Raw genomic sequence first — 106,542 nt, forward strand, 5'->3', positions numbered from 1 at the left:
AGACGTCAGATATCTCCACTAAGCCCGGAGGTCCTCCCCACAATCAACAACCGTCACCAACGTGTCTGCCGAGTACAACTAGCCGTTTTCAGCCGTTGAGGGCCGCCGCGATGTCGGCGGCCAGCGACGGTCCGGTCGCCAGTTCTCGCGTCTGGCCGCTGAAGCGGTCGCGCAGCTCCACCACACCGTCCGCCCAGCCGCGTCCCACCACGACGATCCAGGGCACGCCCAGCAGCTCGGCGTCCTTGAACTTCACACCAGGTGAGGCCTGGCGGTCGTCGAGCAGCACGTCGACGCCCAGCCGGTCCAGCTCGCCGGCCAGCTCGGTGGCTCCGGTGCGAGCGTCCGCGTCTTTGTTGGCGATCACCAGATGGACGTCGAACGGCGCGACGGCCGACGGCCAGCGCAGCCCCAGCTCGTCGTGGTGCTGCTCGGCGATGACGGCCACCATCCGCGACACCCCGAGGCCGTAGGAGCCCATGGTCAGGCGCACCGGCTTGCCGTCCTCGCCGAGCACGTCGGCGGTGAAGGCGTCGGTGTATTTGCGGCCGAGCTGGAAGATGTGCGCGACCTCGATACCGCGCGCCGAGACCAGCGGGCCCGCGCCATCCGGTGAGGGGTCGCCGTCGCGCACCTCGGCGGCCTCGATGGTGCCGTCGGCGGTGAAGTCGCGGCCGGCGACAAGCCCGACCACATGCCGGCCGGGCTCGTCGGCCCCGGTGATCCAGCTGGTGCCGTCCACCACCCGCGGGTCCACCAGGTAGCGAACACCGTTGCCCTGCAACGCCTTCGGTCCGATATACCCCTTCACCAGGAACGGGTACTTAGCGAAGTCCGCGTCGTCAAGCAGGGCGTATTCGGCCGGCTCCAGCGCCGCGCCCAGCCGTTTGTCGTCGACCTCCCGGTCCCCCGGCAACCCGATGGCCAGCAGCTCCCACTCCCCGCCGGGCTGGCGCACCTTGAGCAGGACGTTCTTCAACGTGTCGGCCGCGGTGACGGTGCGGCCCAGGTCCGCCTGGTTGGCCCAGTCCACCAGGGTGGCGATGGTCGGGGTGTTGCCGGTGTCGTGGACCACCGCCTCGGGCAGCCCGTCGATGGGTTGGGCCTCCGGGCGGGCGGTGACGACGGCCTCGACGTTGGCCGCGTAGCCGGATTCCAGGCACCGCACGAAGGTGTCCTCCCCGACAGCGCTCTCGGCCAGGAACTCCTCGGAGGCGCTGCCGCCCATGGCGCCCGACACCGCCGAGACGATGACGTAGCGCACCTGCAGCCGCGCGAAGATGCGCTGATAGGCCTCGCGATGCGCGTGGTAGGCGGCCTTGAGCCCGGCGTCGTCGATGTCGAACGAGTAGGAGTCCTTCATCACGAACTCCCGCACGCGCAGGATGCCGGCCCGCGGCCGCGCCTCGTCACGGTATTTGTTCTGGATCTGATAGAGCAGGACCGGAAAGTCCTTGTATGAGCTGTATTCGCCCTTGACGGTCAGGGTGAACAGTTCTTCGTGGGTGGGGCCCAGCAGGTAGTCGTTGCCGCGGCGGTCCCGCAGCCGGAACACCGAGTCGCCGTATTCGGTCCACCGGTTCGTCGTCTCGTACGGTGCGCGCGGGAGCAACGCGGGGAACAAGATCTCTTGCCCGCCAATGGCGTTCATCTCGTCGCGGACGATGCGCTCGATGCGGCGCAGTACCCGCAGTCCCAGCGGCAGCCAGCTGTACAGGCCCGGCGCCACGGGCCGGATGTAGCCGGCCCGGATCAGCAGCTTGTGGCTGGCGACTTCGGCGTCGGCGGGATCGTCGCGCAAGGTGCGCAAAAACAACTGGGACATCCGGGTGATCACAGCGGGCCAGCCTAGCTTGCGGGTAGCTGCGTCGAACGTCACGTCAGCGCAACGGTCGCGTCCCAACGCCACTCTGGCGTGACATTCGACGGCAAAGCGGCGCCGGTCATCGCCGACACGCGGTGAGCTACAGCTCCCCGGCGTCCATCGCTTCCTTGACCTCTTGCGCGTGCGCAACCTGGTCGGGGGTGTAGCCGATCAGCAGCGCCGCGCCGCCGACGACGACGGCCACGCCGGCCAGCCAGAGCAGTCCGTAGGTGTAGCCGTTGTCCAGCGCGGCCAACTGCGCGTCGTTCATGAACTTCACCGGGCCGGTGGTGCCGCCCATATACAGCGTTCGCGAGGTGATCACCGCCTGGACGACGGCCAGCACCAGCGGGCCACCCAGGCTCTGCAGCATCAGCGTGACCGCCGACACCGGGCCGATCTGATCGAAGCCCACGCCGGCGATGGCCGACAGCGTGAGGGGAACGACGGCCATGCCGATGCCGATTCCGCCGACCACGATGGGCAACACCAGGTTGGGGAAATACGCGGCCCCGCGGTGCATGAACGCCCAGCCGAACAACATCGCCCAGAACAGCATGATCCCGCCGCCGATGGTCAGCACCCGCGGCGAGAACCGGGAGACCAGCTGTGAGGAGACCCCGAGGCCGATGCCCATCGCGATGACGAACGGGATGAAGCCGACTCCCGCGCGCAGCGCGCTGTAGCCGAGAATGTCCTGTACGTACAGGCCGATGCACACGGTCAGGCTGAACATGAGCCCGCCGGCCAAAAAGATAGCGGTGAAGGTGACCAGCCGGTTGCGGTCGCGGAAGAGACCGAACGGAACGACGGGGTTCTCGGCGGTGCGCTCCACGATGACAAAGGCCAGAGCGGCGCCCAGCGCGACGACGCCGGAGCCGATGGTGGTGATCGAAATCCAGCCCTTTTCCGGCCCCATCGAGAACGCGAACACGGCCGCGGTGCACGCCAGGGTGGCCAGTATGGCCCCGGTGGCGTCGAGCTTCATCCGCTCGCGGTTGGTCTCCCGCAGCGCGGTACGGGCCAGGTACATCATCACCAGGCCAATCGGCACGTTCACCAGGAATGCCAGCCGCCACGACACCTCGGTGAGCGCTCCGCCGACCACCAGGCCCATCACCGAACCGACAGCCGTCATCGCGGCGAACACCGCGGTCGCGAAGTTACGGGCGGGGCCCTTGGGGAAGGTGGTCGCCACCAGGGCAAGACCCGTCGGCGAGGCGATGGCCGAGCCGACGCCCTGCGACAGCCGGGCGATCACCATGGTGGCCTCGTCCCAGGCGACGGCGCACAGCACGGAAGAGATGGTGAACAGCGCGACACCGACGATGAAGGTGCGCTTGCGCCCGATGGTGTCGCCGAGGCGACCGCCCAAAAGCATCAGCCCGCCGAACGTCAGCACGTAGGCGGTGATCACCCAGCTGCGCCCGGCGTCGGACAGGCTGAGCTCGTTTTGGATCTTGGGGAGCGCGACGATCGCGACGGTGCTGTCCATCGTCGCGAGCAGCTGCATGCCGCCGATGGCGATCACGGCCGCGATGAAGCGCCGGGAGGGTAACCACGCCGGGTAGTACTTGCTGATGCGCTTCAGGGCGGTCTCCGCCGGGGGCTTGGAGGCGGTCTCCGCCGGGAGCGCAGTGCTCACCGGGGCCGGACGATCGGGGCGCGCCGAGGCCAGTTTCTGCACCGCGCGCTCTGCATCGTTGAGAGCCGTCATAAAGGGTTACCTTACAGTAATCTTAAGAACCGTTTAAAGCCCGAAGGCGGCCACGGCGCCGATCACGATGATCGCGGGAGGTCGGATACCCTCGGCGCGGATCTTTTCGGGCGTGTCGGCAAGGGTGGCCCGCAAAGTGTGTTGAGCGGCGGTCGTTCCATGCTGAACCACCAGCACCGGAGTATCCGCAGGTCGGCCTCCTTTTAGCAATGCTTCGGCGAAAAGCTCGATGCGTTCGACCGCCATCAGCAAAACAATCGTGCCTGACATTGCAGCCAGCGCATCCCAATTCACTAACGATTCGGGATGCCCGGGTGGCAGATGGCCGCTGACCACCACGAACTCGTGATTTATCGCCCGATGCGTGACCGGAACACCCGCCAAAGCGGGCACTCCTATGGCACTCGTCACACCTGGAACGACCGTCACCGGTATCCCGGCCTCGACGCACGCCAGCACCTCTTCGTATCCGCGGGCGAACACGAAGGGGTCGCCGCCTTTGAGGCGCACCACGAAGCTGCCGGCGCGGGCGCGTTCGATCATGACGTCGTTGATGGCGTCCTGGGCCATGGCCCGCCCGTACGGGATCTTGGCGGCGTCGATGACTTCGACGTGCGGGGGCAATTCGGCGAGGAGTTCCGGCGGCGCGAGGCGGTCGGCGACCACGACGTCGGCCTGGGCCAGCAGGCGCCGGCCGCGCACCGTGATCAATTCGGGGTCGCCGGGTCCGCCGCCGACCAGCGCGACGCCGCCCTTGACGACGTCGGAGCCCACCGGGCTGTCGGGCGTGATGAGCCCGGTCTGCAGGGCCTCGCGGATGGCCGAGCGGATCGCCGCCGAGCGGCGGTGGTCGCCGCCGGCCAGGACTCCCACGGACAGCCCCGAGTAGTCGAAAGACGCTGGGGTGACTGCGGTCCCTTCGACGGCGATGTCGGCGCGGACGCAGAAGATGCGGCGGCTTTCGGCCTCGGCCACCACCGCCTCGTTGACGTGCGCGTCGTCGGTGGCCGCGATCGCGTACCAGGCTCCGTCGAGGTCGCCGTCGCGGTATTCGCGCAATGCCAGCGTGATTCCCGTCATCGCCTCGACCGACCGGGTGGCGCTTCGGGAGATGACGTGGACGTCGGCGCCGCTGGCGATGAGCAAGGGCAGCCGGCGCTGGGCGACGGTGCCGCCGCCGACCACGACGACCTTTTTCCCGGTCAGCCGCAGCCCAGCGAGGTAGGCGCTCTCGGTCACCCGGCAAGCCTAGTGGCGATCGCGAGCGCGGCGAAGCCGGGCGCTGCGGGTCGCCACCATCGACCTAGTGGCGATCGCGAGCGCGGCGAAGCCGGGCGCTGCGGGTCGCCACCATCGACCTAGTGGCGATCGCGAGCGCGGCGAAGCCGGGCGCCGGCGTGTGCGACGAAGCGCGCCACGGCCTCCGGTGTCGCGGCCGGATGGGTGTGCAGATACGACGCATGCACACCTGCGTGCACGACGCCGTCGCGCACGGGGCCGCCCTGCCGGTCGGCGTCGTTAGCCCGGTACATCCAGGCGGGCTGATAATCCTGGGTGAATGTGACTGTGGTGCGGTGGAATTCATGCCCCACAGCGCGCTGGCCGGCGGCATACAACGACGAGTCCGCGACGGCGACGGCGTCACGGTACGCCAGGGTCAGCTGCGGCGTGAACCGCGCCTGACCCGCCAGCACGCCGCACATCGGATGGCCGTCGAGCTCGGAGACCAGATAGATCAGCCCGGCGCACTCGGCGTGTATCGGCGCCCCGGCGGCGGCCAGTTCATTGATCTGCCGGCGCACCACCGCGTTGGCCGAGAGCTCCGCGGTGAACTGTTCGGGAAACCCGCCGGGCAGCAACAGCGCGTCGGTGCCGTCGGGCAGGGCGTCCACGAGCGGATCGAATTCGACCACGGCCGCGCCGGCGGCCGCCAGCAGCTCGGCGTGTTCGGCATAGCCGAAACTGAATGCCTTGCCGGCCGCCACCGCGACGGTGGCGCCGCGGCCGGGTTTCTCCCCCACCGCCGCCGCGGGATCCCACGGCGGCTGCGCGGCCCGGCCGCCGGCGACCGCGGCGATGGCCGACATGTCGACGTGGCGCGCAACCAATTCGGTCATCGCCTGCACCGCCAGCCGCGCCCGCTGACCGTACTCCACGGCGGTGACCAGTCCCAAATACCTTGTCGGCAGCTCTAATTCAGCCACCCGGGGGATGGCGCCCAGCACCGGGACGCCGGCCTGTTCGCAGGCCTGCCGCAGCACCTGCTCGTGCCGGGCGGATCCGACCCGGTTGAGGATCACACCGGCGACGCGGGTCGCGGCGTCGAACGTCGAAAAGCCGTGCAGCAGCGCAGCGATGCTCTGGCTCTGCCCGCGCGCATCGACGACCAGGACGACCGGCGCGCCCAGCAGGCCGGCGACGTGGGCCGTCGACCCGGCGGCCGGAGTCGCGGCGGCGGCCCCGATCCGCCCGTCGAACAGGCCCATCACCCCTTCGACCACGGCGATGTCGGCGCCGCTTGCGCCGTGGGCGTACAACGGCCCGATCAGGTTCTCCCCCACCAACACCGGATCGAGGTTGCGGCCGGGCCGGCCGGCGGCCAGGCCGTGGTAGCCGGGATCGATGAAGTCCGGGCCGACCTTGAACGGCGCCACGGTGTGGCCCGCCTGCCGCAGCGCACCCATCAAACCCGTTGCCACGGTGGTCTTTCCACTGCCGGACGCGGGAGCGGCGACGACGACGGCGGGAACACTCACCACTCGATGCCCTTCTGTCCCTTACGCCCGGCGTCCATCGGGTGCTTGACCTTGGCCATCTCGGTTACCAGGTCGGCCGCATCGATCAGGCGCTGCGGCGCGTCGCGTCCGGTGATGACCACGTGCTGATGACCGGGCCGGGCGGCCAACGTCCCCACCACCTCGTCGACGTCTACCCAACCCCACTTCAGTGGATAGGTGAACTCGTCCAGCACGTAGAAGTCGTGGCGCTGATCGGCGAGCCGGTGCGCGATCTCCGCCCAGCCGGCGGCCGCGGCCGCCGCGTGATCGACGTCGCTGCCCCCCTTGCGGGTCCAGGACCAGCCCGCGCCCATCTTGTGCCATTCGACGGGCGCGCCGACCCGGTGCTGCTCGTGCAGCCGGCCCAACTGGGCGAAGGCCGCCTCCTCGCCCACCTTCCACTTGGCGCTCTTGACGAACTGGAACACCGCGACGGACAGTCCGGCATTCCAGGCCCGCAGCGCCATACCGAATGCCGCCGTGGACTTCCCCTTGCCGGGGCCGGTGTGCACGGCCAGGACGGGGGTGTGACGCCGCGCCCGCGTGGTCAGGCCGTCATCGGGGACCTGCAGTGGAACACCTTGTGGCATAAGCGTTTACCCTTTCCGCTCAGGCCGCGTCGCGCACCGCACGCGTCAGGGCATCCGCGTGCAACTGCTCGAGCCGGATCGCCGGGGCGCCGAGGTGACGGGCGAGTTGCTCGGCCAGGCCCAGCCGCACAAAGGACGTTTCGCAGTCGACGACCACCGCGGCGGCACCCTCGGCGACCAGCCGGGCCGCCGCGGTTCGACTGCGGCCCAACGGATCCGGGCCGGCGGTGGCCCGGCCGTCGGTCAGCACCACCACCAGTGAACGCCGAGCCCGGTCGCGCGCCTTCTCCCGCACGATGAGTTCACGCGCGGCCAGCAGGCCCTCGGCCAGCGGGGTCTTGCCGCCGGTGTCGAACCGGGCCAGCCGACGACCGGCGATGTGCGCCGACGACGTCGGCGGCAACAACAGCCGCGCCTCCTGTTGCCGGAACGTGATCACGGCGACCTTGTCGCGCCGCTGATAGGCGTCGCGCAGCAGCGACAGCGCGGCGCCGCTGACCGCGGACATGCGGTCGCGCGCGGCCATCGAACCCGACGCGTCCACCACGAAAATCACCAGATTGCCCTCGCGCCCTTCGCGCACGGCGCGGCGCACATCGTCGGGCTGCGGCCGCAACGGCCCGGCACCGGCGCGCTCGGCGGCCGACAGCAGGGTGGCGAACAGGTGCAGTCCGTGCCCGGCGCAACTCGTGTCGTCCGCGTCGGCGGCCGCGATGACGGTTCCGCTGGCGTTGCGGGCCCGCGACCGCCGCCCGGGCGCACCCTCCCCGACCCCCGGAACCCGCAGCGCGCGGGTGCGGAAGGTTTTCGCCGGCGGCGCGCTGGGCCTGGTCTTCGGCGGCTGCGGCGCGGCACTCTCGGGCGAATTCTGTTGCGGCGCATCCTGTTCGGTTTGGGGGGATGCCCCGCTGCCGGGCGGGTCGGGGTCGGGATCGGGGTCGTTACCCGCCTGCGCCAGGGCCTCGTCCAGCTGGTCGCGGTCGATGCCCGGGTCGTCGAACGGATCGCGGCGGCGCCGGTGCGGCAGCGCCAGTTCGGCGGCCACCCTGATGTCTTCTTCCTCGACGGTGTGCGCGCCGCGCCAGGCGGCGTGCGCGACCGCGGCGCGGGCCACCACCAGGTCGGCGCGCATCCCGTCGACGTCGAACGCCGCGCACAGCGCCGCGATTCGGCGTAATTCGTTGTCGGGCAACACGACATCGTCGACCAATGCGCGCGCGGTGGCGATCCGGCGGGCCAGCTGCGTGTCGGCCTCGGCATAGCGCTCGGCGAAACCGTCCGGGTCGGCCTCGTACGCCATCCGCTGCCGGATCACCTGCACCCGCACATCCACGTCGCGCGATGCGTGGACGTCGACGGTGAGTCCGAACCGGTCCAGCAGTTGCGGACGCAGTTCGCCCTCTTCGGGATTCATGGTGCCGATCAATACGAACCGGGCCTCGTGCGAGTGCGAGATGCCGTCGCGCTCGATGTGCACCCGGCCCATCGCCGCGGCGTCGAGCAGCACATCGACCAGGTGATCGTGCAGCAGGTTGACCTCGTCGACGTAGAGCACGCCGCCGTGTGCGCGGGCCAGCAGGCCCGGCGAGAACGCGTGCTCGCCGTCGCGCAGCACCCGCTGCAGGTCCAGCGAGCCGATCACCCGGTCTTCGGTTGCCCCGAGCGGCATTTCGACCAGGCCGGCGTCGCTGCCGGTGGCCTCGGACAGCAACGCCGCAAGCCCGCGCACGGCCGTCGACTTGGCGGTGCCCTTCTCGCCGCGGATGAGCGCGCCGCCGATCTCCGGGCGCACGGCACACAGCAGCAGGGCCAGGCGCAGCTGGTCGTGTCCGACAATGGCGCTGAACGGGTAGGGCCTCACGGTTTGGCCGCCAAGCCCGACCCGGGCCGCAGCATGGGCACGTGCGGAACGCCGTCATCCAGGAAATCGTCGCCGTCGCGCACGAATCCGTGCTGGGAGTACATGTCCGCCAGGTAGGTCTGCGCGTTGATCCGGCACGGGTAGTCGCCCACCTCGGCCAACGCCGCGCGCAGCAGCCGGGTGGTGTGCCCCTGGCCGCGTGCGTTGCGTTTGGTGCACAGCCTCCCGATCCGGAACACCTTCTCGCCTCCGGCGTGCTCCTCCATCAGCCGCAGCGTGGAGATCACCTCGCCACCGGGTGTTTCCAGCCAGAAGTGCCGGGTCTCGGCGAGCAGGTCGCGCCCGTCCAGCTCCGGATACGGGATCGCCTGTTCGACGACGAACACCTCCACCCTGAGCTTGAGTAGCTCGTAGAGTGTTTGGGCGTCAAGGTCTTTGGCCCATATACGTCGCAGTGCTTCTGTCACTGGCGCCGCCCCTCCTCATCGCTGCGCTCTGCATCGTCGTCGGCGCGTGTCACTGGCGCCGCCCCTCCTCATCGCCCAACTCCAGCACCTTCGTTCCCCAGGAGAAAACCTCGTCGTACAGGGCCGGCTCGTCCGACAGCGTCGCCCCCAGCGACGGAACCATCTCCTTGAGCGCGGGCAGCCACGATGGAAAGCGGTTGGCAAAACAGCGTTCCAGCACGCCGAGCATGATCGGCACCGCCGTCGAGGCTCCCGGGGAGCCGCCGAGCAGCCCCGCGATGCTGCCATCGGCGGCGCCCACCACGGTGGTGTCGAAGTCGAGCACCCCGCCCTTGCGCTTGTCCCGCCGGATCACCTGCACACGCTGACCGGCCACCGTCAGCTCCCAGTCCGAACCCGTTGCGGTGGGCGCGAATTCGCGCAGCATGCGCAGCCGGTCCGGTTCGGACAGCCGCAGCTGACCCAGCAGGTACCGGAGCAGCGTCCGCTGGCTGACACCGACACCGAGCAGCGAGGCCAGGTTGTCCGGTCGCACCGAGCGGGGCAGATCGCTGACGTGCCCGTGTTTCAAGAACTTCGGTGACCAGCCGGCGTAGGGACCGAACACCAGCCACGGCTTGCCATTGACGTAGCGCAGATCCAGATGCAGCGCGCCCAGCGGCGGCGCACCCGGCGCCGGAGCGCCGTAGACCTTGGCCCGGTGGGCGGCGGTGAGCGCCGGGTTGGCGGCGCGCAGGAACCGGCCGCCGATCGGGAATCCGGCGAACCCCCTGACCTCGCCGATGCCGGACCTCTGCAACAGCGGCAGCGCATCACCGCCGGCCCCGACGAACACGAATTTGGCGTTCAGACGGCGCTTTTCGCCCGTGCGCCGGTTGCGAACCGACAGCGTCCAGCCACCGTCGGACCGGCGGGACAGGTTGCGCACCTCGTGGCCGAACAGGGCAGTCGCGCCGCCGCGCACGCAGAACCCGACGAGCTGTCGCGTCAGGGCGCCGAAGTCGACGTCGGTGCCGTGCGCGGCCCAGTTCAGCGCGGTCGGTTCCGAGAAGTCGCGTCCGGCCGCCATGAACGGCAACCGGCGGGCGAACTCCCCCGCGTCCTCGATCAATTCGATGCCGGCGAACAGCGGGTTGTGCGCCAGGGCCCGCTGCCGGCGCCGCAGGTAGTCGACACCGTGGGCGCCGCGCACAAAGCTCGCGTGCGGGATCGCGGTGAGGAACCCGCGATCGGTGAGGATCCCGTTCTCCACGGCGTAGGCCCAGAACTGGCGGGTCACCTGGAATTGCTCGTTGATGCGCACCGCTTTGCCGATGTCGATCGAGCCGTCGGCGCGCTGCGGGGTGTAATTCAGCTCGCACAGCGCCGAATGGCCGGTGCCCGCGTTGTTCCACGGGTCGCTGCTCTCGGCGGCGACGGCGTCCAGGCGCTCCACGAACGTCATCGACCAGTCGGGCTGCAGCCGGCGCAGCAACGCTCCCAGCGTCGCGCTCATGATGCCCGCGCCCACCAGCACGACGTCGCTCGACGTGGTTCTGGCTAGCGATGACACCGGCTTGCTGGTCCTTCCCTCGACTGGGCCGATCCCAGGTTATCCCGAGGCAAAATGGCCGCGAACGACGTGCGCCGCCCGATGGCCAGCAAAAGCTCTAAGCTGGCCTCGTGACTGGCAGGGTGACCGGCGAACTGACCGGCTGGGTGCCCGACGTCCTCCCCGGTTATCAGCAGCGCACCATCGCGCTGGGGTCCGACCCGGCCGGTGAGGGCGACATCGTCGCGACGCTGATACGGCGCGGCGCCGAACCGCGCGAAACCGCCCACGAGGCGGCGCCGGCCGGGCTCGCGGTGCTGGCGGTGCACGGCTACACCGACTACTTCTTCCACACCGAGCTGGCCGACCGTTTCGCGGCGCGCGGCTTCGCCTTCTACGCGCTGGACCTGCACAAGTGCGGCCGGTCACGGCGCGACGGCCAGACGCCGCACTTCATCACCGACCTCACCAACTACGACGCCGAACTCGACCAGGCGCTGGCCGGCATCGCGGAGCGCGGCAAGGTGCTGCTGTACGCGCATTCCGCGGGCGGGCTCATCGTGTCGCTGTGGCTGGACCGGTTGCGGAGGCGAGATCCGGCCGCGCACGCCCGCGTTGGCGGGCTGGTGCTCAACAGCCCGTTCCTGGAGCTGCCCGGCCCGCCCATCCTGCGGCATTCCGTGACCGTGGCGCTGATCGCCGGCCTGTCCCGCGTGCGTTCCAAGGGCGTGGCGCGTTCCCCCGGTGAGGGCGGCTACGGCACCACCCTGCACCGCGACTACGGCGGCGAATTCGACTACAACCTGCAGTGGAAGCCCGTCGGTGGCTTCCCCATCACCTTCGGCTGGCTGCACGCCATCCGCCGTGGCCAGGCGCGGCTGCATCGCGGTCTCGACGTCGGCGTGCCGAATTTGATTCTGCGATCGGATCACAGCGTGCACGAAAGCACCGATTCCGCATCCATGCGGTGCGGCGACGCAGTTCTCGACGTCGCGCAGATCGCGCGCTGGGCCGGTTGCGTCGGCAACCGCACCGCCGTGGTCCCGGTGGTCGACGCCAAGCACGACGTGTTCTTGTCGCTGCCGGGGCCGCGCGAAGTCGCCTATCGGGAACTGGATCTCTGGCTGGACGGCTACCTGCGCACCGACAAAGACGCCTCGGCATCGCTGCGAAAGGGGTGACGGCTTGGAGACCTACGACGTCGCGATCATCGGAACCGGTTCGGGCAACAGCATTCTCGATGACCGCTTCGACGAAAAACGGGTGGCGATCTGCGAGCAGGGCACCTTCGGTGGCACGTGCCTGAACGTCGGGTGCATCCCGACCAAGATGTTCGTCTACGCCGCCGAGGTCGCCCAGACGATCCGGGACGCGGCGCGCTTCGGCATCGATGCGCGCATCGACCGGGTGCGCTGGGACGACATCGTCTCGCGCGTCTTCGGGCGCATCGATCCGATCGGGGTCGGTGGTGAGGACTACCGCAGCTCCGCACCCAATGTCGACGTGTACAAGCAGCACACCCGGTTCGGGCCGGTCCAGTCCGACGGGCGCTACCTGTTGCGCACCGACGCCGGCGACGAGTTCACGGCCGACCAGGTGGTGATCGCCGCGGGGGCGCGGGCCGTGGTGCCCCCGGCGATCCTCGAGTGCGGCGCCCGGTACCACACCAGCGACACGATCATGCGAATCCCCGAACTGCCAGAGCATCTGGTGATCGTCGGAGGTGGTTTCGTCGCGGCCGAATTCGCCCACATCTTTTCCGCACTGGGCTCGCGCGTCACCCTGGTGGTCCGGGGCTCCACACTGCTGCGCCATCTCGACGACGTCGTGAGCGAGCGCTTCACCCGCATCGCGTCGACCAAATGGGAACTGCACACCCACCGCAACGTCGTGGGCGCCGAAAACGAGGGCTCGGGCGTCGCGGTGCGACTCGACGACGGTCGCACCATCAACGCCGACGCGCTGCTGGTGGCGACCGGGCGGGTGTCCAACGCCGATCAACTCGACCTCGAGCAGGCCGGCGTCGCCGTCGAGGACGGCCTGGTGGCCGTGGATCAGTACCAACGGACCACCGCGCGTGGGATTTTCGCGCTCGGCGACGTCTCGTCGCCGTATGAGCTCAAGCACGTGGCTAACCACGAAGCCCGCGTCGTGCAGCACAATTTGCTCTGCGACTGGGACGACACCGAGGCGATGGCCGTCACCGACCATCGCTACGTGCCCTCGGCGGTGTTCACCGACCCGCAGGTCGCCTCCGTCGGTCTGACCGAAAACGAGGCCATCGCAAAGGGTTTCAAGGTCTCGGTGAAGATCCAGGACTACGGCGACGTCGCCTACGGCTGGGCGTCGGAGGACACCACCGGGATCGTCAAGCTCGTCGCCGAGCGCGGCACCGGGCGCCTGCTGGGCGCGCACATCATGGGCCCTCAGGCCTCGTCGATCATCCAGCCGCTGATCCAGGCGATGAGTTTCGGGCTCACCGCCCCCCGGATGGCTCGCGGCCAGTACTGGATCCACCCGGCACTGCCCGAGGTGGTGGAGAACGCGCTACTGGGCCTGCGCTGACCTCAGCGCCGGCGCGGCCGCGCCGCGGACTTGTCCTCCTGGCACTGCGGGCACAGGCCGTGCAGCGTCAGCCCGGCCGCCTCGGACAGCGCGAACGAGCTGCCCGCCATCGCGTGCTCGAGCGCCGAACTCAGCTGGCGGGCGGGCACCTCGATGATGGTGGCGCACTTCGTGCATACGGCGTGGTGGTGGGGCGCGGTGGCCAGGCCGTAGGTCGTCACGCCGCCGTCGAGCGTCAACGCGTGCAACACCCCCTGATCGACCAGTGTCGTCACCGTGCGGTAGACGGTGGCCACGTCGGGCGCGTGGGCGCCGGGCGGCAGGGACTCCCGCAGCCGCCTGTCGATCTCGGCGACCGGGAGGTGACCGTTGACGGGCTCGAGCACCGCCAGCACCTGGATCCGCGAGGCCATCCGCCGCAGCCCCCTGGCGCGCAGAAAATCGCCGATCCTCTCGCTGACCGACGCATCCAATACCGGCGGCTCGGGCGCCACCGGTTCAGTGTCGCGCCGCCGCGGCGGGATCGCCAGTCTTCGGCGGCGATCGGGGCACTTGAATTCCTGCGACTCACTTGCATCTGGCGAGCCGCGGTACTTACAGTCGTGCCGGTTGTTCTCAGCCGATACCGCAAGGACGCGCCGGAAGGACCCCAGTGGCCAGCACCGAGATCGACTGGCGGCCGTCACGGACGACGAGGCTTCTCGGCGCCCTGTCGCCGGCGGAGTGGTGGCGACTGGGATCGATGCTGGCGGTGATCGTCGCACTGCACCTGCTCGGCTGGTTCACCATGGTCGTCTTCGTCGCTCCGGCCCAATACAGCTTGGGAGGCAAAGCGTTTGGCGTCGGCGTCGGATTGACCGCCTACACGCTGGGAATGCGTCACGCTTTTGATGCCGACCACATCGCCGCCATCGACAACACCACCCGCAAGCTGATGAACGACGGCCAGCGCCCGCTGGCCGTCGGCTTCTTCTTCTCGCTGGGCCACTCCACGGTGGTCTTCGGGCTGGCGGTGCTGCTGGCCTGCGGCGTGAGGGCGGTGGTGGGACCCGTCAGCGACGACTCCTCGACCCTGCATCACTACACCGGACTGATCGGCACCAGCGTCTCCGGCGTCTTTCTCTACGCGATCGCGCTTCTCAACGTGATGGTCCTGGTCGGCATCCTGCGCGTGTTCGCCCGGCTGCGCCGCGGTGAATTCGATCCCGACGCCGACGCGGCCGAACTGGAGCGGCACCTGGACAACCGCGGACTGATGAACCGGTTGCTCGGCCGCGTCACCAAGTCGATCACCAAGTCCTGGCACTGCTATCCCGTCGGATTGCTGTTCGGGCTCGGCTTCGATACGGCCACCGAGATCGCGCTGTTGGTGCTGGCGGGTACGAGCGCCGCCGCCGGGCTGCCCTGGTACGCCATCATGTGCCTGCCGGTGCTGTTCACCGCCGGCATGTGCCTGCTGGACACCATCGACGGCTCATTCATGAATTTCGCCTACGGCTGGGCCTTTTCCAATCCGGTGCGCAAGATCTACTACAATCTCACCATCACCGCCCTGTCGGTGGCGGTCGCGCTGCTGATCGGCAGCATCGAACTCCTCGTCCTGTTCGCCGACCAGTTCGGTTGGCGGGGCCCGTTCTGGGCCTGGATCGGCGGGCTGGATCTGAACACGATCGGCTACGTCGTCGTCGGCATGTTCGTCGTCACGTGGGCGGTGGCCGTGCTCGTCTGGCGCTACGGGCGCATCGAAGAGAAGTGGACCTCCTGAGCCCAGCGGCACGAGACCGGCCGCAAAACGGCCGTTCGGGTGTAGAACAGTGCTCATGGGCTTTCGGCCTGCGCCCAGCCCGCGGATCGGCGGTGATCGGCGTGCATGAGCTGTCGTTGTGTGAGGCGATCGCCGGTGTGGTCAAGGATCACGCCGACGGCCGGCACGTCGACGTGGTGCGGGTGCGGGTGGGCGCGCTTCGCCAGGTGGTGCCCGAGTCGCTGTCCTTCTGCTGGACGCTGGTTCGCGACGCCGAGGACATGCCCGACGCCGAGCTGGAACTCGAATGCGTCGGCGCCGAGGTCCGGTGCCGCGCCTGCGGCGGGCAGTCCGAGATCACCTCGCCGTGGTCGATCTGGTGCCCCCGGTGCGACAGCTCCGACGTCGAGGTGCTGCACGGCAACGAATTCTTGGTGACGTCATTGGATGTCTCGTGAAAGGCGTTGGCTATGAATCGATTCGACCATGGGTAGATTTCATCGGCACGACGACGGAACGGTGCACACTCACTCCCACGAGCACCTCCCCCACGACCACGACCACGACCACGACCACGGTGATCACAGCCGCTATCGGACCGGCAGCCAGCGCATCGACGTGCTGGAGGCGATCTTCGCCGAGAACGACCTGCTCGCCGACGCCAACCGGGCGGCCTTCGAGACCAACGGGGTGCGCACCCTCAACCTGATGAGCTCACCGGGATCGGGCAAGACCACCATCCTGCAGGCCACGCTCGACGAACTCGCCGGCGAGCTCAGCATCGGGGTGATCGAGGGCGATATCGCCACCGACCTGGACGCGGCCAAGCTCAGCGGCCGCGGCGCCCAGGTATCGCTGCTCAACACCAGCAACGGATTTGGCGGCGAATGCCACCTCGACGCCCCCATGATCAACCGCGCACTGCCGGGGCTCGACCTCACCGCGCTGGACCTGGTGATCATCGAGAACGTCGGAAATCTGGTCTGCCCGGCCGAGTTCGACGTCGGCGAGCACGCCAAAGCCATGGTGTATTCGGTGACCGAGGGTGAGGACAAGCCGCTGAAGTACCCGGTGATGTTCCGGTCGGTCGACGTGGTGCTGCTCAACAAGATCGACCTGGTTCCCCACCTCGACGTGGACGTCGACGCGTACATCGCCCACGTCCGCAAAGTCAATGCGGCAGCAACGATTTTGCCGGTCAGCGCTCGCACCGGCGACGGGATGGCCGCGTGGTTCGGCTGGCTGCGTCGCTTCGCCGCGGACGACGCCTGAATCATGCCCCAACGGCGACCACGCTCTTGCGAGGCATTCGCAGGATGACCCCGCCACGATGGTTAGCCGGACTCGACGAATCACCTAAGCGCGCCATGGCTTTTCGTTACTATGCAACCCTTGCGTACCTGCAAGTGATGTCGGACCGTTGACAACGCTCGATAGCGGGAGTAGACCCAAAAATTAGCGCTGCGCAAGTGGGCCGACGGTCGACTCCGGCGGCGCAGGAGCCCCAGCCCGGCTCCGGAAAGCTGCAGCATGCCAACAGAAGCAGCAGTCAAGGCAGAACAAACATTGATCCATGTTCTATGGATTAACGCGGGCCTCAGTTGTGACGGTGATTCGGTGGCGTTGACTGCTGCCACCCAGCCCAGCGTCGAGGAGATCGCGCTGGGAGCGCTGCCCGGACTACCCCAGGTTGCCGTGCACTGGCCCCTGATCGACTTCGAATGCGGTCCGAACGGAGGGGCGGACGACTTTTTGGAGTGGTTCTTCAAAGCCGACCGCGGCGAGTTGGAACCCTTCGTGCTCGTGGTCGAGGGGTCGATTCCGAACGAGAAGATCAAGGACGAGGGCTACTGGTGCGGCTTCGGCAACGACCCGGCCACCGGGCAGCCGATGACCACGAGCGAGTGGCTCGACCGGTTGGCGCCCAAGGCCACCGCCATCGTGGCGGTCGGGACCTGCGCCACCTACGGGGGAATCCACGCGATGGCCGGCAACCCGACGGGGGCGATGGGCGTGCCGGACTACCTCGGCTGGGACTGGACGAGCAAGGCGGGCATCCCGATCGTGTGCGTGCCCGGCTGCCCCATCCAGCCGGACAACCTGTCCGAGACGCTGACCTACCTGCTCTACATGGCGACCGGCCAGGCGCCGATGATCCCGCTCGATGACGCGCTGCGCCCGCAGTGGCTATTCGGCAAGACCGTGCACGAGGGTTGCGACCGGGCCGGCTACTACGAGCAGGGCGACTTCGCCACCGAGTACGGATCGCCGAAATGCATTGTGAAGCTTGGCTGCTGGGGTCCCGTCGTCAAATGCAACGTGCCCAAACGCGGGTGGATCAACGGCGTCGGGGGTTGCCCCAACGTGGGCGGGATCTGCATCGGCTGCACGATGCCGGGCTTCCCGGACAAGTTCATGCCGTTCATGGACGAGCCGCCGGGCGGCAAGATCTCGAGCACCGCGTCGGGCTTGTACGGGGCCGTGATTCGCAGTCTGAGGGGTATCACGGAACGCACCGTCGACAAAGAGCCGCGGTGGCGCCACAACGGCGACCAACTCACCACAGGAGCGCGCCGCACCAGGTAGGTCACCTACCGGGTCGGCGCGCTCGCTCAATTTCCTAGCCGAGCCGTCGCCGCGTCAGCCAACGCTGACAGCAGCCAAAGCGGGAAGAAGTAGCGCGATGACAACCATCATTCCTGAACCCACCCATGCGAACCGGGAGCCCGGCCAACTGGTCGACATGGCCTGGGATCCCATCACCAGGATCGTGGGCAGCCTGGGCATCTACACCAAGATCGACTTCGAGAACAAAGAGGTCGTCGAGTGCCACAGCACCTCGTCGATCTTCCGCGGCTACTCGATCTTCATGAAGGGCAAGGACCCTCGCGACGCCCACTTCATCACCAGCCGTATCTGCGGAATCTGCGGCGACAACCACGCCACCTGTTCGTGCTACACGCAGAACATGGCCTATGGGGTCAAGCCCCCGCACCTGGGCGAGTGGATCGTCAACCTCGGCGAGGCCGCGGAATACATGTTCGACCACAACATCTTCCAGGAGAATCTGGTCGGCGTGGACTTCTGCGAGAAGATGGTCTCCGAAACCAATCCGAGTGTGCTCTCGCTGGCCGAGAAGACGCCCGCCCCGCACGCGGACGCCCACGGGTACAAGACGATCGCCGACATCATGCGCTCGCTCAACCCGTTCAGCGGTGAGTTCTACCGCGAGGCGCTCGTGGTCAGCCGGTGGACGCGAGAGATGTTCTGCCTCATGGAGGGACGCCATGTACACCCCTCCACGCTGTACCCCGGCGGGGTGGGCACCGTGGCGACCATCCAGCTGATGACCGACTACATGACCCGGTTGATGCGCTACGTCGAATTCATGAAAAAGGTCGTTCCCATGCACGACGACCTCTTCGACTTCTTCTACACCGCGCTGCCCGGCTACGAGAAGGTCGGCCTGCGCCGCACCCTGCTGGGCTGCTGGGGCTCGTTCCAGGATCCCGAGGTGTGCAACTTCGAATACAAGGACATGGAGCGCTGGGGCAACGCGATGTTCGTCACGCCGGGCGTGGTGGTCGACGGCAAATTGGTCACCCACTCGCTGGTGGACATCAACCTTGGCATCCGAATCCTTTTGGGCAGTTCATATTACGACGACTGGACCGATCAGGAGATGTTCGTCAAGACCGATCCGCTGGGGAACGCGATCGACCGGCGGCACCCGTGGAACCAGCACACCAACCCGCATCCGCAGAAGCGGGACATGGAGGGCGGCAAGTACAGCTGGGTGATGTCGCCGCGCTGGTTCGACGGCAAGGACCACCTGGCGCTGGACACCGGCGGCGGCCCGCTGGCCCGGCTGTGGTCGACGGCGTTGGCCGGCCTGGTCGACATCGGCTACGTCAAGGCAACCGGTTCGAGCGTGAAGATCAACCTGCCCAAGACGGCGCTGAAGGGACCCGTCGAGTTGGAGTGGAAGATCCCCACGTACGGCAGCAACACGCTCGAACGCGACCGGGCGCGCACCTACTTCCAGGCCTACGCGGCGGCGTGCGCTCTGCACTTCGCCGAGAAGGCGCTCGAGGAGATTCGCGCCGGGCGCACCAAGACGTGGGAGAAGTTCGAGGTGCCCGACGAGGCCATCGGATGTGGCTTCACCGAGGCGGTGCGCGGTGTGCTCAGCCACCACATGGTGATCAGGGAGGGCAAGATCGCGAACTATCACCCGTACCCGCCGACACCGTGGAATGCCAACCCGCGCGACAGCTTCGGCACACCGGGCCCGTACGAGGACGCGGTGCAGGGCCAGCCGATCTTCGAGGAGAACGGCCGCGACAACTTCAAGGGCATCGACGTCATGCGCACGGTGCGCAGCTTCGATCCGTGCCTGCCGTGTGGCGTGCACATGTACCTGGGGAAGGGCAAATCCCTGGACAGACTGCACACGCCAACCCAGTCACCCGCCGGGGAGTGACGATCGCAAGCGCGGCGAAGCCGGGCGCGGCGGGTCGTCACAATATTGGAGGACACATGGCGGATCGCCCGGGCAAGTCCGCGAACGACGCGCAGTGGCGTGAGGCGGGCGATCGGATCCAGACACTGCTGGATTCCTGCGCAGCAGGTGGGACCGCCGCGTATGACCGGGCGCAGCAACTGGTTCGCGAGGTAGTCGGGCTCTACGGCGCCGGGCTGGAGCGGATCATGCGGATGGCCGGCGATCCCGACCCGGATGGGGGGCTGGTCGAGCGGCTGGCCACCGACGACCTGGTGGCCAGCCTGCTCCTGGTGCACGGCCTGCATCCGCACGACGTGCACCGCAGGGTCTCCGACGCCCTGGACCGGGTGCGGCCCTATCTCGGTTCGCACGGCGGCGACGTCGACCTGCTCGAGGTCACCGACGATGATGTCGTGCGGCTGGCGTTTACCGGCAGCTGTAAGAGCTGCCCGTCGTCAGCGGTGACGCTGGAACTGGCCGTGCAGGACGCGGTCCGCGCGGCCGCACCGGAGATTTCGGCGATCGAGGTGGTCACCACCGAACCCGCCCCAAGCGTGATTCCCACCGAATCGTTGATGGCACATGTACATTCGAATGGTTCATCCTGGTATCCGCTGCCCGAACTCGCCGAGTTGGAGCCCGGTGACGTTGCGGGGTTCCTGGTTTCGGGCACCGCGGTCCTGGCGTGCAGGGTCGGCGACCTGCCGCTGGCCTACCGCGATCATTGTCCGGTGTGCGACGACTCATTGGCGGGTGCACAACTGCGCGACGTGCTGCTGGGCTGCCCGCGCTGCGGCACGCAGTTCGACATCGTGCACGCGGGTGCCGGTCCCAACGGAGCCCACCTGGAGCCGCTCCCCCTGCTGCTGCGCGACGGGGTGCCCTCGGTGGCACTGGCCGAACCACTGGGAGCCCGCACATGACAACTCCCTACGACGTGCTCAATCGCATCCGGGGCGACCGTCGCGCCCCCGAGCCGGCGGGCGAGCGCTGCGAGATGTGCGCGGAGTCGATCGCCGACGAGCACCAGCATGTGGTCAATGTGGCCGGCCGCCAGCTCATGTGCGTCTGCCGCGCCTGCTATCTGCTGTTCACCGACACCGAAGCCGACCTGCGGTACCGCGCGGTGCCGGACCGGTATCTGTCGTTTCCCGACTTCGCGCTGGACCGCCTGGTGTGGGAGGCGCTGCAGATCCCGGTCGGGGTCGCCTTCTTCTTCACCAATTCCGCTCTCGGCCATACCGTCGCCTTCTATCCGGGACCGGCCGGGGCCACCGAGTCCGAGCTGGACATGGAGGTCTGGGACACCATTCGCGGCGCGGACCCGCGGGTGAGCCTGCTGGCCGACGACGTGGAGGCGCTGCTCGTCCGGGTCACCGACAGCGCCCAGGACGGCGAATTGTCGCAGCCACAAACCTATCTAGTGCCCATCGACGCCTGCTATGAATTCGTCGGACGCCTGCGGATGGTGTGGCGCGGCTTCGACGGCGGCCAGCAGGCCCGCGAATTCATCGACGACTTCTTCGACCGGCTCGCCGCGCGAGCCACAAGGACACCGCGATGAACGCCAGCTTCGAGGTTCTGGACGTGGCCGCCGAGCCGTACAGCGTCAGCCCGGTGCTCACCGCCCGCGTCGGGGTCACCGCCGGCGGCGATGACCCGGTGCACGCCATCGCCCTGCGCTGCCAGGTCCGCATCGAGCCGCTGCGCCGGGCCTACTCCGACGACGAAGCGGCCGGGCTGAGGGATCTGTTCGGCGGCCGCGAACGCTGGGCCAGTACTCAGCGCACCTTCCTGTGGCAGCACTGCACCGCGATGGTGCCGGGCTTCACCGGTCACACGACCGCGACCCTGTCCCTGGATTGCACCTACGACTTCGAGGTCGCCGCCGCCAAATACCTGCACGCGCTGCGCGACGGGACGGTGCCACTGCAATTCCTGTTCAGCGGAACGATTTTCGTCAACTCCGAGCGCGGGTTCTCGGTTCAGCAGGTGTCCTGGGACTGTGAGGACAGCTACGCCATGCCGGTCACGGTCTGGCGCGACCTGATCGCACAGCACTATCCCAACAGCGGCTGGATCCGGCTGAGCCACGAGACCATCGCGGAGCTGGCCGGCTACAAGTCGGCGCACGGAATGCTCGACTTCGACCACGCGGTCATCGCGTTGCTGGATGCCTCGGTGGATCACGAGGTGTCACGATGACATCGAGCTGGGACCGGGCCCGCGCCGTCGCCGACGCGATGCTCTACGAGGGCTATCTGCTGTACCCGTATCGGGGGACGTCGAGCAAGAACCAATCGCGTTGGCAGTTCGGTGTTTTAGGCCCGCCGGGCGCGGCCGAGGCCGGACTGGGCGAAGACGACACCCTGGCCGCGGATTTCCTGGTCGACGGCCCCCGGGCGCTGACGCTGGTGGTGCGCTTCCTACAGTTGCAGCACCGGCGGGCCGAACGGGCCACCGGCGCCGGAGATTTCGTTCCCGTCGACGAGCTCCGCACCCCGGCCGGGTCGTGGCTGACGTGGGATGAGGCCGTGGAATGCGAAATCTCCTTCGGCCCCCTGGCGTTCGGCGATCAGCCCTGGTCGTTGCCGGTGACGGCCGGCGCGACAACCGACGTCGAAAACCTGGACGGCGGCCGGCTGGTTCGCGAACGACAGGAGATACGGGGCGAACTGACCGTCACCGGCGAGCCCGACGGCGACCTGCGCCGGGTCTCGGTGCGGGTCACGAACACCGGCGCTCCCGCTCGCGACAAAGACGACGCGATCGCGCGATCCATGATCGGGACGCACCTCATCGCCGAAGTGGTTGGCGGCCGGTTCATCTCGCTGCTCGAGCCACCCCAGGCCGCGACCGATGCGGTGTCCCGCTGCGGGCGGCACCGCTGTTTCCCGGTGCTGGCCGGGCCGCCGGGCACCGACGACGTGCTGCTGATCTCACCGATCATCCTCTACGACCACCCCGAGGTCGCCGAACAGAGCGACACGGCCCTGTACGACTGCACGGAGATCGACGAGATCCTCACCCTGCGCGTGATGACGATGACCGACGACGAGAAGGCGCAGGCCCGGGCGACCGACCCGCGGGCCGCGCGAATCATCGACGAATGCGACGCGATGTCGCCCGAGGCCATGGCACGACTGCACGGCGTGCTGCGCGACCCGCACGGGCTCGACGCCTCCGCCGGCCTGCTACCCGAGATCCCCGACGGCGTGGATTGGTGGGATCCGCTGGCCGACAACGCCGTACGACCCGAGATCGATGCGGTGCTGGTGAACGGGATCCGGATTGCGCGCGGCAGCAAGGTCCGGCTGCGGCCGCGGCGCAACGCCGACGCGCAGGACATCTTCGTCGCCGGCAAGACCGCCCGCGTCACCTCGGTGCACGAGGACGTCGAGGGCAACAAGCACGTCGGCGTAGTCGTCGACGACGACCCGGCCGCCGAGCTGCACGACTGGTACGGCCGGTACCTGTACTTCTCCCCCGACGAAGTCGAACCGCTGCAATCGCAGCACAGCAGAAACCCCTGAGAGGAGTTCACCATGGAAGTCCTAGGTTGGATATTCATCGCCCTCGTCGCGCTGGTAGCCGCGATCGCGGTGGTGTTCGGCGCGATATCGGTGCCGGATGCCCGTCGTTATCTCAAGTTGAGGCGGATGTAACCGACACGAGTGCCACCATGACGACGCGCATCCTGGTAGCCGGGATCGGCAACATCTTTCTGGGAGACGACGGGTTCGGCTCCGAAGTGGTCCGCAATGCTGAACTACCCCAAGATGATCCGATGGTCCAGGTCATCGACTACGGAATCCGGGGCATGCACCTGGCCTATGACCTGCTCGAGGAGTGGGACACCCTGGTCCTGGTCGACGCCGTGCCCAGCCAGGGCCACCCCGGCACGCTGCACGTCTTTCAGGCCGATCACGCTTCGCCGCCCGAGACGAACGGCCTCGACGGACACAGCATGGATCCCGCGGCGGTTTTCGCCAGCCTGCGGGCGCTGGGCGGCCAGCCGCCCTACACCGTGGTCGTCGGATGCGAGGCGGGCAGCGTCCAGGAGGGCATCGGGCTGACCGAACCCGTCGCACGGGCCGTCCCGCGGGCGGCGCGGGCGGTGGAGGAGATCGTCGCGGCGTTGCACGGTGCGACAACGCCGACGGCCGAAACGGGGTGCTGAACAATGTGTTTGGGCATACCGGGCCAGGTCATCACGATGCTGGACGGTTTCGAGGGTCAGCTCGCCCTCGTCGACGTCACGGGCGAACAACGCAAGGTCAACGTCGGCATGCTGCCCGAGGAGACGTTCGCGCCCGGCGACTGGGTGATCATCCACATGGGCTTCGTTGTCGAGAAGACGGATCAGGCCGGAGCCGAACAAGCCATGGCCGGCCTGGAATTGATGGGACGCGGCCGCACCGACCTGACACCCCACCCGGAGGCCGGCTGAGATGACCGACACCCCCCTGCTGTTGCGACCCGGCCCCGCCGACACCCAAGTGCGGCAACGCGTCACGGTGACCGGCGTGGTACAGGGGGTTGGCTTCCGCCCGTTCGTGCATCGGATCGCAACCGAGCTCGGCCTGGCCGGATTCGTCGGCAACGACTCGGGCGCGGTCTTCCTCGAGGTGCAGGGGCGGCCCGCCGCGGTGGCGGACTTCGGGCGCCGGCTGTGCGCCGAGGCGCCGCCCCTGGCGCGGATCGCCGAGGCACGGTTCGCCGACGTCGCCGCCGATCCCGCCTGCCCACCCGAATTCCTGATCGTGCCAAGCCGGTTGGCCGCAGGCTCGACCACCCCCGTCCCGCCCGACATCGCGGTGTGCGACGACTGCGTCGCCGAGCTGTTCGACCCGCGCGACCGCCGTTACCGGCACCCGTTCGTGACCTGCACCAACTGCGGGCCGCGGTTCACCATCATCACCGCACTGCCCTACGACCGGCCCGCCACCACGATGTCGCGCTTCGCCATGTGCGCGCGCTGCGCCGCCGAATACCACGACCCGGCGGATCGCCGATTCCACGCGCAGCCCATCGCGTGCCCGGACTGCGGGCCGAGCCTGTGGTTCGCCTCCCCGGCCGGGCGGGTGAGCGGCTCGGACGCCGCGCTGACCGCTACCCAGGGCGCGCTGGCATCCGGCGCGGTGGTGGCCATCAAGGGAGTCGGCGGCTACCACCTGGCCTGCGCCGTCGACGACGAGGCGGCCGTCGGCACGTTGCGGCAGCGGAAAGCGCGTGGCGCCAAGCCCTTTGCCATGCTGGTGCGCGACCTCGACGTGGCACGTCGCTACGCCCACCTCGACGCCGCGGAGGCCGAGGTGCTGTGCGGTCCGGCCCGCCCGATCGTCTTGCTGCGGCGGCGCGCCGACGCGCCGGTCGCCGCTGCCGTCGCGCCCGGCAGCCCGCTGCTGGGGCTGATGCTGCCGTACTCCCCCATTCATCACCTGCTGCTGGCGCCGGTACCCGGTGCCTCCCGACCGCCGCCCGACGCGCTGGTGCTGACCAGTGCCAACCGCTCCGACGAGCCGATCTGCTTCACCGACGGCGATGCCGCGCGCAGACTTCTGCGGCCCCCGGCCGCTTTGTGCGACGCGGTGCTCGACCACGACCGGCCGATCCACGTGCCGTGCGACGACTCCGTGGTACGCGTCGTGCACGACGAGGAGGGGCCTCACGAGCTGCCGATCCGGCGGTCCCGCGGCTACGCGCCGCTGCCGATCGACCTGAAGCTTGACGGCCCCGCCGTGCTCGCCGTGGGCGGCGAATTGAAGAACACCTTCTGCCTCACCGACGGCCCCCGGGCCTACCTGTCCGGTCACATCGGCGACATGGCCACCTGGGAAACGCTGCGCGCGTTCGAGCGGGTGGTGCGCCAGCTCAGTGAAATCCGCGGCCGCCCGGGGCGTTTGGCCGCCGACCTGCATCCCGGTTATCACACGCGGAGCTGGGCGGAGCGTCATGCGGACGAGCGTCCGCTGGATCTGGTCCAGCACCACCACGCCCACGTGGTGTCGCTGCTGGCCGAACACGGGCGCCTCGGCGAACCCATCGTCGGGGTCTCCTTCGACGGCACCGGCTACGGCTGCGACGAAACCATCTGGGGCGGCGAAATTCTCACCCTCGACACCCGGAGCCATCGTTTCGTCCGGGCCGGCCACCTGTCGGCGGTGCCGCTGCCCGGCGGCGACGCGGCGGTGCGCAATCCGTGGCGAATGGCGCTGTCGCAGCTGTGGACCGCCGACATCGACTGGACCGCCGACCTGGCGCCGGTAGCCGCCGCGACCTCCGACGAACTGCGGCTCACCCGTTCGCAATTGGAGACCGGGGCGGGCTGCGTGCCCTGTTCGAGCATGGGCCGGCTGTTCGACGCGGTCGCGTCTCTGCTCGGGGTGCGGCACCGCATTGACTACGAGGGGCAGGCCGCGATCGAACTCGAGGCGCTGGCGCAGTCGGCCGGCGAAATCCGCGCGCGGCCGTCGCTGCCCCTGACGGTGGGCCCCGACGGGGTGATCGATCCGGCGCCGATGGTCCAGACGATGGTGGCGGCGCTGTACGCCGGAACACGACCGGCGGTGCTGGCCGCGGCGTTTCATCAGGCCGTCGCCGTCGCCGTCGCCGAGGTCGTCACCCAGGTGGCTGGCGACACCACACTGGTGGGCCTCACCGGCGGGGTGTTCCAGAACGTCCTCTTGCTGGACGCCTGCCGTACGCTGCTGCGGCAGAACGGGTTTGAAGTGCTCACGCATCGTCTCGTGCCACCGAACGACGGCGGGCTGGCCCTGGGGCAGGCCGCGGTCTCGGCGCTGACCGGACAGGAGGAGGGGTTGACGCGATGATCACCACCGCCATCGATCGTGGGCTGAGCGCCGAACTGGCCGAAGACCTCGCCGCCACCGCCCTGACGCTGGCCAAGCGATTCGCAGCGGGCGCCACCATGTGGTCGATCGCGCCGTCGTGGGAACCTCATGCGCTGCACATCGCGGTCGAATTCGTCCACCCGGTGATCATGGGCAAGCGGGCCTTGCCGGCCGTGGCACTGACCGGAGCCGATCTGGTCGATCTCGTTCGGGTGTCGGTGCGGCCCGGCGACATCGTGGTCGCGATCTCCGGTGCCGACAACGCGGACGTGCGCTCGGTGATGCGCCGCGCGCCGGCGTGGGGCGCCACCACGATCTGGATCGGCAGCGGCGAGGCGCCCCCTGCCGTCGTGGCCGATCACGTGCTGTGGCTGGACGATCCCGATCCGCGCGTGCCCGCCACCGGTGGCTTCGTGCTGTTCTACCACCTGCTGTGGGAGCTGACCCACGTCTGCTTCGAACACTCCGGGCTGCTCAAACCCAAACGCGACGAGGAGGTCTGCGTCACGTGCAGCGACGAGGGCCGGCTCGGCGAGGTGGTGAGCGCTGGCGTCGACGGGCAGGCAAAGGTGCGCACCGCTCGGGGGGTCGAGGACGTGGTCACCACGCTCGTCGACCCGGTCGCTCCCGGTGAGTTGGTGCTGGTGCACGCCGGAACGGCGATCAGCCGCGTCTGCGACGACGATGCCGGCGCAGCCGGGATCCGAGGAGCAGCGCCATCAGACCCCGTGGAGGAGGACGTTTCATGAGTCCGACCTACGAGCCCACCAACTTCTTGTATCCGTTCATCGACGCCGAAGAGGACGACCCCTCCGCGCTGCTCGCCGACCTCGCCGCGTCCGCGCAGGCCAAGGCGTCGGAAAGTTTGGCACTGCGACGCTCCACGCTGGAGGCCAACGCCGACCTGCTGGCGGCCGCCGGTGCCGAGCTGGCGCGCCGATTCGCCTCCGGCGGAAGAATGTTCACCTTCGGCAACGGCGGCAGCTGCACCGACTGCACCACGCTGGCCGGGCTGTTCGCGCGCCCACCGCTCGGCGATCCCCTGCCGGCCTGGTCGCTGACCGCCGATCAGGCGATCCTGACCGCACTGGGCAACGACGTCGGGTTCGAGCTGGTGTTCGCCCGGCAGCTGATCGCCCGTGCGCGCGACGGCGACATCGCGATCGCGATGTCGACCAGCGGCAACTCGCCCAACCTGCTGGCGGCGCTGGCCGAGGCGCACAAGCGCGGCCTGTACACCATCGGGTTCTCCGGCTACGACGGCGGCGCCTTCGTCAGCAACCCGAATGTGGACGCCTGTTTCGTCGTTCGTTCGCAGAGCGTGCACCGCATTCAGGAGTCGCAGGCGCTGGTCGGCTACCAGTTGTGGCTGACCGTCCACGATTGCCTTGCTCACGATCGGGGGGGCGCATGAAAAACCAAGCGAGCGACTATCTGTCGTCGGGGCCGCGGTTCGGCGAAGGCGACGTGATCGAGCGGATCGAGTCGTTCCGCCGGCGTCGCCCCCGACTGCTCGACGATCACGTGACCCTCGCGCACGGGGCGGGCGGCAAGGCGTCGGCGGCGCTGGTGGACGCGGTGTTCGTGGAGGCGTTTCGTAACCCGTTGCTCGAGTCGCTGGGCGACGGCGCCGTCCTGGCCCTGCCCGGCGGCGAGCGGGTGGCGATGTCGACGGATTCCTTTGTGGTGCAGCCCCGCCGGTTCCCCGGCGGCTCCATCGGAGAACTCGCGATCCACGGCACCTGCAACGACCTGGCGGTGGCCGGCGCGGTGCCGTCCTGGATCTCGGCGGCGTTCGTGCTCGAAGAGGGCTTCCCGATCGCCGATTTGAAAGAGATCGTCGCCGACATGGCCGCCGCGGCCGCGGCCGCCGGCGTGCAGGTCGTCACCGGCGACACCAAGGTGGTGCCCAAGGGTGCGGCCGACGGCCTGTTCATCACCACCGCCGGAACCGGCGTCATCCCCGCGGGGCGCACGCTGTCGGCGCAGTCGGTCCGCGCCGGAGACAAGGTGCTACTGTCCGGGTCGATGGGCGACCACGGCATGGCCGTGATGCTCGCCCGCGGCGATCTGGCCATCGAGGCCGACATCGCCTCGGACACCGCGTCGGTCAGCCCGCTGGTGGAGTTGTTGATGGCGGCCGCCCCGTCCACCCGGTGGATGCGCGACGCGACCCGCGGCGGGGTCGGCACCGTGTGCAACGAGTTGGCCCAGGCCTGCGGCCTCGGTGTGCTGCTCGAAGAGGAGCGACTTCCGGTGGCGCCCATGGTGAATGGCGCCTGCGAACTGCTCGGCATCGACCCGCTCTACGTCGCCAACGAGGGCAAGTTCGTCGCCGTCGTCGCACCGGAGGAGGCCGAAGCCGGACTGGCCGCGCTACGGTCGCACCCCCTGGGCGCGCAGGCGGCCGAGGTCGGGGAAATCGTCACCGAACCCGCCGAAAGCGTGGTGCTGCGCACCGGATTCGGCGGCACCCGGATCGTCGACATGCTCGTCGGCGACCCGCTGCCGCGGATCTGCTGACCAGAAAGGAGATACGCCGAGATGTGTCTGGGCATTCCGGGCCGGATCGTGGAGATCACCGATCCAGCCAACTGCTTGGCCAAGGTTGACGTCAGCGGCGTGCAGCGGACGATCAGCGTCCGGTTGCTGGAGAACGACATGCCCGAACCGGACGACTGGGTGCTGGTGCACGTCGGGTTCGCGATGGCCAAGATCGACGAGACCGAGGCGCTGCTGACCCTGGCGGCCATCAAGAAACTCGGCGACACCTACACGACCGAAATGCAGGCCTTCGATTCGTCGGCCATCGTTTGACGAGGAGCGGCAATGAAATTCGTTGACGAATTCCGCGACCCGGCCGCGGCGCGCAAGCTGCTGACGGCCATCGAGCACCTGGCCGGGGCCGGCGGCGAGGAGTTCAAGTTCATGGAGGTGTGCGGCGGGCACACGCACACCATCTACCGGCACGGCATCGAACACCTGCTGCCCGACAACGTCGAACTGGTGCACGGCCCCGGCTGCCCGGTCTGCGTGATCCCGATGGGCCGCATCGACGACGCGATGTGGCTGGCCGGCCAGCCCGACGTGATCTTCACCTGCTTCGGGGACATGATGCGGGTGCCCGGCTCGCACGGCAGCCTGCTGGACGCCAAGGCCCGCGGGGCCGATGTGCGGTTCGTCTACTCGCCGCTGGACGCGCTGAAGATCGCGGTCGACAACCCCGGCAAGCAGGTGGTGTTCTTCGCGATCGGTTTCGAGACCACCGCGCCGTCGACCGCGGTCACGCTGGTGCGGGCGCGCGAGTTGAGCCTGCCCAACTTCAGCGTGTTCTGCAACCACGTGACCATCGTGCCGCCGATCAGGGCCATCCTGGAGTCGCCGGACCTGCGACTGTCCGGCTTCATCGGCCCCGGGCACGTGTCCACCGTGGTGGGCAATCGCCCCTACCGGTTCGTCCCGGAGGTGTATCGAAAGCCGTTGGTGGTGGCCGGTTTCGAGCCATTGGACATCCTGGCCTCGGTCGCGATGCTGCTGCGTCAGATCCGCGAGGGCCGCTGCGAGGTGGAGAACCAGTACAAGCGCGTGGTGCCCGAGCACGGCAACCCCGCCGCCCTGGCGCTGATGGGCACGGTGTTCGCGCTGCGCCCACACTTCGAGTGGCGCGGGTTGGGCTTCATCTCGCAGAGCGCGCTGCGGCTGCACGACGATTTCGCGGAGTTCGACGCCGAGCTGCGGTTCGCGATGCCCGGCGTGCGGGTCGCCGACCCGAAGGCCTGCCAGTGCGGCGAGGTGCTCAAGGGTGTGCTCAAGCCTTGGGAGTGCAAGGTTTTCGGCACCGCCTGCACACCCGAGACGCCGATCGGGACGTGCATGGTGTCCCCGGAGGGCGCGTGCGCGGCGTACTACAACTTCGGCCGCATGCACCGTGACGCCGTCAAGCTGGTGGGCCAGGCCGGTCGGGGGTGATCCTTGGCCGATTCGGACAGCCGCGACGCGGGCGCCGAGATGTTCGCCCGCTACGCCTACGCGCCCAACGCGCTCGGCTACTGCGGTCCGCCGTTGGGCGCCACCCTGCGCGACGGGTCGCTCGCCGACGTGCGCAGGGCGGCGACCCAGTTCTCCGGCGCGTGGCCGTATCTGCGGGTGCTGTCGAAGCTGACCGGCATCGCCGACCCGCTGGATTACCGCCTGGTCGAATCGTATTGGCTCGGCGGCGGAGTCGCCGCCGGCCTGGACCCGCAGGAGTTCTTCGACGCGCTGCTCGCGATCATCGGCCCGCAGGCGGGCCACTACTGGTCGCACCTGACCTCGGATCTGGCGTGCGAGGCCGCCGGCAACCACTGCTTCCACGTGTTCGGGGTGTATCCGTGGACGCGGTTCTTGGGCCGGGGTTCCGACGAGCAGCCGCTGAGCGTGCTGGATAACTGCCGAATCACCTCGGGGACAGTGCTTTTCCGCGACGCCGACCGCGTCGAGGTGTTGTGCCGGAGGCTGGCATGGGATGGTCGGGCGCTCACGCTGTCGAAACCGGCGGCGCGTGTGCTCGAGGTGTGGGCCGACGGGTACAGCGCCGTGCCCGACGTGGCCGCCGGTGATGTGGTGGCGATGCACTGGGGCCGGTTGTGCGGCCGGCTGTCGCCGGCGCAGCTCTGCGCGCTCACCGACTGCACGAATCGGCAGCTGCTGGCGACCGACCACCGACTGGCGCGCGTCTGACTTCACCGCCAGACTGGCCCGGTGCCCGGTTCCCTGTGCGACGTGCTGCCCGCCGCGGCCGCGCTGCTCGGGGCCCCGGGCGGGGTGGACAACCTGGCGCTGGCCGACTGGGCCGGCGCCGACCGGATCGACCGGGTGCTCGTGGTGCTGGTCGACGGGCTGGGCTGGCACCTGCTCCCGCAGCTGGGCGGCACCACGCCGCTGCTCGCGTCCGTGCTGGCCGGTACCACCGGCCGGCTGACCCGGCTGGACTGCACGTTCCCGTCGACCACGCCGACCAGCCTGGTGTCACTGGGCACCGGCGCGCTCCCGGGCGAACACGGCATTCTGGGCTTCACGCTCAGAGTGCCTGGCACCGACCGAGTGCTGCACCACGTCCGGTGGCGCGACGACCCGCCCCCCGCCCTCTGGCAGCCGGTGCCGACCTGGTTCGAACGGCTCAAAAACGCCGGCGTGAGCGCCCGCGCCGTGCTGCCGGCCGCGTTCCTCGGCAGCGGGCTGACCGAGGCCGCGTATCGCGGCGCCGAGGTCCACCCGGCCGGCCCCACCGACGACTACGCGCGGCTGGTGGCCGACGAGCTGCGCGCGGCGCCCGGGCTGGTATACGGCTACACCGCGGAGCTCGACACCGCCGCCCATGTCTTCGGCGTCGGCTCCGAGCAGTGGCATACCGCGGCGACCAACATCGACGCGCTGCTGTCGCGCCTGTTCGACGCGCTGCCGGCCAACGCGGCGGTGCTGGTGACCGCCGACCACGGCGGCATCAACGTCCCACCCGAGGCGCGCATCGACCTCGACACCGACCCCCGGCTGGCCGCGGGAATCCGGGTGGTGGCCGGCGAGCCGCGGGTGCGCTATCTGCACACCGAGCCGGGCGCCGCCGCCGACGTGCGGGCCGCGTGGGGCGAGCTGCTGGACCGCCGCGCCAACGTGTACAGCCGCGAGCAGGCGGTGGCCACCGGCATGTTCGGGCCCGTCGCCGCGCCACACTCCGAGCGGCTTGGCGACGTGGTGGTGGTCTGTTCCGGCGACACCGCGGTGCTGGCCAGCGCGCACGAACCCCCGGAAACGGCCCGCCTGGTCGGCTTTCACGGCGGAGCCACCGCGGCGGAGATGGCGATCCCGCTCCTCGCCTTCCGGCCGTAGCTGCGCAAACACACATCGCACTCGGATCGAGTTCACAGCTCGCTGGAACCGTTCACCGATTTTCGCGCGGTACATTCGGTGCACTGTGGTTTTCCGGGGCGTTGGCGTAACTCGGCGATGGCAGCTGGCCATCGCGGTTGCCGCGGCGCTCGGGGTGTTCACCGCCCTGGTCACGGGCTCGTGGGTGCGGCCCAACTTCGCCGCCGCGGCCCCGCCGGAGCCGGCTGCGTGGACCGCGGCGGCCGTCGGCGCGCAGGGCGGGCCGACGCAGGAGCGTCCCGTCTCCGTCGGCCGCCCCGCCCTGGCCGCCGCGCGGTCTTCTTCGGCACCGGCGAACAACACCCACCAGAAGCCGTTTCGCAGCGCGTGGATGACCAAGGAACGGCCCCCGACGTGGAACCGGTTGTCGCCGCAATCGGTGCTTACGCCGGCGCCATTGTCGTTCACCCCGATCGGCTTTGCGCCCGTCGGCAGCCACCCCCGCGCGCCCGCGGCCATCGCGCCCGACCGAGATATCTTGACCCTGATCTGCGTCGCCCGCCGCTGATCGTTACGCCCGGGGTGGGCGTGTTTCGCCGACGCACGGTGTGTGTGCGCAACATGTGAGCGCCCCGCGGCTTGTAACCCCCGTGTCTATCTCGTGAAAGAAGACCCTCATGTTTTCGGGCACCACGTGTACCGCCACCGGCAGGCGAAGGTTGTCATGAATTTCGCGGCGCTACCTCCGGAGATCAGCTCCGGGCTGATGTATTCGGGTCCCGGCGCGGGATCGATGATGCGCGCCGCGGCGGCGTGGGAAGCACTGGCCGCGCGGCTCTTCCGCGCGGCGGCCGACTACCGCGCGGCGACCGCACGGCTGGCTGAGAGCGAGGCCGCGGCGCTCGGCCAAGCCGCAGCACGCTACCTGGACTGGCTCGACGCCGTCGCGGCCCGCAGCGAGCACGCGGCCACCCAGCTCGCGGCGGCGGCCGGCGCCCATCAGTCGGCCTTCACGGCGACGGTGCCCCCGCCGGAGATCGCCGGCAACCGCGCGCACCGAATCTCGCTGGCGTCGGCGAATTGCCTGGGCCAGCGGAGCGCGGCGATCGCGAACGTCGATGCCGAGTACGACGCGATGTGGGCGCAAAACGTTGACGCCATGCACGCCTATGCCGAGGCCGCGGCCGGTGCCGTGACGATGGCCCCCTTCCCCGCTCCGCCCGGCAAACCCGCTGTGACGAAACGCAATTGGACCCTGCAGTCCGCACCGGACGTCGTGTCCGCCGGCCGTGAACTGATGTCGGCGATCCCCGACACCCTCAAAGGGCTGGCGTCGTCGCCGCTGGCCACGCTCGAGGCGTCCCTCGCCGCGGTCACCCCGTCGCTGTCGAAACTGAATTCGGTGACCGCGCCGTCGGACTTCGCGATCGGCCACCTCAATTCGATGAACAAGACGGCGGCCCTGCAGTCGCTGTTCCCCAAGCCCGCCGCCCCCGACGGCGTGCACGCGGGCCTGGGCCGCGGGATGCCGGTCGGCGTGCTGTCGGTGCCGCGCGCCTGGGTGGCCGCCGCCCCCATGATGGAGCGGATGCGCGAGGCGCGGGTCGGCGAGCCCATCCACCTGGTCGCGATCAGCGAGCATCCCGGGTCACATGCGGCCGACAAGTACGGCGGTTAAAGCGGGGTGACGTAGGCGGCGCTGATGCCGCCGTCCACCATGAACGTCGAAGCGGTGATGAACGACGCATCATCGCTGGCCAAAAATGCTACCGCCGAAGCGATTTCGTCGGGATTGGCGAATCGGCCCACCGGGACGTGCACCAGCCGGCGGGCGGCCCGCTCGGGGTCCTTGGCGAAAAGCTCTTGCAGCAGCGGGGTGTTGACCGGCCCGGGGCACAACGCGTTGACCCGGATGCCCTGCCGGGCGAACTGCACACCCAGCTCGCGCGACATGGCCAGCACCCCGCCCTTGGAGGCGGTATAGGAGATCTGCGACGTCGCCGACCCCAGGACGGCGACGAACGACGCCGTGTTGATGATCGAGCCCTGCCGCGCGGGAACCATGTGCCGCAACGCCGCCCGGCAGCACAGGTACACCGACTTCAGGTTGACGTCTTGGACGCGTTGCCACGCCGGCAGTTCGGTGTTCTCGATGAGGTCGTCGTCGGGCGGCGAGATGCCGGCGTTGTTGAATGCGATGTCGATGCGCCCGTGGGCCCGCGCCGCGGTGTCGAAGAGCGCGTTGACCGCGGCCTCGTCGGACACGTCGGTGGGCACGAACAGGCCGGACAGTTCGTCGGCCGCCGTGCCGCCCGCGTCGGCGTCGATGTCGCCGATCACGATGGTGGCGCCCTCGGCGTGCATCCGCCGCGCCGCGGCCAGCCCGATGCCGCCGCCGGCGCCGGTGACGACGGCCACGCGGCCCGCCAATCGTTGGGTGAGATCGACCGCCACCGCCTAGTCCTCCCTGATCGCGATGAACACGTTCTTGGTCTCGGTGAAGTGCAACGGCGCGTCCGGGCCCAGCTCACGGCCCAGACCGGACTGCTTGAACCCGCCGAACGGCGTGCTGTACCGCACCGACGAGTGCGAATTCACCGACAGATTGCCGGATTCGATGGCCCTGGACACGCGCAGCGCACGGGACAGGTCGTCCGTCCAGATCGATCCGGACAGCCCGTAGCGGGTGTCGTTGGCCAGCGCGACGGCGTCGTGCTCGTCGTCGAAGGACAGCACCGTCACGACCGGGCCGAAAATCTCGTCGGTGACGCTGCGGTCGGTGCGCCGCGGAGTCAGAACCGTTGGCGGGAACCAGAATCCGCGTCCGCCTGGCGCGGTGCCGCGGAAGGCGACGGGCGCGTCGTCGGGCACATACGACGCGACCTTGTCGCGGTGCGCTGCCGACACCAGCGGACCCATCTCGGTGTCCCGGGACGCCGGATCGCCAACGACGACGCCGGTGACGGCGGGCTCGAGCAGCTCCATGAACCGGTCATAGACGCTGCGCTGCACCAGGATTCGGCTGCGGGCGCAGCAGTCCTGCCCCGCGTTGTCGAACACCCCGGCCGGTGCGGTGGCGGCGGCGCGCTCGAGGTCGCAGTCGGCGAACACGATGTTGGCGCTCTTGCCGCCCAGTTCCAGGGTCACCCGCTTGACCTGGGCGGCCGCACCGGACATCACCCGCTTGCCGACCTCGGTGGACCCGGTGAACACGATCTTGCGGATGTCGGGATGGGTGACGAACCGCTCCCCGACCACCGCGCCCCGACCGGGCAGCACCTGCAGCACGTCGGCGTCGAGTCCGGCCTGCACCGCGAGCTCACCGAGCCGGAGGGTGGTCAGGGGCGTCGCCTCGGCGGGTTTGATCAGCACCGCGTTGCCCGCGGCCAGGGCCGGTGCGAAGCCCCATGACGCGATGGGCATCGGGAAGTTCCACGGGGTGATCACGCCGACCACGCCCATCGGCTCGTTGAACGTGACGTCCAGGCCACCGGCCACGGGAATCTGCTTGCCGGACAAACGTTCCGGGCTGGCCGCGTAGAAGTTCAACACGTCGCGGACGTGACCGGCCTCCCATTCGGCGGACGCGATGGGATGTCCGGAGTTGGCGACCTCGAGCGCGGCCAGCTCGCCCAGGTGGGCGTCGACGGCGGCGGCGAAGTCGCGCAGGCCGGCGGCCCGCTCGGCCGGGGACAGCCGAGCCCACCGCCGCTGGGCGGCCCGCGCCCGGTCCACCGCGTCGTCGACGGCGGCGGCGTCGGCGTGTTCGACCGAGCGCAGCACTTCCTCGGTTGCCGGGTTGATCAGCCGCGTGGCGCTCAACTCGCGCGCCCCGCGTAGGACCGGGCGGCATCGACGATCGCGGCGAACAACCGCAGGTCTTGCAGCGACTGTTCCGGATGCCATTGCACCGCAAGCACAAACCTGTCGCCCGGCAGCTCCAGCGCCTCGACGACGCCGTCGGCGTCCCGCGCGCTGACCACCAGGCCGTCCGCCACCCGGTCGACGGCCTGGTGGTGATAGCTCGGCGCGTCGGCGGACTCCCCGACCAGCGCGGCCAGTCGGGTGCCCGGGACCGTGCGGACCGGCAGCCTGGTGAACACCCCGTTGCCCGCCCGGTGCCCGCTGTGCCCGAGGACGTCGGGCAGGTGCTGGTGCAGCGTACCGCCCAGCGCGACGTTGAGCACCTGTGCGCCGCGGCAGATTCCGAGCACCGGCAGGCCTCGCCGCAGCGCGCCCCGCAACAGCGCGAATTCCCAGGCGTCGCGGTCGGTGCGGGGCGCGTCGGTGGTCGGGTGCGGTCGCTGGCCGTAGCTGGCAGGATCCAGGTCGTATCCCCCGGTGATCACCAGCGCGTGCAGGCCGTCCAGTACCGCGTCGACGATCTCGGCGTCCACCGGCTGCGGCGGCAGCAACACCGCGATCCCGCCGGCCAAGATGACGCCTTCGAAGTAGTCCGAAGGCAGGTAACCGGCGCGGATGTCCCAGATGCCGGTCTGCACCTGCTCCAGGTACGTCGTCAGGCCGATCACCGGGCGCAGCGTAGACCTAGAGGCGTTCAAACCCACGCATCCTCTCCCAGTCGGTGACCGCCGCGTTGAACGCCGCCAGCTCCACCCGGGCGTTGTTCAGATAGTGGGCGACCACGTCGTCACCGAACACGTCCCGCGCGAGCGTCGAGTGCTCGAACACCGAGGCCGCCTCGGCCAGCGTGACGGGCAACCGCTCGACGCCCGGAGCCTGGTAGGCGTTTCCCGCGCAGGGCTCCGGTAGCTCGAGCCCCCGTTCGATACCGTACAGCCCGCCGGCGACCATCGCCGCCACCGCCAGATACGGGTTGACGTCGCCGCCCGGGACGCGGCACTCGACCCGGGTGTTGGGTCCGTGGCCGACCACCCGCAGCGCGCAGGTGCGATTGTCCAATCCCCACGCCAGCGCCGTGGGCGCGAAGCTGCCGTCGGCGAATCGCTTGTAGGAGTTGATGTTCGGCGCATAGAAGAGCGTGAAGTCGCGCAGGGTGGCCAGCAGGCCGGCCAAAAAGCCGCAGAACGCCGACGACATGCCGTGCGGGCGGCTGGGATCGGCGAACACCGCGCCGCCCTGCGGATCACGCAGTGAGAGGTGAACGTGACAGCTGTTCCCTTCTCGCTCATCGTATTTGGCCATGAACGTCAGGCTCTTGCCGTGCTGGTCGGCGATCTCCTTGGCGCCGTTCTTGTAGATGACGTGGTTGTCGCAGGTGACCAACGCGTCGGCGTACCGGAAACCGATTTCCTGCTGCCCCCTGTTGCATTCGCCCTTGACCGCCTCGAATCGCAGGCCGGCGCCGATCATTCCCTGACGAATGTCGCGCAGCAGCGGCTCCATGCGCGACGACGCCGAGATCGCGTAGTCGATGTTGTAGTCGCTGGCCGGGGTCAGCCCGCGGTAGCCGTTGGCCCAGGCCTGGCGGTAGGGCTCGTCGAAGACGATGAATTCCAGCTCCGTGGCGACGTTGGCGGCCAGGCCCCGGTCGGCCAGCCGGTCCAGCTGGCGGCGCAGGATCGCCCGCGGCGACACGGCGACCGGGCCGCCGTCGGCCCAGCCCACGTCGGCGATCGCCAACGCCGTGCCGGGCAGCCAGGGAATGCGCCGCAGGGTGGACAGGTCGGGCCTGGCCACCGTGTCGCCGTATCCGGTGTCCCAGCTCGACATCGCGTACCCGCCCACGGTGTTCATGTCGACGTCGACGGCGAGCAGGTAGCCGCAGCACTCGGCGCCGTGGTCGGCCACCTGGTCGACGAACAGCCGCGCGTCGATCCGCTTCCCGACCAGCCGGCCCTGCATGTCGGCGAACGCCACGATGACGGTGTCCACCTCGCCGGTGCCGACGAGCCGATCGAGCGCGGGCAACGACAACATCGCGGCGTTCGGATCGGTCACAGCACGTTCTTCACTGGCCATGACCGTCAGTCAACCAGGCGCTACCAGCTGCTGGTGCGCAAAATGATCTCGGCGGCCAGCTGCGCCGTCGACTCCTGCACGGTGCGCCGCCCCAGGTGCACCACCCGGTAGTCGGCGTAGACGAAGCGCTGGCTGGCCTCGGCCACCGCCCGGGCGGCCGGCGAGCTGACCAACACGGTGGTGCCGATCTCGACCGGCGGGCAGTGTCCGTCGGTGATGGCGCCCTCGTAATTGGCGGCCCGCGGATGGCCGCGGTCGATCACCACCAGCCCGACGAACCGGCCCAGCTTGGTCGCGGTCAGCTCCCAGGCGAGTTCGGCGCCGGCACGGTCGCCCATCACCACGGCCCACCCGATGCCCAGCGCATCGAGGATGCCGATCATCGACTTGGGCGTCAGGCGCGGATCGAAGCCGACCACGACCGTCCGAAGCGAGGCGGTGTGCAGCCGCTCGCAGACAGCGTCGTAGGCGGCCGGGGCGCGGTCCTCGTCGCCCAGTATGACGACGACGACGCCGTTCTCCGGGCCGCCCACAACCACCGGGACACCGAACCCGTCCAGGGTGGTCATCATCGAGGACACCCAAGCACGCTACAGCCAAACGGCATGCGAGCGCGACGATTCTGGGCATCTGGTACGCAAATCAGGTATTTTTACCATGCCGTCAACGGCGGCGTTCATCCCGCCCGCGCGGCGAATTCCCTACGGCGACAAGCTACTTGCGAGAACCGGCCGCCGCGGCGGCGGACCATCAAGCAGGCTGAGAATACCCTCGATGTCCAGGTGAGACGCCAGCAGGTCGGCGGCGAGATCGAGCTGGGCATCGCGGCGCGCGGCGACGTTGACGTCGCCGACCACGAAACCGCCGCGTCCGGCCGCGTCGGCGACCCGGCGCAGCCAGCCGCGCCGGAACTCGTCGTTGTCGAGCAGGCCGTGCCAATGGGTCCCGAAGACCGCGCCGCGCACCACACCCTGCGGACACTGGTCCGCATCGACCGCGAACCAGCCCTGCTCGGCACAGCGGGTGACCCGCCCGTGATGGATCTCGTAGCCGGTCAGGGGCCGCGGCCAGCGGCGCAGGGTCTTCTCGTGATCGAAGGCGATGTCGGCGTCGAGCAGACCCAGGCCGGGCACGCCCGCGGTCCCGGATTCCACCGGATCGTCTAGGCGACTGCACAGCATTTGAAATCCCCCACAGATTCCCAGCACCGGCTTGCCCGCGCCGGCGTGCGCGGTGATCGCGTCGGCCAGTCCGCGATCGCGCAGCCAAGACAGGTCGGCGACAGTGGCTTTGCTGCCGGGGATGACGATCAGGTCGGTGTCGGTGGTGTCGGCGGGGTCGGTGACCCAGCGCACCAGCACGCCCGGTTCGCACGCCAGCGCCTCGACGTCGGTGGAGTTGGAGATCCGGGGCAGCCGGATGGCGGCCACCCGCAGCCACTCCTTGCCGCACGGGGGCGCGGGCGTGCCGATGACGCGGTGCGCGACCACCGACAACGAGTCCTCGGCGTCCAGCCACAGCTTGTCCGCGTACGGCAGCACGCCATAGGTCGGGCGGCCCGTCATCTCGTGCAGCTGGCGCAGCCCGGGCTCGAGCAGCGCTGGGTCGCCGCGGAATTTGTTGACGATGAAGCCGGCGATCAGCGCCTGGTCGTCGGGTTCGAGCACCGCGACCGTTCCGAACAGATGCGCCAGCAGGCCGCCGCGGTCGATGTCCCCGACCAGCAGCACCGGCAACTGCGCGGCCCGGGCCAGCCCCATGTTGGCCAGATCGGTGGCGCGCAGGTTGATCTCGGCCGGCGAGCCGGCCCCCTCACAGATCACCGCATCGAATTCGTCACGCAGGCAGGTCAATTCGTCGAGGACGACGGAGGCAAGCCGATCACGGTACCGCACATAGCTTTTGGCGCTGACCGAGTCGGCGACCCGGCCCTTGATCACCAGCTGCGAGGTGCGGTCGCTGCCCGGTTTGAGCAGGATCGGGTTGAACCGCACGCTGGGTTCCAGCCCGGCCCCGCGCGCCTGGATCGCCTGGGCACGGCCGATCTCACCGCCCTCGACGGTCACCACGGAGTTGTTGGACATGTTCTGCGCCTTGAACGGCGCGACCCGCACGCCGCGCCGGGCCAGCAGCCGGCACAGGCCGGCCACCACCACCGATTTCCCGGCGTCGGAGCTGGTCCCCGCCACCAGCAGGGCTCCGGTCATCCGGCAAACGTCATGGCAGGGTGAGGATTTCGACGCCGGTGTCGGTGACCAGCAGGGTGTGCTCGAACTGCGCGGTCCACTTGCGGTCGCGGGTGACCACGGTCCAGCCGTCGTCCCAGATCTCGTAGTCCAGGCCGCCGAGGTTGATCATCGGTTCGATGGTGAACGTCATCCCCGGTTGCATGACGGTGGACACCGAGGGCTGGTCGTAGTGCAGGACGACCAGCCCGTTGTGGAACGTGGTGCCGATGCCGTGACCGGTGAAGTCACGAACCACGTTGTAGCCGAACCGGTTTGCGTACGACTCGATGACCCGGCCGACCACCGAGAGTGCGCGTCCGGGCTTGACGGCGTTGATGGCGCGCATCGTCGCCTCGCGGGTGCGCTCCACCAGTAGCCGGTGTTCTTCCGCGACGTCGCCGGCCAGGAAGGTGGCATTGGTGTCGCCGTGCACACCGTCGATGTAGGCGGTGACGTCGATGTTGACGATGTCACCGTCCTCGATCACCGTCGAGTCGGGGATCCCGTGGCAGATGACCTCGTTGAGCGACGTGCAGCACGACTTCGGGTAGCCCTTGTAGCCCAGCGTGGACGGATAGGCGCCGTGGTCGACCATGTACTCGTGGGCGATGCGGTCCAGCTCGTCGGTGGTCACCCCGGGTGCGACGGCCTTGCCCGCCTCCACCAGTGCAGCGGCCGCGATCTGGCCGGCGACGCGCATCTTCTCGATCACCTCGGGTGTCTGCACCCACGGTTCGCTGCCCTCTTGGGCCGTGGACTTGCCGACGTACTCGGGGCGCGGGATGCGCCCGGGCACCGGCAGAGTCGGGGACAACTCTCCGGGGGAAAGCGCGGTGCGAGCAGGCATGCGACCAGCTTAACCGGGGTCCAGCCAAGCGATTAGGGCCGCGGCCGGCGCAGCAGCGAGCGCCGTGGTCCCCGGATGTTGACCGAGCCGCACACCACCCGACCGGTCAGCACCACATGCGGCCTGCCCTCACCAGGCGGGTCCTTGCGCCGGTCGCTGGCGCTGCCCACGTAGACCTCGACGTCGTCGATCGACGCGCTGGCCCCGTCGGGCAATCGGATCTCCACCGAGCCGAATCTCATGTCGAGTTCGATGACCACCACCGGGCCGGCGAACCGGGCCTTGGTGAGGTCGAGTTCCACCGAGCCCAGGCGGCGGACCAGGGCCAGCCGGGTGGGCACCGTCCATTCGCCGTGGCGCTTCAGCGAACCCGCCCAGCCGCGCAGTTCCACCCGGTCGGCCGCGGAGGTGACGATGGCGCCCGGTCCCGGCAGGTCGCCCACCAGCCCGTCCAGCTCGCCGCGGGTGCGGGCGTAGGACACCTGCGACGAGCGCTGCTCGAACTCGTCGATGTCGATCAGCCCGAGCGCGACGGCGTTGTGCAGTCGCCGCATCGTGCCGTTGCGGTCGGCGTCGGAGACCCGCAGGGCCACCATGTCGCCGCCGGTATCGGTCATGTTCGCAATTTACCGCTGATGCGGGCCCGGGAGCCCCACGTGTCAGGCCAGGAAGTTCGGCGGCAGCGCCTCGAACATGAACTTGGTCATCCGGACCGCCCACTCGGAGCTGCCGCCCCCCACGATCAGCGAGGCGAAGGCCAGGTCGCCGCGATACCCGGCGAACCAGGAGTGCGATCCGCCCGGGAACTCGGCCTCACCGGTCTTTCCGTAGATCTCGCCGCAGCCGGCGATCTCCTTGGCGGTCCCGTTGGTTACCACCAGACGCATCATCGGCCGCAGCGCGTCGATCATCTTCGGGCTGATCGGCGTGGTGTCCCCCTGGACCGCCGTCTGCCGGCCCACGATCAGTTGCGGCACGGGTGTCTTGCCCGCGGCGACCGTGGCCGCCACCAGGGCCATGCCGAACGGGCTGGCCAGCACCTTGCCCTGGCCGAACCCGTCCTCGGTGCGTTCGGCCAGGTCCACCGTCGGTGGCACCGACCCCGTCACCGTGGTGACGCCGTCCACCGTGTAGTCGAGGCCCATCCCGTATTGGGCGGCCGTCTGGGTCAGGCCGCGCGGCGGCATCCGGCTGCTCAACTCCGCGAACGTGGTGTTGCACGAGCTGGCGAATGCGCGCGACAGCGACACCACACCGAGGTCGAAGCCGCCGTAGTTGGGCACCGTGCGGTGGCCGATGTCGAGATGGCCCGGGCAGCCGAGCATCGAGTTGGGCGTGGCCATGTCGCGGTCGACGGCCGCGCCCGCGGTGATCATCTTGAACGTCGATCCCGGTGGGAACAGGCCGTTGGTGGCGGGCAGACCGTCCGCGTCGGCCCCGCCGTTCTGCGCGATCGCGAGGATCTCCCCGGTCGACGGCTTGATCACCACGATCATCGCCTTGCCGCCCTTGTTGTCGACCGCGCGCTGGGCCGCGTTCTGCACCACCCGGTCCAGGGTGATCGACACCGAGGGCGCCGGCGACCCTTCGACCTCGTGCAGCACCTCGACCTCGACGCCGTTCTGGTTGACGCTCACCACCCGCCAGCCCGCCTGGCCGTCGAGCTGGTCGACCACGGCCTTCTTCACCGCGGAGACGACCGCCGACGCGAAATGCGGGTCGGTGGGCAGCATTTCGGGCTGAGGGGTGACCACAACGCCGGGCAGGTGCCCCACCAGTGGGGACACCTTGTCGTTGTCGTCGGGGTGCAGCGTCACGCCCAGGTCCACCGGGTGGGGCGACGAGCTGGCCTGCTCGGCGAGCAGTTGCGGGTCGTTGAGGGCCCCGTTGAAGGGGTGCAGCACGTCGACGATCGCGTGGGCCGTGTTGAACAGCGCGGGTCCGGCCTGGGTGGCGTCCAGCGTGTAGTGGTACAGGTAGCCGGGCACCAGCACGTCGCTGCCGCCGAGCTCGTTCACCGAGGCGCGGTGCGGCCGGTCGGCACGCAGCGCGAACGTCTGGTGCTCGCCCAGCTTGGCGTGCAGCGCGGTGGTGGTCCACCGCACCGCCCAGTGCCCCTCGTCACGCGCCATCCGCAGCTGGCCGTCGTAGGTCCAGTTCCGGTTCTTGGGCAGGTGCCAGGTGAACCGATAGCCGACGGTGCCGCTGTCCTCGGCGTATTTGGCGTTGAGGATCTGCGCGTCGAGGTGGGATGCCTGCAGGCCGGACCAGGCCGCGTTGAGCGCCTCGCGGGCCTCATTGGGGCTGTCGGTGAGCTGCGCGGCGGTCGCGGTGTCGCCAACGGCCAGGGCGCGGAAGAACTTCTCCGCCGCCGGGCCCGGGCCGTCGGGCCGGGGCGTGCATCCGGACAGGAGGATGACCGCGACCATCAGCAGCCCTGAGGCGTATGAGGCCATTGTTATTCGAGTTGCCATCGGTGCAAATGTTAAGAACTGTGGCCTGAACTGCGGCCCCGACACACCGAGACCGGATCGTGATGTCACGCGGGTTAAGGCGATTCAGTCGCCCAGCGTCACGCCGGCGTGGCATTCACCGCCGAGCGTCACGCGAGCGTGGCAGGCGGCGGGGCCGCCACCGTTAGTCGAGCAGCACCGTCGCGAAGGTGCCGATCTCGGTGAAGCCCACTCGGGCGTAGGCGGCGCGGGCCACCGTGTTGAAGTCGTTGACGTACAGGCTGGCGGTGCGCCCGGTGCCGACGATCACCGCGGCGACCGTCGCGGTGCCGGCGGTGCCCAAGCCCAGCCCGCGCCACTCCGGGTGCACCCAGACCCCCTGGATCTGGCCCACGCCCGGGGACTGCGAGCCCACCTCGGCCTTGAAGACGACCTGGCCGTGCTCGAACCGCGCCCACGCGCGCCCGGCCGTGATCAGGCTGGCCACCCGGCGCCGGTAGCCGCGGCCGCCGTCGCCGAGCCGCGGGTCGACGCCCACCTCGCCGATGAACATGTCGACGGCGGCCACCAGGTACGCGTCCAGCTCCTCGGGCCGCACCTGCCGCACACCGGGATCCAGCTCGCAGCCGGGATGGTTGGACAAGGCCAGCAGCGGCTGGTGATCGCGCACGTCGCGGGCCGGGCCCCAGGCCGCCTCGAGCCGCTCCCACATCGGCATCACCAAATCCGCCCTGCCGACCAGCGACGAGCAGCGACGCGTCCCGCGCATGGCCTCGTCGGCGAACGCGCTCAGGTCGGCCGGCGCGCCGCGCAGCGGGATCAGGTTGGCGCCGGCGAAGCACAGCGATTCGTCGGCACCCCGCAGCGTCCACAGTTCGCCGCCGATCGAATTCGGGTCGATGCCGTGGTCTGCCACCCGGGCCGCGACCATGCACGACGCGACGGGATCGTCGTCGAGCACCCGCCAGACCGCGGCCGCGTCGCGCACCACGGACACCCGTCGCTCACCGACAAGGCGAAACAAGGGTGGAGCCGACATATTGCGAACTCTCTGTGGTGCGAACTCTGAGACCGGCGTTGGCGCTTATCAGCTTACGGTGACAACAGGTGAACCGCTGGATGTTGCTTCCGGTCCGCCATCACTGTTCATCTCCGAAGCGATGCGCATCGCCTCTTCGATCAGCGTCTCGACGATCTGCGCTTCGGGCACCGTCTTGATGACCTCGCCGCGAACGAAGATCTGGCCCTTGCCATTTCCCGACGCGACGCCGAGGTCGGCCTCGCGGGCCTCCCCCGGGCCGTTGACGACGCAGCCCATCACGGCGACGCGCAGCGGCACGTCCAGACCGTCCAGGCCGGCGCTCACCGCGTTGGCGAGCGTGTAGACGTCGACCTGCGCGCGGCCGCACGACGGGCACGACACGATCTCCAGCCCGCGCGGCCGCAGGTTCAGCGACTCGAGGATCTGGATGCCGACCTTCACTTCCTCGACCGGCGGCGCCGACAGCGACACCCGGATGGTGTCGCCGATGCCGCGCGACAGCAGCGCGCCGAAGGCGACCGCGGACTTGATGGTGCCCTGGAAGGCCGGACCAGCCTCGGTGACCCCGAGATGCAGCGGGTAGTCGCACTGCTGCGCCAGCTGCTCGTAGGCGGCGACCATCACCACCGGGTCGTTGTGCTTGACGCTGATCTTGAGTTGGGAGAAGCCGTGCTCCTCGAACAGCGAGGCCTCCCACAGCGCCGACTCGACCAGCGCCTCGGGAGTGGCCTTCCCGTACTTCTCCATGAAGCGCTTGTCCAGCGAGCCCGCATTGACGCCGATGCGGATCGGGATGTCCGCCGCGGCAGCCGCTTTGGCGACCTCGCCCACCCGTCCGTCGAATTCCTTGATGTTGCCCGGGTTCACCCGCACCGCGGCGCAGCCCGCGTCGATGGCGGCGAAGATGTACTTGGGCTGGAAGTGGATGTCGGCGATGACCGGGATCTGGCTGTGCCGGGCGATCTCGGCCAGCGCGTCGGCGTCCTCCTGACGCGGGCAGGCCACCCGGACGATGTCGCAGCCGGCCGCGGTCAGCTCGGCGATCTGCTGCAGCGTCGTGTTGACGTCGTGCGTCTTGGTGGTGCACATCGACTGCACCGAAATCGGATAGTCGCTGCCGACACCGACGTCGCGGACCATCAGTTGGCGCGTGGTACGCCGGGGAGCAAGCGTGGGCGCCGGAGTCTGTGGCATGCCCAGGCCAATGGTCACTGTGTTGATTCCTTCGGTCTCGTCATTGGAAGAGCCTGATCGGGTTGACCAGATCGGCGGTCACGGTCAGCAGCATGTAGCCGACCACGAACACCAGCACGACGTACGTCGCGGGCATGAGTTTGAGGTAGTTCACCGGCGCGGCCGCGACCATGCCGCGGGCCGACCGGACCAGGTTGCGGATCTTCTCGAACACCGCGATGGCGATGTGGCCGCCGTCGAAGGGCAGCAGCGGCACCAGGTTGATCGCGCCCAGGATGAGGTTCAGCTGGGCCAGGAAGAACCAGAACGCGACCCACAATCCGTGGTCGACGGTGTCGCCGCCGATGATGCTGGCGCCCACGACGCTCATCGGCGTCTGCGGGTCGCGCTGCCCGCCGCCGATGGCGTGCACCAGCGCGCCGACCTTCGTCGGGATCGCGACGAGCGCCTTGCCCACCTCACCGGTGAGATCGCCGGCGAAGGCGACGGTGGCCGGGATCGCCGTGAACACCCCGTAGTGGGTGGGCGCGACCTTGACGGCGCCGACGCCGATGGCGCCGACCGTGGAGGGCTGCTGCTGGCCGCCCTGCCCGTTGGTCCCGGTGGTCAGGTAGCGCTGGGTGGTGGTGACGTCGACGTAGGTGGTGATCGTGGCGCCGTTGCGCTCGGCGACGATCGGGACGTTGCCGTGCGCCTTGCGGATGGCGGCGGCCATGTCCTCGAACGTCGACACCGGGGTGTTGCCCACCCTGACGATGACGTCGCCCGGCCGGATTCCGGCGAGCGCCGCCGGCCCGGGGCCGGTGCAGTCCGCGATCTTGCCCGGCGCCACTTCCGGTGCCACACAAGCGGTTTCGCCGACGACCGCCCGAGTCGGCGGATGCAGGTTGGGCAGCCCCCAGATCAGCGCGATGCCGTAGAGCAGCACCAGGCAGATGACGAAGTTCGCGGCCGGCCCGGCGAACAGCACCGCGACCCGCTTCCAGACCTTCTGCTTGAACATGGCGCGGTCGGTCTCGTCGGGCGCCAGCTCCTCCACCGAGGTCATGCCGGCGATGTCGCAGAAGCCGCCCAGCGGCACCGCCTTGAGGCCGTACTCGGTTTCACCCCGCCTGGTCGACCACAGGGTGGGGCCGAAGCCGACGAAGTAGCGCCGCACCTTCATGCCGGTCGCGCGGGCGACCCACATGTGCCCGCACTCGTGCAGGGCCACCGAGATCAGGATGGCCAGTGCGAACAGCACAATGCCGATGACGAACATCATTTGGCTGCGAGGACCTTTCTCACACCACTCCGGAGGCTTTTGCTGACACCTTGGCGGGCTGGGCTTGCGCGACGGCACGCTGCGCCCGGTCACGTGCCCAGCGCTGCGCGTCGAGTACCTCATCCACGTTAGCGGGTACTTCCCCAAATTTGGGCGCCCATTGGTCGGCGGCGTGCAGCACGTCGGCGATGGTTTTGACGATCGCGGGGAACCCGACCCGGCCCGCGAGGAAGGCCTCCGCCGCCTCCTCGTTGGCCGCGTTGTAGACGGCGGTCATGCAGCCACCGGCCTGCCCGGCGTGCCGGGCCAGCTCGACGGCGGGGAAAACGTCGTCGTCCAGCGGCTCGAAATCCCAGCTAGACGCCGTGCTGAAGTCACAGCCGGCGGCCGCGCCGGGGACCCGCTGCGGCCAGCCCAGGGCCAGCGAGATCGGCAGCCGCATGTCCGGCGGGCTGGCCTGGGCCAGCGTCGAGCCGTCCACGAAGGTGACCATCGAATGAACAATCGACTGGGGGTGCACGACCACCTCGATGCGGTCGTACGGGATGCCGAACAGCAGGTGGGTCTCGATCAGCTCGAGCCCCTTGTTGACCAGCGAGGCCGAGTTCAGCGTGTTCATCGGGCCCATCGACCACGTCGGGTGGGCGCCCGCCTGCTCCGGGGTGACGTCCTCGAGCTGGGCGGCCGTCCAGCCGCGGAACGGGCCGCCGGACGCGGTCAGCACCAACTTGGCGACTTCGTCCGCGCTCCCGCCGCGCAGGCACTGCGCCAGCGCGGAATGTTCGGAGTCCACCGGCACGATCTGCCCGGGCGCGGCGGCCCGCAGCACCAGCGCACCGCCGGCGATCAGCGATTCCTTGTTGGCCAGCGCCAGCCGGGCCCCCGATTCCAGCGCGGCCAGCGTGGGCCGCAGCCCCAGCGCCCCCACCAGGGCGTTGAGCACGACGTCGGCCTCGGTCTCCTGCACCAGCCGGGTCGCCGCTTCGGGCCCGGAGAACGGGATGCCGCCGGCCCGCTGCGCCGCGCCCTCGTCGGCGACCGCGATGTTGGTCACACCGGTCTCGGCCCGCTGCCGCAACAGCGTGTCCAGGTTGGCGCCACCCGCGGCCAGACCGACCACCTCGAAGCGGTCCGGGTTGGCGGCGATGACGTCCAGCGCCTGGGTGCCGATGGAGCCGGTGCTGCCCAGCACCAGCACGCGCAGGCGGTCCCGCGTCTGCCCATCGGTCCTCGGGTTGGTCACCCATTCATTGTGCCGCCCGGCACCGGCCGGGGCCATCTACCTGGCCATGCCCCGCAAGCCCGCTCGGGGGTGTGCCAGAATTCTCAGGACAAGCCAATCCGATCCGAAGGGGATTCGCCGTGGCCAGTACCGAGGTGGAGCGCTTCAACGGCGTCGACGACGTCGAGGTGCCGTCGGCAGCGTGGGGCTGGAGCAGGATCAATCACCGGACCTGGCACATCGCCGGCCTGATCGGCTTCGGATTCCTGCTGGCGATGCTGCGCGGCAACCACGTCGGCCACATCGAGAACTGGTTTTTGATCGGGTTCGCGGCGCTGATCCTCGTCGCGCTGATCCGCGACCTGTGGGGCCGCCGCCGCGGCTGGATCAGGTAGCGGCCACCCCGTTTGCCCTAGCGGTGGGCCCGGCGATGCCAGGCGCCGCCGATCACGACGACCGCCAGCGCGAACACGGCGATCAGCCACGGCCACACGCCGTGCTGATGCACCCAGCCGGCCAGCGCGCCCTGCAGCCGTCCGGCAGCGCCGATCACCGCGTCCTGCGGGTTGCCGTTCGCGCCGCACAGGCGCACCTCGTAGCTGCCGTAATAGGCCACGTACAACCCGACCAGCACCAGCAACGCGCCGCCGATACGGTTCACGAACGGCAGCGCGCGGCGCAGCCGGTCCACCATCGCCGAGCTCGCCGTCGCCGCCGCGACCGCGAGCACCCCGACCACCAGCGTCAGCCCCGCGCTGTAGGCGAGGTAGACCGCCACGCCGGTGGCGATCGACCCCCCGCGCAGGCCGGCGGCGGTGACGGCCAGAAACGGCCCGACGGTGCACGACAGCGAGGCGATCGCGTAGCTGATGCCGTAGCCGTACATCGAGCCCAGTCGGGCGGTGGGAGCCCACCGGGGGCCCAGCGGCCGCGGGGTCAGGGCGGACAGCGCGCGGCCGCACAGCAGCCACACCCCGAGCCCGACCAGGACAACGCCGACTACCACGGTGGCGTACGGCAGGTAGCGCTGCACGGTCGTGGCCGCCGAGACGGTCAGCGCGCCGAACACGCCGAACACCGTCAGGAAGCCCAGCGCCATCCCGGCGGTGGCGGCCAGCGCCCGCCCGGCGGCCGTCACACCCGACGAGGGCGCGGCGCCCCGGCCGCGCACCACCAGCAGCAGGTAGGCGGGCAGCATGGCGAACCCGCACGGGTTCAGCGCGGCCACCAATCCGGCGGCGAAGGCCAGGCCGACCAGACCCTGGTCCGCCAAGTCAGGACCTCAGGGCGGCGACCCGGTCGGAGAGCTCCTGCTGCGACATCGCCGAGGTCGGGTTGTTGACGAACGTCGAGCTGCCGTCGGCGCGGTAGAACACGTAGGCCGGCTGCCAGGGCACGTTGTAGCGGGCCCAGATGGACCCGTCGGCGTCGTTGAGGTTGGTGAAGTTCAGGCCGTACTTGGAGACGAAGGTCTGTTCCGCGCCGGCGTCGGAGCGCCCGGCGACCCCGACGAAGGTGACGCCGGGGTTGGCGGCCGCCACCCGGCTGACGCCGGGGGCTTCGGCGTTGCAGAACGGGCAGAACGGCGCCCAGAACCACAGCACCGCGGGCTTGCCCTGCAGACTGGCGCCGTTGAACGGCGCACCGCTGAGCGTCGTCCCGGTGAATTGCAGCCGGTCGTCGGCGGCCAGCGCGCGTGGCGCACCGCCCAGCACGGCGATCAGCGCCGCGGCGAGTACGGCCGCGGCAAACAACCTGAGCGGAGAGAACAGGCGAATCATGGCGCACCCCCGTTTGCTGCGTTATGCCTTTAAGACGTGCGCGTCGCCCTCCCGGTTCACCCGCCTTCGGCGGCCAGCTGTCCGCAGGCCAGTGCTGAATCGCCAGCGCTCCAGCTACCCGCCTTCGGCGGCCAGCTGTCCGCAGGCGGCGCTGATCTCGCGGCCGCGGGTGTCGCGCACCGTGCAGGACACCCCCTTGCCGCGGACGCGGCGGACGAACTCCCGCTCGACCGGCTTGGGGCTGGCGTCCCACTCACTTCCCGGGGTGGGGTTGAGCGGAATCAGGTTGACGTGCACCAGCGGACCCAGCGCACGATGCAGCCGCTGGCCCAAAAGGTCTGCGCGCCAAGGCTGGTCGTTGACATCGCGGATCAACGCGTATTCCACCGACACCCGCCGCCCGGTGACGTCGGCGTAATAGCGTGCGGCGTCGAGGGCCTCGGTGATCTTCCACCGATTGTTGACCGGCACCAGGGTGTCGCGCAGTTCGTCGTCGGGCGCGTGCAGCGACAGCGCCAGCGTGACGCCGAGCCGTTCGTCGGCGAGTGTGCCGATGGCCGGGGCCAGACCCACCGTCGACACCGTGACGGACCGGGCCGAGATGCCGAAACCGTGTGGCGGCGCGGCGACGATGCGCCGCACCGCGGCGACCACGCGGGCGTAGTTGGCCAGCGGCTCCCCCATGCCCATGAACACCACGTTGGACAGCCGGTCCCCGAAGTCGTCGCGCAGCGCCGCGGCCCCGGCGCGCACCTGCTCCAGGATCTCGGCCGTCGACAGGTTGCGGGTCAGCCCGCCCTGGCCCGTCGCACAGAACGGACAGGCCATGCCGCAGCCGGCCTGCGACGAGATGCACACGGTGTTGCGCTGCGGATAACGCATCAGCACCGACTCGACGGTGACCCCATCGAGCGCGCGCCACAACGTCTTTCGCGTCTGACCCGCATCGCAGGTCACCTCGGAGGCCGCGGTGAGCAGGATCGGGAACATCGTCTCGGCGATCGTGTCGCGCAAGCCCGCCGGAAGGTCGGTCATCTGCCGCGGGTCGGCGATCAGCCGGCCGTAGTACTGATGCGCCAGCTGCTTCGCGCGAAACGCCGGCAGGCCCAGCTCCGCGACGGCCGACGCGCGGCCGTCCTCGTCGAGGTCGGCCAGGTGCCGCGGCGGCTTGCCGCGCCGCGGCTCGGAGAACACCAATCGTTGAACCATGACCTGTCCAGTATCGGTCACGTTCGGGCGTGCCTAGGGAACGAGCGTCAGCACCGTCCACGCCGCGACCGCCGACGGCAGGACGCCGTCCAGCCGATCCATCAGGCCGCCGTGGCCCGGCAGCAGCCGGCCCATGTCCTTGATGCCGAGGTCGCGCTTGACCTGCGACTCCACCAGATCGCCAAGCGTGCCGGTCAGCACCAGGATCACGCCCAGCAACGCGCCGATCCACCACGGTTTGCCGGCCAGGAATGTCGCCGTCAGCGTGGCCGCGGTGATGCCGAACACCAAAGAACCGGCGAATCCCTCCCAGGACTTCTTGGGGCTGATCGCCGGAACCATCGGGTGCTTGCCGAGCAGCGCCCCGACGGCATATCCGCCGGTGTCGGAGGCGACGACGGTGATCATCAGGCAGAACACCCGTCCGGCGCCGTCGTGCGGGTAGACCAGCAGCACGCCGAAGGACGCGAACAGCGGCACCCACGCGGCCAGGAACACGGTGGCCGAGGCGTCGCGCAGGTAGTTGGCCGACGGAGAGCCGGCGAACGGCTCGGGTCGTTTGCTGTTGTCCTGCATGAACAGCCGCCACACGTTGCAGACCACCACGGTGACGCCGAAGCCGGCCAGGGCGCCCGCGGCGTGGAACGGCCAGGTCAGCCAGACGGTGAGCTGGCCCCCGGCCAGCAGCGGGACGACGGGTATGACGTAGCCGGCTTCGCGCAACCGCCGAACCACCTCGTGGGTGGCTACCACGATGGCCAGGGCGACGATGGGAACCCAGAAGCGCGGCGCGAACACCAGCGTCACGACCAGAACGCCGCCGATGCCGGCCCCCACCGCGATGGCGGCGCGCAGGTCACGTCCGGCCCGCGATGTCTTCTTGGCCGGCTGCTGGATCGTCTCCTTGGCGGCGCGCGACGGATCGTCGGGCGGGTCGCCTGCGCCGGGTTCTGGGATTGCCACTGGCTTGGATGGACTGAGCTGCTGAGGTCGCTAGACCTCCAGCAGTTCGCCTTCTTTGTGCTTGACCAGCTCTTCGATCTGGGTGGTGTATTGATGCGTGGTCTTGTCCAGGTCCTTTTCGGCCCGGCCGACCTCGTCCTCGCCCGCCTCGCCGTCCTTGCGGATGCGATGCAGCTCCTCCATCGCCTTGCGGCGGATGTTGCGCACCGAGACCTTGGCGTCCTCGCCCTTGCTCTTGGCCTGCTTGACCAGCTCCCGACGGCGTTCCTCGGTGAGCTGCGGCACGGCCACCCGGATCAGCGTGCCGTCGTTGGTGGGATTGACGCCGAGGTCGGAGTTGCGGATCGCGGTCTCGATCGCGCCCACCTGGCTGGCTTCGTAGGGCTTGATGACGACGAGGCGCGCCTCGGGCACGTTGATGCTGGCCAGCTGAGTGATGGGCGTGGCCGTGCCGTAGTAGTCGATCACGATCCGCGAGAACATGCCGGGGTTGGCGCGCCCGGTCCGGATGGTCGACAGGTCGTCGCGGGCCACCGCCACGGCCTTCTCCATTTTCTCTTCCGCGTCGAAGAGAGCCTCGTCGATCATGTGCGCCGCTCCTCCTCATTGCTGCGCTGCGCATCCTCGCACGCGCAAGTCATCGCGATTTCGATTCAGGTGGTGACCAGAGTCCCGATTTTCTCACCAGCGACCGCCCGGGCGATATTGCCATTGGTCAGCAGGTTGAACACCAGGATCGGCATGCCATTGTCCATGCACAGGCTGAAGGCGGTGGCATCGGCCACGCGTAGCCCGCGGTCGATCACCTCACGGTGGCTGATCGCGGCGATCAACTCGGCGTCGGGATGCTGCCGCGGATCCGCGTCGAACACGCCGTCGACCGCCTTGGCCATCAACACCACCTCGGCACCGATCTCGAGGGCGCGCTGCGCGGCGGTGGTGTCGGTGGAGAAGTAGGGCAGTCCCATGCCGGCCCCGAAGATCACCACGCGGCCCTTCTCCAGGTGGCGTACGGCACGCAACGGCAGATACGGCTCGGCGACCTGGCCCATGGTGATCGCGGTCTGGACGCGGGTGACGATGCCTTCCTTCTCCAGAAAGTCTTGCAGCGCGAGGCTGTTCATGACGGTGCCCAGCATGCCCATGTAGTCCGACCGGGTGCGTTCCATGCCGCGCTGCTGCAGTTGTGCGCCCCGGAAGAAGTTGCCCCCGCCGATCACGACGGCGACCTGGACACCGCCGCGGACCACCTCGGCGATCTGACGAGCCACCCGCGCCACGACATCGGGGTCCAGGCCGACCTGGCCGCCGCCGAACATCTCGCCGCCCAGCTTCAGCAACACCCGTGAATACCTGGCCCGGCTAGGCGGCTGGCCGGGTACGCCGTTGCTGGTGGTTGCCGGCTCCGGGCTCGGAGCCGCCGAGCCGGCGACTTGGGGCTCCCTGGACTCCGTCATCAGACTCCTCGCATGAGAGTGCCATCCCGGGCGATCTCCATCCCGGAACGGCATTTCACATCCTGCCTCATCGCAGCACAATGCGCCGTCGGCGGGGTGCATTATGCGCATAGTTGGCACACCGGACCAATTTTCGAGTCTCGCGGTACCGGAATAGGCCGGCGCCCGCGCGCTTTCGTCGGGCCTGCGTTTGAGCGATGGTTGCCCTGGGAACCCGCATCAACGCGGCAGAATTACGCGGTCTTAAGCAATAAGGACCGGCCTCGCCGTATGACCGGATCGATCGCTCGCGATCGCCGTTGAGCGTGAATCGCTCGCAGTACGCCAACGAGGAGGAGTACTTCCATGGCTGAAGAAAACAAGTCGGGACCTGCCGAAGCTGTGAAAGGCGTCGTCGAGGACGTCAAAGGTAAGGCCAAGGAGGCCGTAGGCGCGGTGGCTGGTCGTGATGACCTCACCCGCGAAGGCCAGGCGCAGCAGGACAAGGCCGACGCACAGCGCGACGCGGCGAAGAAGGAAGCCGAAGCGGAAGCCGCGCGCGGTGGCGCCAAGGCGGCCGAAGAGCGGCAGAAAGACAACCAGTAGCACGCTGTAGTCGTCGATGGGCCCGGTCCGTGGAAACGGGCCGGGCCCACCGCTTTTCTGAAGTTTCTCGTGCCCGCCGGCGCCCTGCTGGTGCAACGTGATGTGCTTAGTTTCGAACAGGGCGGGTATCCAAGCGTAGCGCTGTAAGACATCTCCGCAGAGGTGCCTACGGACCGGGGGGGAAGCCGGGACGTCACAGTTTGGAGATGGCCATTGGACGTGGTGGTGCTCACCGATGAGGACGATTTCGAGTCGGCCCTACCGGATTTGGCGACGTTCGCGCAGTCGATGCGCCGCATCACGCTGGCGGCCGAGCCCAACGGGCATTTCGCCACGGCCGACATCGCGATCATCGATGCGCGCAGCAACATGGCGGTGGCCCAGGCCGTCAGCCACCGACTGACGACCGACAACCCGGGCACCGCGGTGGTGGCCCTGGTTGCCCCGGCGGATTGTGCGGCAGTCGATGCCGACTGCAACTTCGATGACGTGATGCTGCCCGGCACCGGGGCCGAAGAATTGCAGGCACGAATGCGCCTGGCCATCGGCCGCCGGCGCAGCGCGGTCGACGGCACGCTGAAATTCGGCGACCTGCTGCTGCATCCGGCCAGCTTCAGCGTGACGGTGGACGGCAAGGACCTGGGCCTCACCCTGACCGAGTTCAAATTGCTGAATTTCCTTGTGCAGCATCCCGGTCAGGCATTCACCCGGACGCGGCTGATGCGGGAGGCGTGGGGCTACGACTGCACCGGCAAGGTCCGCACGGTCGACGTCCACATTCGGCGGCTGCGCGCCAAGCTGGGCATCCGCCACCAGTTCTTGGTCGATACCGTCCGGGGCGTCGGCTACCGGGCGGCGACGCCACCGGAACCGGAACGGGTCGGCGCCGACTCGACGCTGACTCCGATCTGGACCTCGACCGCCGCGCCCTCACCGGAACGCCCGATAACAGAGTCCTAACGCCGTTGGCCGCAACGCTTTTGGGCGAGACATTAGCCTTGGGGCGAGACATTAGCCTTGGGGCGAGACATTAGCCGAAGAACGGGAAGGCGCGCCTGCGCGCGAGCGCATCCATCCCTTCCTGGATGGCGTCTTGCACCTCGTGGTATTTGGCTTCGACGTATTGATCGTCGTCGGCCCGCGCGGGGTCGTTGTCGAGTTCCACGGCGGGCATGAACCGGGTTCTGATCTTGGCCGGCAGGGGCAGCTGCGGCAGCGCCGCCGGCGCGATCCCCCACGGCAACGAGACGGCCAGCGGAAACACCTTGAGCCGCAGGATGCGGTCCAGGCGTAGCGCTTTCGACAGCCGGTCGCCGCGGATCAGCACCGGCATCGCGTCGGCGCCACCCACGGTGGCGATCGGCACGATCGGCACGCCGGCACGGATCGCCATCTTCACGAAGCCGGTCCGCCCCGCCAAATTGGCCTGATCGCGCTCCGTCCACGGGCGCAGTGAGTCCACTTCCCCGCCGGGCCACAGCGCCACGTCTCGCCCCTCGGCCAGCGCGGTGGCGATGGCGTCGGGGGCCGCCGGCAGCACCCCCATCGACCGGAAGTAGCGCCCGAACAACGGAATTGCCATCAGCGCGTCGTGAGCTGTGCCGTGCAGGGTGCGCTCCTGGCCGAACCGCCGCCACCATTGCAGTCCGACGGTCCAGGCATCCCAGACGAAAGGGGCGCCGGAGTGAATCCCCACCAACAGCGCCGGTGGCGACTCCGGGATGTTCTCCCAGCCGTCGATCTCCATCCGAAACCAGTAGTCCACCAGCACATTCCACAGGTATTTCTGTCGCTGCAGGGCGGTCTCGTCCTGGCCGGACAGATCCCACCTCGCGGCCCGCTCGGCCACCCAGCCGCCCAGCCCGCCGCTCTGCTTGCTGCGTCGTTCTTCCATTGCCTCGCGGGCCTCTTCGGCGTGCCGCTGCGCTTGAGCGCGTACCGGTGCCGGTCTGTGATCCGGATTACTCATGCCTTCTCGCATACCCGATTCGGGCGCCCGCGATTCGCCCGGACGCAAATCTCCCCGCGCCACGTGTGTGGCGCGGGGAGATTGCACAGCCGGTTTACGTGTGCTGCGCCGGTGCCGGCGGGGCGCCCGGTGCCGGGCTGTTCGGCGCGGCGGGCGCCGAGCCACCTTGCTCGTTGGACGTCCACATCAGGATGTCCTGCATCCCGTCGTTGTAGACGACGCCGTTCGGTGGAGCGCCGGTCACGTCGAAGTACAGCGTGCCGGTCGACTCATTGCCCTGAGCGATCGGTGCCGGGTTGAGCCCATTCGGGGCACCCACCTTGTCGATCACCCGGTAGTTCTGTCCGTTGGGGCCGCGGGCGATGAAGTCGTTGACCATCGGTGTGACGAGCCCACCGTCCGACCTGGCGGTGATATCGGCCTGATACAGCGTCCCCTTCGGCGTGTAGCCGGGGATGGCGACGTTGCTGGGCTGCAGGTTGCTCACCGTGTAGTTGGTGATGAGCGGCCCGTCGACGAGCTGCTCGCTGGTGCCGAAGCCCTGAATGTTGGGCGCGGCGGACGCGGGCGTGGCCGCGAAAACGCTTGCCACCGCGATACCCCCGGCAGCGGCAGCTGTCGCAGCGATTTTGGTGACCTTCATTGTTCGTTCCTTTCATGTTGAACAATTGCCCCCCGAAGGGCATGCGCACATTCGCAGCAAATATCCATCCGCCCTTCGCTTTAAACATCTGTGGCCGCAGCAGGCCTATATTGCCCGGTTAGACACCGGAATGGAGTTGCATTCTCGGACAGCACCTTTCGCACCAGTGGTGAACACCTGTACCAATACTCACAGCCGGCCGTCGCGATTAAGCGGTGAGCTGGCGGGTAATCGGGGCGCTGAGGCCTTCACCTGCCAATCGGCACGTCAGCGTGGGCAAGCGAGACAGCGCAGAAAAAAGGGGGCAGTCAGGTGGAACGCGGAAACTCCAAGCACGGTGCACGCGAATGGCGCGACCCGAGCCGCCGGCCGACGACCACCGGGATGTCCCGGCGGCCGGCCCGGCACCGCGCGCATCGTAAAGCCTTGGACGGTGAAAGTCGTAAAAGCTTGACCGGCAGCATTATGAATAACCCGAACAATCCGTAGAGGAAATCGCATGGGCTTTGTGGCGCAACAACAATCCGTCCCCGGCGTGCAGGCGCAAATGGACCCGATTCCGGACTGTGGTGAAAACAGTTACCAGGGCTCGGGAAAACTGCTGGGCAAAAAGGCGATCATCACCGGCGGGGACAGCGGCATCGGGCGCGCGGTCGCGATCGCGTTCGCGCGCGAGGGCGCCGACGTCCTGATCGCCTACCTCAACGAGGACGACGACGCGCAAGACGTCGCCCGCTACGTGGCCAGCGCCGGCCGCAAATGCGTACTCGTGCCCGGCGATCTTTCCGACCCTGCCCACTGCCGCGCGGTCGTCGACCGGGCGGTGCAGGAATTGGGCGGAGTGGACATCCTGGTCAACAACTCCGCCTACCAGATGATGCGCAAGAGCCTCGACGAGATCAGCGACGAGGAATGGGAGTACACGTTCCGGCTCAACATCGGCGCGTATTTCTACCTCGCGAAGGCGGCCGTGCCGCACATGGGGCCCGGCTCGTCGATCATCGGCAGCTCGTCGGTCAATTCCGATACACCCAACCCCACCCTGGCGCCCTATGCGGCGACGAAGGCGGCCATCGCCAATTTCTCGGCCAGCCTGGCGCAGCTGTTGGGCGACAAGGGAATTCGCGTCAACAGTGTGGCACCCGGGCCGATATGGACGCCGCTGATCCCGTCGACCATGCCCCCGGACAGCGTGGAATCCTTCGGCGACAACGTACCGCTCGGTCGCGCGGGGCAGCCCGCCGAGCTCGCGCCGATCTACGTGCTGTTGGCCTCCGACGACGCGAGTTACATCTCCGGGGCGCGGGTGGCGGTGACCGGCGGACGGCCGATCCTCTAGCGAACGCCGTTATGCGGCAGCCGTTCTCACGAGCACCGGTGCTCGCCTTAGGCGGCCCTCAGCGGCCCCGCACGCGGCGGTTGTGCTTCTTGATCGCGTCGACCAACTCCGACTTGTTCATGGTGGAACGACCGGCGATGTCGAGGCGGCGGGCCAGGTCCAGCAGGTGCTTCTTGCTGGCGTTGGCGTCGACGCCCTCGGCCGACTCCCCGGTTGGCCGCAGGCCGCCCCTCTCGGCCCGCACGTCGGACGGGCCCTTCTCGTCCTTGGCCTCCCAATGGTCGCCGACCTTCTCGAAGCTGTGCTTGACGGCGGCATACGCGACCCGGTGGGCGCGCTCCTCGCTGCCGTACTCGTCGGCGGCCGCGTCGTGGGCTTTCGCGAACGTGCGTTGGGCCTTGGCGCTGGAACGTTGCAGAGTGCTGGGCAATTCGCTCTTCTTCGCCGCGCCGCCTTTCGTCGTCTTCGGCATCGAACCTCCTCGTGTGCCGCAAACGCTGCGGGTAACCGGTCGGTTACCCGGTTGCGGCGCGGACAATCACGGACTGAACAATGTGCGCAACGGCCCGGGGAAAATATGTCAATATCGTTGACATGATTCAGGCCGACGATGCTCCGCTGGGTTACCTGCTCTATCGGGTGGGGGCGGTGCTGCGACCGGAAGTTGCCACCGCGTTGGGTCCGCTGGGCCTGACCCTGCCCGAATTCGTTTGCCTGCGCATACTTTCGATCTTCCCGGGCATGTCGAGCGCCGAGCTGTCCCGCCACACCAACGTCACCCCGCAGGCGATGAACACGGTGCTGCGCAAGCTCGAGGAGGTCGGGGCGGTGGCGCGCCCGTCGTCGGTGTCGTCGGGGCGCGCGCTGCCGGCCAACCTGACCGGCCAGGGCCGCGCCCTGCTCAAGCGCGCCGAAGGAGCGGTCCGCGGCGCCGACGCCCGCATCCTGGCCAAGCTCACCGAGCCTCAGCAGCGCGAATTCAAAAGGATGCTCGAGAAACTCGGCTCCGGCTAACTGCGCCCAGCAGTCCGATCACCCGGCGGCGTGGATGCGCGCCCACGGCTGGGCTTCTTCGAGCTCATAGGCCAATTCGAGGAGTAGCGCCTCCTGGCCGACATCGGCCGACAGCATCATGCCGACCGGCATACCGTCGGCGGACTGGGCCAGCGGCAGCGAGATGGCGGGTTCGCCGGTGACGTTGTGCAGCGGGGTGAACGAGACCCAGTCGATCAGCCGGCCGATCACCTGCCGGTAGTCGGTGGGCGCCAGGAATCCGATGCGGGGCGTCTCGTCGGCCAGCGTCGGTGTCAGCACCGCGTCGTAGGTGCGGAAGAAGCGCGCGGTGCGCCCGCGCGCCCGGCGCAGGCGCACGATGGCCATCGGGAGGTGGTGGAGGTTGCGACTGGTGTGCCGCAGCAGGCCCAGGGTCAGGCTGTCCAGCTTGCTGCGATCGAACGTCGCGCCGAACATGTGCCGCCCGCCGCGCACCTGGGCCAGCGCCAGAAATCCCCAGTACATGACGAAGTCGTCGACGAAACTGGCCGCGACCGGGGGCTCGTCGACGTGCTCGACGCGGTGGCCCAGCTCCTCGAGCAGACCTGCGGACTTCAGCGTCAGCTCCCGCACCTGGGGACCGCACTCGCGCTGTATCGACCGGGTCAGCACGGCGATCCGCAGCCGCTGCCGGCCTGGCGCGGTGACGTCCCCGACGGGCGCCAGTTTGGGATTGCGCCAGATCCGCTCGGCCTCGCGGTAGAAGGCCGCGGTGTCGCGCACCGAACGGCTCACCACCCCGTTGGCGACGACGCCGACCGGCATCCGGCGCAGCGTCGGGTCCAGCGGCAGCCGCCCACGCGAGGGCTTGAGGCCGACCAACCCGTTGCAGGCGGCCGGAATCCGGATCGAACCGCCGCCGTCGTTGGCGTGCGCCATAGGCACCACACCGGCGGCGACGAACGCGCCCGACCCCGACGACGACGCGCCGGCGGTGTAGTCGGTGTCCCACGGGTTGCGGACCGGGCCCAGCCGCGGATGCTCGGCCGCCGCGCTGAACCCGAACTCGGACAGTTGCGTCTTGCCCACCGAAATCAGCCCGGTGGCCAGGAACGTTTCGGTGAAGACGCTGTCCGCGACCGCATTCCAGCTCGTCCACGCGTCGGTGCCGTGCATCGTCGGCTGACCGGCGACATCGACGTTGTCCTTGACGAACGTGGGGACGCCACGGAAGTAACCGATCGGCGGGTCTGCCGCGGCCGCCCGCGCCTGCTCGAAAGCGGCGTACGCCAACCCGTTCAGCAGCGGGTCGACGGCCTCGGTGCGGGCGATCGCGGCCTCGATCACCTCGGCCCTGCCGACCTGGCCGGACTTCAGGGCGTCGGCCAGGCCGACCGCGTCCAGGTCGCCCAGGGCATCGTCGCCGAACGCGTGCACGTGTCGCATGCCACTGACGCTAACTCGCGGACCGGTGCCACCGGGAGGTTTCCGGCTCGTGCGCGGCCCGGGCCGCATCGGGTGCCGGGCGGGCAGACCCGAATCAGGCCTGACCCACCTCGAAGCGGACGAACCGCGTCACCGTGACGCCGGCGTCGTCGAGCAGCGCCTTGACCGTCTTCTTGCTGTCGGACACCGACGGCTGCTCGAGCAGCACCGCGTCCTTGAAGAAGCCGTTCAACCGGCCCTCGACGATCTTGGGTAGCGCCTGCTCCGGCTTGCCCTCCGCCTTGGCGGTTTCCTCGGCGATGCGGCGCTCGCTGGCCACCACGTCCTCGGGCACGTCGTCGCGGGACAGGTAGCGGGCCTTGAGCGCGGCGATCTGCAGCGCGACGGCGTGCGCAGCCTCGGTGTCCGAGCCCTGGTACTCGACCAGCACACCGACCGCGGGCGGCAGGTCGGCCGCCCGCCGGTGCAGGTAGGTCTCGACGGTGCCGTCGAAGTTCGCGACGCGGCGCAACTCCAACTTCTCGCCGATCTTGGCCGACAGCTCCGCGATCGCCTGCTCGACGGTCTTGTCGCCAACGGTGGCGGCCTTGAGCTCGTCGACGTCCTTGGCCTTCGACGACACGGCTGCGGCCACGATCTGGTCGGCCAGCGCCTGGAACTCCGCGTTCTTGGCGACGAAGTCGGTCTCGCTGTTCAGCTCGATCAGCGCGCCGCCCTGGGCCGCGACCAGACCCTCGGCCGTCGCGCGCTCGGCGCGCTTGCCGACGTCCTTGGCGCCCTTGATGCGCAGCGCCTCGACGGCCTTGTCAAAGTCGCCGTCGTTTTCGGCCAGCGCGTTCTTGCAATCGAGCATGCCGGCACCGGTGAGTTCCCGAAGCCGCTTGACGTCGGCAGCGGTGAAGTTCGCCAATGATCAGCCTTCCTATGAGGGGTTAGTTGTTGGTTCGGGGGCGCCCGCAGCGGCTTCGGTGGGGGCGGTGGTGGTAGCGGAGGCCAGCAGCTCCTGCTCCCATTCGGCGAGCGGCTCGGCGGCCTCGGCCTCGGGCTTGTCGCCGCGGCCGACCCCGGCGCGGGCCTGCAGGCCCTCGGCGACCGCCGAGGCGATCACCTTGGTCAGCAACGCGGCCGAACGGATCGCGTCGTCGTTGCCCGGGATCGGGTAGTCGACCTCGTCGGGGTCGCAGTTGGTGTCCAGGATCGCGATGACCGGGATACCGAGCTTGCGGGCCTCGCCGACGGCGATGTGCTCCTTGTTGGTGTCGACGACCCAGATGGCCGACGGCACCTTGGCCATGTCGCGGATACCGCCGAGGCTGCGGTCCAGCTTGTTCTTCTCGCGGGTCAGCATCAAGATTTCCTTCTTGGTGCGACCCTCGAAGCCGCCGGTCTGCTCCATCGCCTCGAGCTCCTTGAGGCGCTGCAGCCGCTTGTGCACGGTCTGGAAGTTGGTCAGCATGCCGCCCAGCCAGCGCTGGTTCACATACGGCATGCCGACGCGGGTGGCCTCGGCGGCGACGGACTCCTGCGCCTGCTTCTTGGTGCCGACGAACAGCACGCTGCCGCCGTGGGCGACGGTCTCCTTGACGAACTCGTACGCCTGATCGATGAAGGTCAGGGTCTGCTGCAGGTCGATGATGTAGATGCCGTTGCGGTCGGTGAAGATGAACCGCTTCATCTTGGGATTCCAGCGACGGGTCTGGTGCCCGAAGTGGGTGCCGCTGTCGAGCAGCTGCTTCATGGTTACGACGGCCATGGTTGTGCCTTACTTGTGTCGGTTGTCGCCCGGCATCGGGTTGATGGCCGGGCCCTGGCGGCTGCTGCGATGCCGGACCCGTTGTTTGGACGGGACCGCCCGGCATGCGATTGCGTTCTCCTCGTGGAACCAGAGACGCGATGCAGACGCGCGAAGTCAGCCCGCGAACGAGCTGCGACCAGCAGTTTACACCGACTCAGCAGGTGGTTTCGCCACGCTTCCCCAATCGGGGCGCTCGTCCACAAAACCGGCGCGCCCGGGTGGGCGGGGCGGCCGGCGGCGCGCTGAACTGCATGGATGCGGTGGACGGCGGCGCTGTTGTGTGCGGGCCTGGTCAGCGCGGTGCCGGCGGGTGCCGCCGAGGACCGCCTGGAGTGGCCGCTGCGCCCGCCGCCGGCCGTCGCCCGGGCATTCGACGCCCCCTCGCCCAACTGGAATCCCGGCCATCGGGGCGTGGACCTGGCCGGCGCAGCCGCTCAGCCGGTGTATGCGGCGGGTACCGCGACCGTGGTGTTCGCCGGGCTGCTGGCCGGGCGGCCGGTGGTGTCGCTGGCCCACCCGGGCGGATTGCACACCAGTTACGAGCCGGTCCGGGCGGCGGTGCGGGTCGGCCAGTCGGTGACGGCCGGGACCGTGATCGGCGAGCTGATGCCCGGGCATGCCGGTTGCCCGGCCGCGGCGTGCCTGCACTGGGGTGCGATGTGGGGCCCGGCGTCGGGCGCGCGCTATGTCGATCCGCTGGGCCTGCTGAAGTCCACGCCGGTACGGCTCAAACCGCTGAACCGCTGAGGCGAGTTTCAGGCCCTCGGGTGGGCCTGGTCGTGCACCGCGCGCAGCCGGGACACCGCGACGTGGGTGTAGAGCTGGGTGGTCGCCAGGCTGGAATGCCCGAGCAGCTCCTGGACAATGCGCAGGTCGGCACCGCCTTCGACCAGGTGCGTGGCCGCGCTGTGCCGCAGGCCGTGCGGGCCCATGTCCGGCGCGCCGTCCACCGCGGCGATGGTCTGATGCACCACCGTGCGCGCCTGCCGGACGTCGAGTCGGCGGCCCCGCGCTCCCAACAGCAGCGCCGGGCCCGACTCGGCGTTCGCCAGGGCCGGGCGCCCGTCGGTCAGCCAGGCGTCGAGTGCCTCGGCGGCGGGCCGGCCGAACGGCACGCTGCGCTGCTTATTGCCCTTGCCGAGGACTTTGACGAGCCGGTGATGGGTGTCGACGTCGTCGACGTCCATGCCGCACAGCTCGCTGACCCGGATCCCGGTGGCGTACAACATCTCCACGATCAGCCGGTCCCGGAGCGCCATCGGATCGCCTTGCTGCGCACCGGATTTGGCGGCGGCCATGGCGTCGGCGGCCTGGTCCTGGCGCAGCACCGCGGGCAGGGTGCGGTGTGCCTTGGGGACCTGTAGCCGGGTGGCCGGGTCGGTGGTGAGCAGATCGCGCCGCACGGCCCAGGCGGTGAAGGCCTTGACCGCCGAGGTGCGCCGGGCCAGCGTCGTGCGGGCGACGCCGGCCGCGGCCGCCGCGGACAGCCAGGAACGCAGTAACGGCAGGCTCAGCCCGTCCAGGCCGACGCCGCGATCGCCGATGAAGGTGAGCAGCGAGCGCAGGTCGCCGAGGTAGGCCCGACGGGTGTGCGCGGAACGGCCGCACTGCAAGTCCAGGTACTCGTCGAACTCGTCGAGGATCGCCTCCACTCCCCCACGGTGGCAGGCGCGCCCGGGCCGCTCTAGTCGACGCGCCGAAGCGTGTCCGGGGTGAGATCGTTGAGCGTCGGGTAGCCGTCGACGGCCATGATGAGGTCGGCTTCGGCCAGGATCGAGCGCAGCACGTGCACGATGCCGTCGGCGCCGCCGAGCGCCAGGCCGTAGGCGTACGGCCGGCCGATGCCCACCGCCGTCGCGCCCAGCGCGAGCGCCTTGACGACGTCGGCGCCGCCGCGGATCCCCGAATCGAACAGGACCGGCAGCCCGTCGGCCGCCTCGACGACGCCGGGCAGGCACGCGAGTGCGGGCAGGCCGCCGTTGGCCTGCCGGCCGCCGTGGGTGGAGCAGTAGATGCCGTCGACGCCGCCGTCCCTGGCGCGCCGCGCGTCGTCGGGGTGACAGATGCCCTTGATGATCAGCGGCAGGTCGGTCAGCGACCGCAGCCAGGGCAGGTCGTCCCAGGTCAGGGGATTCCCGAAGGTCGTCACCCACTGCAGCACGGCGCCCGGTGGGTCCTCTTCCGGCGGCCGTTGGAGGGCGGCGCGGAAGACCGGGTCGCTGGTGTAGTTGCTCAGGCACAGCCCCCGCAGCTGGGGGAAGTTGGCCGTGCTGAGGTCGCGCGGGCGCCAGCCGGGAATCCAGGTGTCGAGGGTGACGACGATTCCCCTGTAACCGGCGGCCTCGGCCCGCTGGACCAGGCTGGCGGCCAAGTCGCGATCCTTCGGCGTGTAGAGCTGGAAGAAGCCGGGGGTGTCACCGAACTGCGCGGCGACGTCTTCCATCGGGTCGGCGGTCAGGGTGGACACGACCATCGGGACGCCGGTGGCCGCCGCCGCGCGCGCGGTGGCGAGGTCGCCGTGACCGTCCTGGGCGCAGATGCCGATGACCCCGATCGGGGCCATGAACACCGGCGACGGCAGGGTCAGGCCGAACATCTCCACCGACAGGTCGCGGGCCGCGGCGCCGACGAACATGCGCGGTATCAGGCCCCAGCGATCGAACGCCTCCCGGTTGGCCCGCTGCGTGCGTTCGTCACCGGCGCCGCCGGTGACGTAGGACCACACCGACGGCGACATCGCCCGCTCGGCGCGCGCCTCCAGCTCCGCGAAGCCCATCGGCAGCGTGGGCGCCACTCCGCCCAGGCCCTTGAAGTAGATCTCGTTCTGATAGTCCGCGAACGCCATGGAAAAGACAATGCCAGGCGGCCGTCAGGCTGACGAGTTCGACGACTCCGCCTGCGCGAGTTCTTTCTTCCATTGCCGGAAGGTCTCTTCGGTGCGGCCGCGGCGCCAATACCCCGAGATCGACGACGCCCATTTGGCGTCCACGCCCCGTTCCTTGCGGATGTAGGGCCGCAGGTTGTGCATGACGGCCTGGGCCTCGCCGTGGATGAAGACGTGCACCTGTCCCGGCAGCCAGGGCGCGCTGGTGACGGCCTCGATCAGCGGCGCGTGGTCGCCGGCGCGGTCCTCGGGAACCAGGTCGGCGCGACCGCCGCGGTACACCCAGTGCACCTCGACGCCTTCGGGTGCGGTCAGCGGGATCTCGTCCTCTGGACCCGCGACCTCGATGAATGCCTTGCCGACGGCGCCGGCGGGCAGCGCTTCCAGCGCCGCGGCGATGGCCGGCAGCGCCGATTCGTCGCCGGCCAGCAGGTGCCAGTCGGCGGCCGGGTCGGGCGTGTACGCGCCGCCGGGGCCCATCAGGTAGATCGTCTGGCCGGGTTGGGCGTTGGACGCCCACTGACCCGCCATGCCGTGCTCGCCATGCACGACGATGTCCAGCGTGATGCGGCGTTTCTCGATGTCGACGTGGCGGACGGTGAGTGTCCGCACCGAAGGCTTTTTCTCCGGGGGCAGGTCGGCGAAGCTGTCGAGGGTCAGCGGCTCGGGCAGGCCGGCCACGTCCACGTCGTCGGCGACGAACACCAGCTTGACGTAGGAGTCGGTGAACTTGCTGGGCACGAACGCGTCAAAATCCTTGCTCCCGAGCACTATCCGCACTATGTGCGGTGTGAGCTGTTCGGTACCGACAACTTCGAAGCGTTGCAGTGGTCGACCTGCCACTTGTCCTCCTGTTCAAACCCCGACCCCCGGTCGACTATACGAGCCGCGTCGTTGACGCAGCTCGGCCTGCGACGGCCCGGACAATCCGCCACCGCCCGTCCTGACGCCGCACCAGTCCGGCCAGCTCGAGCATCGCCAGCGGCCCGAGCGCCAGCTCGGGCACCATTCCGGAGGCGACCGCGATCTCGTCGACCGTGGCGGCGCCGCGGCCCGGCAACGCCTCGTAGATCCGGCGTTCGGCGTCGCTGAGGCCGTCGAGAGGCGTCGCCGGGTGCGGCTCCTCGCGGGCCAGTTCGCCGATGTGGCCGACGAGCTCGACGACGTGGTCGGCGCGGGTGACCAGTTCGGCGCCGTTGCGGACCAGGGCGTGGCAGCCCGCCGACGCCGACGACGTGACGGGCCCGGGCACCGCGGCCACCACCCGCCCCAGCGCCCGCGCCCAGGCCGCGGTGTTGGCCGCGCCGCTGCGCAGGCCGGCTTCCACCACGACGGCGGCCCCCACGACCGCCGCCACCAGCCGGTTGCGGGTGAGGAACCGGTGGCGGGCCGGGCGGATGCCGGGCGCGTATTCGGTGAACAGCAGCCCGTGCTGGCCGATGCGGTGCAGCAGTGCGGTGTGACCGCTGGGGTAGGGAACGTCGAGCCCGCCGGCCAGGACGGCCACGGTGACGCCGTCGCAGTCCAGCACGGCGCGGTGCGCCGCGCCGTCGATGCCGTAGGCGCCGCCGGAGACCACCGCGACGTCGCGCTGCGCCAGCCCCGTTGCGAGTTCGCCGGCGACGTGTTCGCCATACGTGGTCGAGGCGCGCGTCCCGACCACGGCGGCCGCCCGGCGCGCGACCTCGTCGAGCCGGACGGGCCCGTGCGCCCACAACGCCATCGGCGCGACCATCGGCGCACCGCCGCCGGGTCGCGGTGCGACACCGCGGAAGGCGGCGAACGCCAGCAGCGGCCACTCGTCGTCGTCCGGGGTGATCAACCTCCCGCCACGCCGGGCGAGCATCTCGAGATCGGCTGCGCTGCAATCGATCTCGCGCCGGGCCTCGGTACGCTGAGCCACGTTGTCATCGACCAGTCCGCGCCGAACCCGCTCCGCTGCCTCCACCGGGCCGACCTGCGCCACCAGGGCGGCGAGCTCGGCGCAGGGCGGCTCGGCCACCCGGGACAGATAGGCCCACGCGCGCAGCGCGGGATCGTCGAGCGAGGCCGTCATCGCCGTGCCCCCGGCTTCAAGAATCCGCCAAGGATCCTTGTAGCCCCGCGCGCGAACGTGGTGTGGTCAGCCGCCCGCCGCACGCCGGCCCGAAACGAACGGAACGACCCATGATCCTCGACCTGCCGATGGCCTACAGCGTGTCCGAGCGTCCCAAGAACCCCTGGGCCGTCGCGGCGTTCGCGCTCAGCCTGGTGAGCTGGATCGGTTTTCCCATCCCCATCATCAGCATCGGCCTGGCGTGCCTGGGGTTGCGCGAGATGGAACAGCGAGGCGAAAGCGGCCGCGCCCTGGCCCAATTCGCCCGCGCGTTCGCGATTCTGGTGAGCGTCGCGATAGCGGTGCGGGGTGGGCACACCGATTGGCTGAGCACGGCGCGCTGGTAGTGCCACCGGTCGATGGGCCGCGGCGCTCATCGCTGCGCCCCGGGCTGACGGAAGCTGAGTGCGGCGGCGACCTCGTCGATCCCCGGCGAGGTGCGACCGGCCAGGTCGGCCAGGCTCCACGCGACCCGCAACGTGCGGTCCAGGCCACGGATGCTGAGCAGTCCGCCGTCCAGCGCCCGTTGCAGCGGCTCCATCGCCGCGTGGCTGGGACGGAACTTTCGGCGCAGCAGTGTGCCGCTGACCTCTCCGTTGGTGCGGAATCCGTGCGATGACCAGCGCTCGGCGGCGGCCGCCCGGGCCTGCGCCACGCGGTGGCGGACCTGTGCCGTCGACTCGCCGGTTCGGCCCGCGATGGCCCCGGCCTTGACCTGATGCATCTGCACGCGCAGGTCCACGCGATCCAGCAGCGGCCCGGACAGCTTGCCCAGGTAGCGGCGTTTGGCCGCCGCCGCGCACATGCAGTCCTGCGGGTCGGCCGGCGCGCACGGGCACAGGTTGGCGGCCATTACCAGCTGGAACCGGGCCGGATAGCACGCCACCCCGTCGCGGCGGGCAAGCCGAATCTCGCCGTCCTCCAACGGTGTTCGCAAGGCCTCCAGCGCGCTGACCCGGATCTCGGCGCATTCGTCGAGGAAGAGCACCCCGCGATGCGCCCGGCTGACCGCCCCGGGGCGCGCCATCCCGGATCCGCCGCCGACCAGCGCGGCGACGCTGGAGCTGTGATGCGGCGCCACGAACGGCGGTCTGGTGATCAGGGGCGTGTCGCCCGACAGCAACCCGGCCACCGAGTGGATCGCGGTGACTTCCAGGGACTCGGCGTCCGTCAACGGCGGCAGCAAGCCCGGAAGGCGTTGCGCGAGCATCGTTTTGCCCACCCCCGGCGGCCCGGTGAGCATCAGGTGGTGCGCCCCGGCGGCGGCCACTTCCACCGCGAACCGCGCCTGCGTCTGCCCCACCACGTCGACCAGGTCCGCCTCGGGCTCCCCGTCGGTGGGTTTGGTGTCGATCCTGCCGTCCAGCCCGCCGGAGCCGCTGAGCCACTTCTGCAGCTGCCGCAGGGTGCGCACGCCCCACACGTCGATGCCGTCGACCAGGCTGGCCTCGGCGAGGTTGTCGACCGGGACCACCACGGCCGGCCAGCCGTCGCGCTTGGCGGCCAGCACGGCCGGCAGCACCCCGCGCACCGGCCGGACCCGCCCGTCCAGGGACAGCTCACCCAGCAGCACCGTTTTCTCCAACCGGTCCCACGGGTTTTTGCGCTGCGCCGACAACACGGCGGCGGCCAGGGCGATGTCGTAGACCGAGCCCATCTTGGGCAGCGTCGCCGGCGACAGCGCCAGGGTGAGCCGAGCCTGGGGCCAGGCGTTGCCGCAGTTGGCGACAGCCGCCCGGACGCGGTCTCGCGATTCCTGCAGGGCCGCGTCGGGCAGGCCGACCAGGTGCACGCCCGGCAGGCCGGAGGTGATGTCGGCTTCGATCTCCACGGTCTGTCCGTCCACGCCGCGCACCGCGACGGAGAACGCGCGTCCCAGCGCCATCAGCCGATCCCTTGCAGGTGGGTGATCTCGGGGGTGCGGCGGCGCCCGACCCGCACGCCGATCACGTCGATACGGATCGCCGAGAAGCGCTGGTCCTGGCCTGCCAGCCACAGGCCGACCAGCCTGCGCAGCCGCAGCACCTTGCGGGGGGTGACGGCATGGGCCAGTCCCCCGAATCCGTCACCAGTGCGGGTCTTCACCTCGACGAACACCACCGTGGAGGTTGCGTCGTCGCGGGCGATGATGTCGAGTTCGCCGTAGCGGCAACGCCAATTGCGCGCCACGATCCGCAATCCCATCCGCGTCAGGTGATCCACGGCGAGCGCCTCGCCCATCGCCCCCAGCTGGATCCGGGTCATCGTCGTTTCGGTCGTCATGGGGGCACCGTGCCCGGCGCCCCCGACGGGACGGGCCACCATCGCGACCCACGGCCGACGGCAACGCGCGGTTATCCCCAGTGCGGCGCCCATCCACAGCCGGTGGGGCAAGAAGACCTAGGTGACCCGATCCGCCCGGGTGTAGATGTTCATCGAGTCCTCCCGCAGGAACGCCACCAGCGTGATGCCCGACTCCTCGGCCAGAGACACGGCCAGCGACGACGGCGCGGACACCGCCGCCAGCACCGGAATGCCGGCCATCACGGCCTTCTGCGCCAGCTCGAACGATGCCCGCCCGCTGACCAGCAACACCGACGCCTGCAGCGGTATCCGCCCGTGTTCGGTCGCCCAGCCGATCACCTTGTCGACCGCGTTGTGCCGCCCGACGTCCTCGCGCACCACCAGCATCGCGCCGTCCACCCCGAACAGCGCGGCGGCGTGCAGGCCGCCGGTGCTCTCGAAAACCTTTTGCGCCGAACGCAATTGGTCGGGCATCGCCTTGAGGGTGGCGGCCGCGACCGTCGCATGATCGGCGCCCGGCGAAAACCGGCTGATCAGCCGCACCGCGTCCAGCGACGCCTTGCCGCAGACCCCGCACGACGAGGTGGTGTAGAAGTTGCGGGTGACGTCGAGGCCAGGCTTTTTTACCCCCGGGGCCAGCGTCACGTCCAGCACGTTGTAGGTGTTCGCACCCTCGTCGTCGCGCCCGGCGCAGTACCGGATGCTGTGCACGTCGTCGCGACCCCCGATGACGCCTTCGGTGAGCAGAAAGCCTTGGGCCAGTTCAATATCCGAACCCGGCGTGCGCATCGTCACGGTGACCGCCGCGCCGTCGACCCGGATCTCCAGCGGCTCCTCGACGACCAGGGTCTCCGGTCGGGTGATCGCCTTCTCGGCGGTCAGATGCGTGACCCGCCGGCGCGACGTTACGTGCCCCACTAGGCGATTTCACCGCCGGCGGAGACGGCGCGAGACGGCGCGGAACGCTGGAAACCCACCGGATCAAACTACCCCGGTCGGCGTCCGGACGCCGAGCAGGACAACGCTCTCACACCCCCTCGGCCAACGCTTCCAGCGTCTCGACCGAGGAGTGCAGCGGCCGCCAGCCCAGCTGGGTCTTGGCCTTGGTCGTGTCCATCACCATCGACGTCCGCGCGGTGTGCAGCCACTCGAGCATGGACGGCACCAGCGGCACCCGCGAGATCGCCGCCGAGGCCGCCGTGGCGGCGACGGCGGGAACCCGCACCGGGCGCCCGCCCAGCGCCCTGGCCACGTCGGCCACCGTCACGACCCCGTCACCGGCGATGTTGTACACCCCCGGCGGGGCAGGGGCGGTGGCAGCCAGCGCGATCGCCGTCGCGACGTCGTCGTGGTGAACCAGTTGCAGCGGAAAGCCGGGATCCGGCACCACCGGCTTGAGCGCCGGGACGGCTTTGACCACGGCACGCATCGGGCCGGGCAGCTGATTCCACGGCATCGCGTCGGCCAGCGCGGTGGCTTCGGGCCCGGCGACGATGCAGGGCCGCAACACGAAAACCTCGAGCGGCGAGCCCTCGGTGATCTCGGCGAGCAGCGCCTCGGACGCCGCGTTCTGCGCCGAGTAGTAGTGCTCCGCGGATCCCCGGGCGGGCACATCCTCGGTCAGCGGATTGGGGTTGTCGGAGTGGTAGCCGTATGCCGCCACCGACGAGGTGTAGACCAGGCGCCGGGGCCGCTCGGCGGCCACGGTCGCCTCGAACACGTTGCGGGAGCCTTCAAGATTCACCCGGGCGCTCTCGTCGCGCGAGCCCATGATCATGAAGGCCAGGTGGATCACCACGTCGGCCTGCGCGACCAGGGCGTCGACGGCCTCGCGGTCCAGGATGTCGCCCCGCTGATAGCTGGTCTTCAGCCAGCCGTGCGACGGCGGGTCAAACGGCCGGCGAGCCATCCCGATGATCGCGTCGACGGCGGGCTCGCGTTCCAGCGCCGTCACCGCGGACAGGCCGATCTCCCCGGTCGGTCCGGTCACCGCGACGGTCACACCCATCCGAACGTCCTTCCCTCCCGTGGCCTGCCGAAACTCGGCGTGCGTGGTAGAACCATCTTTCCAGCGTCTCGCGGTTCGTGAGCGGCTGCACGGGCGGGCTTCGTCTCCTCGGCGGTAGCTCGGCGGTCGACGGTGACCGGCAAGATGCCCGGATCGGCGCATCCGGACGAAACGGCGTGTAAGGCTGGTACCGGCGGCGGATAATCTACGGCGATCGAACGCGGATAACACCGCCGACACCGCAGGAATGAGGCATGACATGGCGGACCAATCGAGGACTAGCGCGGACGCACCCGCGACGGGTATAGAGAAGGCCGACCCGGCGACGGTTTTCGCCGCCCTCGCGGAGATCATCTATCAGGGCTCCGACGCCAACCAGATGTATGCGGCCATCTGCGTCGCCGCCACCCTGACAGTCCGCGGCTGCGACCACGCCAGCCTGTTGGTGCGGGAGAACGACAAATACGTCACCGTCGGCGCCAGCGACCGGCTCGCCAAGCAGATCGACGACATCGAGAGGCGGGCCGGCGATGGACCCTGCATCGACGCCATCGAGGAGGAGACGCCGCAGATCGACACCGATCTGACGACGCCGTCGCTATGGCCGCGACTGGCGAAAATCCTGGTCGCCGAGACCCCGGTGCGCGGCGCGATGGGGTTCCGGCTGCTGGTCGACAAGCGCAAAGGCGCGGCGCTGAACCTGTTCAGCGACACCCCGAACATGTTCGACGCCGAGTCTGCCGGGCGGGCCGCGGTGCTGGCCGCGTTCGCCAGCGTCGCGATCAACGCCGTCCACAAGGGCGAGGACGCTGCGAGCCTGCGCCGCGGGCTGCTGAGCAACCGGGAGATCGGCAAGGCCGTCGGCATGCTGATGCTGCTGCACGAGATGAGCGAGGACGACGCGTTCGACCTGTTGCGGCGCCACTCCCAGGCGCTGAACATCAAGCTGGCCGACGTCGCCCGCGAAGTCATCGAGCAGCGCGGTCAGCTGCCCGCCCCCGGCGACAACCAGCTTCCGCCGACCACCTAGGGGCGACTACTCGGGAAGCCGCAGCTCCGGCTTTTCGACCTCTTCGATGTTGACGTCCTTGAAGGTGACCACCCGCACCTGCTTGACGAACCGCGCCGGCCGGTACATGTCCCACACCCAGGCGTCGGACAGCCGCAGCTCGAAGTAGACCTCGCCGTCGGCGTTGCGCGGCGTCATCTCCACGCTGTTGGCCAGGTAGAAGCGGCGCTCGGTCTCCACGACGTAGCTGAACTGGCCGACGATGTCCTTGTATTCGCGGTACAGCGAGAGCTCCATCTCGGTTTCATACTTTTCGAGATCTTCTGCACTCATCTGCTCAGACGTCCTTCTCCCAGACAGCTTTCCCCGGGCATCCCGGCGCTAGCTGCCGTTCGCCGGGGTGGGAATCCTGGTCCCATCTTTCCTCACCGATGTCCGTCGCGCTGCAGCGGTGGGTCCGGATTGCAGTCGGCCACCACCCGGCCGCCCGACCCGTTGGCCACGCGCCGCACGTTGATGAACGAATAACGGTGCTCGGGGCACGGGCCCAGCCGCGCCAGGGCCGTGCTGTGCGCCGGCGTGCTGTAGCCCTTGTGCAGGGCGAAGCCGTAGCCGGGATGGTCGGCCTCCATGGCGACCATCAACCGGTCCCGGCTGACCTTGGCCAGCACGCTGGCCGCCGCGATGCACGCCGCCACCGCGTCGCCCCCGATGACCGGCAGCGACGGGACGGCCAGCCCGGGCACCCGAAAGCCGTCGCTCAGCACGTAGCCGGGCCGCACGGACAGCCCGGCGACGGCACGGCGCATCCCCTCGATGTTGGCGACGTGCACGCCGCGCCGGTCCACCTCGGCCGGCGGGATGAACACCACGTGGTAGGCCAGCGCGTAGCGGCGAATCAACGGGAACAGCTTCTCCCGGGAGGCCTCGGTGAGCTTCTTGGAATCATCAAGCGCGGCAAGGCTTTCCATTCGGCCCGGGCCGAGCACGCAGGCCGCCACCACCAGCGGTCCGGCGCAGGCGCCGCGGCCCACCTCGTCGACGCCGGCCACCGGGCCCAAACCGCTGCGGTACAGCGCCGATTCCAGGGTGCGCAACCCCGACGATTTCCGGATCACCGTCCGCGGCGGCCACGTCGTGGCCATGGCTACCGGTTCTGTTGCGGGTTCACCGATCCCACGCCGCCCCATCGGGACGGCGGCCACACGATGAACCTGGCTTTTCCGATCACGTTGGACACCGGCACGGTTCCCGACGTCGGGTCGCCGGTGCACAACACACCCTTGAGTGCCTCGGCCGGCACGCTGGTGCAGTGGGCCCGCGAGTCCGCGGAGTGCGTCCGGTTGTCGCCCATCACCCACAGCCGTCCGGCCGGGACGTGAACCGGCCCGAACTCGCTGCCCAGGCAGGGATACACCGACGGATCGGCGGCCATGGTGTTGCGATCCAGGTACGGCTCCTTCAGCGGCTTGCCGTCGACCGTCAACCCGGTGTCGGCCCGGCACTGCACCGTCTGCCCGCCGACCGCGATGACGCGTTTGACCAGGTCGTTCTCGTCGGGCGGCACGAAGCCGACGAAGGACAGCGCGTTCTGCACCCAGCGCAGCACGGTGTTGTTGGACCGGATCGACTTGTAGCCGAGGTTCCACGGCGGCGGGCCCTTGAAGACGATGACGTCACCGGGGTGCGGCGCGCTGAAGCGGTAGCTGACCTTGTCGACCATGATCCGGTCGCCGACGCAGCCCGTGCACCCGTGCAGCGTGGGCTCCATGGATTCCGACGGGATCAGGTAGGGCCGCGCCACGAACGTCAGCATGACGTAGTAGAGGACGACGGCGATCACCGCCAGGAGCGCGAATTCCCGCAACGTCGAACGCTTGGGGTCCTCTGGTTCGCCCTCGGGCGTCTCGGCCACCGGTCCCGGTTCGGGGATCGATCCGGCCGTCGTCGCGGCGTCCTCGGGTCGCGTCTCCGGGTTGCGGGTAGAGACCTTCGGATCTGACTCGCCGGCGTGGGGCTCGGGCTTCGATGAATCCGCGGTATCGGTCACGAGATCAGCGTAGCCAGCGCACGTTGGGGCCGCCCAAACCGGCGCACCGGAGAAACGACCGGACGAATCAGCAGCGCCACCAAGGCGTCCCGGGTCAGCGCTTCTCCTTGATCTTGGCCTTCTTGCCGCGCAGCTCACGCAGGTAGTACAGCTTCGCGCGGCGGACGTCACCGCGGGTCACCACCTGGATGTGGTCGATGTTGGGCGAGTGCACGGGGAAGGTCCGCTCGACGCCGACGCCGTAGCTTTCCTTGCGCACGGTGAAGGTCTCGCGGATGCCCCCGCCCTGACGACGGATCACCACGCCCTTGAACACCTGGATGCGCTCCTTGGCGCCCTCGATGACCTTGACGTGCACGTTGATGGTGTCGCCCGGGCCGAACACCGGGATATCGTCGCGCAGCGACGCCTGATCGACGAAGTCCAGCCGGTTCATGCGAGACACTTCCTTGAGGTCGCGGCCGACGGCAGCTACCCACACGCAGGTGTGAGGCGGTCGCCCAGCCGATGGTTTCGGGCTTTCTGGCGTATCTCGCAGCGGGCGGAAATCGGCCCAACCGGCCTGCAACCGCTGGAGACAACTGGTCAATTGTGCCAGACGGGACGCGTGCTGCGAAAATCACAGCGACTCGGCCGCTCACAACGCGCCAAACGCCCTGGTAAATGGTACATATGACTGGGGTCAGAACGCGCTGCCCGAGCTTGGGGCGTGATGGCCGGTGCAGGTTGGCGCGACGGGCCCGCTGTTGCACCGTGTCGAGGTCACGCCGAAGGAGAGGAATGCGGGTACGTCCGCTGACGCTGCTCACCGCCACCGCGGCGGTGACGTTGGTGGTTGCCGCCGGCTCCGAGGCGCTGGTCCAGGCGAAGGTGTACAGCCTGCCGGTCGCCGCGCCCGTCCGGGTCATCTCCGCCCCACCCACCTCGACTCCCCCGCAGTCGACCACGGTGATGCTCGAGGCGGCCACGCCCCCGCAGCCGGCCCAGGCGCTGCCGGGACCGGGGTTCGGCCAGCTGCAGGCCCGCATCCAGCAGGCCGCCGACGAGGCGGCCGGCAGCGGCGCCGCCCTGTCGGTGGCCATCCTCGATCGCAGCACCCATCAGCTGGTCTCCAACGGAAACAGCCAGGTCATCGGGACGGCGTCGGTGGCCAAGCTGTTCATCGCCGACGATCTGCTGCTGCACGAATCCGAGGGCAAGGTGCCGCTGAGCGCCGACGACCGCCAGGCCCTGGACATCATGCTGGAGTCGTCCGACGACGGCGCGGCCGAGAAGTTCTGGGGGCAGGGCGGCGGCGCCGCGATCATCACGGAGGTGGCGTCCCGCTACGGCCTGTCCTCCACCACCCCGCCCAGCGACGGGCGGTGGTGGAACACGATGAGTTCGGTGACCGACCTGATCCGCTACTACGAAATGCTGCTGGACGGGTCGGGCGGCCTGCCGGCCGATGACGCGAAGATCATCGTCAACGACCTGGCGCAGTCCACCCCCAACGGGCTCGACGGCTACCCGCAGCGGTTCGGCATCCCGGACGGTCTGTACGCCGAGCCGGTCGCGGTCAAGCAGGGCTGGATGTGCTGCATCGGCAGCGACTGGATGCATCTGTCCACCGGCCTGATCGGGGCCGACCACCGCTACATCATGGTGGTCCAGTCCCTGCAGCCCGCCGACGACGCCACCGCCCGCGACACCATCACCCGGGCGGTCAAGACGATATTTCCGGAGGGCCGCATCGAGGCGCCCCGGCACGGGCTCTAAGGGGCTGAATCGCCTTCGCGCTCAAGCAGTTCGGGCCGGCGTTCGCGGGTGCGCTGCAGCGAGATCTCCCGGCGCCACGCCGCGATGCGCGCATGGTCACCCGACATCAGCACCTCGGGGACGTCGAGCCCGCGCCAGCTCGGCGGCCGGGTGTAGCTGGGCCCCTCCAGGCGCCGGTCCAGCGCCGGCGAGTGCGAATCCTCGCGGTGCGACGCGGGATTACCGAGCACCCCGTCGAGCAGACGCAGCACAGCCTCGATCATCACCACCGCCGCCGATTCGCCACCGGGCAGCACGTAGTCGCCGATCGAGACCTCCTCGACCCGCATCCGCCCCGCGGCGTCCTCGATGACCCGCTGGTCGATGCCCTCATAGCGACCGCACGCGAACACCAGGTGGGACTCGGCGCTCCAGCGCGCGGCCGTCGCCTGGGTGAACAACCGCCCGGCGGGGGTGGGCACAACCAAAAGTGTTTCGCCGGAAGCGATCTCGTCGAGAGCCTCACCCCACACCGGCGCCTTCATCACCATTCCGGGACCGCCGCCGTAGGGGGAATCGTCGACCGAGCGGTGCACGTCGTGCGTCCAGCGCCGCAGGTCGTGCACCCGCAGATCGACCAGGCCGGACTGGATCGCCTTGCCCGGCAACGATTGCCGCAGCGGGTCCAGGTAGGCCGGAAAGATCGTGACGACGTCGATTCTCATATCGAGGGCCTACAGGTCCAGCAGGCCTTCGGGCGGGTCGATCTCGACGGCGCCGTCGTCCAGCGACACCGACGTGACGATCGCGGACACGAACGGCACCAACACTTCCCGCGTCTCGTCGCCGTCGTCGCGCCGCACCGCCAGCAGTTCACCGGCCGCGGTGTGCAACACCTCGGCCACGACACCGATCTGCTCGCCCGCGGTGGTGCGCACGCGCAGGCCCTCGAGCTGATGGTCGTAGTAGGTGTCCGCCTCGTCGATGTCGGGCAGGTCCGAGGAATCCACGACGAACAGCGTGCCGCGCAGCGCGTCGGCCGCGTCACGGTCGGTGACGCCGGCCAGCCGCACCAGCAGTCGCCCGCCGTGTTCGCGGGCGCTCTCCACGGTGAGCTCACGCTGCCACCCGGCACGGGAATGCTTGGCGCGCAACGCGTTACCCGGCGCGAAGCGGGCATCGGGATCGTCGGTGCGGACCTCGACGACCACCTCGCCGGTGATGCCGTGGGCTTTCACCACGCGCCCGACGGTCAACTCCAAGGGAGTTCCATGAGCAGCGTTGCCCTACTGGTCGGTGTCCACCACGTCGACGCGGATGCCGCGACCGCCGATGCCGGCGACCAGGGTGCGCAGCGCGGTCGCGGTGCGGCCGCCGCGGCCGATAACCTTGCCCAGGTCGTCGGGATGGACGTGGACCTCGACGGTCCGCCCGCGGCGGCTGGTCACCATGTCGACCCGGACGTCGTCGGGGTTGTCCACAATCCCGCGAACCAGGTGCTCGACAGCGTCAACGACAACCGTACTCATCGCCGCGGTCAGCTTTCGGTGGACGGCTGGGCCTGCTCGCCGCCCTCGGCGGGCGCCTCGGCCTCAGCGGGAGTCTCCGCCGGGGTCTCGGCGGCGGCCTCCGGCTCGGCGGCCTCGGCGGACTCCTCCGTGCCCTTGGCGGCCTTCTTGGCCGGGGCCTTCTTCTTCGGCTTGGCGGCCTCGGTGGTCGGTCCGCCGTCGGCGTCGGCCAGCGCGGCGTTGAACAGCTCCAGCTTGGTGGGCTTGGCGGGGGCGGCCTTCAGGCGGCCCTCGGCGCCGGGCAGGCCCTTGAACTTCTGCCAGTCGCCGGTGATCTGCAGCAGCTTGCGGACCGGCTCGGTGGGCTGAGCCCCGACGGACAGCCAGTACTGGGCGCGCTCGGAGTCGATCTCGATGAGGCTCGGGTCTTCCTTGGGGTGGTAGCGGCCGATGACCTCGATGGAGCGGCCGTCGCGGCGGGTGCGCGCGTCGGCGACGGCGATGCGGTACTGGGGATTGCGGATCTTGCCAAGCCGGGTGAGCTTGATCTTGACAGCCATGGTTAAGCGAATTCTCCTGTGTGTGTCACGCTGCAATTCAGCGATCGGGGCCCGATGCCCGGATCCGGTTTTGCCTCGCGTGTATGACCGGTCGGCGATGCGTGATCGCGCGGCGGACAGCCGCCCATTGTGCCAGAACGGGCGCGATGATCAGAAATCGCGCGCCGCTCACATCACCTTCTGGAAGACCTTGGTCTCCGCGCGCCGGGTCATGCGCCAGCCGTCGGGCGTGCGCACGAACTCGTCGTCGTACCAGAGTCCGCAGAACAGCACCTGGTCGTTGTCGCCGCCCAGCACCATCGGGTTGAAGCAGATCACCCGTGACGTGGCCTTGTCCCCGTCGATCTGGACCGAGAAGTTGCCCAGCATGTGCGCGTACACCGGGAAGTTGGGCAGCACCTCGGACAGCCACTTCTTCACCTCCGGGTACTGGCCCTCGATGCCGCCCAACGCCGTGTAGTCGATGTAGGCGTCCGGCGTGAACACCTTGTCCAGATCGTCGAATCGCCGGTTGTCGATGGCTGTGGAGTAATCCACCAGAAGCTGCTGGATCTCGAGCCGATCCGAGATCTCCTCCAGGCTCAACATGCATCGGACAGTACTGAAGATCCGCCGCGAACAGGGCCGGAAGTTAGACTTTGCGGCCATGCGGAAGCTCACGGCCCTGGGATTCAGGATGGCCGCCACCCTGCTCACACTCGGTACCTGCGCCGCCGCCGTCACCATGTCCACCGCCTGGGCGGACAACTCGCAGCCGGTCGGCTCCATCCCCATTCCCGACGGGCCGGCCCGAACCTGGATCATCGCCGACCTCGACAGCGGTCAGGTGCTGGCCGGCCGTGACCAGGATGTCGCCCACCCGCCGGCGAGCACCATCAAGACGCTGCTGGCCCAGGTGGTGCTGGACTCGGTGAGCCTGGACTCCACGGTGGTCGCCGACGTCGCCGACACCCAGGTGGAGTGCAACTGTGTCGGGATCAAACCGGGCCGCACCTACACCGCGCGCCAACTGCTGGACGGCCTGCTGCTGGTCTCGGGTAATGACGCCGCCAACACGCTGGCGCACATGCTGGGCGGCCCGGACGTCACCGTGGCCAAGATGAACGCCAAGGCGGCCTCGCTGGGCGCCACCAACACGCACGCCGCGACGCCGTCCGGCCTGGACGGGCCCGGAGGTTCGGGCGCGTCGACGGCGCACGACCTGGCGGTCATCTTCCGCGCGGCGATGGCCAACCCGGTTTTCGCGCAAATCACCGCCGAGCCGTCGGCGATGTTCCCCGGCGACAACGGTGACCACCTCATTACCAACCAGGACGAGCTGTTGCAGCGCTATCCCGGCGCGATCGGCGGCAAGACCGGCTTCACCAACGCCGCCCGCAAGACCTTCGTCGGGGCCGCCGCCCGCGGGGGCCGCCGGCTGGTGATCGCCATGATGTACGGGCTGATCAAGGAGGGCGGGCCGACGTACTGGGATCAGGCGGCGTCGCTGTTCGACTGGGGATTCGCACAGAGCCCGCAGTCCAGCATCGGCTCGCTGTAGCTTCTCGTCAGGAATCCGGCAGCGCCGCGGTCAGCAGCGCCATCAGCACCGGAATGCGCTGGGCCGCAATCTCGGGCTGCGGCAACACCCCCTCGATCACCGCGGCCCCGTCGAACACGTTGCGCATCAGCGCCACCAGGACCAGGAAGGTGTCCTCGGGGAACACCTCGATGCCGGGCAGCGCACGGGCCACGTCGTCGATCTTCGCCGCGTACTGCGCAAGCTCGTGTTGCAAGGTGTCCCTAAGCTTTTCGTCGGTGCGTGCCGCGACCGTCAGCTCGTAGATCACGGCGTTGGTCGGGCCACTGGTGATGTCGCGCAGGATCCCCAGCGCCGCTTCCAGCGCCGGCCGGGAGGTCGGCATCGCTGGAATTTCGGCGACTCGCTTGGTGAACGACTCCAGCTGGCGGCGCAGCACCTCGGACGCCGTGGCCGCCATGAAATCGCCCATGGTGTCGAAGTGCCGGAACAGCGCACCCACCGATACCCCGGCCCGCTTGGTGATCACCGCGGCGGACGCCCGGGCGTAGCCGACCTCGACGATGGTGGCGATGCAGGCGTCGATGAGCCGCCCGACGGTTTCCTCCCGGCGCTGCTGCTGGGTTCTCGCCATGTCAGGCGCTGACGCCCAGCGCGCCGCGTTCCCGACGGGCGCGCTCCCCCGCCCGCAGGTAGCGACCCGACCGCACGGATTGCCCGTAGCCGTCCCGGAATTCGCCCTTGGAGTGGCTTCCGCCGAAGACGACCACGCCGCCCACCCCGGTGGCGACCACGGCGTCGTCGTTGCGGTTGACCATGCGCCGCAGGCCACCGTAGAACGGCACCGCCTCCTCGTGATAGCCATCGACGGAGTCGTCGAGTCCGGCCGGGTCGATCACCACGAAGTCCGCGCGGTCGCCCTGCCGGAGCGTGCCGGCGTCGATCCCGAACCACTCGGCCAGTTCACCGGTGAGCCGGTGCACGGCGTGCTCGATCGACATGAAGGGCGCGCCGGCGCGGTAGGCGTCCCGGGTGCGCTTGAGCATCCGCAGCCCGAAGTTGTAGAAGGCCATGTTGCGCAGGTGCGCACCCGCATCCGAGAAGCCCATGTGCACACTGCCTTCGGTGGCGAGCGCGTCCAGCAGCTTGGGGCGGTGGTTGGCGACGACGGTCGTCCACCGGACGTTGCGTTCACCGTTCTCGACGAGCACGTCCAGGAACGCGTCGAGCGGGTGCAGCTCGCGCTCGTCGGCGATGGCGCCAAAGCTCTTGCCGATCAACGACTTATCCGGGCATTCGACGATGACCGCGTCGTGGAAGTCACGGTGCCACAGCGACGGCCCGAGCTTGACGCGGTCGAACTCGCGCCGGAACTTGCGGCGATATTCCTTGTCCGCCAGTAACTCGTTGCGCTGCAACTGGTCCCGCAGGTGCAGGGCCGCCGTTCCGGCGCCGAACTCCTCGAAGACCGGCAGGTCGATCCCGTCGGAGTACAACTCGAACGGCACCGGCAGATGCTGGAATTTCACGCTGGCACCCAGCAGCTTGTTGAGCAGGCGAGTGCCCGGGCCGAACACGTAGACCGACAGCGGCATCGATTTGGCGTCGGCGGACACCAGCATGCTCATCCGAACACCCTTGCCCCAGTTGAGTATCCGGCTGCTGGCAAGGAAGAACAGCATTCCGGTTGAGGGCTTGGCCACGTTGGGGGCGCTCTGCAGGATGCGGCCACGCTTGCGCAGCACCTTGATCAGCCTGCGCCGTTCCCGCCACGTCGCGAAGGTGGACGGCAAGGCGCGCGAGCGGAATCGTTCGCCGTCGAGTTTGTCGATGGGCGCGTCCATCCCGGACATGCCGAGCACACCGGCGTCGAGGGCCTCGTCCAGCAGGCCGGCCATCTTCTCCAGCTCGGCCTCGGTGGGCCGCGCCGTGGCGTCGGTGGCCCGATCCAACCCGAGCACCGCGGTGCGCAGGTCCGAATGACCAAGCAGCGAACCGACGTTGGGCCCCAGCGGCAGGGCATCGATCGCCTTGATGTACTCCGCGGCCGTCGACCAGGTCCGGTTGGAATCCAGCGCGCCGAAGACGTACTCGCGCGGCACCGCCTCCACCCGGCTGAACAGGTCGGCGGCGTCCTGGGAATCGGCGTAGACCGTCGACAACGAGCAGTTGCCCAGCAGCACCGTGGTGACACCGTGACGCACCGACTCGCGCAGCCCGGGATCCAGCAACACCTCGGCGTCGTAGTGGGTGTGCACGTCGAGGAAGCCGGGCACCACCCACTTGCCGGCCGCGTCGATCACCTCGGGGCACCCGGTCTCGTCCAGCGGCTCGGCGCAGACCGTGGCCACGACGCCGTCGCGGATGCCGAGCGTGCGCGTCAGCGGGGCGCTGCCGGTGCCGTCGAACCACAATCCGTCGCGAATGATCACGTCGTAGGCCATGGTTTCCTCCATGTTGTCGCTGCCCGAAACGCTAACCTAGATAGCGATCACTCGCAATCTTTTCTCAGCGAAACTGCAGGAAGTATTCGGCGCTGATGTGGTCAGTGTGCGCCACCAGGCGGCGTCGGGGCCGCAATCGCGGTGAGCTCGGCGCGGCGGGCGGCCGCGCGATGGCGGCGCGACGCGCGGCTAGGCCGGTGAACGAAAGATCTTGCCGCGCAGCATGATTAAATCGGGACTTTTCAGCACGGCGGCACCTGAGCGCGGGTCGCTCGAATAGCACAACAGGTCCGCCGAGGCGCCGTGATCGAGCCCGGGCCGGCCGAGCCAGCGGCGTGCGTCCCAGCACGCCGCCCCCAGCGCCTCGGTCGGGCTCATCCCGATGCTCTTGAGCGCCTCGACCTCGTCGGCGATGCGCCCGGGCGCCACCATGGTGCCGGCGTCGCTGCCGGCGTAGATCGGCACGCCCGCATCGCGGGCCGCGGCGATCCGGGACAGGCCGCGCGCGTGTAGGTCACGCATGTGCGCCGCGTACGCCGGATACTTCGCCGCGGCGTCGGCGATCCCGGGGAAGTTCTCCACGATGTTGACCAGCGTCGGGACCAGCACGGTCCCGTGCTCGACCATCAGCTCGATGGTGTCGTCGTCCAGGCCGGTGCCGTGTTCGATGCAGTCGATGCCGGCGTTGATCAGGCCGGGCAGCGCGTCCTCGCTGAAGACGTGCGCGGTGACCCGGGCGCCGTGGGCGTGCGCGGTCTCGATCGCGGCCTTGAGCACATCGTCGGACCACAACGGCGCCAGATCGCCGATGCCGCGGTCGATCCAGTCGCCGACCAGCTTGATCCAGCCGTCGCCGCGCTTGGCCTCCTGCGCGACCGCGTCAGGCAGTTGCCATTCGTCTTCCAGCTCGCGCGAGAAACCCGCCGCATACCGCTTGGGCCTGGCCAGGTGCTTTCCGGCACGGATGATGCGGGGCAGATCGTCGCGGTCGTCCAGGCTGCGGGTGTCGGTGGGCGAGCCGCAGTCGCGCAACAACAGCGCGCCGACATCGCGTTCGATCTCGGCCTGGGCGATCGCGTCGTCCAGCGGGATCTCGCCATGCTCACCGAGCCCGACGTGGCAGTGGGCGTCGACCAGCCCGGGCAGGATCCAGCCGCCGTCGAAGACGGTGTCGGCGCCCGGCACCGGTTCGGCGCTGATGCGGCCGTCGACGATCCACAGTTCGATTTCGGTTTCGTCGGGCAGTCCCACGCCCCGCACGTGCATGCGCACCGGGCGGCTACTTGTTGCCCGGGAACTTCAGCTTGGACAGGTCGAAGTCGGCCAGGCCGGGCGGCAGCTCGTTGAGGCCTTCGGGCATCTGCGACAGGTCCGGGAACCCGGCCGGCATGCCCTGCATCAACGGGTTGCGGGCCTTCGGCGGTGTCGGGCCGCGTCCGCCCTTCTTGCCCTTCTTGCCCGCCTTGCCCTTCGCTCCCTTGGACTTTCGCGTCGCCGACTTGCGGCCCAGACCCGGGATGCCCATGCCGCCGAGCATCGACGACATCATCTTGCGGGCCTCGAAGAAGCGGTCCACCAGCTGGTTGACCTCCGACACCGTGACGCCCGATCCGTTGGCGATGCGCAGCCGCCGCGAGGCGTTGATGATCTTCGGGTCGGCGCGCTCGGCGGGGGTCATGCCGCGGATGATCGCCTGCAGGCGATCGAGCTGGCTGTCGTCGACCTGGGCCAGCGCGTCCTTCATCTGCCCGGCGCCGGGCAGCATGCCCAGCAGGTTGCCGATCGGGCCCATCTTGCGGATGGCCAGCATCTGCTCCAGGAAGTCCTCGAGCGTGAGCTCGCCGCTGCCGATCTTGACGGCGGCGGCCTCGGCCTGTTCGGCGTCGAAGACCTGCTCGGCCTGCTCGATCAGGCTCAGCACGTCGCCCATGCCCAGGATGCGGCTGGACATCCGGTCGGGGTGGAAGACGTCGAAGTCCTCCAGCTTCTCGCCGGTGGAGGCGAAAAGGATTGGGACGCCGGTCACCTCGCGGACCGACAGCGCGGCGCCACCGCGGGCGTCGCCGTCCAGCTTGGTCAGCACCACGCCGGTGAAGCCCACGCCCTCGCGGAACGCCTCCGCGGTGGTGACGGCGTCCTGGCCGATCATCGCGTCCAGCACGAACAGGACTTCGTCGGGATCGATCGCCTCGCGGATCGCCGCGGCCTGCGACATCAGCTCGTCGTCGATGCCCAGCCGGCCGGCGGTGTCGACGATGACGACGTCGAAGTGCTTGGCCCGGGCCTCCGCGAGGCCGGCGGACGCGACCGCGACCGGGTCGCCGGGCCCGGATCCGGGCGACTCGCCGGGATGCGGCGCGAACACCGTTACGCCGGCGCGCTCACCGACGACCTGCAGCTGGTTCACCGCGGCCGGGCGCTGCAGGTCGCACGCGACCAGCAGCGGGGTGTGCCCCTGGCCGCGCAGCCAGGACGCCAGCTTGCCGGCCAGCGACGTCTTACCGGAACCCTGCAGACCGGCGAGCATCACCACGGTCGGCGGCGTCTTGGCGAACGCCAGCTGTCGGGTCTGTCCGCCCAGGATGCCGATGAGCTCTTCGTTGACGATCTTGACGACCTGCTGCGCCGGGTTGAGGGCCCCGGAGACCTCGGCGCCCTTGGCGCGGTCCTTGATCCGGGTGACGAAGGCGCGCACCACGGGCAGCGACACGTCGGCTTCCAGCAGCGCCAGCCGGATCTCGCGGGTGGTGGCCTCGATATCGGCGTCGGTCAGTCGACCCTTGCCGCGCAGCCCGGCAAGGGCACCGGTCAAACGGTCGGACAGCGATTCAAACACCCCGCCAGCCTAGTGGCTCGGCTGTTTGGCGCGAGCGTCACGCTGGCGCGACGTTCGGAGTCCGGCGCCACGCTGGCCTGACGCTGGGCGGGAGCTTGACGGCCGGTCCGCCGCCAGCAAAGGTCAGCTCATGCTCGAGGTGATCGGCAAAGGGTCCTGCAGCCAAGCGCATCCGGTGCCGCTGCTCTTCGTGCACGGCGGCTGGCACGGCGCCTGGTGCTGGGAACACTTCCTGGATTTCTTCGCCGACGCCGGCTACCGCGCGGTCGCGATGAGCCTGCGCGGGCACGGCGCCAGCCCGACGGCCAAGCCGCTGCCGAAGGTGTCCATCGCCGACTACATCGACGACGTCCGTTCGGTGGCCGACGACCTGGGCGGCGCGCCGGTCCTGGTCGGCCATTCCCTGGGCGGCTTCGTGATTCAGCGCTACCTCGAAGATCGCGCCGCCCCGGCCGCGGTGCTGGTGGGTTCGGTGCCGCCGCAGGGCGTGCTCACCCTGGCGTTGCGGGTGTGGCGCCGCCGGCCGTCGATGACGATCGAATCGTGGAGCGATCCCACGCTACTGAGATTCCTCGCCACCCCGGCGCTGGCCCGCGAGTACCTGTTCTGCGCCGACACGCCCGAGGAGGTCGTCGAGTCCTGCCGGCAGCGGGCCGGGGCGGAGAGCGTTCGCGCCGCCATGACCGACCCGATCGTCCGCCGCGTCCGGACCAAGCGGGTGACCACCCCGATGCTGGTGCTGGGCGCCGTGCACGACGGCTTCGTCAGCGTCCGCGAGGTGCGCAACACGGCGCGCGCCTACCGGACCGAGCCGGAATTCTTCTCCATGGGCCACAACATGATGCTCGAACCGGGCTGGGCCGACGTTGCCGGACGCATCCATGAATGGCTGCAGACCCGCGAAACGGTGAGCCCGACACGATAGCCAGTCGAGTCGTTACCGCGCCGAAAAGCGTTGGCGTGCTAGATTTCACAGCCGCGACTCAATCGAGTCAGTCGCGTCGACGAGTAACGAACGGGGGGCCTGTGTCGGTGCCGCTGAGCAGCATCCAGGCGCAGGCCGACAGCGTTCGCGGCGACACCAGCGGCACCGGCGTGCTGCGTGGCTGGCAGCGCAGGGCGCTGGTCAAGTACCTCGCCGCCCAGCCGCGCGATTTCCTGGCGGTGGCCACCCCGGGCTCGGGCAAGACGACGTTCGCCCTGCGGGTTGCGGCCGAACTGCTCGGCCAGCGGGCCGTCGACCACATCACCGTCGTGGTGCCCACCGAACACCTCAAGGTGCAGTGGGCGCAGGCCGCGCAGCGCTACGGCCTCGCCCTGGACCCCAAGTTCTCCAACAGCAACGCGCGGATCGCGCCGGAGTACCACGGCGTGATGGTCACCTACGCTCAGGTCGCCGCGCATCCGACGCTGCACCGGGTGCGCACCGAGCAGCGCAAGACCCTGGTCATCTTCGACGAGATCCACCACGGCGGCGACGCCAAGACGTGGGGCGACGCGATCCGCGAGGCCTTCGGCGACGCGACCCGCCGGCTGGCCCTGACGGGGACGCCCTTTCGCAGCGACGACAGCCCCATCCCCTTCGTGACCTACGAGGCCGGTCCCGACGGGATCCGGCGTTCGCAGGCCGACCACACCTACGGCTACACCGACGCCCTCGCCGACGGCGTGGTCCGGCCGGTGGTCTTCCTCGCCTACTCCGGGGAGGCCCGCTGGCGCGACAGCGCCGGCGAGGAGCACGCGGCCCGCCTCGGCGAGCCGCTGTCGGCCGAGCAGACCGCCCGCGCCTGGCGCACGGCGCTCGACCCCGCCGGCGAGTGGATGCCCGCGGTCATCACCGCCGCGGATCTGCGGCTGCGCCAGCTGCGCACGCACATCCCCGACGCGGGCGGCATGATCATCGCCTCGGATCAGACCGCGGCCCGCGCTTACGCCGTCCTGCTGACCAAGCTGACCGGCGAGGCGCCGACGCTGGTGCTCTCCGACGACCCCGGATCGTCGGCGCGCATCAGCGACTTCGCCGCGAGCACCAGCCGCTGGCTGGTCGCGGTGCGGATGGTGTCCGAAGGCGTCGACGTGCCGCGGCTGTCGGTCGGGATCTATGCCACCAGCGCCTCCACGCCGCTGTTCTTCGCCCAGGCCATCGGCCGGTTCGTCCGGTCGCGGCGCCCGGGCGAGATCGCCAGCATCTTCGTGCCGTCGGTGCCCAACCTGCTGCAGCTGGCCAGCGAGCTGGAGGCCCAGCGCAACCACGTGCTCGGCGAGCCGCACCGCGTCTCCGAGGGCGACCCGCTGGAGAACGATCCCGCCACCAAGGCTCAGGACGAGAAGAGCGACCTGGACAAGGGGTTCACCTCGCTGGGCGCCGACGCGGAGCTCGATCAGCTGATCTTCGACGGGTCCTCGTTCGGCACCGCAGCTCCGGCCGGCAGCGACGAGGAGGCCGATTATCTCGGCATCCCGGGGCTGCTCGACGCCGAGCAGATGCGCGCGCTGCTGCACCAGCGCCAGGACGAGCAGCTGCAGAAGCGGGCCCAGCTGCACAAGGACGCCGGGCACCTTTCGGGCGTCGAGGCCCCGCCGGCCACCGTGCACGGCCAGCTCCGGGAGCTGCGCCGCGAGCTGAACACCCTGGTGTCGATCGCCCATCACCGCACCGGCAAGCCGCACGGCTGGATCCACAACGAACTGCGGCGCCGCTGCGGGGGCCCCCCGATCGCCGCGGCGAGCCGCGAACAGCTGCGGGCGCGCATCGACGCCGTGCGCCAACTCAACGCCGAGCACTCGTAAGCGCACACCGCTAGTCGCCGACGGGCTCCTCGAGCACCTCGACCGCGGGCCCGCCCAACACGGCCAGCAGGCTCTGCTCGACCACGTCCCGCGCGCCGTGCTCGGCATCGCCCGCGGCATCGGCGGCTTGGGCCGACACCGTCACGCAGAACACGTCGGCCGCCGTCGACCCGAAGGTGTTGACCTTCGCCCACACGATGTCGGTGCCGGCCCGTTCCAGCGCGCGGGTCAGCAGCGCGAGCAGGCCAAGGCGGTCCATGGCGCGGACCTCCACGATCAACTGGTCGGGTGAGACCGAATCGACCCACAGGATGCGGGGCGGCGCGCTCGACCGGGTGACGGGCACGCCGACCTGGACCTCACCGGCCCGGCTGGTCGCCGCGCTGACGGCGTCGGTGTCGCGCTTCTCCAGCGTGCCCAGCACGTCGACATCGCCAGCCAGCGCGCCGGTGAACTGCTGGCGCAGCAGCCCCGCCTCGGGTGGCGAACCGAACAGCGGGGACACCACGAATTCGACGACGGCGAAGCCGTCGTCGGTGCTGGCCGAGGCCGAATGGATACGCAGCGAGTTCAGCGCCAGCACCGCGGCGGCCTTCGAGACCAGTCCCCGCTGATCCGGCGCGGCCATCACCACGTCCAGGCGTTCGCCGCCGCTGTGCTTGATGTCCACGTGTACGCCGCGATCGGCGGCCAGTGAAAGATATTGCGGCGCCGCGGGTTCCACCTCAGGCAGCGACTCCCCCGCCATCATCAGCCGGCAGCGCCGGACCAGGTCCTCGATCAGCGAGGCCTTCCAGTCGCTCCACACCCCGGGACCGGTGGCCTTCGAATCCGCCTCGGTCAGCGCGTGCAGCACTTCGAGCAGCAGCGCGTCGCCGGTCAGCGATTTCACCACGCGCTCAATGGTTTTGGGATCATTGAGGTCGCTGCGGGTGGCCACCATGGGCAGCAGCAGGTGGTGGCGGACCAGTTGCGCCAGCAGCTCGACCTCGACCGGCGGGAGGCCCAGCCTGGGCCCGATCTCGAGAGCCAGGCCCGCGCCGAGCACGCTGTGATCGACGCCGCGGCCCTTGCCGATGTCGTGCAGCAGTGCACCGAGCGCGAGCAGGTCGGGTCGCGCCACCCGGGTGGACAGCGGTGCGGCGTTGACGGCCGTCTCGATGACGTGGCGGTCCACCGTCCATTTGTGCGCGACGTCGCGGGGCGGCAGGTCGCGGATGGCGTCCCATTCCGGTAGCAGCCGACCCCACAGACCGGTGCGGTCCAGCGCCTCGATCGTCGCCACGGTGGTCGGCCCGGCCGACAGCACAACGAGCAAGTCGTCCAACGCCTCTCGCGGCCAGGGCACCGGCATCTCCGGCGCGCTGGCGGCCAGCCGGCTCAGCGTGGCGGCACCGATCGGCAACCCGGTGTCGGCCGAGGCGGCGGCCACCCGCAACACCAGACCCACGTCGGTATCGGGGCGCGCGTCGCGGGCAAGCACGATCTCTCCGGCATATTCGACGACGCCCTCGTCCAGCGGGCGGCGCTTGGGGCGCCGCACCAGGGCCGTCACCCCGCGGCGGGGCAACGCGTTCTCGGCGGTCCGAATGCCCGTCTCGGCGTGGTAGGCGATGGTGCGCCCGGCATCGGATAGCTTGCGCGCCAAGTCGAATCGGTCCCCGATGTGCAGGGCGGCGCTGATCTCGTCGGCGTATTGGGCCTGCAGCTGATCGCGCCCGCGCCCCGACACCCGATGCAGCTCGGTGCGCACGTCGAGCAGCGTCAGGTGGGCATCGTCGAGGGAACCGCCGGGCGACTCCGGCCGCGCCATGCCGTGGCGGTCGATCAGCTGGGCCACGCCCAGCGCGTCGAGCAGTTGGACATCGCGCAGGCCACCACGACCCGACTTCAGGTCCGGCTCGGCGCGCTGCGCGATGCGGCCGCACCGGTCCCAGCGGGCCTGCGTCATTTCGACGAGCTCGTTCATCCGGGAGCGAATTGCGCTGCGCCACTGGCGTCGTGCCCCGGCGATCAACTCGTCGGATAGCCGCGCGTCGCCGGCGATGTGGCGGGCGTCCAGCATGCCCAGCGCCGCGATCATGTCGGCATTGGCGACGCCGAGGGCCCCGGAAACGGTTCGCACGCTGTGGTCGAGCCGAACGTTGGCGTCCCACAACGGATACCACAATTTGTCGGCGACCTTGCCCAGTACGTCGTCGGACTTGTTGTCGTGCAACAGCATTAGATCAAGGTCGGAATGCGGCAACAGCTCGTGGCGGCCCAGCCCGCCGATGCCGATGACCGCGAAGCCGCTGTCGTCGGTGATCCCGATCTCGGCGGCCTTGACCATCAACCACGATTCGTGCAGATCCAGCCAGGCGTGCCGCAGTTCGGCCGCGTGCAGCTTGCTGCCCTCAGACAGCAATTGGCGCCGCGAGGCAGCCAGATCGACTGCCCCGCAGGCGCTTTCTGTCCCGCCCAGATGCCCGGGCGAGTCGGGGTCGTTCGGGGTCATACCCTCCCGGCCCGCCCGGGTCGAATCAGCAATTGACGGCGAATGTCATAGCGCATCGGTTCCACGCTCGCCGGTGCGCACCCGCACAATGGTTTCCACGGGGCTCACCCACACTTTGCCGTCACCGATCTTGCCGGTGCGCGCGGCCCGGACGATGCTGTCCACGACCTTGTCGACGATGGAGTCGTCGACGACGACCTCGATGCGCACCTTGGGCACGAAGTCGACCGAGTATTCGGCGCCCCGGTAGACCTCGGTGTGGCCCTTCTGCCGTCCGTAGCCCTGGATTTCGCTGACCGTCATCCCCAGGACGCCCGCGTCCTCGAGACTGGTCTTCACGTCATCGAGCGTGAACGGCTTTACGATCGCGGTGATCAGCTTCATGACTGCTCTGCCTCCACTTTGTCGCCCACTCGCTCCTCCTCCAGGCCGTTGCGGGTATCCGCCACAGCGACCCGGGGCGGGAGAACCGAACCGGTAGCCACGGCGAAATCGTATCCACTCTCGGCATGCTCGGCCTCGTCGATACCCGTGGCTTCCGCCTCTGGGTTGAGGCGAAGGCCGATCGTGTACTTCAGGATCAACGCCAGGATCAGCGTAACCACCCCAGAGTAGATCAGGACACTGAACGCGCCGACTGCCTGCCGCTCGAGCTGGGCCCAGCCGCCGCCGTAGAACAGTCCCTTGGACACGCCGGTGACGCCGTTGATGGCCGGGCTCTCCGGCGCGGCGAGCAGCCCCACCAGCAGGGTGCCGGCCAGACCGCCGACCAGGTGCACCCCGACCACGTCGAGCGAGTCGTCGAAGCCCAGCTTGAACTTCAGGCCGACCGCCAGCGCGCACACCACGCCGGCCACCAGGCCGACCACCAGCGCGCCCAGCACGTTGACCGACGAGCACGACGGGGTGATCGCGACCAGGCCCGCGACGATGCCGGACGCCGCGCCCAGCGTCGTCGCCTTGCCGTCGCGGATGCGTTCGGTGAGCATCCAGCCCAGCATCGCGGTGGCCGTCGCGACCGTAGTGGTCATGAAGGTCGAGCCGGCGACACCGTTGGAGCTGGTGGCCGATCCGGCGTTGAACCCGTACCAACCGAACCACAGCAGTCCGGCACCGAGCATCACGAACGGCAGGTTGTGCGGCCGGAACAACGTGGTGGGCCACCCGCGCCGCTTGCCCAGCACGATCGCCAGCATCAGGCCCGCCACACCGGAATTGATGTGGACCGCGGTCCCGCCGGCGAAGTCGATCGCGTGCAGCTTGTTGGCGATCCAGCCGCCCTTCTCGGAGGCGAAGCCGTCGAACGCGAAAACCCAGTGGGCGACCGGGAAATAGACGAACGTCGCCCACAGGCCGGCGAACACCAGCCACGCGCCGAACTTCAGCCGATCGGACACCGCGCCCGAGATCAGGGCGACGGTGATGATCGCGAACATCAGCTGGAACGCCACGAACACGGTGGCGGGCAGGGTGCCCGCCAGCGGGATGTCCGTTGCCGCAGTGCCTTTGCTCGGATCGGCGGCCACCGCGTTGACCCCGATGAGGCCCTTGAGGCCCCAGAACGAGGTCGGCTTTCCGACGACGCCGCCGGCGTCATCGCCGAAGGCGATCGAATAGCCGTAGAGCACCCACAGCACGGTGACCACGCCCATCGCGCTGATGCTCATCATGAGCATGTTCAAAACGCTTCGGGCGCGCACCATGCCGCCATAGAAAAACGCCAGACCCGGCGTCATCAACAGCACCAGCGCGGAACTGGCCAACATCCAGGCGGTATCGCCGGTATTGGGCTGGCCCAGTATCGGGTATGTCACTCGCAATCTCCTCCGGTCGGCCCACAACTGGCCGCCAGACATGCGTCTGATGACCTGTCCAGAACATTGCGAGATCGTTGTTTCGGCGATGGTGCCACCGTGTTTCGGCGGGATTAACGTCGCGCTCGCCGTGTAAGGGGTTTCAGCCCAGCAGCGCGTCGACGAACGCGGCCGGTTCGAACGGCGCGAGATCGTCTGGGCCCTCCCCGAGTCCGACGAGTTTGACCGGCACGCCGAGTTCCTGTTGCACCCGAAAGACGATGCCGCCCTTGGCCGTTCCGTCCAGCTTGGTCAGCACCGCGCCGGTGATCTCGACCACCTCGGCGAATACCCGGGCCTGGGCCAGCCCGTTCTGCCCGATGGTGGCGTCGAGCACCAGCAACACCTCGTCGACCGCGGCGCGCCGTGTTACAACCCGCTTAACTTTGTCGAGCTCGTCCATCAGCCCAACCTTGGTGTGCAGCCGCCCCGCGGTGTCGATGAGCACCACGTCGGCGCCCGCGATGATGCCCGTGTCGACGGCGTCGAACGCCACCGAGGCCGGGTCGGCGCCTTCGGCCCCGCGCACCACCTCCGCGCCCACCCGCGACGCCCAGGTCTGCAACTGATCGGCGGCCGCGGCGCGGAACGTGTCGGCGGCGCCCAGGACGACGCGCCGCCCGTCGGCGACCAGGACCCGGGCCAGCTTGCCGACGGTGGTGGTCTTTCCGGTGCCGTTCACGCCGACGATCAGCAGCACCGAGGGGTGGTCTTCGTGCGGCAGCGCCCGGATCGACCGGTCCATGCCGGGCTGCAACTCCTTGATCAGCACGTCGCGCAGCACGGCCTTGGCGTCGGCCTCGGTGCGCACGTCGCTGCTGGCCAGTCGGCTGCGCAGCTGGGAGATCACCGATTCGGCGACCACCGGGCCCAGGTCGGCGATCAGCAGCGTGTCCTCCACGTCCTGCCAGGCATCCTCGTCGAGGTCGCCGCCGCCGATCAGCCCTAGCATGCTGCGGCCCAGCGCGTTCTGCGACCTGGCCAGCCGGCCGCGCAGCCGCTCCAGCCGGCCCTCGGGGGGCGCGATCTCCTCGATCTGGGGGCCGGCCGGGGCTTCGGGCGCCGGTGCCTCGGGTGCGGAGGCCTCCGGCGCGGGCGGGACCTGAACGTCCGGAGACGGCGGGGCCGCCGGGGCCTCGGGCTCGGGTGCGGGCTCGGGGAGCTCGACCTCGGAGATGGTCCGCCGCGGCGCGTCGCGCGGAATGGCCGCGTCGTCGCCTACCGCGGGCAGACCGGTGGTGTCGAGCCGGTCGGCCGTCGTGGTCTGGCTGAACGTGATGCCCGAGGACGCGGTGTACCCGCCGGACCGGTCGATCGCCCCGGGCTCGGTCCGGGTCGAGAAGCTGATGCGGCGGCGCCGATACCGCAGCAGGCCGAGGACCAGCGCGACGATGACGACCAGGGCAGCGACGACCGCGAGGGCGATCCAAAGACCTTGGGACACGCTGACATTGTTTCAAGCACCCCAGTGCCGGCAGGTCACCGGCCCTCGCTCGATGGCGCCGGCCCGCCGATCAGGTCGTGACGAGCTGGTCCACCTGCTGGCCACGCATCCGCTGGGAGATGACGGCGGTGATGCCGTCGCCCTGCATGGTCACGCCGTAGAGCGCGTCGGCGACCTCCATCGTCGGCTTCTGGTGGGTGATGATGATCAGCTGCGAGCGCGCCCGCAACAGCTCGAACAGCGAGATCAGCCGCCGCAGGTTGGTGTCGTCGAGGGCGGCCTCCACCTCGTCCATGATGTAGAACGGCGACGGGCGAGCCCGGAAGATCGCCACCAGCATCGCCACCGCCGTCAGCGCCTTCTCGCCGCCGGACAGCAGCGACAGCCGGGTGACCTTCTTGCCCGGCGGGCGGGCCTCCACCTCGATGCCGGTGGTGAGCATGTCATCGGGGTTGGTCAGCCGCAGCCGGCCCTCGCCGCCGGGGAACAGCACCGTGAACACCTCGGTGAACTCGCGTTCGACGTCGGTGTAGGCCTCGCTGAACACCTGCAGGATGCGGGCGTCCACCTCGTCGACCACCCCGAGCAGGTCCTTGCGGGCGGCCTTGACGTCCTCGAGTTGCGTGGACAGGAAGTTGTAGCGCTCCTCGAGCGCGGCGAACTCCTCCAGCGCCAGCGGGTTGACCCTGCCCAGTTCGGCCAGCTCACGCTCGGCCCGCTTGGCCCGCCGCTCCTGAGTGGGACGGTCGTAGGGAATCGGCGCGGGCGCGAATACCTGTTCGCCGCGCTCCTTGGCCTGCTCGTATTCGGCCATCTCCAGGTCGGAGGGCGGCAGCTGATTGTCGGGGCCGTATTCGGCGATCAGGTCGGCCGGCGCCATGCCGAACTGCTCGAGCACCATCTGTTCGAGCTGCTCGATCCGCATGGCCGCCTGGGCGTTGGCCACCTCGTCGCGGTGCAGGGAGTCGGTCAGGGCGGCCACCCGGGCGCTCAACGCGTTCACCTCGTCGCGCACGGCGGCCATCGCGGTCGCCCGCTGCTGGCGTTCGGCGGCCAGGGCATCGCGGATCTTGGAGGCGGCGTCGACGACCCCGCTCAGCCGCTGCGCCAGCAGCCGCCCGGAGTCGGCCACCGCGGCCGCCACCGCGGCGGCGCGCAGCCGCGCCTCCCGCGCCTGCTGGGCCCGCAGTCGGGCCTCGCGCTCGGCCGCGGCGGCGCGGCGCAGCGAATCCGCCCGCCCGCGAACCGCATTCGCCCGCTCCTCGGCGGTCCGCACCGCCAGCCGGGCCTCCACCTCGACGCTGCGGGCGGCTTCGGTCGCCGCAGCGATCTCCTGACGGTTCACGGGTTCTTCGGTCGGCGCGTGCTGGGTCTCCTGGGCGTTGCGCAGCCGCGTTTCCAGCTCGGTGACCTCGGCGACGGTCTGGGTCCGGCCGGCCTCGAGCTCCTCGCGCTGCCGCAGCAGCCTGCTCCACTCGTCCTCGGACGTCCGGGCCTCCTGACCGAGCCGGCCCAGCTGCTCGTACATCCCGGAGATCTCGCTGTCGGACTCGTTGAGCGCGGCCAGCGCCTGCTCGGCCGAGTCCTGACGGGCGGCCTGCTCGGTCAGCGCGCCGGACAGCGCCGCGGTCAGCTGGGCCACCCGGGCCTCCGCGGCGGCCAGCTCATCGCCGGCCTTGTCGATCTCCGAGGTCACCTCGAGCGTGGACAGTTTGCGGTCCGAGCCGCCGCTCACCCAGCCGGCGCCCACCAGGTCACCGTCGAGCGTGACCGCCCGCAGCCGGGGGTGCGCCGCCACCAGGCCCAGCGCCTGGTCCAGGTCGTCGACCACCGCGACACCGGAGAGCATCGCCGTGATCGCGCCGCGCAGCCGCGCGGGCGCGTCGATCAGGTCGAGCGCCCACCGCGCGCCCGCCGGGGCGGGCTGCGGCGGGGGCTGATCGGCGGGCCAGTCGCCCAGCACCAGCGCGGCGCGGCCACCGTCCGCCTCCTTGAGGGCGGCGACGGCCGATCGGGCCGCGCCGAGGCTCTCGGCGGCCAGCGCGTCGGCCGCCGATCCCAGCACCGCGGCCAGCGCCGCCTCGTAGCCGGAGCGAACCTTGACCAGCTTGGCCATCGGCCCCAAAAGCCCTGTGCCACCGTGGTTTTGCGTGAGCCACGCCGCGCCGTCCTTGCGGTCGAGCCCGATCGCCAGCGCGTCGATGCGGGCCCGCAACGATGCCACCTGGCGTTCGGCGTCCCGCTCGGCGGACTGCAGCTCGGCCACCCGCTCGTCGGCCAGCCGCAGCGCGGCCACCGTGCGCTCGTGGTGTTCGTCGAGACCCACCTCGCCCTGATCGAGTTCACCGACCCGGCCCTGCACGGTCTCGAATTCCACCTTTGCCTGCTGCGCGCGGGCGGCGGCCTGTTCGATGCGCTCGGACAGGCGCGCCACGCTGTCGTCGATCGATTCGACCCGCGCCCGCATCGTCTCCACCTGACCGGCCAAGCGCGCCAAGCCTTCTCGGCGATCCGCCTCCGCGCGCACCGCCGCCATGTGGGCCCGGTCGGCCTCGGCGGCCTCGCGCTCGCGCTCGGCCAATTCGGCGCGGGCGCCCTCCAGGCGGGTGCGCGCCCCGGCCAGTTCGGCGAGCAGCTGCCGCTCGGCGACCGCGACCTGCTCGGCCTCGGCTTCCAGCGCGTCGGGGTCGGTGTCGCTCGGGGCCACCGGCTCCACATCGAGGTGCTGTGCCCGCTCGCTGGCGATGCGCACGGTCGCCGCGACCCGTTCGGCCAGGGCGGACAGCCCGAACCAGGTGTGCTGCACCGACTCGGCCCGGCTCGACAGTTCGCCGACCGCGGCCTCGTGCGTGGTCAGCTCCTCGGACGCCACCGCCAGCCGCGACGAGGCCTGGTCGTGGTCGCGGCGCATGGCGGCCTCGGCCTCGAAGATCGCCTCGCGCTCGCCCTGCCGGTTGACCAGGTCGTCGGCGGCCAGCCGCAGCCGGGCGTCGCGCAGGTCGGCCTGGATGGTCTGGGCGCGACGGGCCACCTCGGCCTGGCGGCCCAGCGGTTTGAGCTGGCGGCGCAGTTCGGTGGTCAGGTCGGTGAGCCGGGCCAGGTTGGCCTGCATCGCGTCGAGTTTGCGGAGGGCCTTTTCCTTGCGCTTGCGGTGCTTGAGCACACCGGCGGCCTCTTCGATGAACGCGCGACGGTCCTCGGGCCGCGATTGCAGGATCTCATCGAGCTTGCCCTGCCCGACGATGACGTGCATCTCCCGGCCGATCCCGGAGTCGCTCAGCAATTCCTGAACATCCATCAAACGGCAACTGCTGCCGTTGATCTCGTACTCGCTGGCGCCGTCGCGGAACATCCGCCGCGTGATGGACACCTCGGAGTATTCGATGGGCAGCGCGTTGTCGGAGTTGTCGATGGTGACGGTGACCTCGGCCCGGCCCAGCGGGGCCCGCGACGAGGTCCCGGCGAAGATGACGTCTTCCATCTTGCCGCCGCGCAGGGTCTTTGCCCCCTGCTCCCCCATCACCCAGGCCAGCGCGTCGACGACGTTGGATTTGCCGGAGCCGTTGGGCCCGACGACGGCGGTGATGCCCGGCTCGAAGCGCAGAGTCGTCGGCGAGGCGAAGGACTTGAAGCCCTTCAGCGTCAGACTCTTGAGGTACACGGCGAGCCAGACTACCGCTCAAATCGACCCGGACGGCTTCACCGAGGGGTGTCGGCGGGCGCGAAATCGAGCCCGGCTCCGAGCGGTCGGCGCACTGGTCACAGTGGCCACATCAGCCACGGCGACAGGGGCGTGTGGCCGGCGTCGGCGTGACAGATGAGGCCCCCGGGGCACGCCACAAAGCGCCCGAACGCACCCGTCAGCGCTCGACGAATCCCTCGAAGCGCTCCTGGGCTGGCGACCAGTCGGCGACCACCTTGTCGACGTGACCGGGCCGCGACGGCCAGGCCGTGCCGCCTTCCAGCAGGTGCAGCAGCTGCTCGCCGGCCGCCCGCGGACCCTGGGCGACCACCAGGACGCGGCCGTCGGCCTGGTTGGCCGCGTAACCGGTGAGCCCCAGTTCCAGCGCGCGGCAGCGCGTCCACCAGCGGAAACCCACCCCCTGGACCCGGCCGTGCACCCAGGCGGTGAGCCGGGTGTCAGGCTCCGACATTGTTCGCCTCGGAGTCCACCTCGAAGTTGATCGAGGTACCGGACTTGAGGGTGCGCCCGACGGTGCAGACCTGATCGATGGCCCGGTTGACCACGACCAGCAGGCGCTCCCGCTCGTCGTCGCCCAGGCTCGACAGGTCCAGTTCCAGGGTCTCCTCCAGCAGCGGGTAGCGCTCCTGTTCGCGGTCGGCGGCACCCGAGACCCTGATGACCGCCTTGTAGTCGTCACCCAGCCGGCGGGCCAGCGGCAGGTCGCTGGACATCCCGCTGCACGCCGCGAGCGCGATCTTGAGCAGCTCACCGGGCGTGAACATGCCGTCGACGTCCTCGGAGCCGATCAGCACCTGCGCCCCGCGCGAGCTGTATCCGGTGTAGCGGCGAGTTCCGGTGCGTTCCACCCACAGTTCGGCCATGGCTTATTTCTACCGGGCGAGGCGAACCTGGACGCGCGGGCATACTGCTTGGCATGGCCACCGTGGTAGCTTTCCACGCCCACCCGGACGACGAGGTCGTGCTCACCGGTGGAACCCTGGCGCGGGCTGCCGCGGCCGGGCACCGCGTGGTCGTGGTCACGGCCACCGACGGGCGCGTCCACAACGAGGACGGCAACCACCGGCTCGACGAATTACGCCGAAGCGCAAGGATTCTCGGGGCGCACCGAGTGGAGTGCCTCGGCTACGCCGACAGCGGCTACGGCCCGCTGTTCTATCCGGACCCACCGGGGCGCACCCGGTTCGGGCGGGCCGATCTCGACGAGGCCGCCGGGCGGCTGGCCGGCATCCTGCGCGACGAGCACGCCGACCTGCTGCTCAGCTACCAGCCCAACGGCGGATACGGCCACCGCGACCACGTCCAGGTGCACCACGTCGGCAAGCGGGCCGCCGAACTCGCCGCCACCCCGCGGGTGCTCGAGGTGACCATGCCGCGCGAAATGCTGCTCCGCGTGAGCGATGTCGCCCACCTGCTGCGGCTGCCCGGACCGTACGAGCGCAACATCGTCCGCGGCGCGTACGCGCCACGGGCCACAATCACCCACCGCGTCAACGTCTTTCGCTTTGCGCGCCAGAAGCGGGACGCATTCGCAGCGCACCGTTCTCAGATCGGCGCTTCCCGCCTGGTCGCGAAGGTGTTCGGGCTGCTGCTGCGGTTACCGCCCCAGGTGTTCGGTGCGCTGTTCAGCCACGAGTGGTTCGTGGACCCGGCGTTGCCCACCGGGACGCTGCGCTACGACATCTTCGATTGAGCGGACACTCAAACACGGGGCCGCGGTTGGCATTTGGGGCAGTAGAACGACGAGCGGTTCATGAACTTCTCCCGGCGCATCACCGCCCCGCAACGGCGGCACGCTTTGCCCTCGCGGCCGTAGGCGTCCAGCGATCGGTCGAAGTATCCGGATTCGCCGTTGACGTTGACGTACAGCGAGTCGAACGAGGTCCCGCCCTGGGCCAGCGCATCGCGCATCACCTCTGCGGCCGCGTCCAGCACGGCGATCAACTGCTTGCGGCTCAGCGTGTCGGCGATCCGGGCGCCGTTCACTTTGGCGCGCCACAGCGCCTCGTCGGCGTAGATGTTGCCGATGCCGGACACCACCTGCTGATCGAGAAGCTGTCGCTTGATCTCGGAGTGCTTGCGCCGCAACACTTTCACCACCGCATCCGCATCGAAGCGGGGGTCCAGCGGGTCTCGCGCCAGATGTGCGACGGGCTCCGGCAGCACGCTTCCGTCCACCTCGATTAGGTCGGCGAGCATCCACCCACCGAAGGTGCGCTGATCCGCGAAGCTCAGCACGGTGCCGTCGTCGAGCAGCGCCGAGATCCGGACGTGGTCGGCGCGCGGCACCTTCCCCAGCAGCATCTGTCCGCTCATGCCCAGGTGCACCACCAGCGCCGTATCCGTTTCCCGCCCAGCGGGTTCCGTGTCGAGCAGCAGCCACAGGTACTTGCCGCGGCGATCGGTGCCGGTGATCCGCGCGTTCAACAGCCGGGCGGTGAGGTCCGCGGGTCCGGCCTCGTGGCGACGCACCGCGCGCGGGTGATGCACCCGGACGGCCGACATCGTCTTGCCGACGACATGGGCGTGCAGGCCGCGGCGCACCACCTCGACTTCGGGCAGTTCGGGCATCTAGACGCTGGTTTTCCCCGCGGGATCCAGCACGTCGAGCGTCTTCCAGGTGGCGGCCGCGGCCTTCTGCTCGGCCTCCTTCTTGGAACGGCCCACGCCGGTGCCGTATTCGGTCTCCGCCACGACGACGACCGCGGTGAATTCCTTGTCGTGGTCGGGCCCGGTGGAGGTGACGACGTAGGAGGGCGCGCCCATGCCGCGGGCCGCGGTCAGCTCCTGCAGGCTGGTCTTCCAGTCCAGGCCCGCCCCCAGCGTCGGCGCGGCGTCCAGCAGTGGCCCGAACAGCCGCAGAATCACCTCGCGCGCAACGTCGATCCCGTGATCGAGGTAGATCGCGCCCAGCAGCGATTCCATGCCGTCGGCCAGGATGCTCGATTTGTCGGCACCGCCGGTGTTCGCCTCCCCGCGCCCCAGCATCAGGTGGACGCCGAGGCCCCCGTCGCACAGCTTGCGCGCGACGTCGGCCAGCGCCTGGGTGTTGACCACGCTGGCCCGCAACTTGGCCAGATCCCCCTCGGTGCGCTCGGGGTGCCGGTGGTACAGCTCGTCGGTGATGGTCAGGCCCAGCACCGCATCGCCCAGGAATTCCAGGCGCTCATTGGTCGGCAGGCCGCCGTGTTCGTAGGCGTAGCTGCGATGCGTGAGCGCCAGGGACAGCAGTTCCTCGGACAGCTCAACCCCGAGGGCGTCGAGCAGCGGTTGGCGCGGACTCACCGCTCACCCCGCGGCGCGTCCGACTCGGTGCCGAACATGCCGGCCAGCTTGGCCCACCGCGGATCGATGCGATCGTGCTGGTGCTCCGGCTCGGCGGCCAGCGAAACACCGCATTCGGGGCACAGCCCGGGGCAGTCCGGCGAGCAGACGGGCGCAAACGGAAGTTCCAGTCCCACGGCGTCGACGATCGACTGCTCGAGGTCGATGACGTCATCGACGATGTGGCCCACCTCGTCTTCCTCGGTGGTCGCCTCGGTGGTGCTGTCCGGGTAGGCGAACAGCTCGGTGAGCCGCACCTGCACCTGTCCCTCGAGCTTGGTCAGGCAACGCGAACACTCGCCTGCGGTGGGCGCGGTCACCGTTCCGGTCACCAGGACGCCCTCGGACACCGATTGGATCTGCAGATTTAGCTCCAGTGGGGCGTCCGCCTCGATCGCGATCATGTCCAGCCCGATGCGCGACGGACTGGGCACGGTTTTCTGCCACGTCACCATCGCCCCCGGGCGGCGCCCGAGCCGGGTGATGTCGAACGCCATCGGCGCGGCCAGGCGTGACCGAGTCGATGGTGTGCTGTGCTGCCGCGTCATAAAAGGAAATCCTACGGCGCTGACCGCATAATTCCAGGGCGCGCCCGCCCGGCAAACAGCCGCGACGGGCTACCGCACCGCGTAGTCGTGGGTGCCGGCCGCCGTCCGCAGTTGGTGACGACCGCGCCCCACCGACCGCAGCGTGCCGTTGAGGAATTCCTCGAACTCGGCGAGCTTGTTGTCGACGTAGATGTCGCATTCGCCGCGCAGTCGGTCGGCCTCGGCGTGCGCCGAGTCGATGAGCCGGGTGGCCTCGGCGTTGGCCGCCTCCACCACACTGTTCTGCGAGACCAGGCGCTGTTGCTCCTTGATGCCCTCCTGCACGGCCTTCTCGTAGGAGATGTTGCCGTTCTCGAGCAGCCGGTCGGCCTCGGCCTGGGCGCGCCCGACGCTGGCCTCGTACTCGCGCTTGGCCGCCGTGGCGATGCGCATCGACTCTTCGCGGGCCTCGCCGACCATCCGCTCGCTGTGCTGGCGCGCTTCGCTCACCATCCGGTCGGCCTGCGCCTTGGCGTCCGACAGCAGCCGGTCGGCCTCCGAGCGGGCGTGGTTGAGCATCGACTCGGACTCGGTGGTCGCCGAGGACACCATGGACTCGGAGTGCGTCTTGGCGTCCTGCAGCATGGAGTCGCGTGCGTCCAGGACGTCCTGGGCGTCGTCCAGCTCGCCCGGGATCGCATCCTTGATGTCGTCGATCAACTCCAGCACGTCGCCGCGAGGCACCACGCAGCCGGCCGTCATTGGAACGCCACGGGCTTCTTCCACGATGGCGCTGAGTTCGTCCAGCGCCTCAAAGACTCGATACACGGCCATACCCTCCTGGCGTCTGCAAAGATCCTGTTGTTACTAGTGTGCCTGGTGATGTCCCTGTGACTGCGGTGGCGACGTCGGTGTGTCGGGTATTTGCCCGTTCGGGGCGCCCCAAACGCCCTGGTCCGGTGTTTCTGGCCGGCCGGCGGCAAGTCGGTGTCATCGCAGAAGCGCCCATTCAGGCTGTTACCGCGGCCACGGCGGCCGCGCGGGGTGGTTCGTCCATATTTGCCGCCGGGCCCCGCCGACGCGGGTTGGGCGCAAGCCCGGCGTTTGCGTCGACGCGCCGGGACCCGGCTATTTGCCAGCGATTCTAGGTCGCGGTCGGCGGGGGCACTATCCGAGCCGTCGTCTTCAGTCCGCGCGCTATACCCCCATGGGGTATATACTTCACCGTTGGGTGCCCTCGAAGCGACTCGTCTCCCGCAGGAGGAAAGGTAAGGACACAGTGACGGTGCTATCAGCGGTTGGACACGCGTTGGCGCTCGCGGGCTCGATGACATGGGAAATCCTGTGGGCGCTGATCCTGGGCTTCGCCCTCTCGGCGGTGGTGCAGGCCGTGGTGCGCCGCGCCACGATCGTGGCGCTGCTGGGTGACGACCGGCCGCGCACCCTCGCGGTCTCGGCCGGACTGGGAGCGGCGTCGTCGTCGTGCTCGTACGCCGCGGTGGCGTTGGCGCGATCGCTGTTCCGCAAGGGCGCGGACTTCACGGCCGCGATGGCGTTCCAAATCGGGTCCACCAACCTGGTGGTGGAACTCGGCATCATCCTGGCGCTGCTGATGGGCTGGCAGTTCACCGCCGCCGAGTTCGTCGGCGGCCCGCTGATGATCCTGGTGCTGGCGGTGCTGTTCCGGCTGTTCGTCCGATCACGACTCGTCGACGCCGCCCGCGAGCAGGCGGAGCGGGGAATCGCCGGCTCGATGGAAGGCCACGCCGCCATGGACATGTCCATCCAGGGGGAAGGCTCGTTCTGGCGCCGGCTGTTCTCCCCCGCGGGCCTGACCTCGGTCTCGCACGTGTTTGTGATGGAGTGGCTGGCGATCCTGCGCGACCTCGTTTTGGGTCTGCTGATCGCGGGCGCCATCGGGGCCTGGGTCCCCGAAAAGTTCTGGCAGATCTTCTTTTTGGCCGATCACCCGGGACTGTCGGCGATATGGGGACCGATTGTGGCGCCGATCGTGGCGATGGTGTCCTTCGTGTGTTCCATCGGCAATGTCCCGCTGGCGGCGGTGTTGTGGAACGGCGGCATCAGCTTCGGCGGCGTCATCGCGTTCATCTACGCCGACCTGCTGATCCTCCCGATCCTCAATATCTACCGCAAGTACTACGGCACCAAGATGATGCTGACGCTGCTGGGCACCTTCTACGCCGCGATGGTGGCCGCCGGGTATCTGGTCGAATTGATCTTCGGCACAACCAATCTCATTCCCGCGCAACGCAACGCGACGGTGACCGAGGCGTCGATCTCCTGGAACTACACGACCTGGCTCAACATCGCGTTCCTGGCGCTCGCGGCCATCCTGGTCGCCCGGTTCGTCACGTCCGGGGGCCTGCCGATGGCGCGCATGATGGGCGGCTCCCCCGAGGCCGGCGAAACCGAACATCGTCACTGACCGCGTCAGGGTTGTGGCAACCGCACGTCCAGCACGACGCAACGGCCTTGGTCCGCCTCGGCGAGCGCCCAACCGAGGGCCTCGCCCATCTCCGCCGGCGTGTGCACGCTGCGCCCGCTGCCGCCGCAGGCCTTGGCGAGGGCAGCGTAGTCGGTGTCCGGAGTGAGCCGGGTTTCGCCGAAGTCGTTCTCCCGCACCGACACTCCGTCCGGGTACAACCCCATGACCGGCAGCTTGGAGGCAAGGTAGGACCGGTTGTTCAAGACGACCGTGACGAACGGCGCGCCGTGGCGATGCGCCGACCATAACGCGGCGGTGGGCACGCCGAAGTTGAACGAACCGTCTCCACAGATGGCGACGACGGGCGCCTCCGGCCGCGCGAGTTTGACCCCGAACGCGCCGCCCAGCGCCCAGCCCAAAGCCGGTGCGCCCGTGTCGAACAGGTGCCCGGGAGCCCGGCGCACCTGCCGGGCCACGGCGGCCCGGTTGGTGACGGCCTCCTGGACCACGACCGCATCGTCGGGCAGGGCGCGGCCCAGCGCGGCCAGCATCGCATCGGGGGCGTCCGCCGGGTGATCGGAGGCGGCCCGGCGGATCCCTTCGCGGCCGCGTTCGGCGGTCTCGGCCTCCGCCTCCTGCCGGCGCGCGGCCCACTTGTCCCGCAACTCGTCGGTGGCCAGCCGCAGCAGCGTCTGCTCGAGCAGCAGCAGCGCGACGCGGGTGTCGGCGGTCAGCGCAACCTCGACCGGATACGACCACAGCGGCATGCTCGGCTTGACCGGGTCTCCGTCGATCTGCACCACGCGGGCCTGCGCGGGCGGGGCCAATTCCGACGGCACCCAGGGCACCTCGGAGTCCAGCACGAGCACGGTGTCGGCGCTTTCCAGCGGGGCGGCGTCGCCGACCACGTGCAGCGGATGGCCCGGCGGCAGGTTGGCGCGGTCGCCCTGATCGACCACCGGCGCGCCGAGCAGCTCGGCGATGCGGGCCAGCACGGTCGCGGTCCCCGGGTCGGCGGCGGTCCTGGACGTGACGATGACAACCCGCTTGCCCGCCACCAGGATTCCCGCCAACCGTCCCAGCGCGCCCGGGTCCGGGCCGGGCGGGACGGCCGGCGGCAACCGGCGCGGCAACGCGCCGACACCTGGTTCCATCAACGCTTCTCGCGGCAGCATGATGTAGGCCGGACCCGACGGGCAGGACTGGGCGACCTGGAACGCCCGACGTACGATCGGGGCGAGCTCGCGGCCGCGGGGCACCTCCATGTGCCACTTGGCGTAGTTGCGCACCACGGCCGGCTGGTCGAGTTGCTCCTGCTGCCAATGGATGTAGGTATCGCGGTGACCGCGCACCTGCGGCGCCGAACTGTAGGGAGTGCGCCCGGCGAACATCACCACCGGAGTTCCGTTGCGCTGCGCGTTGTGCAGCTGGCAGCCCAGGTTCAGCGTCCCCGCGTCGACATGCACCATGATCGCCTGCGGCCGGCCACTGGCCATGTGATGACCGATGGCCGCCGCCAGGGCGATGCTCTCGTGCACGCACAACACGGCCTGCGGGCTTGGCGTGCCGGAGGCGCGCGCCGCGGCCAGCGCCTCCTGGATCGGCGCGGAATCGGTTCCGGGGTTGATGAAGAAGTGCGCGACTCCCTCGTCGGCGAGCAGCGCGATCAGATCGGCCGCGGCCTCGGGCACGTCGACTGGATTGTCTACCGTCATGGCTGCCGTTCTCCTATCGACGTCGGCGACCGCACATACCCCCTCCTCCGGATCAGATCTTCAACATACGTTCTGCGCGGGCGTCTGCGACCTTTTCCGATGGACTGGGTTGCCCGTGACGCGCTCGAACCCGTCGACCGCCTCCTTCGAGCGGCATCGGATCATTGACGGAGCACTCGTCGGGGTCTGTCAAACCGCGACTACCCCATGGCATTTCGTTTGTGACAGCAGTCCGCGTGAGGCGATCGCTTTCGTCCGTTTCCTGAGCGACCGCGGTGCAGGTCGTGTGGTTTTGTGGGGTGGACGGTGCGCGATCGGGCACCGGCGCGGATTGCGGACCGGGAGTTGTCGTAGGTGGCTGCGATGATGTCGTCATGTCCCCGACCGCGAGTGCAGCCAGCGTCGAGGTGCGCCCTAAGGATCGTCTCGAGGTGCTGTTCGAGGAGCTGGCGCAGTTGACCGGTCAGCGCAATGCGATTGATGGGCGCATGGTGGAGATCGTGGCCGAGATCGAGCGCGACGAGCTCGTCGGCATGACGGGCGCGCGGTCGGTGCCGGCGTTGGTGGCCTGGAAGACCGGTTGCTCGCCGGCCAACGCCCACACGATCACCGCCATCGC

The 106,542-nt window shown here is 69.5% G+C and carries 104 protein-coding genes and 2 pseudogenes; 39 read left to right on the forward strand and 67 right to left on the reverse strand.

All coding sequences use genetic code 11. The features are described 5' to 3' along the window. Nucleotides 1–88: 88 nt before the first annotated feature. The 8 genes from ACYQ8K_RS11415 to mqo form a co-directional block, all read right to left on the reverse strand. Nucleotides 89–1,837, reverse strand: coding sequence for a proline--tRNA ligase (locus ACYQ8K_RS11415; RefSeq protein ID WP_459968932.1), 1,749 nt, complete (start codon nt 1,835–1,837; stop codon nt 89–91). 127 nt (nt 1,838–1,964) lie between these two features. Further along, entirely contained in the window at nt 1,965–3,581 is a 1,617-nt protein-coding gene (locus tag ACYQ8K_RS11420; protein WP_459968934.1) for an MFS transporter, read from the reverse strand. A 33-nt stretch (nt 3,582–3,614) separates the two neighbouring features. Continuing rightward, on the reverse strand, nt 3,615–4,820 hold the full coding sequence (gene cobA, locus ACYQ8K_RS11425; RefSeq protein WP_459968936.1) for a uroporphyrinogen-III C-methyltransferase: 1,206 nt from the start codon (nt 4,818–4,820) through the stop codon (nt 3,615–3,617). Nucleotides 4,821–4,939: 119 nt separating this feature from the next. After that, entirely contained in the window at nt 4,940–6,337 is a 1,398-nt protein-coding gene (locus ACYQ8K_RS11430; protein ID WP_459968938.1) for a cobyrinate a,c-diamide synthase, read from the reverse strand. Continuing rightward, nucleotides 6,334–6,948: a cob(I)yrinic acid a,c-diamide adenosyltransferase gene (cobO, locus tag ACYQ8K_RS11435; protein ID WP_459968940.1), complete on the reverse strand. Its 615-nt coding sequence runs from the start codon at nt 6,946–6,948 to the stop codon at nt 6,334–6,336. The genes ACYQ8K_RS11430 and cobO overlap by 4 nt, the downstream gene beginning before the upstream one ends. Before the next feature lie 19 nt (nt 6,949–6,967). Continuing rightward, entirely contained in the window at nt 6,968–8,809 is a 1,842-nt protein-coding gene (locus ACYQ8K_RS11440) for a magnesium chelatase subunit D family protein (protein WP_459968942.1), read from the reverse strand. Continuing rightward, nucleotides 8,806–9,276: a GNAT family N-acetyltransferase gene (locus ACYQ8K_RS11445; RefSeq protein WP_459968944.1), complete on the reverse strand. Its 471-nt coding sequence runs from the start codon at nt 9,274–9,276 to the stop codon at nt 8,806–8,808. The genes ACYQ8K_RS11440 and ACYQ8K_RS11445 overlap by 4 nt, the downstream gene beginning before the upstream one ends. Before the next feature lie 49 nt (nt 9,277–9,325). Continuing rightward, nucleotides 9,326–10,828 (reverse strand): malate dehydrogenase (quinone), encoded by a 1,503-nt coding sequence (mqo, locus tag ACYQ8K_RS11450; protein ID WP_459968946.1) that lies wholly within the window; start codon nt 10,826–10,828, stop codon nt 9,326–9,328. A 146-nt stretch (nt 10,829–10,974) separates the two neighbouring features. Between mqo and ACYQ8K_RS11455 the strand changes: the two genes are divergently transcribed. Both ACYQ8K_RS11455 and mtr read left to right on the forward strand, forming a co-directional pair. Next, complete coding sequence (locus ACYQ8K_RS11455; protein ID WP_459969113.1) at nt 10,975–11,988, forward strand: alpha/beta hydrolase; 1,014 nt, start codon at nt 10,975–10,977, stop codon at nt 11,986–11,988. A gap of 4 nt (nt 11,989–11,992) precedes the next feature. Next, nucleotides 11,993–13,372 (forward strand): mycothione reductase, encoded by a 1,380-nt coding sequence (gene mtr / locus ACYQ8K_RS11460; protein WP_459968948.1) that lies wholly within the window; start codon nt 11,993–11,995, stop codon nt 13,370–13,372. Between the two features lie 2 nt (nt 13,373–13,374). Here mtr and ACYQ8K_RS11465 read toward each other — a convergent pair whose 3' ends face one another. Then, on the reverse strand, nt 13,375–13,866 hold the full coding sequence (locus tag ACYQ8K_RS11465; RefSeq protein ID WP_459968950.1) for a Fur family transcriptional regulator: 492 nt from the start codon (nt 13,864–13,866) through the stop codon (nt 13,375–13,377). 158 nt (nt 13,867–14,024) lie between these two features. On the opposite strand from ACYQ8K_RS11465, the gene nicT reads away from it, so the two are divergent. The 22 genes and pseudogenes from nicT (at nt 14,025) to ACYQ8K_RS11575 (ending at nt 33,996) form a co-directional block, all read left to right on the forward strand. Continuing rightward, nucleotides 14,025–15,137, forward strand: coding sequence for a Nickel transporter NicT (gene nicT / locus ACYQ8K_RS11470; protein WP_459968952.1), 1,113 nt, complete (start codon nt 14,025–14,027; stop codon nt 15,135–15,137). A gap of 101 nt (nt 15,138–15,238) precedes the next feature. Then, nucleotides 15,239–15,574 (forward strand): hydrogenase maturation nickel metallochaperone HypA, encoded by a 336-nt coding sequence (locus ACYQ8K_RS11475; RefSeq protein WP_076051755.1) that lies wholly within the window; start codon nt 15,239–15,241, stop codon nt 15,572–15,574. A gap of 28 nt (nt 15,575–15,602) precedes the next feature. Next, nucleotides 15,603–16,388 (forward strand): hydrogenase nickel incorporation protein HypB, encoded by a 786-nt coding sequence (gene hypB / locus ACYQ8K_RS11480; RefSeq protein WP_459968954.1) that lies wholly within the window; start codon nt 15,603–15,605, stop codon nt 16,386–16,388. Nucleotides 16,389–16,646: 258 nt separating this feature from the next. Then, nucleotides 16,647–17,702, forward strand: a complete 1,056-nt coding sequence (locus tag ACYQ8K_RS11485) for an NADH-quinone oxidoreductase subunit B family protein (protein WP_459968956.1) — start codon at nt 16,647–16,649, stop codon at nt 17,700–17,702. 97 nt (nt 17,703–17,799) lie between these two features. After that, nucleotides 17,800–19,599, forward strand: coding sequence for a nickel-dependent hydrogenase large subunit (locus tag ACYQ8K_RS11490; protein ID WP_459968959.1), 1,800 nt, complete (start codon nt 17,800–17,802; stop codon nt 19,597–19,599). 56 nt (nt 19,600–19,655) lie between these two features. Then, nucleotides 19,656–20,543, forward strand: a complete 888-nt coding sequence (locus ACYQ8K_RS11495; RefSeq protein WP_459968961.1) for a NifU family protein — start codon at nt 19,656–19,658, stop codon at nt 20,541–20,543. Continuing rightward, complete coding sequence (locus ACYQ8K_RS11500) at nt 20,540–21,184, forward strand: DUF5947 family protein (RefSeq protein ID WP_459968963.1); 645 nt, start codon at nt 20,540–20,542, stop codon at nt 21,182–21,184. The genes ACYQ8K_RS11495 and ACYQ8K_RS11500 overlap by 4 nt, the downstream gene beginning before the upstream one ends. Further along, nucleotides 21,181–21,825 (forward strand): DUF6084 family protein, encoded by a 645-nt coding sequence (locus ACYQ8K_RS11505; RefSeq protein ID WP_459968965.1) that lies wholly within the window; start codon nt 21,181–21,183, stop codon nt 21,823–21,825. The genes ACYQ8K_RS11500 and ACYQ8K_RS11505 overlap by 4 nt, the downstream gene beginning before the upstream one ends. Beyond that, nucleotides 21,822–23,178: pseudogene (locus ACYQ8K_RS11510) on the forward strand (hypothetical protein). Before ACYQ8K_RS11505 ends, ACYQ8K_RS11510 begins: the two are co-directional and overlap by 4 nt. Continuing rightward, the gene (locus ACYQ8K_RS11515) at nt 23,166–23,285 is read left to right on the forward strand and encodes a DUF6893 family small protein (RefSeq protein WP_459968967.1); all 120 of its coding nucleotides are present in this window, start codon (nt 23,166–23,168) and stop codon (nt 23,283–23,285) included. Before ACYQ8K_RS11510 ends, ACYQ8K_RS11515 begins: the two are co-directional and overlap by 13 nt. 17 nt (nt 23,286–23,302) lie before the next feature. Further along, nucleotides 23,303–23,800, forward strand: a complete 498-nt coding sequence (locus ACYQ8K_RS11520) for a hydrogenase maturation protease (protein ID WP_459968969.1) — start codon at nt 23,303–23,305, stop codon at nt 23,798–23,800. A 3-nt stretch (nt 23,801–23,803) separates the two neighbouring features. Continuing rightward, the gene (locus ACYQ8K_RS11525; protein WP_459968971.1) at nt 23,804–24,070 is read left to right on the forward strand and encodes a HypC/HybG/HupF family hydrogenase formation chaperone; all 267 of its coding nucleotides are present in this window, start codon (nt 23,804–23,806) and stop codon (nt 24,068–24,070) included. A 1-nt stretch (nt 24,071) separates the two neighbouring features. Next, nucleotides 24,072–26,453 carry a carbamoyltransferase HypF gene (gene hypF, locus ACYQ8K_RS11530; RefSeq protein ID WP_459968973.1) on the forward strand — a complete coding sequence of 794 codons (2,382 nt, stop codon included), beginning with the start codon at nt 24,072–24,074 and terminating at the stop codon, nt 26,451–26,453. Continuing rightward, on the forward strand, nt 26,450–27,223 hold the full coding sequence (locus ACYQ8K_RS11535; RefSeq protein WP_459968975.1) for a HypC/HybG/HupF family hydrogenase formation chaperone: 774 nt from the start codon (nt 26,450–26,452) through the stop codon (nt 27,221–27,223). The genes hypF and ACYQ8K_RS11535 overlap by 4 nt, the downstream gene beginning before the upstream one ends. Beyond that, entirely contained in the window at nt 27,220–27,888 is a 669-nt protein-coding gene (locus tag ACYQ8K_RS11540; protein WP_459968977.1) for a D-sedoheptulose-7-phosphate isomerase, read from the forward strand. Before ACYQ8K_RS11535 ends, ACYQ8K_RS11540 begins: the two co-directional genes overlap by 4 nt. Continuing rightward, complete coding sequence (hypE, locus tag ACYQ8K_RS11545) at nt 27,885–28,997, forward strand: hydrogenase expression/formation protein HypE (RefSeq protein ID WP_459968979.1); 1,113 nt, start codon at nt 27,885–27,887, stop codon at nt 28,995–28,997. Before ACYQ8K_RS11540 ends, hypE begins: the two co-directional genes overlap by 4 nt. Before the next feature lie 21 nt (nt 28,998–29,018). Next, nucleotides 29,019–29,291: a HypC/HybG/HupF family hydrogenase formation chaperone gene (locus tag ACYQ8K_RS11550; protein ID WP_459968981.1), complete on the forward strand. Its 273-nt coding sequence runs from the start codon at nt 29,019–29,021 to the stop codon at nt 29,289–29,291. 12 nt (nt 29,292–29,303) lie between these two features. Further along, a complete protein-coding gene (gene hypD / locus ACYQ8K_RS11555; RefSeq protein ID WP_459968983.1) occupies nt 29,304–30,443 on the forward strand; it encodes a hydrogenase formation protein HypD in 1,140 nt (379 codons plus the stop codon). Between the two features lie 3 nt (nt 30,444–30,446). Then, nucleotides 30,447–31,193 carry a DUF6390 family protein gene (locus tag ACYQ8K_RS11560; RefSeq protein ID WP_459968985.1) on the forward strand — a complete coding sequence of 249 codons (747 nt, stop codon included), beginning with the start codon at nt 30,447–30,449 and terminating at the stop codon, nt 31,191–31,193. A gap of 21 nt (nt 31,194–31,214) precedes the next feature. Then, on the forward strand, nt 31,215–32,339 hold the full coding sequence (locus ACYQ8K_RS11565; protein ID WP_459968987.1) for an alkaline phosphatase family protein: 1,125 nt from the start codon (nt 31,215–31,217) through the stop codon (nt 32,337–32,339). A gap of 85 nt (nt 32,340–32,424) precedes the next feature. After that, entirely contained in the window at nt 32,425–32,886 is a 462-nt protein-coding gene (locus ACYQ8K_RS11570; RefSeq protein WP_459968989.1) for a hypothetical protein, read from the forward strand. Between the two features lie 156 nt (nt 32,887–33,042). Then, a complete protein-coding gene (locus tag ACYQ8K_RS11575) occupies nt 33,043–33,996 on the forward strand; it encodes a PPE family protein, SVP subgroup (protein WP_459968991.1) in 954 nt (317 codons plus the stop codon). Here the strand turns inward: ACYQ8K_RS11575 and ACYQ8K_RS11580 are convergent. The 13 genes from ACYQ8K_RS11580 to dxr form a co-directional block, all read right to left on the reverse strand. Beyond that, on the reverse strand, nt 33,993–34,772 hold the full coding sequence (locus ACYQ8K_RS11580) for a 3-oxoacyl-ACP reductase (RefSeq protein WP_459968993.1): 780 nt from the start codon (nt 34,770–34,772) through the stop codon (nt 33,993–33,995). The two genes, ACYQ8K_RS11575 and ACYQ8K_RS11580, sit on opposite strands and share 4 nt — an antisense overlap. Before the next feature lie 3 nt (nt 34,773–34,775). Continuing rightward, nucleotides 34,776–36,140, reverse strand: a complete 1,365-nt coding sequence (locus ACYQ8K_RS11585; protein WP_459968995.1) for an aldehyde dehydrogenase family protein — start codon at nt 36,138–36,140, stop codon at nt 34,776–34,778. Continuing rightward, nucleotides 36,137–36,886 carry a gamma-glutamyl-gamma-aminobutyrate hydrolase family protein gene (locus ACYQ8K_RS11590; RefSeq protein ID WP_459968997.1) on the reverse strand — a complete coding sequence of 250 codons (750 nt, stop codon included), beginning with the start codon at nt 36,884–36,886 and terminating at the stop codon, nt 36,137–36,139. The genes ACYQ8K_RS11585 and ACYQ8K_RS11590 overlap by 4 nt, the downstream gene beginning before the upstream one ends. Then, the gene (locus ACYQ8K_RS11595) at nt 36,867–38,261 is read right to left on the reverse strand and encodes a glutamine synthetase family protein (RefSeq protein ID WP_459968999.1); all 1,395 of its coding nucleotides are present in this window, start codon (nt 38,259–38,261) and stop codon (nt 36,867–36,869) included. Before ACYQ8K_RS11595 ends, ACYQ8K_RS11590 begins: the two co-directional genes overlap by 20 nt. A gap of 20 nt (nt 38,262–38,281) precedes the next feature. Further along, nucleotides 38,282–38,833, reverse strand: coding sequence for an alpha/beta hydrolase (locus ACYQ8K_RS11600; RefSeq protein WP_459969115.1), 552 nt, complete (start codon nt 38,831–38,833; stop codon nt 38,282–38,284). A gap of 129 nt (nt 38,834–38,962) precedes the next feature. Then, entirely contained in the window at nt 38,963–40,468 is a 1,506-nt protein-coding gene (locus ACYQ8K_RS11605) for a cobyric acid synthase (protein WP_459969001.1), read from the reverse strand. 10 nt (nt 40,469–40,478) lie between these two features. Next, nucleotides 40,479–41,336: a type I methionyl aminopeptidase gene (gene map / locus ACYQ8K_RS11610; protein WP_076051730.1), complete on the reverse strand. Its 858-nt coding sequence runs from the start codon at nt 41,334–41,336 to the stop codon at nt 40,479–40,481. Between the two features lie 32 nt (nt 41,337–41,368). Continuing rightward, on the reverse strand, nt 41,369–41,953 hold the full coding sequence (locus ACYQ8K_RS11615) for a DUF1707 SHOCT-like domain-containing protein (RefSeq protein WP_459969003.1): 585 nt from the start codon (nt 41,951–41,953) through the stop codon (nt 41,369–41,371). Nucleotides 41,954–41,995: 42 nt separating this feature from the next. Beyond that, complete coding sequence (locus tag ACYQ8K_RS11620; protein ID WP_459969005.1) at nt 41,996–43,810, reverse strand: penicillin-binding transpeptidase domain-containing protein; 1,815 nt, start codon at nt 43,808–43,810, stop codon at nt 41,996–41,998. A 163-nt stretch (nt 43,811–43,973) separates the two neighbouring features. Beyond that, entirely contained in the window at nt 43,974–44,828 is an 855-nt protein-coding gene (locus ACYQ8K_RS11625) for a GNAT family N-acetyltransferase (RefSeq protein ID WP_459969007.1), read from the reverse strand. A gap of 48 nt (nt 44,829–44,876) precedes the next feature. Next, the gene (gene ispG, locus ACYQ8K_RS11630; RefSeq protein WP_459969009.1) at nt 44,877–46,043 is read right to left on the reverse strand and encodes a flavodoxin-dependent (E)-4-hydroxy-3-methylbut-2-enyl-diphosphate synthase; all 1,167 of its coding nucleotides are present in this window, start codon (nt 46,041–46,043) and stop codon (nt 44,877–44,879) included. A gap of 22 nt (nt 46,044–46,065) precedes the next feature. Continuing rightward, nucleotides 46,066–47,289 carry a M50 family metallopeptidase gene (locus ACYQ8K_RS11635; RefSeq protein WP_459969011.1) on the reverse strand — a complete coding sequence of 408 codons (1,224 nt, stop codon included), beginning with the start codon at nt 47,287–47,289 and terminating at the stop codon, nt 46,066–46,068. Between the two features lie 19 nt (nt 47,290–47,308). Further along, on the reverse strand, nt 47,309–48,532 hold the full coding sequence (gene dxr / locus ACYQ8K_RS11640; protein WP_459969013.1) for a 1-deoxy-D-xylulose-5-phosphate reductoisomerase: 1,224 nt from the start codon (nt 48,530–48,532) through the stop codon (nt 47,309–47,311). Between the two features lie 119 nt (nt 48,533–48,651). Between dxr and ACYQ8K_RS11645 the strand changes: the two genes are divergently transcribed. Beyond that, nucleotides 48,652–48,906 carry a DUF2631 domain-containing protein gene (locus ACYQ8K_RS11645; protein ID WP_064877912.1) on the forward strand — a complete coding sequence of 85 codons (255 nt, stop codon included), beginning with the start codon at nt 48,652–48,654 and terminating at the stop codon, nt 48,904–48,906. 17 nt (nt 48,907–48,923) lie between these two features. Here the strand turns inward: ACYQ8K_RS11645 and ACYQ8K_RS11650 are convergent, their stop codons facing one another. The 6 genes from ACYQ8K_RS11650 to pyrH form a co-directional block, all read right to left on the reverse strand. Beyond that, nucleotides 48,924–49,784, reverse strand: coding sequence for a cytochrome c biogenesis CcdA family protein (locus tag ACYQ8K_RS11650; RefSeq protein WP_459969016.1), 861 nt, complete (start codon nt 49,782–49,784; stop codon nt 48,924–48,926). A 1-nt stretch (nt 49,785) separates the two neighbouring features. After that, the gene (locus ACYQ8K_RS11655; protein WP_459969018.1) at nt 49,786–50,292 is read right to left on the reverse strand and encodes a protein disulfide oxidoreductase; all 507 of its coding nucleotides are present in this window, start codon (nt 50,290–50,292) and stop codon (nt 49,786–49,788) included. 114 nt (nt 50,293–50,406) lie between these two features. Then, nucleotides 50,407–51,501, reverse strand: a complete 1,095-nt coding sequence (gene rlmN, locus ACYQ8K_RS11660; RefSeq protein ID WP_459969020.1) for a dual-specificity RNA methyltransferase RlmN — start codon at nt 51,499–51,501, stop codon at nt 50,407–50,409. A 33-nt stretch (nt 51,502–51,534) separates the two neighbouring features. Beyond that, nucleotides 51,535–52,464, reverse strand: a complete 930-nt coding sequence (locus ACYQ8K_RS11665; protein WP_459969022.1) for a phosphatidate cytidylyltransferase — start codon at nt 52,462–52,464, stop codon at nt 51,535–51,537. 30 nt (nt 52,465–52,494) lie between these two features. Beyond that, nucleotides 52,495–53,052, reverse strand: coding sequence for a ribosome recycling factor (gene frr / locus ACYQ8K_RS11670; protein WP_007775283.1), 558 nt, complete (start codon nt 53,050–53,052; stop codon nt 52,495–52,497). Between the two features lie 65 nt (nt 53,053–53,117). Further along, nucleotides 53,118–53,921: a UMP kinase gene (gene pyrH, locus ACYQ8K_RS11675; protein ID WP_459969024.1), complete on the reverse strand. Its 804-nt coding sequence runs from the start codon at nt 53,919–53,921 to the stop codon at nt 53,118–53,120. 345 nt (nt 53,922–54,266) lie between these two features. Here pyrH and mbp1 point away from each other — a divergent pair, with 345 nt between their 5' ends. Further along, entirely contained in the window at nt 54,267–54,506 is a 240-nt protein-coding gene (gene mbp1 / locus ACYQ8K_RS11680; RefSeq protein WP_007775289.1) for a microaggregate-binding protein 1, read from the forward strand. A 213-nt stretch (nt 54,507–54,719) separates the two neighbouring features. Next, nucleotides 54,720–55,466 carry a winged helix-turn-helix domain-containing protein gene (locus ACYQ8K_RS11685; RefSeq protein ID WP_459969027.1) on the forward strand — a complete coding sequence of 249 codons (747 nt, stop codon included), beginning with the start codon at nt 54,720–54,722 and terminating at the stop codon, nt 55,464–55,466. 70 nt (nt 55,467–55,536) lie between these two features. Here ACYQ8K_RS11685 and ACYQ8K_RS11690 read toward each other — a convergent pair whose 3' ends face one another. Together ACYQ8K_RS11690 and ACYQ8K_RS11695 are read right to left on the reverse strand one after the other, a co-directional pair. Beyond that, on the reverse strand, nt 55,537–56,475 hold the full coding sequence (locus tag ACYQ8K_RS11690) for a lysophospholipid acyltransferase family protein (protein WP_459969029.1): 939 nt from the start codon (nt 56,473–56,475) through the stop codon (nt 55,537–55,539). Nucleotides 56,476–56,569: 94 nt separating this feature from the next. Beyond that, entirely contained in the window at nt 56,570–57,118 is a 549-nt protein-coding gene (locus ACYQ8K_RS11695; RefSeq protein ID WP_459969031.1) for an MPT63 family protein, read from the reverse strand. Nucleotides 57,119–57,617: 499 nt separating this feature from the next. Here ACYQ8K_RS11695 and ACYQ8K_RS11700 point away from each other — a divergent pair, with 499 nt between their 5' ends. Next, entirely contained in the window at nt 57,618–58,457 is an 840-nt protein-coding gene (locus ACYQ8K_RS11700) for an SDR family oxidoreductase (protein WP_459969033.1), read from the forward strand. 58 nt (nt 58,458–58,515) lie between these two features. On the opposite strand, the gene ACYQ8K_RS11705 is transcribed toward ACYQ8K_RS11700, so the two are convergent. Further along, nucleotides 58,516–58,929: a ChaB family protein gene (locus tag ACYQ8K_RS11705; RefSeq protein ID WP_459969035.1), complete on the reverse strand. Its 414-nt coding sequence runs from the start codon at nt 58,927–58,929 to the stop codon at nt 58,516–58,518. A gap of 122 nt (nt 58,930–59,051) precedes the next feature. Between ACYQ8K_RS11705 and ACYQ8K_RS11710 the strand changes: the two genes are divergently transcribed. Beyond that, a complete protein-coding gene (locus tag ACYQ8K_RS11710) occupies nt 59,052–59,471 on the forward strand; it encodes a MarR family winged helix-turn-helix transcriptional regulator (protein WP_459969037.1) in 420 nt (139 codons plus the stop codon). Between the two features lie 18 nt (nt 59,472–59,489). Here ACYQ8K_RS11710 and ACYQ8K_RS11715 read toward each other — a convergent pair whose 3' ends face one another. The 3 genes from ACYQ8K_RS11715 to rpsB all read right to left on the reverse strand — a co-directional run bounded on the left by ACYQ8K_RS11715 (nt 59,490) and on the right by rpsB (nt 62,649). Next, on the reverse strand, nt 59,490–60,896 hold the full coding sequence (locus tag ACYQ8K_RS11715) for an amidase (protein ID WP_459969039.1): 1,407 nt from the start codon (nt 60,894–60,896) through the stop codon (nt 59,490–59,492). A gap of 94 nt (nt 60,897–60,990) precedes the next feature. Then, complete coding sequence (gene tsf, locus ACYQ8K_RS11720) at nt 60,991–61,806, reverse strand: translation elongation factor Ts (protein ID WP_459969041.1); 816 nt, start codon at nt 61,804–61,806, stop codon at nt 60,991–60,993. Nucleotides 61,807–61,818: 12 nt separating this feature from the next. Then, nucleotides 61,819–62,649, reverse strand: a complete 831-nt coding sequence (gene rpsB, locus ACYQ8K_RS11725) for a 30S ribosomal protein S2 (protein WP_459969043.1) — start codon at nt 62,647–62,649, stop codon at nt 61,819–61,821. A gap of 297 nt (nt 62,650–62,946) precedes the next feature. Here rpsB and ACYQ8K_RS11730 point away from each other — a divergent pair, with 297 nt between their 5' ends. Beyond that, nucleotides 62,947–63,438 carry a M23 family metallopeptidase gene (locus tag ACYQ8K_RS11730; RefSeq protein ID WP_459969045.1) on the forward strand — a complete coding sequence of 164 codons (492 nt, stop codon included), beginning with the start codon at nt 62,947–62,949 and terminating at the stop codon, nt 63,436–63,438. 8 nt (nt 63,439–63,446) lie between these two features. Here ACYQ8K_RS11730 and ACYQ8K_RS11735 read toward each other — a convergent pair whose 3' ends face one another. The 4 genes from ACYQ8K_RS11735 to dprA are packed head-to-tail and all read right to left on the reverse strand — an operon-like array spanning nt 63,447 to nt 67,631. Beyond that, a complete protein-coding gene (locus ACYQ8K_RS11735; protein WP_459969047.1) occupies nt 63,447–64,343 on the reverse strand; it encodes a tyrosine recombinase XerC in 897 nt (298 codons plus the stop codon). A 32-nt stretch (nt 64,344–64,375) separates the two neighbouring features. Next, a complete protein-coding gene (locus tag ACYQ8K_RS11740; protein WP_459969049.1) occupies nt 64,376–65,536 on the reverse strand; it encodes an alpha-hydroxy-acid oxidizing protein in 1,161 nt (386 codons plus the stop codon). A gap of 24 nt (nt 65,537–65,560) precedes the next feature. Then, nucleotides 65,561–66,418, reverse strand: a complete 858-nt coding sequence (locus ACYQ8K_RS11745) for a siderophore-interacting protein (RefSeq protein ID WP_459969051.1) — start codon at nt 66,416–66,418, stop codon at nt 65,561–65,563. Between the two features lie 34 nt (nt 66,419–66,452). Then, nucleotides 66,453–67,631: a DNA-processing protein DprA gene (gene dprA, locus ACYQ8K_RS11750; protein ID WP_459969053.1), complete on the reverse strand. Its 1,179-nt coding sequence runs from the start codon at nt 67,629–67,631 to the stop codon at nt 66,453–66,455. A 110-nt stretch (nt 67,632–67,741) separates the two neighbouring features. Between dprA and ACYQ8K_RS11755 the strand changes: the two genes are divergently transcribed. Next, nucleotides 67,742–68,017, forward strand: a complete 276-nt coding sequence (locus ACYQ8K_RS11755) for a DUF4190 domain-containing protein (RefSeq protein WP_459969055.1) — start codon at nt 67,742–67,744, stop codon at nt 68,015–68,017. 26 nt (nt 68,018–68,043) lie between these two features. Here the strand turns inward: ACYQ8K_RS11755 and ACYQ8K_RS11760 are convergent, their stop codons facing one another. The 4 genes from ACYQ8K_RS11760 to ACYQ8K_RS11775 all read right to left on the reverse strand — a co-directional run bounded on the left by ACYQ8K_RS11760 (nt 68,044) and on the right by ACYQ8K_RS11775 (nt 71,961). Next, on the reverse strand, nt 68,044–69,555 hold the full coding sequence (locus tag ACYQ8K_RS11760; RefSeq protein WP_459969057.1) for a YifB family Mg chelatase-like AAA ATPase: 1,512 nt from the start codon (nt 69,553–69,555) through the stop codon (nt 68,044–68,046). Next, the gene (locus tag ACYQ8K_RS11765; RefSeq protein WP_459969059.1) at nt 69,555–69,932 is read right to left on the reverse strand and encodes a YraN family protein; all 378 of its coding nucleotides are present in this window, start codon (nt 69,930–69,932) and stop codon (nt 69,555–69,557) included. Before ACYQ8K_RS11765 ends, ACYQ8K_RS11760 begins: the two co-directional genes overlap by 1 nt. A 117-nt stretch (nt 69,933–70,049) precedes the next feature. Continuing rightward, entirely contained in the window at nt 70,050–70,871 is an 822-nt protein-coding gene (fdhD, locus tag ACYQ8K_RS11770) for a formate dehydrogenase accessory sulfurtransferase FdhD (RefSeq protein ID WP_459969061.1), read from the reverse strand. A 109-nt stretch (nt 70,872–70,980) separates the two neighbouring features. Next, nucleotides 70,981–71,961 (reverse strand): NAD-dependent epimerase/dehydratase family protein, encoded by a 981-nt coding sequence (locus ACYQ8K_RS11775; protein ID WP_459969063.1) that lies wholly within the window; start codon nt 71,959–71,961, stop codon nt 70,981–70,983. Between the two features lie 259 nt (nt 71,962–72,220). Here ACYQ8K_RS11775 and ACYQ8K_RS11780 point away from each other — a divergent pair, with 259 nt between their 5' ends. Next, nucleotides 72,221–72,991 carry a GAF and ANTAR domain-containing protein gene (locus ACYQ8K_RS11780; RefSeq protein WP_459969065.1) on the forward strand — a complete coding sequence of 257 codons (771 nt, stop codon included), beginning with the start codon at nt 72,221–72,223 and terminating at the stop codon, nt 72,989–72,991. A 6-nt stretch (nt 72,992–72,997) separates the two neighbouring features. On the opposite strand, the gene ACYQ8K_RS11785 is transcribed toward ACYQ8K_RS11780, so the two are convergent. The 4 genes and pseudogenes from ACYQ8K_RS11785 to rplS all read right to left on the reverse strand — a co-directional run bounded on the left by ACYQ8K_RS11785 (nt 72,998) and on the right by rplS (nt 75,456). Beyond that, nucleotides 72,998–73,303 carry a DUF2469 domain-containing protein gene (locus tag ACYQ8K_RS11785; protein ID WP_003875077.1) on the reverse strand — a complete coding sequence of 102 codons (306 nt, stop codon included), beginning with the start codon at nt 73,301–73,303 and terminating at the stop codon, nt 72,998–73,000. A 4-nt stretch (nt 73,304–73,307) separates the two neighbouring features. Beyond that, nucleotides 73,308–74,115: pseudogene (locus tag ACYQ8K_RS11790) on the reverse strand (ribonuclease HII). Nucleotides 74,116–74,117: 2 nt separating this feature from the next. After that, nucleotides 74,118–75,020: a signal peptidase I gene (gene lepB / locus ACYQ8K_RS11795; protein ID WP_459969067.1), complete on the reverse strand. Its 903-nt coding sequence runs from the start codon at nt 75,018–75,020 to the stop codon at nt 74,118–74,120. Between the two features lie 94 nt (nt 75,021–75,114). Continuing rightward, on the reverse strand, nt 75,115–75,456 hold the full coding sequence (gene rplS / locus ACYQ8K_RS11800) for a 50S ribosomal protein L19 (RefSeq protein WP_064877853.1): 342 nt from the start codon (nt 75,454–75,456) through the stop codon (nt 75,115–75,117). A 344-nt stretch (nt 75,457–75,800) separates the two neighbouring features. Here rplS and ACYQ8K_RS11805 point away from each other — a divergent pair, with 344 nt between their 5' ends. Next, the gene (locus ACYQ8K_RS11805; RefSeq protein WP_459969069.1) at nt 75,801–76,778 is read left to right on the forward strand and encodes a serine hydrolase; all 978 of its coding nucleotides are present in this window, start codon (nt 75,801–75,803) and stop codon (nt 76,776–76,778) included. Here ACYQ8K_RS11805 and trmD read toward each other — a convergent pair. The 5 genes from trmD to ACYQ8K_RS11830 all read right to left on the reverse strand — a co-directional run bounded on the left by trmD (nt 76,775) and on the right by ACYQ8K_RS11830 (nt 79,413). Beyond that, entirely contained in the window at nt 76,775–77,482 is a 708-nt protein-coding gene (trmD, locus tag ACYQ8K_RS11810) for a tRNA (guanosine(37)-N1)-methyltransferase TrmD (protein WP_459969071.1), read from the reverse strand. The two genes, ACYQ8K_RS11805 and trmD, sit on opposite strands and share 4 nt — an antisense overlap. Nucleotides 77,483–77,491: 9 nt before the next feature. Then, on the reverse strand, nt 77,492–78,019 hold the full coding sequence (gene rimM / locus ACYQ8K_RS11815) for a ribosome maturation factor RimM (protein ID WP_459969073.1): 528 nt from the start codon (nt 78,017–78,019) through the stop codon (nt 77,492–77,494). 24 nt (nt 78,020–78,043) lie between these two features. Beyond that, nucleotides 78,044–78,286 (reverse strand): RNA-binding protein, encoded by a 243-nt coding sequence (locus ACYQ8K_RS11820; RefSeq protein ID WP_003878715.1) that lies wholly within the window; start codon nt 78,284–78,286, stop codon nt 78,044–78,046. Between the two features lie 8 nt (nt 78,287–78,294). Beyond that, nucleotides 78,295–78,825, reverse strand: a complete 531-nt coding sequence (gene rpsP, locus ACYQ8K_RS11825) for a 30S ribosomal protein S16 (RefSeq protein WP_459969075.1) — start codon at nt 78,823–78,825, stop codon at nt 78,295–78,297. A gap of 168 nt (nt 78,826–78,993) precedes the next feature. Beyond that, a complete protein-coding gene (locus ACYQ8K_RS11830; protein WP_459969077.1) occupies nt 78,994–79,413 on the reverse strand; it encodes a nuclear transport factor 2 family protein in 420 nt (139 codons plus the stop codon). Nucleotides 79,414–79,501: 88 nt separating this feature from the next. Between ACYQ8K_RS11830 and ACYQ8K_RS11835 the strand changes: the two genes are divergently transcribed. After that, a complete protein-coding gene (locus ACYQ8K_RS11835) occupies nt 79,502–80,365 on the forward strand; it encodes a D-alanyl-D-alanine carboxypeptidase family protein (protein WP_459969117.1) in 864 nt (287 codons plus the stop codon). 7 nt (nt 80,366–80,372) lie between these two features. Here the strand turns inward: ACYQ8K_RS11835 and ACYQ8K_RS11840 are convergent, their stop codons facing one another. From ACYQ8K_RS11840 to ffh, 4 genes are all read right to left on the reverse strand, one after another. Next, nucleotides 80,373–80,978, reverse strand: a complete 606-nt coding sequence (locus ACYQ8K_RS11840) for a TetR/AcrR family transcriptional regulator (protein WP_459969079.1) — start codon at nt 80,976–80,978, stop codon at nt 80,373–80,375. Nucleotide 80,979: 1 nt separating this feature from the next. Further along, entirely contained in the window at nt 80,980–82,800 is a 1,821-nt protein-coding gene (locus tag ACYQ8K_RS11845) for an N-acyl-D-amino-acid deacylase family protein (protein ID WP_459969081.1), read from the reverse strand. A gap of 177 nt (nt 82,801–82,977) precedes the next feature. Further along, a complete protein-coding gene (locus tag ACYQ8K_RS11850; RefSeq protein WP_459969119.1) occupies nt 82,978–84,054 on the reverse strand; it encodes a metal-dependent hydrolase family protein in 1,077 nt (358 codons plus the stop codon). Between the two features lie 13 nt (nt 84,055–84,067). Beyond that, nucleotides 84,068–85,624, reverse strand: a complete 1,557-nt coding sequence (ffh, locus tag ACYQ8K_RS11855; protein ID WP_459969083.1) for a signal recognition particle protein — start codon at nt 85,622–85,624, stop codon at nt 84,068–84,070. Between the two features lie 130 nt (nt 85,625–85,754). Here ffh and ACYQ8K_RS11860 point away from each other — a divergent pair, with 130 nt between their 5' ends. After that, nucleotides 85,755–86,549 (forward strand): alpha/beta hydrolase, encoded by a 795-nt coding sequence (locus tag ACYQ8K_RS11860; RefSeq protein WP_459969085.1) that lies wholly within the window; start codon nt 85,755–85,757, stop codon nt 86,547–86,549. Nucleotides 86,550–86,662: 113 nt separating this feature from the next. Continuing rightward, nucleotides 86,663–88,414, forward strand: a complete 1,752-nt coding sequence (locus ACYQ8K_RS11865; protein ID WP_459969121.1) for a DEAD/DEAH box helicase — start codon at nt 86,663–86,665, stop codon at nt 88,412–88,414. Between the two features lie 10 nt (nt 88,415–88,424). Here ACYQ8K_RS11865 and ACYQ8K_RS11870 read toward each other — a convergent pair whose 3' ends face one another. The 7 genes from ACYQ8K_RS11870 to ACYQ8K_RS11900 form a co-directional block, all read right to left on the reverse strand. Continuing rightward, complete coding sequence (locus ACYQ8K_RS11870) at nt 88,425–90,911, reverse strand: [protein-PII] uridylyltransferase (protein WP_459969087.1); 2,487 nt, start codon at nt 90,909–90,911, stop codon at nt 88,425–88,427. Between the two features lie 45 nt (nt 90,912–90,956). After that, nucleotides 90,957–91,295: a nitrogen regulatory protein P-II gene (gene glnB / locus ACYQ8K_RS11875; protein WP_003878721.1), complete on the reverse strand. Its 339-nt coding sequence runs from the start codon at nt 91,293–91,295 to the stop codon at nt 90,957–90,959. Next, the gene (locus tag ACYQ8K_RS11880; protein ID WP_459969089.1) at nt 91,292–92,767 is read right to left on the reverse strand and encodes an ammonium transporter; all 1,476 of its coding nucleotides are present in this window, start codon (nt 92,765–92,767) and stop codon (nt 91,292–91,294) included. The genes glnB and ACYQ8K_RS11880 overlap by 4 nt, the downstream gene beginning before the upstream one ends. Nucleotides 92,768–92,867: 100 nt before the next feature. Continuing rightward, complete coding sequence (ftsY, locus tag ACYQ8K_RS11885; RefSeq protein ID WP_459969091.1) at nt 92,868–94,208, reverse strand: signal recognition particle-docking protein FtsY; 1,341 nt, start codon at nt 94,206–94,208, stop codon at nt 92,868–92,870. Between the two features lie 70 nt (nt 94,209–94,278). Continuing rightward, a complete protein-coding gene (gene smc, locus ACYQ8K_RS11890) occupies nt 94,279–97,869 on the reverse strand; it encodes a chromosome segregation protein SMC (protein ID WP_459969093.1) in 3,591 nt (1,196 codons plus the stop codon). A gap of 199 nt (nt 97,870–98,068) precedes the next feature. Then, on the reverse strand, nt 98,069–98,362 hold the full coding sequence (locus ACYQ8K_RS11895; RefSeq protein WP_459969095.1) for an acylphosphatase: 294 nt from the start codon (nt 98,360–98,362) through the stop codon (nt 98,069–98,071). Then, nucleotides 98,349–98,774, reverse strand: coding sequence for an OsmC family protein (locus ACYQ8K_RS11900; protein WP_459969097.1), 426 nt, complete (start codon nt 98,772–98,774; stop codon nt 98,349–98,351). Before ACYQ8K_RS11900 ends, ACYQ8K_RS11895 begins: the two co-directional genes overlap by 14 nt. Nucleotides 98,775–98,827: 53 nt before the next feature. On the opposite strand from ACYQ8K_RS11900, the gene ACYQ8K_RS11905 reads away from it, so the two are divergent. Beyond that, nucleotides 98,828–99,604 carry a PIG-L deacetylase family protein gene (locus tag ACYQ8K_RS11905; RefSeq protein ID WP_459969099.1) on the forward strand — a complete coding sequence of 259 codons (777 nt, stop codon included), beginning with the start codon at nt 98,828–98,830 and terminating at the stop codon, nt 99,602–99,604. Nucleotides 99,605–99,612: 8 nt separating this feature from the next. On the opposite strand, the gene mutM is transcribed toward ACYQ8K_RS11905, so the two are convergent. The 4 genes from mutM to sepIVA all read right to left on the reverse strand — a co-directional run bounded on the left by mutM (nt 99,613) and on the right by sepIVA (nt 102,590). After that, nucleotides 99,613–100,482 (reverse strand): DNA-formamidopyrimidine glycosylase, encoded by an 870-nt coding sequence (gene mutM, locus ACYQ8K_RS11910; protein WP_459969101.1) that lies wholly within the window; start codon nt 100,480–100,482, stop codon nt 99,613–99,615. Further along, nucleotides 100,483–101,196: a ribonuclease III gene (rnc, locus tag ACYQ8K_RS11915; RefSeq protein ID WP_459969103.1), complete on the reverse strand. Its 714-nt coding sequence runs from the start codon at nt 101,194–101,196 to the stop codon at nt 100,483–100,485. It lies immediately after the preceding gene. Further along, nucleotides 101,193–101,783 carry a YceD family protein gene (locus tag ACYQ8K_RS11920; protein ID WP_459969105.1) on the reverse strand — a complete coding sequence of 197 codons (591 nt, stop codon included), beginning with the start codon at nt 101,781–101,783 and terminating at the stop codon, nt 101,193–101,195. Before ACYQ8K_RS11920 ends, rnc begins: the two co-directional genes overlap by 4 nt. Before the next feature lie 69 nt (nt 101,784–101,852). Then, nucleotides 101,853–102,590, reverse strand: a complete 738-nt coding sequence (sepIVA, locus tag ACYQ8K_RS11925; RefSeq protein WP_459969123.1) for a cell division protein SepIVA — start codon at nt 102,588–102,590, stop codon at nt 101,853–101,855. A 403-nt stretch (nt 102,591–102,993) separates the two neighbouring features. Here sepIVA and ACYQ8K_RS11930 point away from each other — a divergent pair, with 403 nt between their 5' ends. After that, nucleotides 102,994–104,208: a permease gene (locus tag ACYQ8K_RS11930; protein WP_459969107.1), complete on the forward strand. Its 1,215-nt coding sequence runs from the start codon at nt 102,994–102,996 to the stop codon at nt 104,206–104,208. Nucleotides 104,209–104,213: 5 nt separating this feature from the next. Here the strand turns inward: ACYQ8K_RS11930 and ACYQ8K_RS11935 are convergent, their stop codons facing one another. Next, nucleotides 104,214–105,923, reverse strand: a complete 1,710-nt coding sequence (locus ACYQ8K_RS11935) for a thiamine pyrophosphate-requiring protein (RefSeq protein ID WP_459969109.1) — start codon at nt 105,921–105,923, stop codon at nt 104,214–104,216. Between the two features lie 374 nt (nt 105,924–106,297). On the opposite strand from ACYQ8K_RS11935, the gene ACYQ8K_RS11940 reads away from it, so the two are divergent. Continuing rightward, on the forward strand, nt 106,298–106,542 hold a 245-nt coding region (locus ACYQ8K_RS11940), incomplete at its 3' end, for a DUF222 domain-containing protein (protein ID WP_459969111.1).

Source organism: Mycobacterium sp. MUNTM1, assembly GCF_054660795.1.

Excerpts from the sequence above, each read along its gene's own strand:
- ACYQ8K_RS11420 (WP_459968934.1), bottom strand. The coding sequence starts at position 3,581 with ATGACGGCTCTCAACGATGCAGAGCGCGCGGTGCAGAAACTGGCCTCG.
- cobO (WP_459968940.1), bottom strand. The coding sequence starts at position 6,948 with ATGCCACAAGGTGTTCCACTGCAGGTCCCCGATGACGGCCTGACCACG.
- hypB (WP_459968954.1), top strand. The coding sequence starts at position 15,603 with ATGGGTAGATTTCATCGGCACGACGACGGAACGGTGCACACTCACTCC.
- ACYQ8K_RS11485 (WP_459968956.1), top strand. The coding sequence starts at position 16,647 with ATGCCAACAGAAGCAGCAGTCAAGGCAGAACAAACATTGATCCATGTT.
- ACYQ8K_RS11490 (WP_459968959.1), top strand. The coding sequence starts at position 17,800 with ATGACAACCATCATTCCTGAACCCACCCATGCGAACCGGGAGCCCGGC.
- ACYQ8K_RS11495 (WP_459968961.1), top strand. The coding sequence starts at position 19,656 with ATGGCGGATCGCCCGGGCAAGTCCGCGAACGACGCGCAGTGGCGTGAG.
- ACYQ8K_RS11500 (WP_459968963.1), top strand. The coding sequence starts at position 20,540 with ATGACAACTCCCTACGACGTGCTCAATCGCATCCGGGGCGACCGTCGC.
- ACYQ8K_RS11505 (WP_459968965.1), top strand. The coding sequence starts at position 21,181 with ATGAACGCCAGCTTCGAGGTTCTGGACGTGGCCGCCGAGCCGTACAGC.
- ACYQ8K_RS11515 (WP_459968967.1), top strand. The coding sequence starts at position 23,166 with ATGGAAGTCCTAGGTTGGATATTCATCGCCCTCGTCGCGCTGGTAGCC.
- ACYQ8K_RS11520 (WP_459968969.1), top strand. The coding sequence starts at position 23,303 with ATGACGACGCGCATCCTGGTAGCCGGGATCGGCAACATCTTTCTGGGA.
- ACYQ8K_RS11525 (WP_459968971.1), top strand. The coding sequence starts at position 23,804 with ATGTGTTTGGGCATACCGGGCCAGGTCATCACGATGCTGGACGGTTTC.
- hypF (WP_459968973.1), top strand. The coding sequence starts at position 24,072 with ATGACCGACACCCCCCTGCTGTTGCGACCCGGCCCCGCCGACACCCAA.
- ACYQ8K_RS11535 (WP_459968975.1), top strand. The coding sequence starts at position 26,450 with ATGATCACCACCGCCATCGATCGTGGGCTGAGCGCCGAACTGGCCGAA.
- ACYQ8K_RS11540 (WP_459968977.1), top strand. The coding sequence starts at position 27,220 with ATGAGTCCGACCTACGAGCCCACCAACTTCTTGTATCCGTTCATCGAC.
- hypE (WP_459968979.1), top strand. The coding sequence starts at position 27,885 with ATGAAAAACCAAGCGAGCGACTATCTGTCGTCGGGGCCGCGGTTCGGC.
- ACYQ8K_RS11550 (WP_459968981.1), top strand. The coding sequence starts at position 29,019 with ATGTGTCTGGGCATTCCGGGCCGGATCGTGGAGATCACCGATCCAGCC.
- hypD (WP_459968983.1), top strand. The coding sequence starts at position 29,304 with ATGAAATTCGTTGACGAATTCCGCGACCCGGCCGCGGCGCGCAAGCTG.
- ACYQ8K_RS11575 (WP_459968991.1), top strand. The coding sequence starts at position 33,043 with ATGAATTTCGCGGCGCTACCTCCGGAGATCAGCTCCGGGCTGATGTAT.
- ACYQ8K_RS11595 (WP_459968999.1), bottom strand. The coding sequence starts at position 38,261 with ATGGCCAGTGAAGAACGTGCTGTGACCGATCCGAACGCCGCGATGTTG.
- ACYQ8K_RS11600 (WP_459969115.1), bottom strand. The coding sequence starts at position 38,833 with ATGATGACCACCCTGGACGGGTTCGGTGTCCCGGTGGTTGTGGGCGGC.
- ACYQ8K_RS11605 (WP_459969001.1), bottom strand. The coding sequence starts at position 40,468 with ATGACCGGAGCCCTGCTGGTGGCGGGGACCAGCTCCGACGCCGGGAAA.
- map (WP_076051730.1), bottom strand. The coding sequence starts at position 41,336 with ATGCCTGCTCGCACCGCGCTTTCCCCCGGAGAGTTGTCCCCGACTCTG.
- ACYQ8K_RS11615 (WP_459969003.1), bottom strand. The coding sequence starts at position 41,953 with ATGACCGATACCGGCGGCGACATGGTGGCCCTGCGGGTCTCCGACGCC.
- ACYQ8K_RS11620 (WP_459969005.1), bottom strand. The coding sequence starts at position 43,810 with ATGGCAACTCGAATAACAATGGCCTCATACGCCTCAGGGCTGCTGATG.
- ACYQ8K_RS11625 (WP_459969007.1), bottom strand. The coding sequence starts at position 44,828 with ATGTCGGCTCCACCCTTGTTTCGCCTTGTCGGTGAGCGACGGGTGTCC.
- ACYQ8K_RS11635 (WP_459969011.1), bottom strand. The coding sequence starts at position 47,289 with ATGATGTTCGTCATCGGCATTGTGCTGTTCGCACTGGCCATCCTGATC.
- ACYQ8K_RS11655 (WP_459969018.1), bottom strand. The coding sequence starts at position 50,292 with ATGATTCGCCTGTTCTCTCCGCTCAGGTTGTTTGCCGCGGCCGTACTC.
- rlmN (WP_459969020.1), bottom strand. The coding sequence starts at position 51,501 with ATGGTTCAACGATTGGTGTTCTCCGAGCCGCGGCGCGGCAAGCCGCCG.
- frr (WP_007775283.1), bottom strand. The coding sequence starts at position 53,052 with ATGATCGACGAGGCTCTCTTCGACGCGGAAGAGAAAATGGAGAAGGCC.
- pyrH (WP_459969024.1), bottom strand. The coding sequence starts at position 53,921 with ATGACGGAGTCCAGGGAGCCCCAAGTCGCCGGCTCGGCGGCTCCGAGC.
- mbp1 (WP_007775289.1), top strand. The coding sequence starts at position 54,267 with ATGGCTGAAGAAAACAAGTCGGGACCTGCCGAAGCTGTGAAAGGCGTC.
- ACYQ8K_RS11690 (WP_459969029.1), bottom strand. The coding sequence starts at position 56,475 with ATGAGTAATCCGGATCACAGACCGGCACCGGTACGCGCTCAAGCGCAG.
- ACYQ8K_RS11695 (WP_459969031.1), bottom strand. The coding sequence starts at position 57,118 with ATGAAGGTCACCAAAATCGCTGCGACAGCTGCCGCTGCCGGGGGTATC.
- ACYQ8K_RS11700 (WP_459969033.1), top strand. The coding sequence starts at position 57,618 with ATGGGCTTTGTGGCGCAACAACAATCCGTCCCCGGCGTGCAGGCGCAA.
- ACYQ8K_RS11705 (WP_459969035.1), bottom strand. The coding sequence starts at position 58,929 with ATGCCGAAGACGACGAAAGGCGGCGCGGCGAAGAAGAGCGAATTGCCC.
- ACYQ8K_RS11710 (WP_459969037.1), top strand. The coding sequence starts at position 59,052 with ATGATTCAGGCCGACGATGCTCCGCTGGGTTACCTGCTCTATCGGGTG.
- ACYQ8K_RS11715 (WP_459969039.1), bottom strand. The coding sequence starts at position 60,896 with ATGCGACACGTGCACGCGTTCGGCGACGATGCCCTGGGCGACCTGGAC.
- rpsB (WP_459969043.1), bottom strand. The coding sequence starts at position 62,649 with ATGGCCGTCGTAACCATGAAGCAGCTGCTCGACAGCGGCACCCACTTC.
- ACYQ8K_RS11730 (WP_459969045.1), top strand. The coding sequence starts at position 62,947 with ATGCGGTGGACGGCGGCGCTGTTGTGTGCGGGCCTGGTCAGCGCGGTG.
- ACYQ8K_RS11740 (WP_459969049.1), bottom strand. The coding sequence starts at position 65,536 with ATGGCGTTCGCGGACTATCAGAACGAGATCTACTTCAAGGGCCTGGGC.
- dprA (WP_459969053.1), bottom strand. The coding sequence starts at position 67,631 with ATGACGGCCTCGCTCGACGATCCCGCGCTGCGCGCGTGGGCCTATCTG.
- ACYQ8K_RS11755 (WP_459969055.1), top strand. The coding sequence starts at position 67,742 with ATGATCCTCGACCTGCCGATGGCCTACAGCGTGTCCGAGCGTCCCAAG.
- ACYQ8K_RS11760 (WP_459969057.1), bottom strand. The coding sequence starts at position 69,555 with ATGGCGCTGGGACGCGCGTTCTCCGTCGCGGTGCGCGGCGTGGACGGA.
- ACYQ8K_RS11765 (WP_459969059.1), bottom strand. The coding sequence starts at position 69,932 with ATGACGACCGAAACGACGATGACCCGGATCCAGCTGGGGGCGATGGGC.
- ACYQ8K_RS11775 (WP_459969063.1), bottom strand. The coding sequence starts at position 71,961 with ATGGGTGTGACCGTCGCGGTGACCGGACCGACCGGGGAGATCGGCCTG.
- ACYQ8K_RS11780 (WP_459969065.1), top strand. The coding sequence starts at position 72,221 with ATGGCGGACCAATCGAGGACTAGCGCGGACGCACCCGCGACGGGTATA.
- ACYQ8K_RS11785 (WP_003875077.1), bottom strand. The coding sequence starts at position 73,303 with ATGAGTGCAGAAGATCTCGAAAAGTATGAAACCGAGATGGAGCTCTCG.
- rplS (WP_064877853.1), bottom strand. The coding sequence starts at position 75,456 with ATGAACCGGCTGGACTTCGTCGATCAGGCGTCGCTGCGCGACGATATC.
- ACYQ8K_RS11805 (WP_459969069.1), top strand. The coding sequence starts at position 75,801 with ATGCGGGTACGTCCGCTGACGCTGCTCACCGCCACCGCGGCGGTGACG.
- trmD (WP_459969071.1), bottom strand. The coding sequence starts at position 77,482 with ATGAGAATCGACGTCGTCACGATCTTTCCGGCCTACCTGGACCCGCTG.
- ACYQ8K_RS11820 (WP_003878715.1), bottom strand. The coding sequence starts at position 78,286 with ATGAGTACGGTTGTCGTTGACGCTGTCGAGCACCTGGTTCGCGGGATT.
- rpsP (WP_459969075.1), bottom strand. The coding sequence starts at position 78,825 with ATGGCTGTCAAGATCAAGCTCACCCGGCTTGGCAAGATCCGCAATCCC.
- ACYQ8K_RS11830 (WP_459969077.1), bottom strand. The coding sequence starts at position 79,413 with ATGTTGAGCCTGGAGGAGATCTCGGATCGGCTCGAGATCCAGCAGCTT.
- ACYQ8K_RS11835 (WP_459969117.1), top strand. The coding sequence starts at position 79,502 with ATGGCCGCCACCCTGCTCACACTCGGTACCTGCGCCGCCGCCGTCACC.
- ACYQ8K_RS11840 (WP_459969079.1), bottom strand. The coding sequence starts at position 80,978 with ATGGCGAGAACCCAGCAGCAGCGCCGGGAGGAAACCGTCGGGCGGCTC.
- ACYQ8K_RS11845 (WP_459969081.1), bottom strand. The coding sequence starts at position 82,800 with ATGGAGGAAACCATGGCCTACGACGTGATCATTCGCGACGGATTGTGG.
- ACYQ8K_RS11850 (WP_459969119.1), bottom strand. The coding sequence starts at position 84,054 with ATGCACGTGCGGGGCGTGGGACTGCCCGACGAAACCGAAATCGAACTG.
- ACYQ8K_RS11860 (WP_459969085.1), top strand. The coding sequence starts at position 85,755 with ATGCTCGAGGTGATCGGCAAAGGGTCCTGCAGCCAAGCGCATCCGGTG.
- ACYQ8K_RS11870 (WP_459969087.1), bottom strand. The coding sequence starts at position 90,911 with ATGACCCCGAACGACCCCGACTCGCCCGGGCATCTGGGCGGGACAGAA.
- glnB (WP_003878721.1), bottom strand. The coding sequence starts at position 91,295 with ATGAAGCTGATCACCGCGATCGTAAAGCCGTTCACGCTCGATGACGTG.
- ACYQ8K_RS11880 (WP_459969089.1), bottom strand. The coding sequence starts at position 92,767 with ATGTCTGGCGGCCAGTTGTGGGCCGACCGGAGGAGATTGCGAGTGACA.
- ACYQ8K_RS11895 (WP_459969095.1), bottom strand. The coding sequence starts at position 98,362 with ATGTCGGAGCCTGACACCCGGCTCACCGCCTGGGTGCACGGCCGGGTC.
- ACYQ8K_RS11900 (WP_459969097.1), bottom strand. The coding sequence starts at position 98,774 with ATGGCCGAACTGTGGGTGGAACGCACCGGAACTCGCCGCTACACCGGA.
- ACYQ8K_RS11905 (WP_459969099.1), top strand. The coding sequence starts at position 98,828 with ATGGCCACCGTGGTAGCTTTCCACGCCCACCCGGACGACGAGGTCGTG.
- mutM (WP_459969101.1), bottom strand. The coding sequence starts at position 100,482 with ATGCCCGAACTGCCCGAAGTCGAGGTGGTGCGCCGCGGCCTGCACGCC.
- ACYQ8K_RS11920 (WP_459969105.1), bottom strand. The coding sequence starts at position 101,783 with ATGACGCGGCAGCACAGCACACCATCGACTCGGTCACGCCTGGCCGCG.
- ACYQ8K_RS11935 (WP_459969109.1), bottom strand. The coding sequence starts at position 105,923 with ATGACGGTAGACAATCCAGTCGACGTGCCCGAGGCCGCGGCCGATCTG.